Genomic DNA, 113,911 nt, shown 5'->3' with positions numbered 1-113,911 from the left:
CTCGGCAATACGGCCGGCGGTCAGCGCGGCGCGAGGCAGTTCGATCATTGTGCCGACCGGGCACCGCACAGCGATGCCGGATGCGTCCGACACCTCGGCGAGGACGCGCTCCGCGGTGGCCCGTACGATCCGGAGCTCCTCGGCCGTACCGACCAGCGGGACCATGATCTCGGCCCGTGGGTCGCCGCCGGCCCGCGTTCGCTCCACGACGGCCTCGGCGATCGCTCGTACCTGCATCTCGACCAGGCCCGGGACGACGAGCCCGAGGCGCACGCCGCGCAGCCCGAGCATGGGGTTGCTCTCGTGCATGCGCTCCACGGCCGCCAGCAACCGCCTGTCGCGGTCGGTCGGGGCGGTGGCGACGCGCACGGCGAGTTCGGTGCGGTCGGGCAGGAACTCGTGCAGGGGCGGGTCGATGAGGCGGATGGTCACCGGCAGGCCGTCCATGGCGGCGAGGATTCCGGTGAAGTCGCTGCGCTGGAGCGGCAGTAGGGCGTCCAGCGCCGCGCGCCGCCCGGCCTCGTCCTCCGCGAGGATCATCGCCTCGACGAGGCTTCGGCGCTCGCCCAGGAACATGTGCTCGGTGCGGCAGAGCCCGATGCCCTGGGCGCCGAAGCGCCGGGCACGGGCCGCGTCCTCGGGGGTGTCGGCGTTTGCGCGCACCTCCAGTCGGCGCACGGCGTCGGCCTGTTCGAGGGTTCGGGCCACAGCGCGCGTCAGCTCCCCGTCCTGCTCGCCGGTCTCCAGGAAGCGCGCCACCGGCGATTCGGTGAGCGGCAGCGCGCCGAGGTGGACCGTGCCCGCCGTGCCGTCCACGGAGATCACCTTGCCTTCGGTGACCACGGTCCCGTCGGCCGCGGTGAACTGCCGTGCCCCGGGGTCCACCGCGAGTTCCTCCGCCCCGCACACGCAGACCTTGCCCATGCCCCGCGCGACGACGGCCGCGTGGCTGGTCTTGCCGCCCCGGCTGGTCAGTACCGCCTCCGCAGCGATCATCCCCGGCAGGTCGTCGGGCGTGGTCTCACGCCGTACGAGGACTGTCTTCTCCCCGGCCGCGGCGCGGCGCACGGCTTCGGCGGAGTCGAACACGGCCGCTCCGACCGCCGCGCCCGGCGAGGCCGGGACACCGTGTGCCAGCGGTTGGCCGGTCGCGTCCTCGTCGAAGCGGGGGAACATCAGCCGGGCGAGCTGGTGCCCGCCGACCCGGGTCTGGAGCATCCACAGCGTGCCGCGCTCGATGGTGAACTCGACGTCGCACAGGTCCCGGTAGTGGCGTTCCAGGGTCCGCAGGTGGTCGCCGAGCTCCAGATAGGAGGACGGGTCGAGGCGCTTGAGCTCCTGGAGGGGTACGGCGTTGCGGATGCCCGCGACGACGTCCTCCCCCTGCGCGTCGGACAGGTAGTCGCCGTAGACGCCGGGCGCTCCGGTGGCCGGGTCGCGGGTGAATGCGACGCCCGTGCCGGAATCGGGACCGAGGTTGCCGAACACCATCACCTGGATGTTGACGGCGGTGCCCAGGTCGTCGGGAATGTGCTCGCGCCTTCGGTAGAGGCGGGCGCGCTCGCCGTTCCAGGAACGGAAGACGGCACGGATCGCCTGGTAGAGCTGCTCGACCGGGTCCTGTGGGAACTCCTCGCCGGTCGCCTCCCGGATGAGCGTCTTGAACTCTTCGGCCAGCACGGCGAGATCGTGCGCGTCGAGCCCGGTGTCGCTCGCCACGCCGCGGTCCGCCCTGTGCCGGGACAGGGCGTCCTCGAACAGCTCCGGGTCGACGCCCAGCACCGTGCGGCCGAACATCTGCAGCAGCCGGCGGTACGAGTCCCAGGCGAACCGCTCCTGCCCGGTCGCCTGGGCGAGTCCGCGTACGGATGCGTCGCTCAGGCCGATGTCGAGGATCGTCTCCATCATGCCGGGCATCGAGAACCTGCCGCCCGAACGCACGGACAGCAACAGCGGGTTGTCGCTCTCGCCCAGCCTCCGGCCGACGCGCCGCTCCAGATCCGCGAGTGCCCGTGCGACCTGCACCCCGAGCTCCACCGGTTCTTCGCCGGTGGCCAGGTACTCACGGCAGGCCTGCGTGGTGACGGTGAACCCCGGGGGCACGGGCAGCCCCAGCCGAGTCATCTCGGCCAGGTTGGCTCCCTTGCCGCCGAGCAGGTCAGCCATCTCACGGCTGCCCTCGCCGAATCCGTACACGTACTGCCTCATGGGTCTCGATCTCCTGCAGGGGGTGGGTCAGACGTGCGGGACGACGGCCACGGGGCAGCCGACGTGGTGCAGCACCGCATGGGCGACGGGGCCGATGTGGATGCCAAGGTGCCCGGCGCGGATGTGGCGCCCGACGACGACCAGGCCCGCCCCTGTCGAGGCGCGCGTGAGCTCGGAGGCCGCCCGGCCTTCGGTGACGGTCCCGGTGACAGTTACCTGGGGGAACTTCTCCCGCCACGGGTGCAGCGCCGCACTCACGGCGTGTTCGTGCTCGGCGAGCAGTTCCGGGCCGGGCGTCGGGACGAGTTGGTCGATGGCGGCAAACGGGGGCGGGGCGCTGAAGGTGTGGATCACGCGCAGTGCGGCACCACGGTGCTGTGCGGTGTCGAAGGCGAATTCGATGAGTTCGTCGCAGGGGCTGCTGGTGTCGAGGCCGAGGACAATGTTGCGGTACGGGGTCTTGACCGAGTCCCGGTCCGGGGAGGCTCCCTCCGGGGCCGGGAACTGTTCGTCGGCCGCTTCCTCACCGGCGCGTACGAGGACCACGGGGCGCGGCGCCCGCGCGACGACCGCCTGGGACACCGAGCCGACCAGGAACCCCGGGACGCCGCTGAGTCCTCGGGACCCGAGCACGAGCATCTCGGCCTGCTCGGCCGCCGTGAGCAGGGCGGTGACCGGCGATTCGGCCACCGACTCGTCATCGATGCGCAGCGCGGGGTGTGAGGCACGCACGCTGTCGCTCGCCTGGCTCAGGGTCCGGTGCGCCCAGTACCGCTGGGTCGTGCCGGCGGGCACGTAAATGGGCGGACGCGGCTGCCACTGCCAGGCGTGCACCAGCCGCAGCGACAGGCCGCGGCGCAGAGCCTCCCGGGCCGCCCAGTGCGTTGCGGCGAGGCTCTCGGGGGACCCGTCGATTCCGGCGACGACATGTCGATGCATGATCCGCACCTCCTGTGCAGGGCTCCGCTTCGTGCCTTGCCCCGTTGAGCCTGGCGTGTGCGCGGTCGGGTGCGCAGGGGCCACTCAGACCCTTCCTGGGGCCCTTCGGCCCAACGCCCCCCGGCAGGTCCGCACGCAGGCTGGAAGCGAACGCAGCGGAGGGAGAGGATCATGTCCGGCTCCACGCATTCCGTCCGTATCGCCATCATCGGGGTCGGCAACGAGTTCCGCCACGACGACGGGGTGGCCTGGGCTGTGATCGCCCGGCTGCGGGAGCGGGCTGCCGGTCGTCCCCTGCCCCCGGGAACAGTCCTGTCGGTGTGCGACGGAGATCCGGGGCGACTGATCGGGCTGTGGGAGAACGCGGACCTGGCCGTGGTGCTGGACGCCGCACACGCGCATCCCGGCCACCCGGGGCGGGTGCACCGGCTGGAGCTGGACGCGGCCGAGCTGGGGCGGCCGCACACGACGAGTTCGCACGGGCTGGGCCTCGGTGAGGCCGTCGAGCTGTCGCGGGCGCTGGGGCGACTGCCGGGCCATCTCGTGGTGTACGCCGTCGAAGGGGCGGACACCATGCTCGGCACGGGCCTGTCCGAGCCGGTTGCCGCGAAGGTCGAAGCACTCGTCGAACGGGTGGAGGACGAGATCGTCCGCCACCGGGACGCGGCCGCCCGCGGCCCCCGCGATACACACAGCGGAGGCCCACCATGACCGGCGAGCGCATCGCCCGGCGCGTCGAGGTCTTCGGCACGGTCCAAGGCGTGGGCTTCCGCCCACACGTGCACCGCCTGGCGACCGGCCACACCACCATTGCTGAGGCGACCGCCGCCCTCGTCAAACGCACCGTTGCCGCCGGGGCGCCGCGGACCGTGTGCCTGTCCGGCGGTTGCTTCCAGAACCGGCGGCTGCCGCTGCCGCAGGCGCCCCTGGACCGACCGGACGCGCCCCGAGGGCCGGTCCGCCCCGCTCACTGGCCCGGCCGACCCCTGCGGCCGGCCGCGCTCCTGCCCGAGTCTGGACATGGATTCCCCACGAGGAGGACACCGTCATGACGCAGATCCACAGCCCCGCGAGCAACGCCCGGCAGGTGCACGCGCTGCTGACGGACGGCACGACAGTGCGGATACGGCAGGCGGGGCCAGCCGATCACGACGCCGTCCTGGCCCTGTACGAGGGCATGTCGGCGGAGAATCTGCGGCGACGCTTCTTCACGGTGAGCCACCTGTCCGCCGAACAGGCGGCCGGCCGGCTCACCCGGCGCGACCAGTCCGGCTACCGCGCTCTGGTCGCGGAGAGCGGCGGGCGGCTCGTCGGACTGGCCGAGTACGACGCCATACCGGAATCGGCCACGGCCGAGATCGCACTCACCGTCGCGGACGACTGGCACCACCGGGGCCTTGGCACCCTGCTGCTGGAGCATCTCGTCGACGCCGCCCGCCAAGCGGGCATCACCGCCTTCGCGGCCGACGCACTGTCCGAGAACCACGAGATGCTGAAAGTGTTCGCCGACCTCGGCCTGCGTACGACCCGACACTTCGACGGTCCCGAGGTGCGCTGGACGGTCCAACTCACCGTGGACGAGGACTACTTGTCGGCAGTCGACAACCGGGGCAGCACCGCCGACGTGGCGAGCCTGAAACCGCTGCTGCGGCCCCGCACTGTCGCCGTGGTCGGCGCGGGCCGCAAGGCGGGCTCGGTCGGCCGGGCCGTGCTGCGCAATGTGCGGACCGGTGGTTTCGCGGGCCGTCTGGACGCGGTCAATCCGCAGGCGGAGGCGATCGAGTGGGTGAGTTGCCACCACTCCGTGGCCGAGCTGTCCTTTCCGCCCGATCTCGCCGTGCTCGCCGTCCCCGCGGCCGCCGTACCGCAGGCCGCCGAGGACTGCGGGAAGCTTGGCGCGAGGGCGCTGCTGGTGGTCTCCTCCTGCCTCGACGCCCACCAGGCGGCCGCGCTGCTCGCCACGTGCCGTGCGTACGGGATGCGGCTGGTCGGCCCCAACTGCCTCGGTCTGGCCAACACCGACCCGGATCTGCGGCTGAACGCCACATTCGCCGCCGACCGCCCCCTGGCGGGCACGGCCGGGGTCGCCGTGCAGTCCGGAGGAGTGGGCATCGCGCTGCTCGACGGGCTGTCCCGGCTCGGCATCGGGGTGTCCACCTTCGTCTCGCTGGGCGACAAATACGACGTCAGCGGCAACGACATGCTGCAGTGGTGGGAGAGCGACGGGCAGACCGACCTCGCTGTGCTGCACCTTGAATCCTTCGGCAATCCGCGCGCGTTCTCGCGAACAGCGCGGCGGGTGGCCCGCACGATGCCTGTCCTGACCGTGGACGCCGGGCGCTCCGAGGCCGGTCGCCGGGCCGCCGCCTCCCACACCGCGGCGGCGGCCACGCGGACCATGACCCGGCAGGCCCTGTTCACCCAGGCCGGAATCATCGCGACCCGCACGATCGGCGAACTCCTCGACAGTGCGGCCCTGTTGCACTCCCAGCCGCTGCCGTCCGGCTCCTCGGTCGCCATCGTCACCAACGCGGGCGGGGCAGGCGTACTGGCCGCCGACGCCTGCGCAGAGGCCGGGCTGAGGATTCCCGAGCTCGGCAGCGAGCTGGTCGCCGAGCTGCTGGCCGGGCTGCCCGCAGGGGCCTCCGCCACCAATCCCGTCGACGCCACCGCCGCCGTCACCGAGACGCAACTGCAGGAGTGCGTCGACCGGCTCGCGGCGCACGGGGCCGTGGACGCCGTACTGGTGGTGCTGGTCCCCACCGCGGTCGCCGCGGCGACCGGCGACGATCTCGTCCGGGCCCTGTCCCCCGGCCCGGACCGCCGTCGCTCCCGAACGGTCGCCGCGGTCCTGCCCGCCCAGGCGGCGCGGGTCGAGCTGCTGCCCACCGCGGACGGCGGATTTGTACCCTCCTACTCCGACGCGGCGGACGCGGCCCGCGCCCTGGCACACGCCGTGACGTACGCACGCTGGCGCGCCCGCCCGGAAGGCACGATCCCCGAGCTCGCGGACGTGGACACCGCGGCGGCGAAAGCAACGGCCGACGCCTTCCTCGCCGAACACCCCGACGGGGACTGGCTCGACCCCCGTGCGACGGCCGAACTCCTCGGCCACTACGGCATCCCGCAGATTCCCTGGGAGTGGGCCGAGGACGAAGAGGCCGCCGTCACCGCAGCAGCCAGGCTGGCGGGACCTGACGGGCGGGTCGTGATGAAAGCCCACTGGCCGGGCCTGGTCCACAAGAGCGAACAGCGCGCCGTCCACCTCGATCTTCAGAATGCCTCGCAGGTGCGGGCTGCACACCGCGATCTGGTCACCCGTTTCGGAGACCTGATGACCGGAGTGGTCGTCCAGCCGCTCGCCGAACGCGGCATCGAGCTCTTCGCCGGCGTCGTTCAGGACGAAGTCTTCGGCCCGCTGGTCCTGTTCGGCCTGGGCGGCACGGCGACCGAGCTCCTGGCCGATCACGCCGCCCGGCTCGCCCCGCTGACCGACCACGACGTGCACGACCTCATCACCTCGCCGCGGTGCGCGCCGCTGCTCTTCGGCTACCGCGGCGGCGGCGCCGTCGACCTCGAAGGACTGGAGCAGCTGCTGCTGCGGCTGTCCCGGATGGCCTGTGACCTTCCGCAGCTCGCCGAGGCCGATCTCAATCCCGTGATCGCCCGCCCGGGCGGCATCACGGCCCTGGACATCCGCGTCCGGCTGATGCCGCGGCAGGCCCGCGACCCGTATCTGCGCCGGCTGCGCTGAGAGGAGCAATGGACATGAAGCACATGAAGATCGGTGCGCTGATGGTCGATGACGTCGTCAAGGTAACGTACGACACTCCGTTCAAGGAAGTGGCCCGGCTGCTCGGCGAGCACCGCATCAGCGGACTGCCGGTGGTCGACGAGGACGAAAAGGTCATCGGAGTGATCTCGGAGACCGACCTGATGGCCCGGCAGGCCGAGGAACCGGCGCTGGACGAGCAGGGACGGCCGCACTGGCTCAGCTGGCTGCACATCTCCAAGGGGCATGATGCGGACAAGGCCCATGCGCGTACTGCGGGAACCCTGATGTCCGCGCCTGCCATCACCGTGCGGGCCGAGTCGACCATCGCGGAGGCCGCCAGGACCATGGCGCAGCGCCGGATCGAGCGACTGCCCGTGGTCGACGAGGAGGACCGGCTGGTCGGCATCGTCACCCGCCGGGATCTGCTCCAGGTCTTCCTGCGGCCGGACGAGGAGATCCGCCGCGCAATGGTGGACGAAGTGATCGTCAACACCCTCTGGCTCGACCCGGAGACCGTAACGGTCGACGTAAGCGAAGGCGTCGTCACGCTCAGCGGCCAGTTGGAGCGGCGCAGCGACGTAGCGATTGCGCTGCGGATGGCCAGCCAGGTGGACGGAGTCGTGGCCGTCGTCGACAAGTTGACGTACCGCATGGACGACTCGCATCTGCGGCCCGACGAGCCGGCCGTCCATGGCGTCGGCGAGGAGTGGCTGCGCAGGCACTGAGGAGGTGTCCGGAATGAACGCGAGACACACCATGACCGATGTCCACCCGCCGTTCCGCCTCGCGATGCGACGGATCGATGCCGAGGACCATCGGGACGTGTGGCGTGAGTGTGGAGCGCCCTCCGTCGGGGCTGGGCACGTAGTCGCCCCCGGCCGCCGTGCCGGTTCGCACCGCGCGAGGGGCAGCCCGGCCGAGTGGTCATCCGGACCTGGTCGGCGCCCGCCGGGTGGTGGACATGCCGCTGGGCGAACTGCTCCCGCGGATCTGCTGAGCCGACCGCCGTCTCGGTCTCCAAACGACCGGCACGCCGTCGCTCTGGCCAATAGCCCGCCGCTGTCCGAAGAGCACTGAGGAGGCACTCATGAGCATCAGCTGGAGTTTCGAAGAGCAGCGCGGTGTGGCGGTGATGCGTTTCGTGGGTCTCCTCGGCAGCGGCTCGGTCGACCGGTCTCGGAGGGGTTCGCCCTGTTGGTTTTCGAGGGGCTTGTCCCGGTTGGGTTGAGGCCCCGTCCAATGCGGTCCCAGGAGGTCAGCAACGCGACCGGATGGTTCCCTGGGGCTCTTACTCGGCATCGCGAGCACATGACCACGAATCAGGCATCACGACCTCACGCCGAAGCCCTGACTTGGCAAGGCCGGACCGTTCTGCGATTTCCTTGACGGGAATCTCTGCGCCCGCCGGTCCTTCCTCGAGCAGTTCGACCGCAGCGGCCAAATTCGATTCCGTTGCTCGAGGTTGTGCCACTCCAAGCGCGCATCGTGACGCGTCGACGTTCGACGTTCGACGAGTGTACGACGGCAGCCCCACCTTCCCGGACATCAACGGGGCCTGGCGGATCGCCGAACAGACCGGCGCCACTATGGTCGGCGTGGGCGCGGCCTACCTCGCCGCCGTGGAGAAATCGGATACGCACCTCGCGGCCCAGTTCAGTCTCAAGCGACTGCGCTCCACCGGATCGTCCCTGCCGCCCAGCACCTGGCGGTGGGTCTACGACCGGCTCGCACCGAACGTCTGGCCCAGCCTCGACGGCTTTGACACTTGCGTGTAGGCCGTTCACCGCAGCGGACGGCCGAAGTTGGTCAGGGACGTCCAGGACCATCGGGGGTCAGCAAAGCCGCCGCGCCGACGGCCGGGGAGCCGGGCGCCCAGCACCTCGTGGGCACGGGGCCCGGTGGGTTCCCCGCCAGGACCAGCCAACGCGAGGCAGGATGCGGCGAACACGCCCAACACCGCCCCAAAGGCCCGTCGCCCATGGCGCGGCTCGGCGACGTTCAGTAAGGCAAGGGTGTCGTCGCCCTCCAGGGCCCCTCCGAGGCGCTGGAGCACGCAGCCCCCGTGCTCCAGCCCCTGATCTTCACCGACGTGCCTGGATTCCCTGGGACATCAGGACTCGACGCAGTGCTCGCAACGCGTGGCTGGTGCGGGACTTCACCGTGCCGGTCGGGAGTTTCAATTCGGCCGCGGTGTCCTCGACACTGCGATCCAGGTAGTACCGGTGAACCAGTACCTCGCGGTGGTGCGGGGACAGGTCCACCATCGCCTTCCTCAGCACATGCGCCGTGAGCGTGCTCTCGCCGACGTCGGGCACCACGTCCACGTCCAGGTCCGACGGGCACATCTCCACCGGACGTGCGCGACGGGCGCGGAGACCGTCGATGGCCAGCCGCCGCACGACGGTGAAGAGCCAGGGCCGCGCCAGTCCTTGGGTGGAGATGAGCCGGTCCGCGTGCCGCCAGGCCCGTAGCAGCGCCTCCTGGACGAGATCCTCGGCGCTGTGGACGTCACCCAGGGTGAGTGTCCTGGCGAAGCGCAGCAGGGCGGCTTCCTCCGCCGCATTGATGACTCGCATGAAGGCCTGTCCTCTGTCCGGGACTGCCTGCCCGACTCCTGCAACATGCTCTGCGACGCCGCCGGACGACGAATCGCCCGAGGCCGCGACAAAGGCAGCGGTCAATGCGGCTGTGGCCGCAACCTCGGGCAGCGCCGCCGGTACCAGGGTCATCAAGGATCCTCGGAAGGTGGTTGGACGGTTGAATGTGATGGGTGCGGTGAGCAGTTGCCGGCTCTGGAGCCGTGGCCCAGGCCGCACGTGGTGATCGCTGACGGTTGGAACGGCCGCGGGTCGGTGCACGGGTACGACAGCCGTGAAACGTCTCTCGCGAGGGTGTCCGCGTCGGGACGCCCGAGACGTCTCGCATGCCCTTGGCCCGCGATCGACGCACCATTGCTTTCTGAAGCTCAGTCAGTTACGTCGTGCCGTCCCGGGCTCCGGCAAGCACGGCGACCTCGCGTCGCCTGGCCACGGCCGTGCTCGCAGCGCGAACGATGGGCGAACCGCGACCGGCGTGCGGACGACTGCGCCGTATCCCGGTCGTGGTCGGCGCCGGGTCAGGAGTGCAGCGGCAGGCGGTCGTCGGGCCTGCCCTGGGCCCAGTTGGGGTAGGGGTCGGGCTGTGCGCTGACAGCGTCCAGTTCTGCCAGGTCCTCGTCGGTGAGTACGAGGTCGACGGCGGCCAGGTTCTCGGTGAGCTGGTCGGGGCGCTTCGCGCCGACGATGACGCTTGTGATCCCCGGCTGGGCCAGTGCCCAGGCGAGGGCGACGCGGGCCACGCTCACGCCATGCCACCCGGCGACGACGCGCAGCGCGTCCACGATGTCCCAGCCGCGTTCCCGGTCCACGGGCGGGAAGTCGGCGAGGGCGCGGCGCGCGGTGTCGTCGCTGGTGCCGTTGCGGTCGAAGTTGCCGGACAGGAACCCGCCGGCGAGCGGGCTCCACACCAGCGTGGCGAGCTTCTGGTCCGCAGCCATCGGCAGGATCTCCCGCTCGATGTCCCGTCCGGCCAGCGAGTAGTACACCTGCTGGGACACGAAGCGCTCCAGCCCGCGCGACTGCGAGGCGCCGAGGAACTTCATCATCTGCCACGCGGCCAGGTTGGACGCGCCGATGTAGCGGATCTTGCCCTGCCGGACGGCGTCGTCCAGTGCGGCCAGTGTCTCCTCCACCGGGGTCAGGGGATCGAAACTGTGGATCTGGTACAGGTCGATATGGTCGGTACGCAGCCGGCGCAGGCTGTCCTCCAGCGCCCGGGTGACCCACAGCCGGGACAGGCCGAGGTCGTTGGGGCCGGTGCCCATGCGGGCGAAGAGCTTGGTGGCGAGCAGCACGTCCTGCCGTCTCGAGCCCAGCACCCGGCCGACGATCTCCTCGCACTCGCCCGCCGCGTACATGTCGGCGGTGTCGACGAGGTTGACACCCGCGTCGAGAGCCAGGCCCACAAGCTCGTCCGCGGCCTTCTCGTCCAAACCACCTACGAGGCTCCACGGCGGCTTGCCCGCCCCGCCGAACGTCATCGTGCCCAAAGCGATCCGGGACACGAAAACCCCCGTGGCGCCAAGCTGCTCGTACTGCATGTTCCGCCTTCCACTGATGCGTGTTCGGGCCGTGGACGGTGCCGCTGCGGCCGTCCGGACGGCTGCCTGCGACGCTACGGGCGGGCGGGAGAGCAGGCCATGATCAAGCGTCCGGAGAACCTGCGCGTTCGTCTGAGGCGGCCGGGAGACGGAAGGGCACTGTCGGCCAACCGTCCAGCCTCGCGATCACTGCTGCGGGCGGAGCGCTGCGGAACTGCGCCGGCGAGAGGCCAGTGATCCGTTTGAACGCGGTGCTGAACGCACTCTCCGACGAGTACCCCCACTCGGAGGCCAGGGAGGCCACAGTCCGCTCGCCGCGGCGCAACTCCCGGCCGGCGGCAAGAATCCGCCAGCGCTGGAGGTAGACGAGCGGCGGGAGCCCGACGAGTTCCTTGAAGCGGGCGGCGAAGCTCGCCCGGGACATGCCCGCCTGAGCACCGAGCGTCGCGACGGTCCATGGACGACCGGCCTGTTGGTGCATCAGCAGCAGCGCACGGCCGATACGCGGATCGCCCAGGGCACCGAGCCAGCCCGGCAGGGCCGTCCCGTCCGTTGCATGCGCTCCCGCCACGACGGCCCGCAGCGCCTGTATGAACAGGATCTCGGTGAGCCGCTCCGACATCACGGAGGTGCCCAGGCGCACGGCGCTCACCTCGTCGAGGAACATCCCGAGCAGCGGCTGGATCGCCTTCGCCTGGGCAGTTCCGGCGCGGATGGCGACCATGGGTGGCAGTCCGCCGAGCAGCAGGGCGACGGTGGCGTCGAGGAAGTCGACGCTGCCGCCGACGATGAGTGTCCGCTCCTGGTCGGCAGTGCTGCGCGTCTCCCGGAGCCGCACGATGCGGCTGTCGGATCGCTTGTAGAGCTCCTCCGCGCTGCGGTACGGCGTGTCCAGGTCCCCGGAGACCGCGAACGACTCACGCGCTGCCAGCAGGAAGCAGTCGCCGGTCTCGAAGCGCACCGGATCGGCTCCGTCGACACCCAGCCAGCAGGAGCCGTCAAGTACGGCCCCGATCTTGATGTGCTCGTGGACGCCGAAGCGAAGTGCCCACCTGCCCCACGCCTCCAGGCCGGACAGCGATCCCGTCCGGACGTTCAACGAGGCGAGGACATCCGACAGCGGCTCAGCCGGTGATTTCATGTCATTCACGCTAGCGGAGCGGTTGCCCATGCCCGCCGAGCAGTGCAGCCGCCAGCGGGCGGCCCCGCGGCGGAATGCGGGACAGGTCGTGCTCCGGCGGGCGCGCTTGGAGGGCCGTCGCGTGGTTGATGCCGTGCACCCGTCCTACGAGCGTCGGGACACAGGTTTCGCTGACCCCTGGCTCGAGGTCCGCCTCCGAACGGTCAGAAACCGGTGTCGGGGGTTGGCCCGGCCCGAGAGGTGCCGTAGTCGCCGACTGTGGCTCTCGGATTGCGAACCGGAGTTACCCAGCTTCTCCAAGGGAGATATTCGCGAGAAGGGCAGCAAGTTCTGCGGGCATCGACAGGAACGGCGAGTGACTGCTTTTCAGCCGGTGAATGCCATTTGCTCGGGCAGCGAGTCTCTCCTGTGCCTGGGGCGGCAGAGCCTCATCCTGCTCACAGATGATGTACGTGGAGGGCGTGGTTCGCCACCCCGCCTTTGTCACCCGCTCGCTGAACGATCTCGCACTTTGCGGCACGAGCTGCCGGACCGCTCGCACGGTCTCCTCCTCGGATACATCGGCGTAGAGCTCCTTATCACTGTTTTCCAAAGGCGGGATGACGCCCTTCGGCTCCTCCGGTTCAGGAGCACCGTGGAAGCCGAACAGGCTTTCATCGACGTCCAGTTGATATGCCGCCAGATAGATGGCATGCGAGACGTTGGAGGCGTCGGCGATGGCTTGGGTCACTGGAATGCCACCGTAGGAGTGACCGACGACCACCACGGGGCCCTCGATATCTTCAAGGGTCTCCAGGACGGCTCGCGCGTCTTCATGAATGCCGGGGAGCGGTTCGGCGGTCGGGGCTTCCGGCCTCACGGCACTGGGCAGTTCAACCGTTCGAGTCGTCCAGCCGTCGACGACGAGCGCGGACTCCAGCTTCTCCCAGCACCAGGGGCCGTGCCATGCTCCGTGCACCAGGAGCAGAGTGGGACGGGATGCTTCGGTGGTAACCAAGTTGAATCTCCTCGATGTTCCAGAAAATTGCCGGAGAGGCCGGCGTCCGCGCCGGCCCCGATGTGCCGGGCGTGCAGGGTCCTCCACCGCGGTGCCGGAGCACACGCCATCCTTCAGCTCGTGTGGAGCCCGGGGCGGGCGGCGCAAGGGGGATGCCCGACTCGAAGGTGAAGCCGACAACCCCCGCTACGAGGCCGGTCCCGGCGGGGTTCTCCCACAACGGCCCGATACACAACCGTGACAACCCCCGCGCCCCGCTACAGCCGTGGCTCCTTGCCGCCGGGACCCGCCTCCCCCTGGGACGGGCACGACGCCGCGCGCGTACAAGGTGGCGGCAGGGCCGGCGTCAGGGCAGGTCGCGCAGCGGGGCGTAGCCGCGCTCGTACAGGCCCTTGGCGCCGTAGCGGAGCGCGATGTTGCGGACGGTGGGCGGCATGGACCTGGTCCGGTCGCGCTGGTGGGTCTGCCGCTGGACCCACCGGGTGCGGGGGAGCCTGCGCTCGACGTACTGCTGCAGGAGGTGTTCGGTGTCTCCCCCGGTGGCCAGCACCTCGGCGAGGACCTGGGCGTCCTCGACGGCCATGGCAACGCCCTGGGCCATGTTGGGCGAGCCGGCGTGGGCGGCGTCCCCGACGAGCACGACGCGTCCGTGCGCCCATGCCTCGCCGCTGACCTCCTCCACCGGTGAGAAGTACGCCTCACCGGCGGCGGGTGTGGCCAGCAGGTCCCGTACGCGCTGGTCGTAGCCGGAGAAGAGCCCGGGGAGACCGGCGCGAGTGGTCGGGTCCTTGGGTGAGGCGGCCGCCACGTCGGCGTAGCAGCACACCCGGCCCCCGCCGACGGGGTAGGCCAGGAAGGCCGTTCCCGGGCCCAGCCACACGGTCCACCGGTCGATGTCGGGAGCGTCGGTCAGGAAGCGCCAGCAGACCTGCCCGAGGTAGCGGGCACCGGTCGCCGGATCGACCGACTCCCGCAGGTCCGACCGTATGCCGTCCGCTCCCACGACTACGTCGTACTGGCCGCTCCCGCCGTCGCTGAACTCGACGTGCACACCGTCGTCGGACTGCTTGAGCGAGACCAGGGTGACCCCGTGGCGGACGGGCACCGGCACGATGTCCTGCAGGGCCGCATGGAGGTCGCCTCGGGTGATGCCGACGCAACCGGCGGTGCCTCTCCACAGTTCGGCCATGGCGATGTCGGCCAGCACCCTGCCCCGGTGGTCCATCAGCCGCTGCCCGGGCACGGGCGCTCCCAGCGCGGTGAGGTGGTCCCCCAGCCCCAGTGCGGTCAGCGCGCGGACGCTGTTCCCGGGCAGGAAGAGCCCAGCCCCCATGGCTCGGCGCTCGGGAGAACGCTCGATGACATCGACGGACATTCCCTCGCGGTGCAGAGCGGTGGCGGTCGCCAGGCCGGCGATACCGGCTCCGACCACAAGGACGTCAAGGTGACTGGACATGCGAATCTCCTGTACGGCTTCCGGGGGTACGTTCAGCACTACGGCTCGGTCAGCGGCCAGGTTCACGGCCGCGGGCCGCCAAGCGCTCCCCTGCCGCGTCGTCTTCACGACCAGCACCGTTGACACCCGCCGCGCTGTGTCCGAAACCGAGTGCCGAGAGCGGCCACGTACAGCCGCCACACCAAGGCGCCTTGCCGGGGCTGGTGAGGCGAGGGCTCAGCACACCAGTTCGCCTCCAGGTTGTCCACCCAGGCTCGTAGCGTACGGGCGTCGTTCATGATGGCTGGGCGCGCAGTTCCGGCGGCTATCGCGTGGATGTGGGGCCCAACTCCACTCGCGCGACCAAATCGTGGGGCCCGAATCGAACGACCTCGTCCTTCAGTTGCGCAAGCGCGGCGTCTCACAGGTTCTTCTCGCCGGCATGGCCGCCAATCTCTGCGTCGAGGGCCATCTGCGTGAACTCGTCGAGCAGGGCTTCGAAGTGGTCGTCGTCCGGGACGCCACCGTCGGCCCGCGGCTTCCGGAGGGAGACGGCTATCTGTCCGCCCTCATCAACTTCCGCTTCCTGGCCAGCGCCACGTGGTCGACGGACGAGGCCCTCGCTGCACTGCGGGAAAGCAAATGAAAAGGAATCAAACGGGCTGACGTCGCCGCCGAACTCGACGCGAGCAAGGAATGGGGCGACCACCGCCTGCGATCTGGCAGTTGGCCTGCCGGCCCAGCGCGCCGCAGTATTGCGGAGCGACCGCGACTGACATCCGACCGTCCTTGGGCACCGACACGTCATCGATGGACCAAGCGTCCGGCCCGACCAGCGCCACCATGCGATCGGCGATCCGCCGCCGCACCGGCAGCGGATCCCACGTCGGCTGGTTCACGAACTGCCGCAGGTTCTGCTCGTTGCCGTCCGGCAGCCGCCGGCCATTGCCTGGATGGATTTCCGCTCTACAGGGGCCCTACACGCTCATGCCCGGAGATCCGGAATTCGGAAGCCACGCCCTCGAATGGACGAACCATCCCTGAAGTTCGCGCACAAATGATCAGGTCGAACCTGCAGGCCCAGTAGATTGCTCAATCGGCAATGAATGGACGACATGCCACATGCGGTATGCCGTACCCAAATCAGAAGGGTTCGTCATGGCCCAGGACCTCGAGTACGAGAGCAACGCCATTGTCGATCTGATGGGGGTCCTCCCCGCGGACCGCGATGCGGAATGGCTGAAGAACTCCCTGCAGCAGGCGATCATGGTCGAGCTCGCGACCATCGGCCCTTACGCGAGTGGCCTCTGGTCGATCAAGCAGCCTGGCCTGACGGTCTACAACGATATCCGGGAGATCATCTTCGACGAGATGACCCACATGGGGTTGGTGTGCAACATGCTGACCACCATCGGAGGGACTCCGATCATCGCCGACCCGAAGGTGGTGCCGAAGTACGAGGGCACTCTGCCGGGTGGCGTGCGGCCCGAGTTGATCGTCTTTCTTGAGGGCCTGAACAAGGATTCGGTCGAGATGTTCTCCGAGATCGAACGCCCGGACAACCCCGTGGCCCAGTTCGAGACCTTCACCACGATCGGGGCCTTCTACACCGCGATCGAGGAGGCGTTCGAGGCGCACCAGCACCTGATCCGGGGAACCCGACAGATCGACTACTCCCTGGCGCACCACGGCGAGGGCAACAACATCGTCCCGCTCGACACCATCGAGAAGGTTCGCGATGCCATCGAGGTCATCAAGGAGCAGGGCGAGGGCACATCCGCCTCACCCGAGAACCCCTTCCCCGGAAAGCCCGGGGAGCTGGCGCACTTCTATGTATTCCGGGAGCTGTTCCACGGCAAGAAGCTGATCAAGATTGCGGAGTCTCCGGACGTCTGGGACTTCAAGGGCGACGACGTCCCAATGCCCCCGGCCTACCCCATGGGGAGGGTCCCCCGGGGCGGTTGGGCCAACGACGAGCTGAACACGCCCACTCCCGAGGTCCAGCAGACTCTTGACGAGTTCAACGCAGAATTCAGCGCGATGCTGCGAGCGCTGGAGAGGGCGTGGCAGACAGACGATTCGACTGTGGGCAAGAACGAGGTGAATACGGCGGTCCGCCACATGTTCAACATGGGCCCGAAGGCAAGAGCCCTGGTGGTGCAGGAGCTGCCCGACGGCAGCGGGAAGACCTACGGCCCGGAATTCCTGTACGTCGACGAGTGAGAAGTCCAACCCGGCCGATCCCATTCGATGCACGCTTCCATCGGTTCCGCCCCGCCCTGCCCCTTGGGCCTACTGGAAAGTACCGACCGAATGCCCGATAACATCGTACGTGCCGCAATCCACCCCGCCATCGGGGTGGCGCGCGTCGGAAACAGCCAGGACGAATACTTCCTCGCTCCCGAAATCCTCGATCCCGAACCGAAGGCTCCGGGCTTCTACAAGGATTCCGCGGGTGCCGTCAAACGCCAGGTGGCACGCTTCCGCGTCTACGGGTACGACGCGCAGGGCAACGTCGTCGCCGAGCTCACGCCGGACAACGCCGACATCCGGTGGACGGTGCACATGGCGAACAAGAAGTCCGGCTGGTACCAGTTCCAGCTGGCGCTCGACATCCCGGAGGCCGCGCTCGCCAAGCCATCCGAGCTGCGAAACAAGGATGTCACGGGGGACCGCCGGAAAGACCTGGTCATCGATCCCGGGCCGGTGAGCATCTCCGGGAAGAACAGCGCCGGCGCGGACTTCCAGCTCAAGAACGGCACGTTCATGGGCAAGGAGGTCTATCTGGGGGAGCTGCGTACCGACGATGCCGGGCGACTGCTGGTCCTGGGCGGCTACGGCCGGTCGGCCTCGTACGACGGGCGCCCGGCGACCACGTACGCCAACAACGACGGCTGGCACGACGACATCGCGGACGGCCCGGTCACTGCGAGCGTGACCGTCGACGGTCGGCAGCTGGCGGTCGACCCGGCATGGGTACTGGTGGGCCCGCCGAACTACGCGCCCGCGCTGAAGGGCATTCGCACGCTCTACGATCTGCTGTACGACGTCTTCGTCAGCAACGGATCGCTGCCGTTCCCCGAGAAGGTCTCGTTCACCCGGGACATCGAGCCGCTGCTACGCCGCTTCTGCGATCACCAATGGGTCAACCAGGGATTCGCAGCCTTCTTCGGGCACAACGGCCTCGGCCACTTCCTGACTCCGGGAATGCTTGAGCGCCTGAGCAGTACTAAGCCGATCTACAAGGCGCTGCGTCGGCAAGTGTTCAACGCCCTACGGGACTTCGACCGCGACGGCGCCTCGCCGGTTCCGTGGCCCTGGCTGTACGGGGACGCGATGGCCATCCCCCCGCGTTCGCCGCTCCAGCACATGGCGCTGTCCCCGACCCAGTGTCGACTGCTCCAGTACTGGGCCGACGGGGAGTTCGAGGGCGATTGGCAGCCCGTGGGAGCAGCGGCGAAGCCGACCCGTGAACTCGCCGATGTCCCCCTGGCCGAGCAGCCGGCGGCCCTCGACCGTGCAGCGCTGGACTTCTGCCTCGCCGACGCGTTCCATCCCGGGTGCGAGGTGACCTGGCCCATCCGGCATCCCTCCATGTACATGGCGCCCTTCCGCATCCGCCACCACGACACTAAGCAGGGCGAGCCCTCCTACGGAACGCAACTCACCCCCAAGGCAGCGCTCTCCGTGAACGGACCGCTGTACGCCCAGGGTCCCGGCGATGTCACCCGATGGATGGCTGTTCCCTGGCAGACGGACACGGCCAGCTGCCGTTCCGGGTATGAGGCGGCACTCAGCCCGCGCTACGACCCCTACCTGCCCACCTTCTGGCCCGCCCGCGTCCCCAACCACGTGCTCACCGAGCTCGACTACCAGGTGGTGATGGACCCGAGCCGACCGCCGCAGGAGCGTAGGGAGGCCTTCGAGCGACGCGCCACCTGGCTGCGTGGGCTCAAAGGAGACAACCCCGAGCAGCTGAATCAGATGATCGACGACTGGTACCGGCTCGGCATCGTCGAGCTGCGCGACGGGATCGAGGGCAGCACCGACTTCCCCGCCCTGATCCAGGTGGAGTCGACACCGTCGATGGACCTGGCAGGCGTCCTGCCCACACGGAACCTGGTCAGCCTCCACGTACCCGAAGCCGCGGACCCGTCCCTCGCGCGCGCCGCGATCAGCCAGGCCGTCGCGGCCATCGGCTACCCACCCGAAGAGGTGACGGCTGGCTACCTCGACAAGGTCGTCCCCTTCCGCGACAACGCCTGATGTCCGGCCGCGCAGCTGACGCCGGCCGACGGCAACGTCGGCCGGTTCCCGCAGAACTCCCCGCCCGCCACCACGTCCGGTACGACGTCGTGGTGGCGGGCGGGGGACCAGCCGGAACGGCCGCCGCCCTGACCCTCGCCCGCGCGGGCCGCTCCGTGCTTCTCGCGGACGCCGGCACAGGAGCACCCAAGATCGGCGAGGCGCTGCCGTCAGCAGCGCGGCCCCTGCTGCGCGACCTGGGAGTGGACGAACTGGCCATCAGTGCGGGCCACTTGCCGTGCTACTCCAACCTCTCAGGCTGGGGCTCATCCGCCCTCGGATGCGTGGACTTCATCAATGACCCCAACGGACACGGCTGGCACCTCGACCGCCCGCTGTTCGACCGGCGCATGCGCGAGGGGGCCCGCGCGATCGGCGTCCACCTGCGGGAACGCACCGCCGTACGTCCCGAGTCCCGTCGGCAGGACGGCAGTTGGACCGTGACTCTGCGCGGGCCGGCAGCCGCGGAGACCGTGCATTGCGACTGGGTGGTGGACGCCACCGGCCGCGGCCGTGCGATCGCCTCCCGCTGCCGGGCCCGGCACCGCACCCGGGACCGGCTGGTCGCCACCCACGTGACACTGGGAGCGGGCACCGGTGCCGACGAGACCTCCTCACTGGTCGAGTCCAGTGAGGACGGTTGGTGGTACACCACGGTCCTGCCTTCCGGTGGACGCCTCGTCGCCTACTTCACCGATGCCGACCTCGTCACCCCCGACCTGCGAACCTTGCACGGATTCCGGGCACTGCTGCGGCAGACCCGGCATGTGCTGGCCCGAACCGAGGCACATCCCTTTCCCCCGAACGCCGCGTCCCGGCGGTCACCCGCCCACACCGCGCACCTCGACAGCCCCTACGGCGACGGCTGGGTCGCGATCGGAGACGCGGCCGTGGCATTCGACCCGATCTCGTCGCAGGGCATCCTCACCGCGCTGTACACCGGCATGACCGCTGCACGGGCCCTCCACGCCCGCCTCGAAGGCGACGACCGCGCTCTCACGTCCTACGCCACCAACGTGGCAGCGCTGCTCGCCGCTTACCAGCGCAACCGCCACAGCGTCTACGCCCTGGAGCGCCGCTGGGCCGAACGGCCCTTCTGGCAACGCCGACTCACCCCGACCCGGACGTCATAGGCACAGTGTGCCGATGCCCCGCATCCGCCCGCGTCCTGAGACAGCCGCTGACACACAGCAACTCCCCTACCCCCGAAGGAGAACCACCAGATGGCCACCCGCCACGACCACGAGCACGAAGACCCGTCCGTGCACTCCTTCCTCCTCGCCGGCAGGAAGACCATCCACGGCTACCACCTGGCCATGTTCGGCATGGCCGAGCACCGGTACCAGGTGCTGCTCAAGTACAACCTGCCCACCGACGTCATCAACACGTACCTCATGGACGCGCAGGCGCACCCCGAAAGCTTCTACGCAGTGCGCAACACCGAGCCTATGCTGCTGCCCCCCGTGGGAGACGGCACGCTGACCGAGTACCCGGCCCGACTGGACCGGGTCACCCAGACAGGCAATGGCGAGGACCGTGTGTTCGAGCCCATCAAGGAGGGCTTCACCGCACGGATCAAGGAGGTCCTGAACTTCCGCAGGTTCACGCAGGAGGACTTCCCCGCTCACCTCACCTACCTGATCTACGGCGAGGGCGACGAAGCGCACATCGCCCACCGCCTGGTCGACCGGCCCCACTTCGAACAGATCATCACCCTGCGACACGTCCCCGACGGCCTCACGCAGGACGACCTGGCACGCGCCGTCGAAGTGACTATCCCCTCGGTCCCCGACAACGGCCACGGGAACGAGCCCTGGACCACCAGGCCCCTCCCCAACTCCGACTACGAGGCGGTCCTCCACCGCAACGGGACCGCCCAGCCGATCACACTCCCCCTCGGTGACGAACGCTGGTGGAACATCACCACCCTCAACGCGTGAACTGACGTCCCGTAGACAACCTGAGCGAGCCGGTGCGGTCAACCATCGCACCGGCTCGCTCCACCCGTGAATCAGCCACCACCGCGGTGTCCCGGAGGTGGTGGACGCCAACCAGGTCGAGGCCGCCCCCGGTGGCTCTTCCCCGGCCGCCAGCCAGGGCAGCCCATGAACCCGGTCAGCCTCCAAGACCACCTGCGCGAGATCGGCGTCCCACCGCAACGGGGCAGGGCCGCTCCGCAATCCGCCAGCTCGTCCTCCAGCCCCCGGCCCCCAGACAGCCCGGCACCTGCTGCCCCCTGCGTCGCCGGCGATCGAACGCCCGCGTCGTCAAACGCAAGAGGTCCAACTTCGGCGTCAAACGCACCACACACCGGCTCTGGCCGCAGCCCACACTCGACCCAGCCGAAGCCGTGGCCATCGCCCCACACCACAAACGGCCCCGATCAACCCACCAGTGAAGGTCCCACGCGCCTGGGATTCTTAAGTCACTGGTATTGGCTCTACAGGAGAAGCCTCGCGGCACGTCAGACGCACGAGACAGCACCGAGACGGCGTGTGTCACTCACCCCTGGTCCACGGGCGGCTGGACCTGACGCCCCACTAACCACGGCCCGTGAGCCGGCCAAGGCGTGGCCGGACGCCGAGTTGAGGGTCCTCGCCGGCACTGGCCACGCCGAGGACGACGAGATGCGCACCCAGATACTCGGCGCCCTGGCGTTCGAGGACGGGCACAGCTGAACCTCCGGGGCCGGGTCGATCGGAGACCGAGCTGTTTCAGTGCGACTCGAGTCGAGTGCGCCGGGCGTAGGCACGGGCTGCGCGGACGCGATCGCCGCAACGGGTGGAGCACCATTGGCGGCGGCCGTGGCGCAGCAGGTAGCGGGTGCAGGGGCTGGAGCCGCAGGCGGCGAGGCGTTCTGCGTCGGGGCCGGTGAGCAGGTCGGCGGCGTTGTCGGCGAGGGCGGCCAAGGCGTGGTCGACGATCTGGGTGATCGGGTGCGAGTCGGCCCGGAACAGGCCGCGGGTGGGGCCCCAGTGCAGCAGGGAGGCCGCGGGAGCCCTGGAAAGGGCGCCGTTGACGGCGGCGAGAGCGCTCGGCGGGGCGGGGTGCCCGTCCACCCGGGAGGCGAGCAGCGCCCGGATCTGCTCACGCAGCGTCCGCAGTTGCGCCGCGCACGTCTCCTGCAGTCCGGCGCCGGTCGGGGCGAGGTCGTGTTCGGTGAGCCACTGGTTCGTGGCGGCGGGCGTGCCGAGGAGGTCGAGGAACCGGCCGCCGGGCATAGCGATGGCGCTGTTGGCGAAGTCGAGGGCGCGGTACTGCTCCGCGCCCGGTGCGGGCGGCAGCACGGGCTCGGCGGTCACGGTCTCCTCCATGACTCTCATGTTACAGCTTGCATTCTTCCGTGAGAAGCAATTAACGTCTCTCACGGATGAACCGCTTGCGATCCGTGAGGTGTTTCCTGCATGTCCGCTGCCAGCACGCCCCCTGAGCAGATCCCCGTCCGCGTCTTCGGCGGCCCGACCGCGCTCATCGAGTACGGCGGGCTGAGGTTCCTGACCGACCCCACCTTCGACGCCCCCGGCGACTACCCCCTCGGCCCCGGCCTGGTCCTGACCAAGACCGCGCCTTCTTCCGCCTCGCCCGAGGACCTCGGTCGCATAGATGTGGTCCTGCTCTCCCACGACGAGCACCCCGACAACCTCGATCACTCCGGCCGGGCCCTCCTCGCCGACGTGCCCGTCACCCTCACCACCCCCAGCGGCGCGGGCCGCCTTGGCGCAGACGCCAAGGGGCTTGAGGACTGGGAGTCCGTCGAGCTGGACCGTCCCGACGGCGGCACCGTGACCGTGACGGGCGTGCCCGCCATCCACGGCCCTGGGACGCGCGAGGAGGTCGAACCGATATCGGGCGAGGTCGTGGGCTTCGTCCTCACCGCAGCCGACCTGGCCACGGTGTACGTCAGCGGCGACAACGCCTCGCTCGCCCTGGTCAAGGAGATCGGCGAGCGGTTCGGCCCGGTCGACACCGCCGTTCTCTTCGCAGGTGCTCCGCGCCTGCCCGTCTTCGACTCGACGGTGGTGCTCGACAGTGCCCAGGCCGCCGAGGCCGCTCAGCTCCTCGGGGCGCGCCGGGTCGTCCCCGTCCACTTCGACAGTTGGGCCCACTTCACTGAAGGCCGCGACGACCTGGTGGCCGCCTTCACCGCCGCGGGACTGGCCGACCGCCTTCAGCTGAACTGAGCGAACCCCGGCCCGCACCGCGGCATCAGGCCTGTCACTCCTGTCGACCTCCCTGATGGATCGCCCTCACGGCCCCGCGCGTTCCGCCACCCCGGCGAAACTCCGCGGGGCCGGAATGCTCGTTCGGCTCCTGCACCGCGGACAGCGCGTGCGGGCCCCCGTTCTGTGCTCCCCGCACCCGCGATCCGCCGCCGCAAAGCGCCACGACTCCACTGCAGCGCCCGCTGAACGACCGTCCCCACGAGGGGGTGGGCGGCGCAAGCGCGGGCTCACACCAGGATCGGTCCTCCCTTCCAGTGGTGCACCCCTTCCGGAAGGTAACGCGAGTCGCGAAAGCAACACGCGCCCGCTGCAGCTTGGCTCGACACTTGCAACTCGATCCGCACGTCAGAGTGGGTCACTTCGAGGCACGGGCACCCCGTGCCGTATGGCAGGCGAAGAGAGCCGACACTCGCACCTCTCGGCAACGCGAACCAATGCCCGTAACCCCAGGTCAACGTACTCGTCCGCGCGGCTTCAGGGCCACCGGCGGGAGTTCGGGAGCAGCCAGCGGACCTCCGTCGTACCCCTTCACCTCGCCGAAGCGGGAGCCGGTCATCCAGTCCGAGCGGGTCTGCTCGATCTCCCCATGCGAACGGCCTACGAAATTCCACCACACCTCACACGGACACGATGTTTCCCCAGGTCAGACTCGCATGTGGTCCCAATGGGTCAGCAAAAGGTCAGCATCGAAACCTGGAGGCTCCACTTCGGTGCGCACTTCTGCGCATCAGGCGGCATAGCCCATGCCACTTGTCCTCCGTGAGCCGGTCAAGGCCCGCCAAGTGGCGGTCAGTGGTCGATCAAGCCAGTCTTTGGATCGAATTTGCGCCAAACCGACCAGACGGATCGTTTTTTCTGTACAAACCCGCTCTGATCGCGGGCCGAGGACCACTGCGCGGGGTTGCGGATCGGCCAGGGTGGGCAGGTTTGGAGCGCCAAAGGACGGGAACGGTTCGGCGTCCGTCCCCGTGGCAGTAGTGGATCGTCAAGCTATGGGCCGTCTCGGAGGGAGAAACGATGCTCCAGGAGCTGACATTCGCGAGCCCCTTCCAATCCCCGATCAAGGGGCACGACTCAGATACGCCAGAGACCCGCCACAGGATGATCTTGGGTTCGTACGGTGGCCGGAGAACTCCGGCGCCGAGCCGGTCGACCAACAAGATTTCCCGATGTGCAGCGCGTTCACGTCCTCGCTTGTTGCATGCGGGTTCTGCCAGGCCCCTGTAACTGCTTAGGGCGTGCCGGGGCGTACGCAACGCGCCCCTCTGACGTGCCGTCCACGCGCGTGACCGTTCTCCACCCGAGGCGAGTTGAGAAAGGCAAGGAGGGCTGCCTTCGAGGGGCAGCCGCTCGCGGTTGTGGTCCGCACACCGATGTGCGCCCAAGGGGAGGCAGGGATCCCATGACAGTGCAGGCCATCGAACTCCCCATGCTGCGGATGCCGTACCCGGTGCGGGTGAATCCGTACCTGCCGGCCCTGCACGAGGAGACCGAGACGTGGGCGCGAGAGATGGGCATGCTGGCCAGCGACGAAGCACCCTCGGCCCGCCGGGCGATCTGGACCCTGTCCCAGTTCCATGCCATGGCCGTTGACCAGCTGACTGCCTGGGCTCTTCCTGATGCCTCACTCGCCGGCCTCCGGCTCAATCACCGGTTCAACCTCTGGGCTCTGGCCTGGGACGACTACTTCGCCTCCGCCTTCAAACAGACGGGCGACCTCGCAGGCGCACAGGTCTTCACCGCCCGTCTCCATGCCTTCCTGCCGCCGGAGCCGCGCGCCCGGTTGCCGGAGCCGGCCAATGCCGTCGAAAGGGGAATGGCCGACCTCCAGCAACGCCTGTTCCTCCCGAGACTGGCGCACTGGCAGCAGGGGCTCAACCGGGCCCTGACAAGGTACATCGACGCGGGAGTTCAGGAACTGGCCAACAGCCGCGCCGGCCGTGTCCCGGACCTCATCGAGTATGCCCAGTTCCGCCGTGAGAGCTTCGCCGCCTATACCGCCCCCTATTCCGTCGAACTCTCCACCGGCGCACGCATTCCTGAGCAGATCCGGCACAGCCGGACCGTGTGTGCTTTGCTCGACGCCTTCATGGACTACATGGGTCTGGCGAACGACATCGCCTCCTATCAGCGGGAAGTCCATGACGAACACGACGTCAACAACCTCGTCGTAGTCCTCGAAACATCCCTGGGCATCACCGTCCAGGAAGCGATGCATACCGCCGCCGATCTGGTAACCGCCCGACTGCGCCACTTCGAGCACCTCACACAGAGCGAACTGCCCCCGCTCGTCCAGCAAGCCGGGCTGAACCACGGCGAACGGATCGAGCTGGAGGCGTGGCTCCGGGGAGCCTGCAGTTTCCTATCCGGCCTCCATGCCTGGTACATCGGGGCACCCCGCTACGCTGCCGCAGGCGGTCCGTTCCAAGAGCAACGGACTTCCACCGCCACTGTGCCCGCTGGCGAGCGGTATCCCTCAGCGTCATGAGGCGCTCACAAGGTCGACGTACGCGCGATGGGCGCCGTACAACGAGCCCGACGTGGGCGCGGAGTGGTTCATCGTGGTCCTCCTCTGTGCGGCTGGTCGTAGCCGTCGGGGGGCGGGCCGTCACCACGCAGCGGGGTGAAGTCGACGTCCAGGGACCGCTCTCGCCGCACAGGGCGTCGACGTGCACGTACTCGGCTTGCTTGGCGGGGGCGGTAGAAGGACAGGTCCTTCCAGTTCCTGATACTGGGCATCAGGTCGAATCCGCACTGGATAGGCGGCGACTACGACTGGGCGCTGTCCACAGGGCGCTACGCCGCGGAGAAGTCCGGCCCGGCCGCAGACGCCGAACGCCTGGCCCGGGGAGCTGTGGACGACCTGCTGTTCCCGCACAGCCGTTCCGACTCATGAGCCGCGCCTGACGGTACGAGCACTCGGTTGGTGCCCGCCCAGCTCTGAGGGGGCTGCCGATCCACGCTGTCCGGCAGTCCCCCTCGGCTGTGGTGGTCGGCTCTGAAGCGACCTGCGACGCCTACCGCCTCCGCAGGAACCGCCTCAGCCACGCCCGCCACGAGGCGCGGGGTTCGGGTCGGCGCATCAACTCGGGCTCGGATGCCGGCCATTGGGGCTGCGTCGGCATACCGCTGCTCGGCGGGGGCGGGGCCGGCAGCGGTGTCAGCACATCATGGGCTTCCGGACTGCGGGAGGCGAACTTCGCGGGCAGTGCCGTCAGATGCCGGGCCCAGGTGGAGGAGCGCCAGGTGAGCTCGTCCTCGGGGACGGCCAGGCTGATGTCGGGAAGCCGGGTGAGCAGGACGTCGATGCCGGTGTCGGCGATGACACGGCTGATGTCCTGGCCGGGGCACTCATGGGCGCCGGCGCTGAAGGACAGGTGCGCGCGGTTGTGGTGCACGCGGGTCGAGGGATCCGGGCGGACCGCCTGATCGACGTTCCCGGCGGCCAGGCCCAGCAGGAGCATGTCTCCCGCCTTGATCTCCTGTCCTCCGAGGGAGGTGTCACCAGTGGCCCAGCGGCCTGGGCACACCATCAGCGGTGGCTCGTCCCAGAGCACCTGCTCCACTGCTTCGGGCAAGGTCATCTGGCCGCCGGCCAACGACCCGCGGAACCGCGGGTCGGTGACCACCATCCGTAGCACATTGGACATGAGATTGGCGGTTGTCTCATAGCCCGCGAGCAGGATGAGGCGCAGGTGGTGCTGCACCTCCTCGTCCGTGAGGTCGGCCGGGTGGGACATCAGTACGGATGCGATGTCCTGCCCGGGCAGGGCGCGCTTGGCGACGACGAGCTGCTCGAGGGTCTCCAGCACATAGGCGTTGCTGGCGAGCGACGTTTCAGTGCCCTTGAAGAGGTCCCGGGAGGCATGCACGAGCTTGGGACCGTACTCGTCCGGCATTCCGAGCAGGTGGGTGAGAACGAGCATGGGCAGGTGCTCGGTGAACTGACCGACCAGCTCCGCCTTGCCTCTTTCGCAGAATTCATCGACCAGCTGGTGCGCAAAGCGGGTGATGTGGCGGCGGATCCCGCGTTGATCGAACTGGTTGAGGCCGGCCGTGACCGCGCCGCGCAGGCGCTGGTGCTCTTCGCCGTCCGCACATACGCAGTCGGGACGCCATCCGATCATCGGCACCAGCGGCGACGCGGTGGGGTCGATCTCGCCACTCTTCCAGCCGTGCCAGATGCGGGGGTCACGGGAGAACTGGGTGGAGCGGCTGGCCACATCGCGGTTCTCGAGGTACCCCAGGACGAGCCAGGCACGTACGTCCCCGTCGAGCAGGACGGGCGCCACCGGACCGTGGGTGGCACGCAACTTCTCATACAGGCCCATGGGGTCGGTTGCGGCAGCGGCGCCAAAGAGCCGGGTCACTCCGTCGGCTCCCGTGGCGGTGTGGGCCGGGCAACCCGGGGGCGGGGTGAGCCCCGGTTCTGTGGTGGTGCGGTCAGAGGGTGGGACGGTCATACGGACTCCTGAGCTGCGGCGAGGGTGCACAGGTAGCCCATCAGCGAGAGCAGGGCGTCGCGGCTGGACGACCGGTCGCGTGCGTCACAGGTGATGATGGGCACGGATTCGTTGAGGGCCAGAGCAGTGCGCAGGGCTGGTATCGGGTGCTTCGGGGCTTCGGGGAAGGTGTTGACGGCCACGATGAAGGGGACGCGGCGGTCTTCCAGGCGGGTGATGATCTCGAAACAGACTTCGATACTCCGGGTGTCGACGAGGACCACGGCGCCGAGCGCGCCTTCGAAAATGCCGTTCCACAGGAACCAGAAGCGCTCCTGTCCCGGCGTGCCGAAGAGATAGAGGATCAGCTGCTCATTGATGCTGATGCGGCCGAAGTCCATGGCAACGGTCGTGGTGTTCTTGCCTTCCGCACCGGGATTGTGGTCGATCCCGACGCCGGCCTGAGTCATGGTTTCTTCGGTGGTCAGTGGCGGGATCTCGCTCACCGCCCCGACCATGGTCGTCTTGCCGACCCCGAAGCCGCCGACAATCACCACCTTGACTCCCCTGGCGCCGTGCGGCAGCTGCACGTCCGTGCTGCGGGGGCCGGCGGCGGGTGCGTCAGAGCTTACGTAGTCCATGGATCACCGCCTCCAGAAGGCCAAGTTCGGGGACCGCAGCGACAGGAACGGGAGCAATGGCCTCAACTCGCTCGTTGTCGACGAGCTTGGAGAGCAGCACCGTGACGACGCTGAACGGCAGACTCAGATACGCGGATATCTCGGCCACCGACAGCGGGTATTGGCACATGGTGAGGATGGCCGCCTGCTCGGGCTGCATACCGGGTTCGGGTGCGGACCTCGATGCGACGAGGGTGACCAGGTTGAAGGCCTTGGCTGAGGAACCTGGGCCACCGGAGATGACATACAGCGGCACGGGACTACCTTCATCCCATGCGCCCTGGTTCTCTGACGTCACATCGCCTGCCCGACGTCATCACGAGGCGGGCTGGTCATGTGCTGGCCGATCCGGACCACCAGCGTACGCATGCGGGCGCCCAGCAACCCTGCGTCCACTTCCTCATCGGCCAGCACTGCGAGATAGGCCCCGGGCCCGGCAGCCATCAGGGAGAAGTATCCGCCGTCGACTTCGATCCCGACCATGCGCGTCGAGCCGTCTCCGTGCGGGAACTTCAGCGCGATGGCCTTCGCCAGGCTCTGCATGCCCGAGCAGGCAGCGGCTATCGCGTCAGCGGTGTCGGTCTCCGTGTTCGCTTGACCGATGCACAGACCGTCCGATGACAACACGACCACGTGTCGCACGTACGGGACGCTGGCCGCGAGCTCGTTGAGCATCCAGTCCATGTTGGGCAGTGGCGGCACGGTTACTCACCCTCTGATGGCTCGCTGGTTTGGATGGAAGGGTCGGTGCTCGGTCTCTTTTCGCCGCTGAACGCCTCCCACATCAGGCCCGGCTGCCGGGGTGCGCCGGCCGTTCCCGGGGAGGCGGCCGGAGCAGCGGGGGGATGGGGGGTCGTGCGGACGACCGGTGTCGGGACGGGCGACTCGCGTCGCCGCTGCGGCAGTCCGTTGACGGTCTGTTTGACCTCGACGGAATCTGCTGCGGCATCGCGCGTCATCGTCGGCCTCGGCACGATCGGTGCGCCCGTGTGCTTCGGCGCGAACTGTTGGGCTTTCGGGGCAGACTGCTGAACTGTGGTGATCAGGCGCCGCGGAACGAGTACGACGGCCCGTACTCCTCCGTACGCGGAGGTGCGCAAGTCGACGTCGAAGCCGTTCTCACGGGCCAGCCTGCTGACGACGGACAGGCCGAGCTGCGTCGCCTCGCCCAGGTCGGCCAGATCGATGCCGGATGATGCCTGAGCCATGACGCGGTCGATGCGCTGCCGGACCTCTTCGGTGAGCCCAACCCCACGGTCCTCGATCTCGATCGCGATACCGGAAGGCACCTCGCTCGCGGTCACCTCGACCGGGGTGTGCGGCGGCGAACAGGTCGTGGCGTTGTCGAGCAGCTCGGCGAGCAGGTGGATCAGCGGCTCGGCTCCCTGGCCGATCACAGCCACCTCCGTCACCGACTGCAGCTTCACGCGGGGATAGTCCACGATGCGTGACATGGCCCCCCGCACGACGTCGTAGAGCGGGATCGCCTTCGCCCACTGACGCCCGGGCCGGGCGTCACCCAGTACCGCAATGCTGGCCGCAAGGCGCCCGATCAGGGCATTGCGATGGTCGATGTCCTGCAGGCCGTGGGAGACCACGACATCCGTACCGTGGAGAATCTGCATGTCGCGGAGGTCCTTGGCGAGTTGATGCACGATCGCCTGGACCCTGCGCGCGATCGCCACCAGTGCCCGCTGAGAGGAGTCCCGCGTGTGCTCCTCGGCCTCTACGGCTTCCAGGAGCGTCCGCAGAGCTGCCCGGAGCGCTTCGGCGAACTCGCTCTCGAGATGTTCCCCGAACGTGACGGACTGCAGGATCTCCGAAGCAGGCTCACCCTTCTGCAGACGGGCGACAGCCGCGGGGAGGAGCTCTTCGGCGAGCCATACAGTGGTGGCCCGCTGATCGGACAAGCGCCCGAACAGCGCGGCTTCGCGCTGCGCGTAGTACTGCTGTACGTCGGCACTCGCCCGGGCGTAGCGAGCCGCCTCTGCCGAGCGCACCCGACGCGCCGTCTCAGCCGAAGTGACGGCCGTCAGAACGACCGCGACGAGGCCGCACCAGGCAACCGACGTGCGTATCTGGGCGGGGACGAAGATCAGCGCTACACCGCAGGCCCCAGCCAGAACACCAGGGGAGATTAGCCATGCTGGAGCCACTGCACGTGGCAGGGCTCTAGGGGTTGAACCTGCACGAACCATCGAGGGGTCCCTAAACAGTCTGGAATTAGTGGACTGGGGGTGATGCGGTGCGCCGACAAGAACGGTCGGGACTTCGCTCGGCCGAGCACAAGTGTTCCGATGGGTGCCCCCGACGGGTCGGTTCGAGATCGCATCGGTGGTCACGCCTCCTGCGGCCAGGCTCCGTCCGCGCGCAACACAGCGTTCGGTGACTCGCTGTGACTGCAGCGCAACACGCAAGGGGAGCATAGTCAGTTCGGGTTCGCCAGGTGACCTTGCTGGAACGGGAACCTCCGTTGACCGACCTGGACCCATAGTTGATCGATCACCGCCATGACACGCACTGAAAATGCATGGAGTCGACCACGTCCAGCAGCCTGCTGGTCATGGCTCCCCAACTCCGGCGTCCGCCGCGTGCTTCCGCGGGACATACGCCCCGGGGGACCGCCGGCTCTGGGGCCGGTGCGGCTGAGTCTGGGCCTACCGCGATAATCACCATCTGACAGTCCCTCACGACACCACGCCTACAAGCCCAGTAGCGCTCTGCTGGGTCTGGACTCTCATCAGGCTGAGCGCCGTCTTGAGGCCCGCGCGCCATGGAGCAAGGACGCTTCTGCAGGCACGACGTTGGCTTCGTCGGACGTCACGTGTCTGCCTTGACGGGAATCCGTGAATTTCTGGCATTCCATTCACTGTCGGAGACCCCCCTTCGCGAATAGCGTCGACCGAACTGATGGAGAGGGCTTGCGTGATCACGGCTGTCACACGCGCCCACGCCGCCCGCCGAGAGCGTGCACCAGCCCCCTTCGGACAGCTCCGGCCAGCCCCACCAGGATGCCGGTGGCGACAAGAGCCGCCCGAGATCCGGGCCTCCCGCCTGCACGGAGTCCGGTGGGCCGATTTCGGCACCTCCAAGGCCGGCCGCCTGCCCGCCTCCAAGGTCACCGGCCACCGCCGGACCCGCTGAGCCAAGGATGAATCCCAACGATGACCATCATCGCGCCGACCCTGATCGGCATCGTCTACGTGATCCTCATGTCTCCAGTCCACGAGCCGGACCGGCGCCGATTCAACGCGATCACGGTCTCCGGAGCCGGTGCCGCCTATCTCAGTGGCGGAGACTTCGGCGCCCCTGGAGTTCGCCTTCACAGCCGTTGTCACCTACTGCGCCTACCGCGGGCTCGACTCGTGGACGTTCATCGGCATCGAATGGCTGCTGCACACCGGCTGGGACATGCTCCACCACCTGAAGGGCACCCGATCATCCCCTTCGCCGAACACTCATCCCTGGGCTGCGCGATCTGCGACCCGTCGTCGCCCTCTGGTGCCCTTACAGGTGGCCCCTCGGTCACCGACCGCCTCCGCCACACAGGCACCAGCCAGAACCGGGCGCAAACCGCCGGGCTCAGGTAGCAGCCGGACACCAATTCCACGTACGCAAACCCAGGTCAGCGCACCCGCCCGCGCGGTTTCAGGGCAACGGCGGGTAGTTCCGGGGCCTGCAGCGGAGGACCGTCGTAGCCCTTCACCTCGCCGAAGCGGGAGCCGGTCGTCCAGTCCGCGCGGGCCTGGGCGATCTCCTCGTTCGTACGCCCCACAAAATTCCACCACATGACGATCTCCTCCTCGAAAGGCTCGCCGCCGAGGAGCATCAGACCCGCGTCGGATTCGGCGCGCACGGGGAGTTCGGTGCGGCCGCAGCCGAGGTAGAGCATCGAGCCGGGGAGTACGGGCACGCCGTCAACATGGGCCTCACCGGACATGGACAGCACGGCGTACTCGAAGTCGGGGTCCAGCGGCAGGCTCGTTGTAGTGCCCTGGGCGAGCGCCAGATCGGCGCCGACCAGCGGCGTGTACGTGGTCCCGGGCGAGGCGGCACCGTCGAGGCTGCCGAGGATCACGGTGGCGGTCAGACCGGGCGCGGTGACGGTCGGCAGGTCCGTGTGGTGCTGGAACCGCGGCTCGACGTGCCGGTCGCCGTCGGGGAGCGCGACCCAGAGCTGGGCTCCGTGCAGGAAGCGGGCGTGCGGCTTGGGGCTCTCTTCGGAGTGGCTGATCGCCCGCCCGGAGGTCATCAGGCCCAGCTCGCGCGGGCCGATCGTCACCAGGCTGCCGGTGCTGTCGCGGTGCAGCACCTCGCCCTCGTGGAGCCAGCTCACGGTCTGCAGGCCCATGTGGGGGTGGGGCGGGACCTGCATGCCGGACTCGTCCGCGATGTCGTCGGGACCGTAGTGGTCGACGAAGGCCCAGGCTCCCACCATCCGGCGGCCGAGGTTGGGCAGCAGCCTGCGGACCACGGTGGACTCGCCGAGCTGGACCCGGCGGGGGCTGAGGAGTTCACGGACGGGCTCGGCGACGACGAAGCCACGACCGCCGCAGACGGAGAGGGCGGCCTGAGGATCGAGATTGCTCATGGCGCTCAACCTATTCCTGTACGGGCGCGAGCCGTCAGCCCTCCACGCCCGGAACCGATAGTGGAATGTTCAAGCACCATCGTATGTTGAGCGGGATACAGACAGCAGGCCATGTCCGCGAGGAGGACAGCAAGTGAAGGACACGTACTACGAGTTCGGTACCGCGGCCGAGCGCTGGGACCGCGCGCAGCTGTTCTTCGACGCGAAGGAGTACGTCACGGCGGTCCGCATTCTCGGCGGGCTGGTCGAGGAGGCGCCGGAGCAGATCGCGCCCCGCCTGCTGCTCGCCCGTGCCTACTACCACTCGGCGCAGCTGCGCCGGGCCGAGGCCGAGCTGCGCGCCGTGCTGGAGCTCAGCCCGGTGGAGCACTATGCGCGGCTGATGCTGGGCCGCACGCTGGAGCGTCAGGGGCGCGAGAAGGACGCGGCGCCGCATCTGCGGATGGCGGCGGCGATGTCCGGGGACCTGGTCCCGGGTATCTAGGGCCGCCGTCGCTGATCGCCTGGCTGCTGGCCTGACGCGCTTCGGCGTCTGTTGTCGCCAGTGTGGCGGGCGCGTACCGCCGGTGTGGCGTGGCGCACGGTGACGACGTACCGGCTCGCGGAGGACAGCGCCGACGGGGTGTTCACCGCGCGGGCCGATCTCGCCGCGAGCATGCTGGGGCAGCCGACCGACGACCGTTACGTGCGTAAGGCGGTGAGTGTGGCGCGCATCGACGTGAGCGCATCGGCGGACATCGTCGGGGCTATGTGGCACAAGTGGGTCTTCATCACCACCGTCGGCGCGCTCACGTGCCTGATGCGCGGCACGGTCGGCGACGTCGTCGCCGCCCCGGTGGATCCGGCCTGGGCCCCGCCATCCTGGCCGAGGCCGCCGCGGTGTCGGCCGCAGCGGGTTCCCCCGTCCCCGACGACCAACTCGCCGCCATCACGGCGACGGTGACCCAGGCGGGATCCCCGTTCGCACCCTCCATGTACCGCGACGTCGCGCACGAGCGCCCCACCGAGGCCGAGCACGTCTTCGCCGATCTGGTGACGCGCGCCCGCACCCTGTCGGTCGGCACCCCGCTGCTCGACCTGGCCACTCTGCATCTGCGCGTCCACCAGCACCGCACTGCCGACAGGGCACTTGAGCGCCTCGGCGGCTAGGGCGTGTTTTAGAAGTAGCGCCGTCCGCCCGGAGGGCGGGCTCTGCGGCGTCTGGTGCGTGCAATCGCAAGGCGGAGGATCGCCCTCGTACTGGACGTACTTGGGCGACTCCGACAACATCGCGAGTGCGCGTGCCAGGCGTCGCGGGGCAGGCGGGACTTCTAAAACACGCCCTAGGGCTTACTCAGCGGCCGGCCCGCGGAACGCCTAAGCGGTGTCGGGGAAGTCCGGGTGGGTGAAGGTGGGGGCACCCCCGTGCCCGCAGGGCTACGGGGGAGGGTCGAGGGCCGAGTCTGGCAAGGCGGAGGAAGGAGTCCACGCGGAGCGTCGGCGACTGACGACAACGCAGCCAGGCGACAGCCATCGGCCCGCGACGCCGCCCGGACTTCCCCGGGGCCGCTCAGGCATCCCGGTACGTCTCCAGGAGGCGCAGCCAGATCTCGCTGATCGTCGGGTACGCGGGTACCGCATGCCACAGGCGCTCGATCGGCACCTCGCCCGCGATCGCGACCGTCGCCGAGTGCAGCAGCTCGCCGACCCCCGGCCCCACGAAGGTGACGCCCAGCAGGATCTCCCGGTCCAGGTCGACGATCATCCGGGCGTGGCCGCGGTACCCGTCGCCGTACAGGCCCGCGCCCGCCACCGAGGCCAGGTCGTAGTCGACGGCGCGCACGCGGTGGCCCGCCGCCTCGGCCTCCGCGAGCGAGAGCCCGGCGGCCGCCGCCTCGGGGTCGGTGAAGATGACCTGCGGCGTCGCGGCGTGGTCGGCGGTCGCCGAGTGCGCGCCCCAGCGGTCGGTCTCGAGCAGCGGCACGCGCCGTGCCCGGGCCGCGATGGCGGCTCCCGCGATACGGGCCTGGTACTTTCCCTGGTGGGTGAGGAGCGCACGGTGGTTCACATCGCCGACCGCGTACAGCCAGTCGCTTCCCTCGACGCGGCAGCTGTCGTCGACGGACAGCCAGGAGCCCGGCTCCAGCCCCACCGTCTCCAGGCCGAGGCCGTCGGTGCGCGGTGCGCGGCCGGTGGCGAAGAGGACCTCGTCGGCCTCGATCTGCTCGCCGCCTTCGAGGACCAGCGTGACGGGTCCTGTGCCGTCGGCGCGTACGACGGCGGCGACGTCGGTGTGCGTACGGATCCGGGCGCCGGCCTCTGTCAGCGCGTCGGCGACGTGCTCGCCGACGAACGGTTCCATCCGGGGCAGCAGGCCCCCGCCGCGTACCAGCAGGGTGACCTGCGAGCCGAGCGCGTTCCAGGCGGTGGCCATCTCCACGCCGACCACTCCCCCGCCGACGACCGCGAGCCGCCCCGGCACCGTTTGGGCGCTGGTGGCCTCGCGGCTCGTCCAGGCCTTGGCTCCGGCCAGGCCGGGGATGTCGGGCAGGACGGCACGACTGCCGGTGCAGACCGCGACGGCGTGCCGGGCGGTCAGCACATGGCGCTCGCCCTCGGGGCCGTCGACGAGGACCTTCTTCGGTCCCTGCAGCCGGCCCTGCCCCCGGTAGAGGCGGGCGCCGGTCGAGTCGATCCAGGCAGCCTGGCCGTCGTCCTTCCAGTGGGAGGTGAACTCGTCACGATGGGCCAGCACGGCCTCCGCGTCGAGCGGGCCCTGTACCGACTGGCGCAGGCCCGGGACCCGGCGCGCGTCGGCGCGGGTGATCGCCGGGCGCAGCAGCGCCTTGCTCGGCATGCACGCCCAGTACGAACACTCACCGCCGACCAGCTCGCTCTCCACGAGCGCCGTACTCAGGCCCGCCGCCCTGGCCCTGTCCACGACGTTCTCCCCTGTCGGGCCGCCGCCCACGACCACCACGTCATATTCCACAGCTTCCGTCATGGGGCCAGTCTGGTTCCTGGTGTGCGTCATGGCCACATGGGCAGGGGGTGGAATAGCACGGCCCTGGGCACCGTTGTCGGGGGCGAGTCCGCTGGACATCAGGAAGAGGTAGCACGTCATGAGCACTGTTGAGCTCACCAAGGAAAACTTCGATCAGGTCGTGACGGACAACGACTTCATCCTGATCGACTTCTGGGCTTCTTGGTGCGGTCCTTGCCGACAGTTCGCCCCCGTCTACGAGGGTGCCTCGGAGCGCCATCCCGACCTGGTCTTCGCGAAGGTCGACACGGAGGCCCAGCAGGAGCTCGCCGCCGCCTTCGAGATCCGTTCCATCCCCACGCTGATGATCGTGCGTGACAATGTCGCGGTCTTCGCCCAGCCCGGCGCGCTGCCCGAGGCCACGCTCGAGGACGTGATCGGTCAGGCGCGCGCGCTGGACATGGACGAGGTCCGCAAGTCGATCGACGACGCCAAGGGCGGCGCCGAGGCGGAGACCTCGACAGAGGCCTAGGGCGGACTTTAGAAGTAGCGCCGTCCGCCCGGAGGGCGGGCCCCGCGGGGCAGGCGGGACTTCTCAAACACGCCTGAGGGCTTCCTCAGCGTTCCAGGACCAGGGCGAGCCCCTGGCCGACGCCGATGCAGAGGGCGGCGAGGCCGGTTCCGGAGCCCGCGGCAGCGAGCTGATGGGCGACGGATCCGGCCAGCCGGGCTCCCGAAGCGCCGAGTGGGTGGCCGATCGCGATGGCCCCGCCGCGCGGGTTGACCAGGGACGGATCCAGCTCGGGCCATTCGGCGAGACAGCCGAGCGACTGGGCCGCGAAGGCCTCGTTGAGTTCGAAGGTGGTCAGGTCCGCGAAGGACTTGCCGGCCTTGGACAGAGCCCGGCGCACCGCCTGAACCGGGCCGAGGCCGAAGAGCTGCGGCTCGATGCCGGTGACAGCCGAGGTACGGATCCGGGCCAGCGGCTCGCGGCCGGTCGCCCGCAGCCCGTCCTCGTCGACCAGCAGGAGCGCCGCGGCGCCGTCGTTGAGCGGCGAGGAATTGCCCGCCGTCACGGTGCCTTCCTGGCGGAAGGACGGCTTCAGCTTGGCGAGCGCCTCCATGGACGTGGAGTCGCGTATGCATTCGTCGCGTGCCAGGTCCACACCTTCGTACGGGACGACCTCACCGTCGTACAGCCCCTTGCCCCAGGCCTCGGCGGCCTTCTGGTGGCTGGCGAGAGCGAAGGCGTCCTGCCGCTCGCGGCTGATTCTGTGCTTACCGGCGATGAGTTCGGCGCTCTCGCCGAGCGGGATCGTCCACTCGGCCGGCATCCGCGGGTTGGTCATACGCCAGCCCAGGGTCGTCGAGTGCAGCTGCTGATGCCCTGCGGGAAAGGCCCGTTCGGGCTTCTGCAGCACCCAGGGGGCGCGGGACATCGACTCGACGCCGCCCGCGATCGCGATCGACGCGTCGCCGAGCGCGACGGCGCGGGCGGCCTGGATGACCGCTTCCAGACCCGAGCCGCACAGCCGGTTGACAGTGACGCCGGGCACGGAGGCGGGCAGCCCGGCGAGGAGAACGGCCATGCGGGCAACGTCGCGGTTGTCCTCGCCCGCGCCGTTGGCATCACCGAAGACCACATCGTCGATACGGGCCGGGTCGAGCTCCGGAGCGCGGTCCACGAGCGCCTTGACGACATGCGCGGCGAGATCGTCGGGACGTACGCGGGAGAGCGCGCCCCCGAACTTTCCGATCGGGGTGCGGACGGCGTCGACGACATAGACGTCGCGGATACTCATCGGATCTCTCCCAAAGCCGGGCTGTTCGGCTGATTCGCCCGGTGAACGCTCGTTCACACGTGCCCGCCCCGAGTCTCTGCCGGGTGCTGCCCCCTGTCAACGGTGAGGTGCGTCGTCACCGGCGAGGTGTCAGCGGTCGGTCGCGTCGACGACGCGCGCCGACAGCCCGTAGTCCAGCTCCGCCCCGTCCACCAGCAGGGCCTCGACCGTGCGGGTCGCCGGATCGATGTCGGCCTCGATGCCGTCGCCCACATAGCGCGGGTAGCCGGAGGATCCCTGCCGGCCCGTGGTCTCCACGACGGCGGAGCGGATGGCGAACTGCGCCAGGGTGGCCGCGTCACGGCCTTCGACATGCTCGGGCACCAGCAGGATCTCGAAGCGCTGCGGAGGAGTACTCATGCAAGCGACGCTAGACACGCACCGCCCGGCCCGCACGTCGTCGGCGGAACGTAAGACCCCCTAGGCCCTGCCCGCCGGGTCAGCTGGACTCCCGGTGGACGGCCCGCGCCCTCATGAGGTCGTGCCGCTCGGGCTCGGCACCGGGGTCGCGTACGACGCGGTCGACGAGTCCGGCCAGCCGCTGACCGGTGACCAGATCGATCTGCACGGTGCTCAGACGAGGTCGCAGCAGCTTCCCCAGCAGCAGATCGTCCGCGCCCATCACCGCCGTCTCGCGCGGAATGGCGACGCCCTCGTCCTGCAGTGCGCGCATCAGGAGCATGGCGTACTCGTCGTTGTACGCGTACACCGCGTCGAGGCCGAGTCCGCGCCAGTCGGCGGCGAGTGCGGCGGCCGACTCCTCGTCGTACGACATGGTCAGCGGCTCGATCCGGGCGCCGGTGCGCATCGCGGCCTCGGTCGCGCCCTCCAGCCGGGGGCGGGAGAAGAGCTCCAGGCCGGGCTCGTCGGGCATCAGGACGCCGATGTTCCGGTAGCCCCGGCCGATCAGATGCGCGGCCGCGCAGCCGCCGACCTCCCGCTGGTCCATCACGAGGGAGTGCGCTCCCTCGACGCGCTCGGGGCCCAGCGTTATGACGGCTTTCGCGCCTGAGCGCTTGAGGACGCCGACGCCGTGCGGGGTGAGCGCGACCTCGCCGAGCGAGACGACCGCGACCGGGCGGAGTTCGGCCCAGGCGCGGGCGGCCTCGTCGCCGTCGAGGCCGAGGCTGCCGTACTGGACGACGGTGTAGTCGAGGCGCCGCAGCGCCCACTGCAGCTCGTTGAAGAAGCGGCTGTAGAGCGGGCCGACCGGGACGTGGGCGGCGGGCAGCAGCACCATCCGGGTGTGCCCGGCGCGCAGACTGCGGGCCGCGGCGTGGGGCACATAGCCCAGCTCCTCGGCGGCCTCGCGGACGCGGCGGCGGGTGGGCTCACTGATCCGTACGGCCGAGGTGTTGTTGAGGACGTAGGAGACGGTGGCTCGCGAGACTCCGGCCAGCCGGGCGACATCGGCACTGGTCGGGACGGGGTGTTCTGCGGACTGCTTGGGTGTCTGGCTCATCGCTCTCGGCATCCTTCCAGAACCGTTTCGCGCGGGGTCTGGCGGATGGCCGGAAACGAGTGCTACGGGATGTTGACACGTGTAACTTTGGGACCGTCGAGGACACCACACCGGAAAGGCACCAACTGTGCAGCTCCACACCACCACTTGGGGCGAGGGCGACCGCGTCGCGCTCCTCGTCCACGGGATCATGGCCGACCACCGCACCTGGCGGAGGGTCGGACCCGAGCTCGCCGAGCGGGGCTACCGCGCCATCGCCGTCGATCTGCGCGGCCATGGTGCGAGCGCCCGCGGCGAGTACAGCCAGCAGCTCTTCGCCGACGATCTCGTCGAAACACTGCCCGTCGGCGCCGAACTGGCCATAGGCCACTCGCTGGGCGGCCTGGCACTGTCGCTCGCTGTGGAGCGGCTCGCGCCGCGGCGCGCTGTCTACTGCGACCCGGCGTGGCGTATCGCCGCTGCCGACGGGGGTTTTGGACCCGAGCAGTTCGCCGAGGCCAAGGCGCTGCGGCGGGACCAGATCATTGCCATGAACCCGCGCTGGGAAGCCGCGGACGTCGAGATCGAGCTGGAGACGGTGCGGGTCTGGGACGAGGGCACCGCGTTCGGCATCGCCGACGCCTTCGGCGCCGACCTGCGTCCGGCGAAGCCGGCGGTGCCCTCGCTCGTGACGCTCGCCGACCCGAGTCTCCTCATCTCCCCAAAGGACGCCGCCGAGTTGGCGGCGCGCGGCTTCGAGGTCCGTACGGTCAGGGGCGCGGGCCACACCATCCACCGCGACGACTTCGACGGTTTCATGAGCTCGCTGGACGGCTGGATCTGACGGGCCCCGGCGCGGGTAGGCTCCCCACCATGGACGACCAGTCGATGGTGGGGCTGCTGGGGCGGGTGACCGGCACGGTCGGGCCGGGGCTCGTCGGCGAGGTCATCGTCCGCATCCGCGGCGGGGCCGAGCACTTCCTCGCCTATCCGGCCACCGCGAAGGAACGCATCGAGACCGGCACGGTGGTCACCGTCGTGGAACATCTGCCGCCGCGTACCGTCTATGTCACGGCCGCGTACGGCAGTTGAGCCCCGTCCCGATCAGGAGGACACTCCCGGTCATCCGGTACCGGGCGGTACCGGGCGAAGGGGGCTGTGCCGATGGTCGTCGGCGTCGCGGCGGGACTCGTACTCGCTGCCATCATCATCCTGATCGGCCTGTTCAAGCTCATGTGGCGAGTCGCCGAGCCGAACGAAGCGCTGATCATTTCCGGTTCCACGCACAGGACCGAAGGTCTTGGCGAGGGCATGGGGTTCCGTATCGTCACCGGACGCGGAACGCTCGTCCTGCCCGGTATCCAGGCGGTGCGCAAACTGTCGCTGGATCTCAATGAGACCGAACTGTCCGTGGACTGCGTGACACACCAGGGCATTCCGCTGAAGGTGCGCGGGGTGGTCATCTTCAAGGTCGGCGACGACTTCGTGTCGATCGCCAACGCCGGACGCCGCTTCCTCGATCAGCAGAAGCTGATGGCGGAGCGGGTCCACAACGTCTTCGCGGGCCATCTGCGGTCCATCGTCGGCGGGTTGACGGTCGAGGACATGATCCGCGACCGGGAGAAGCTGACCGGTCAGACCCGGGCGGCCTGCGGCACCGAGATGGAGAAGCTGGGTCTGATCGTGGACTCGCTGCAGATCCATGAGATCGAGGACCCGACCGGTTACATCAAGAATCTCGCCATGCCGCACGCCGCCGCGGTGCAGCGGGACGCCCGTATCGCGCAGGCCGAGGCGAACCGGCGGGCGACGGAGGCCGAGCAGCAGGCCGCGGCCCGGATGTCGGAGGCGACGAGGGACAGCGAGATCCTGCAGGCCGGCTATCAGGCGGAGCGTGAGGCGGCAGCGGCGAAGGCGAAGCAGGCCGGTCCGCTCGCGGACGCGGCGGCGCGCCAGGAGGTCGTGGTCCAGATGACGCGGGTCGCCGAGCTGGAGGCACAGCGCCGTGAGCAGCAGCTCCAGGCGGATGTGCGCAAGCCCGCCGACGCGGCGGCATACGAGAAGCGGACGCTCGCGGAGGGCGAGCGGGACGCCCGTATCTCGGCGGCGCAGGCGGAGGCGAAGGAGACCGAACTGGCGAGCGCGGCGCAGGCCACGGCGACCCGGGTGACGGGTGAGGCCGAGGCCGCGGCGAACCAGGCGCGCGGGCTGGCGGTGGCCGCGGCGGTGAAGGCGAAGGGTCTTGCGGAGGCCGAGGCGATCAAGGCGCGCGCGGCCGCGCTCGCCGAGAACCAGGAGGCGGTCGTCGCCCAGCAACTGGCCGAGAAGTGGCCGGAGATCGTCGAGGCGGGCGCCGGCGCGTTCAGCAATGTGGACCACATGATCCTGCTGAACGGGGCCGACGGAATGTCGGAGATGTTCGCGAAGGCGCTGACGATGGGCGGTACGGGTCTTGGTCTGGCCCGGCAGGTGCTGTCGACCATGAACCAGAACGGTGGACCCAGTGCCCAGAACGGCGCGGCGGCCTCGGTGAAGGGCGCGGCGCCGCCCGCCCCGCGCACCGAGGAGATCAGCGAAACGATCAGCGAGAAGATCCCGGTGACGGACGAGCCGAAGGACTGAGACGCGGCACCCGCCCTGCGGCAACGATCCCGCAGGTCCTACCGTGGGGCGGGTGACGATCCTCCCCGGCGTACCCGGCGCATTCGACGGCCCGTCCGGCCTTCCGGGCAGCAGCGGCCCCACCGCCACCACCGAGGCCGATCCCGCGGAAGTGGGCGCGGTCCACACCTCGTACGCCCCGGACCGCGACGGCGATCCCGACCCCGGTGAAATCGTCTGGACCTGGGTGCCCTTCGAGGAGTACGACGGGCGCGGCAAGGACCGGCCGGTGCTCGTGGTGGCCCGCGAGGACGCGGGCACACTGCTCGCCGTACAGCTGTCCAGCAAGCGCCACGACCGCGACCGCGAGTGGGTGGCGATCGGCGTCGGGCCGTGGGACCGCGCCGGACGCGAGTCCTGGGTCGATCTCGACCGGGTGCTGCGGGTCCACGAGGACGGCATGCGCCGCGAAGCCTGCGCGCTGGACCGGCCGCGTTTCGACGTGGTCGTGCGGCGGCTGCGGGAGCGCTACGGCTGGAGCTGACCGGCGAAGGCGCGGTGGAAGGCCCCCAGGGTCGGCCCCTCTGCCGTACGGTCCAGTACCGCGAAGACGATCTCCTCGAAGTGGCCGGCGAACCGGCCGCCCGCGGTGAGCAGGGCGTGGAACGCGCCCGCGACCGCCTCGGGGTCGTTGCGGAACACCCCGCAGCCCCAGGCCCCCAGTACCAGCCGCCGGTAGCCGCGCTCGGCCGCCGTCTCCAGCACGCGCTCCGCGCGCGAGGCGAGAGCGGCCGGGATGCGGTGCGCCTGGTCCGGTGTGCGGCTCGCGATCACCCCGGCGTTCGGCGCGGGCGAGGTCAGAAAGCCAACCGTGTACGGCACATCCAGCAGTCGGCCGCGGTCGTCGCGGAACACGGGGACGCCGGGAGAGTGGATGACGCGGTCGGTGTAGAAGGGGCTGCGGTCTGCCCGGTGGTGGTCGTAGAACTCGGGGGCGCGCCGCAGCGTGGCGTACAGCGCCGAGGCGCGGCAGAGGGCCTCTTCCTGGGCCTGTGCGCCGTTGAGGTAGCCGCCGCCGGGGTTGCGCGCGGAGGCGAAGTTCAGCACGGCGACGGGCCCCGGGCCCGCGGCTGTCAGGCGCTGGGCGGCTTGGGTGCTGCTCTCGCCGGTGACCTCGAAGCGGGTCCTGCGGTCCGTGTCCGGCGTGACCCGTACGGCATCCGGCCCGTACATCCGTGTGCCCGCCAAGGCGGCGGCCACCTCGGGCCCGATCGGCACCCGGCGTCCGTCCGAGGCCAGGTAGTGGCCCGCTTCGACGATCTCCTCGGTCTGCTTCGCGATCCCCCGCAGTCGTGCGCTCATGGCGGTCATCGTCGGTGACCACAGGCCTACGCGGCAATCGGTTTTCGACCCGCCGGGGGGCACTCTTGTGCGAACCGGCGGGCGTGGCCTTAGGTTGGTGAGAGCCTTCTACAGGAGGAATCGATCATGCATCAACCCGATGCGAGCGAGTACGGCCGGCCTATCGCCGAGACCGAGGCGGAGGACCTGCTCCGATGTATTTGCTTCAAGAACGGGCCGCCCCGCGCCGTGGGCGTGGAAGTGGAATGGCTCGTTCATGACCTGCACCGACCGCAGCACCCGGTCGGGGCCGACCGTCTCGCGGCGGCTTTCGACCAGGTGCGTTCCCTGCCCCTGAATTCGGCTCTCACCTTCGAACCCGGCGGCCAGCTGGAGCTCAGCTCCCCTCCCGCCGCCTCCCTGATGGAGTGCATCGACTCCACCGCCGCCGACCTGGACGCCGTACGCGGCGCGCTCCACCCGGCAGGCCTCACCCTCACCGGACTCGGCCTCGACCCCTGGCATCCCCCGCGCCGGCTGCTCCACGAACCCCGCTATGACGCCATGGAGGCGTATCTCGACCGGACGGGTCCGGCCGGCCGCGCCATGATGTGCAGCTCCGCGTCCATACAGATCTGTCTGGACGCGGGCGACGAGGAGCCCGGACCGCTCGGCCACGGCCGGCGCTGGCAGCTCGCGCATCTGCTGGGCGCGGTGCTGATGGCGGTCTTCGCCAACTCCCCCGCCCGGGAGGGTCATTACACCGGCTGGCGCTCGACCCGGCAGGCCGTGTGGGCCGATCTCGATGCCGTACGGCCTCTGGCACCCCCGCTCGACCAGGAGCCGCGCTCCGCCTGGGCCGCCCACGCGCTGGACGCGCCGGTGATGTGTGTCCGTACGGCAGAGGGGCCGTGGGAGCTGCCGGAAGAGCTCACGTTCCGGCAGTGGATGCGCTCAGGGGCGCCGCGCCCGCCGACCCGGGAGGATCTCGACTACCACTTGACCACGCTCTTTCCGCCCGTACGCCCCCGTGGCCATCTTGAGCTTCGCATGATCGACGCCCAGTCGGGCGAGGACGGCTGGATGGTGCCGCTCGCCGTCACCACCGCGCTCTTCGACGACGCCGAGGCGGCCGAGACGGTCTACCGCACCGTCAAACCACTGGCGGAGACGGCCGGTTCACTGCCCGCGCCGCGCAATCCGCTGTGGGTCAGTGCCGCCAGGGACGGACTGACCGATCCCGAGCTGCACGCGGCGGCGGTGACCTGCTTCGCCCTCGCCCTGGAGGCACTCCCCCGTATCGGCGCGTCCGACGCCGTACGGGACGCGGTCGCCGCCTTCAACGAGCGCCATGTCCTGCGGGGCCGATGTCCCGCCGACGATCTGCGCATCCCGTCCCTCGGGAAGGAACTCCGCACATGACCGACGACCTACGGCGGCGCGCCCTCGATGCGCTGACCACAGCCCGATCCCGGACGGCCACGCTCACCTCGTGCGTCGACGACCATGAACTGACAGCCCAGCACTCTCCGTTGATGTCCCCGCTGGTCTGGGACCTGGCGCACATCGGCAACCAGGAGGAGCAGTGGCTGCTGCGCACCGTCGCCGGGCGCGAGGCAATGCGGCCCGAGATCGACTCGGTCTACGACGCCTTCGAGCATCCGCGCGCGCTGCGTCCCACACTCCCGCTGCTCGCCCCGGCCGAGGCGCGCGCCTACGCCTCTGATGTACGCGGCCGAGTCCTGGACGTCCTCGACCGCACCCCGCTGGAAGGCGGACCCCTGGTCGATGCCGGGTTCGCCTTCGGGATGATCGCGCAGCACGAACAGCAGCACGACGAGACCATGCTGATCACCCATCAGCTGCGGAAGGGCCCTGCCGCGCTCACCGCGCCCGAGCCGCCCGCGGGCAGCGCGAAGGGTCTGCCGGCCGAAGTCCTCGTCCCCGGCGGCCCGTTCACCATGGGCACATCCACCGAGCCGTGGGCGCTCGACAACGAGCGGCCCGCGCACCAGCGCCTCGTGCCGGCCTTCCACATCGACACCGTGCCGGTGACCTGCGGCGCGTACCAGGCCTTCATCGAGGACGGCGGCTACACGGACCGCCGCTGGTGGGCGGCCGAGGGCTGGGACCAGGTCCGCCGGCACGACATCGCAGCGCCGCTGTTCTGGCGGCGCGAGGGCGGCCAGTGGCTGCGCCGCCGCTTCGGCGTCACCGAGCCGGTGCCGGCGGACGAGCCCGTGCTGCATGTGAGCTGGTACGAAGCCGATGCGTACGCCCGCTGGGCCGGGCGGCGGCTGCCCACCGAGGCCGAGTGGGAGAAGGCCGCTCGCCATGACCCGGACGCCGACCGCTCGCGCCGCTACCCGTGGGGCGACGCCGATCCGGGCCCCTCGCAGGCCAACCTGGGCCAGCGCCATCTGCGGCCCGCCCCGGCCGGCAGCTATCCCGAGGGTGAATCGCCCCTCGGAGTACGGCAGTTGATCGGTGACGTATGGGAGTGGACGTCGAGCGACTTCCTCCCGTATCCGGGCTTCGCTCCCTTCCCCTACCGCGAGTACTCCGAGGTCTTCTTCGGCAGCGCGCACAAGGTGCTGCGCGGCGGTTCGTTCGCCGTGGACGCGGTGGCCTGCCGCGGGACCTTCCGCAACTGGGATCTGCCGGTGCGCCGCCAGATCTTCTCCGGATTCCGTACCGCACGGGACGCGGATCCGCAGGAGGGCCGCCGCTGATGTGCCGCCATATCGCCTACCTCGGTCCGCCACTGCCCCTCGGGCAGCTGATCGTCGAGCCCGCGCACAGCCTGTACCGGCAGTCGTGGGCACCGCGTCATCAGCGGCACGGAACGGTCAACGCCGATGGTTTCGGGGTCGGCTGGTACGCCGAAGGCGATCCCGTGCCCGCCCGGTACCGCCGCTCGGGACCCGTCTGGGCCGATCTCTCCTTCGCCGATCTCGCCCGGGTGGTGAGCAGCGGGGCGCTTCTCGCCGCCGTCCGCGACGCCACCGAGGCGGGCGCCGACGGTGAGGCGGCGGCCGCGCCGTTCGCCGCCGGGCCCTGGCTGTTCAGCCACAACGGCGCGGTACGGGGCTGGCCCGGCTCCCTGGAGCCGCTCGCCCTGACCCTGCCCGCGGCCGAGCTGCTGTCGCTGGAGGCGCGCTGCGACTCGGCGCTGGTGTGGGCGCTGGTGCTGCACCGGCTGCGCGACGGCGACGAGCTGGGCCAGGCGCTCGCCGACACCGTCCGCGAGGTCGCCGGGGCCGCGCCGGGTTCCCGGCTCAATCTCCTCCTCACGGACGGCGAGACGATCGCGGCGACCGCGTGGGGCGACACCCTCTGGTATCTGGCCGAGCCCGGCCGCCGCACGGTCGTGGCCTCGGAGCCGTACGACGACGATCCGCACTGGCGAGAGGTGCCCGACCGCACACTGCTCGCCGCAACCCGCACCGATGTTCTACTGACCCCGCTCAAGGAGCCGACGGAGTGAGCCCGTTCCTGCTGACCCGAACCCTGCCCGAGGACGCGACGGAGGCCGCTCTGCGCGCCGATGTGCTGCACGGCCTGACCCGTACGCCCAAGGCGCTGCCGCCCAAGTGGTTCTACGACGCCCGTGGCAGCGAGCTGTTCGAGGAGATCACCCGGCTGCCCGAGTACTACCCCACCCGCGCCGAGCGGGAGATCCTTCTCCACCGGGCCCCCGAGATCGCCGCCGCGAGCGGGGCGCACACCCTCGTGGAGCTCGGCTCGGGCTCCTCGGAGAAGACCCGGCATCTGCTGGACGCCCTGCCGTCGCTGCACAGTTATGTGCCGGTCGATGTGAGCGAGAGCGCCCTGACCGGCGCGGCGAAGGCGCTGCTCGAGGAGCGGCCGGGGCTGAACGTCCATGCCCTGATCGCCGACTTCACCCGCGGCCTCGCGCTGCCCGGCACCCCCGGGCCGCGCCTGGTCGCCTTCCTGGGCGGCACGATCGGCAATCTGCTGCCCGCCGAGCGCGCCGTGTTCCTGCGCTCCGTGCGTTCGCTGCTCGCACCCGGCGATGCGCTGCTGCTCGGCACGGATCTGGTGAAGGACGAGGACGTCCTGGTCAGGGCGTACGACGACGCGTCCGGGGTGACGGCCGCGTTCAACAAGAACGTGCTGTCCGTCATCGCCCGGGAGCTGGGCGCGGACGTCGACCCCGACGACTTCGAGCATGTGGCGCTGTGGGACCGGGAACAGGAATGGATCGAGATGCGGCTGCGCGCCCGCTTCGCGCTGACCGTGAAGATCCCTGAGCTGGATCTCGTGGTCCCCTTCGAGGCGGGCGAGGAGATGTGTACGGAGATCTCGGCGAAGTTCCGTCAGGAGGGGGTACGCACCGAACTGGCCGCCGCCGAGCTGGAGCTGACCCACTGGTGGACGGACACGGAGGGCAGGTTCGCGCTGTCGCTGGCGACGGCCAGCTGAGCCGCGCGGGCCAGTGAACGGCGGTCGGGGCAGCTCCCCGCGGGGATGGCCGGCAGCAGCCGGATCTCCGCGGTGAGCCCGCCGGCCGCCACCACCCGCCACAGGGAGGCGCCGAGCGAGTCGTCCCCGACGAACGCGGCGGCGCCGGTGGGCAGATAGCGGATGCGTACGGGCTGGACGGCGGCGCCCGCGTCCAGCGCCGCCTGGAAGACGGCGTGCCGGAATCTGCCCTGCTCACGACCGCACCAGGTGGAGCCTTCGGGGAAGGCTATGACGCGCGCGCCGCCGTCGAGCGCGGACGCCATCTCCCGCACGGTGGCGGGCAGCGTACGGAGCCGGTCGCGCTCCAGGAAGAGCGTGCCGCCCCGCGCGGCGAGCGGCCCGAGCACCGGCCAGCGCCGGATCTCGCTCTTGGCCAGCATCCGTCCCGGGAGGGAGGCCGCGATCAGCGGTATGTCCAGCCAGGAGATGTGGTTGGCGACAACCAGGGACGCCCGGGGCGCGTACGGCCTGCCGATGACCCGTATCCGTACGCCGAAGGCGCGCACCACCGCGCGCGCCCAGCAGCGGGTCATCAGGTGCCGGAACCGGGTGCCGAGCACCACCGCGAGCAGCGCGACCAGCGGCCCGAGCAGCAGGCCGGCGAGCACGGTCACGATTCCCGCCAGCAGCCGGGCGGCCGCCGTGAGGTAGCCGGCGGCCGGGCCGTGGTGGGTCGCGCAGCCCCGCGGGGTGCAGGGCGCACTGGGCAGCCAGACGCTCACCGTACGGGCGCGAGGGAGAGGAAGTGCCGCAGGTAGCGGGGGTTGGTGCGGCGCAGCGACAGCAGGACGTAGAGGTCCGCGACGCCGAAGTCGGGGTCGTGGGCGGGCGCTCCGCACACCCAGGCGCCGAGCCGCAGGTAGCCGCGGAGCAGCGCGGGCAGCTCGGTGCGTCCGGCGGGCCGCTCGACGGAGTCGGGGTTCCAGAGCTTGTGGGGGGTGACCCAGTACTCCTCGGGCGCGAGGTTCTTGGCCTTCACGGTGTCCCAGGTGGCGGCCGCGAGGGTGCCGCCGTCGGCGAGCGGGATCGAGCAGCAGCCGGCCAGCCAGTTGTGCCCGGTGCGGGCCATGTAGCGGGCGAGACCGGCCCAGATGAGCGCGATGACGGCGCCGTTGCGGTGCCGCGGGTGGACACACGAGCGGCCGACCTCGACGAGGTCGTGGCGGATCGGGGAGAGCCTGGCGAGGTCGAACTCGGTCTCGGAGTAGAGGCGTCCAGCGACCTGGGCGCGGTCGGGCGGCAGCAGCCGGTAGGTGCCCACGACCTCGCCGGTGTCGGCCTCGCGGACCAGGAGGTGGTCGCAGTACGCGTCGAAGGCGTCGATGTCCAGACCCGGCTCGGGACCGTCCAGCCTGGCGCCCATCTCGCCGGCGAAGACCAGGTGGCGCAGCCGCTGCGCGGCCCGTACGTCCTCCTGGTCGCGGGCGAGCCCGACGACATAGCGGGGCTGGTCGGATTCGGCGCCGGGCGAGGGGAGCGGGGCATCGAGGGGCGTGACGAGCTGTGCGGGGAGCGGGGCGGGGACGACAGCTGGCAGAGCGGGCATGACGGTCTCCTGTGCCGGACGGAAGGGACGGACCGCGGGTGCGGCGGCCCGGCTCCTTACTTCTTCCGTGGCCGACTGGATTCGACATGACCGCTCGGCGGAGAGTGGATGTGCGACGGCTGAATGCCGGGGATGTGGTGCCACAGGAACTGCACAGAGCGTGAGGGTCCGTCCTCTGGTTCAGCCCGATGAGCGAGCGGCCCGCTCGCTACGGACGGTCCGGACCCTCGTGCTCAGCGGGGCAGGAGCGCCGCGGTGATGCGCGCCGACGCGGCCCGCGCTTCGCGCCGGGGCTCCTTGCCCTGCAGCACGGCCGTCATGTACGGCTTGATCGGGTTGTCGGCCTCGACAGTGCCCCACTGCGGAGAATTGGGCGTCGCCTTGCCGTGTGCGGCTCCCGCGGCCATCGCCGCCGTACTCTCCTCGCCCCTGATGACGCCCGCGAGTGTCGTCTTGTTGGGCACGTAGTTCATCGTCCGGGCGAGATCCGTCTGCCACCGCTCACCGGCCAGCGCCTTGACCACCTCGACCGCGGCCGTCCGTTCGCGCGCGTTCTCGGGGACGATCAGATCGGAACCGCCGGTGAAGACGGTGCCGGGTCTCGCGGCCGTCTTGCCCGGTACGGGGAAGAAGCCGAGCTTGCCCTTGAGCTCGGGGTTGGCCTTCTCGATGACGGTGGCGGCGCTCGGTACGGCGATCATCTGGGCGACGTTGCCCTTGGCGAAGACCTCGGCCTGCGGCGGTGTCTCCTCGTCCCCGCCCTTGGGCCCTTCGCCGTGCGACTGAAGCTGCTTGTAGAACTCCATGCCGCGCAGCGCCGCCGGGGTGTCCAGCGCGCCCTCCCAGCCGCCCTTGTCGACGGCCAGCTCGCCGCCCTCGTCCCAGATGAACCCGGCCAGGCTGTACCAGTCCTGACCGGAGAGATAGATGCCCTGCACGCCGTTGCCGTTGAGTCTCTCGGAGTACTCGAGCCACTGCGCTCTGGTCTTCGGCGGCTGCTTGATCCCGGCGCCGGTGAAGAGGTCCTTGTTGTAGATGACGACGCGGTTTGCCGCGTACCAGGGAATGCCGTACTGCGAGCCGTTGATGCTGCCCGGTTCGGCGAGGCCGGGCAGCCAGTCCTCGTTGCCGAGGTCGCGGACCGATTCAAGGGTGAGGTCCCACAGTCCGTCGCTCTCCGCGTACTGCGCGACCTGCGTATTGCCCACCTCGATGATGTCCGGCGCCTCGTCGTCCTCCAGTGCCGCGGTGACCTTCTTGCCGATGCCGGTCCACTCCTGGAAGGTGAACTCCAGCTTCACGGAAGGGTTGTCCTCCGTGTACGCGGCGGTGAAGCGCTTCAGGAAGTCGTCGGTGACGCTGTCCTTCATCAGCCAGATCCTGACCGTGCGGGTGTCGGATCCGGCGCCCGGCACAAGCCCGCAGCCGCCGAGGGTGAGAGCGGAGACGAGCGCGACGGACAGGGCGAGCGAGTGGTTCTTCACAGGGGGTCACCTTCTGCGTGAGGGCACGGGAGCGTGAACCCGACATGGGGGGAAAGCGCGCTCCGCGCTCGCACGGGTGTGGCTGGAGTTTGGTCTGTACCAAAGAACCGGTCAAGCCCCGGAAGGTGTGCTCGGATGCGGCGGAGGGGCGGACGCGCGCCTGGCGTCCGCCCCTGGGCATGCTCACTGACCGCCCGGCACCGTGTCCTCGAAGGTGGTCCCGGCCGCCCGGTAGGCGGCGATCCGGTCCGCGACCTGGGCCGGAGTCAGCACCTGATCCTTTACATGCAGTACGTAGTCGACCTTCTGGTCGTACGCCCGCGGTGCGGTGCTGCTCTGGCCCGCCAGATCGATCAGCCACTGGTTGAAGTTGATGGACATCGGCCGCTCGGGCAGATAGCGGGCGTCGTGACGGCCGAACCCCTGGCCGTCGACGTAGTAGGTGATGTTGCTGTTGTCGATGGTGACAACGAGGTCGTGCCAGCCGGCGTAGCTCGCGCGGACCTCGGAGTGCTGGTTGACCGCCTCCCAGGGGTCGGGCCGGTAGGTCTCCCAGGAGGTGGTGTAGAGGATGTTGGCGGGCTCGCCCCAGCCGCCGTTGGGCAGATACTCGAAGTCGTACTCCGCGTAGTCGTCGGCCATCGGGGCCTTGAGGTCGTTGGTGGTGAAGAAGGTCTGGACGAGGTGGTCGCCGTCGGGCCCCGACTTCGGCGCGTCGGAGAACTTCACCCGGGCAGCGTAGGTGCCGTTCTTGAACTTAATGGCCCGGGTGAGGACTTCGGTCTGCTCGGTGGACTCTCCGGTGCCGGCCGTGGAGGTCTCCAGGTTCATGATCGAGTTGGTGCCCTCCTTGGCGAAGGTGACGTTCTGCGGCGCCCAGGTCGCGCCCGGCACGCCGGGACCGCCGGAGTTGGAGCGCACGTACCAGCCGTGGGCCCCGATCGCCGGGTCGGTGTGGGCGGCGTAGTTGAAGTCGTCGAAGAGCGTGTCTCCGTCGACGGGCGGGTCGGTCGGGTCCGGATCGGGGTCGTTGCCCGCCGGGGCCGTGCCCCAGACCGTTGTCCCACCCACACTCGCGGTGACCTTGGCCCAGTCCCCGTACGCCGTCTGCGACGCGGCGAAGGAGTAGTCATCGCTCTGGTTCAGCGGCTGCCAGTTGGAGCGGTGGAAGCGCAGCTGCATGTCTCCGGTGTCCGCGCCCGGTGCGAGCGAGCCCGCTCCCGCCGTGAAGCCGATCTCCAGATAGCGGTCCGCTGTGGCGGTGGTCTGCGCGAGCGTGCCGAAAGTGCCGGTGATGTTTGCGCAGCCCTTGACCGCCCAGGAGCAGGCGAAGGTGTACGAGGCGCCCGCGTCGGCCTTGAAGTAGTACCGGATCCTGACCTGGTTCAGCGGGACGGAGCTGCTGCCGGTGTTGACGACCTTGAACCAGGGCTCGGCCTGGTCGCCACCGGTGGAGCTCTGCCGGTACTGGACCTTGACCTGCTCTCCGGCGGCAGCGGCGGGCAGCGCGGTCAGCGCCGCGCAGCCGAGGCCGGCCGCCACTGCGGCGGCAACGACGGCACGTTTGCGCAGGGGACTGTGGCTCATGGGGTTTCCTCTCCGGACGGGTGGTGCATGGGGGGTCGGCTCGGCACGGCGAGCGCGTCGAGCCGGGCTCTGTGGGAGTGCATCCGCGCCTGGAATCCGGGCCGGTCACGACCGCCGGACCCGGCGTCCAGATATGAGGGAAGCACGGGAAGACCCTGGGGCTGCAGCAGCGGCGATGAAGCGGATCTTCACGCGGTCACCTCGAGAGGGAGTTGACCAATTGGTCAACTGGCCAATGGCGTGGCTAGAAGGTGGCATGGACCAATGAAGTCGTCAAGTGCCCTGAAAACATTGGCTGTTCACGCACCACACCGGATGGGCCACGGGGTCACTGGTCAGAATGCCGCTTACCATCTGACCAGTGGTCATTGGTGTGGAGCAGAGAGGCCAGGTCCATGGAGAGCAGCTCTTCGGGTGCCGTACTGAAGCGGGAGCGGGTCAGGGAGTTCCTGCTCGGCCTCATCGAGGCGGGCCGTCCGGGCGACGCGATCCCCTCCGAGCGCAGCCTCAGCGCCCAACTCGGGGTGTCCCGCCCCACCTTGCGCGCCGCCGTCGACGAACTCGTCGCCACGGGACAGCTCGTACGCGAGCACGGCCGCGGGATGTTCGTCGCCCCCGCCAAGATCACCCAGGAACTCGTCGCCGACGACGCCACGTTCGCCGTGCCGAGGGCCGCGGGCACCTGGTCCAGCACCGTCCTGGAACTCGCCACCATCCGCGCCGGCGCCCGCATCGGCCGCAAGCTGCGTGTCTCCCCCGCCGCCGAGCTGGTCTACATCGCCCGTCTCCGGCTGGTCGACGGAGCTCCGATGGCCATCGAGCATCTGCACATCCCGGCCGAGCTGGTCCCCTCCCTCACCCCACACGAGCTGGAGGCCGGCGATCTGTACGACCATCTGCGGGAGCACCACCAGGTGTACGTCGACGAGGCGGTGCAGTCCATCGAGCCGACCGTCGTCAACGAGGCCGAGGCCGCGGTGCTGGACGTCCCGGTCCTCTCCCCCGCGCTGCTCGTGGAACGGCTGACCACCGACACCGCCGGCCACCCGGTCGAGTACGTCCACTCCGTCTACCGCGGCGACCGCTACCGCATCGTCTCCCGGCTCGCGCTCGGCACTTCCGTGCCGCATCCACGCCCGGAGGGCCACCATCCCGGCATTCCGCCGGGCGACTTCGCGCACGGCGACATCATCACCTCGTCGACGACTGGCGACGCGTACTGACCGATTGCGGTCGGAATCCAGGCGCTAGGAAGCCCGATAGACGAACGACGGGAACGGGTCCGTCGTGGCCCGCTGCCAGGCCTCCCCGACCTCGTCGGGGGCCTGCGCGCGGGCCCGGGCGAAGGCGGTGAGGCAGGCCGCGTGGACATCGCTCCGGTCGGCACGCAGGGCGAGGGCGAGCAGGCGGCGCAGGGCGGTGACGGCCTCGTCGGCGCGGCCCGCGGTGAGGTGGGCCTCGGCAGTCGTGCGGAGGGTGGCGGCAAGGGCGGAGAGGGTGGCGGCGAGCTCGGCTTCATGGGACTCCGGGTCGGCGTCCGCCATGAGCGCCCGAAGGACGGTCTCGGCCTCCTCGTAGCAGGCCAGCGCCCCCGGGCCGTCGCCGGTGCGGCGCAGGGCCTGGGCGAGGAACTGCAGGCGTTCGGCGATGAGGGGCTGGTACGTGTCCCCCTCGGACTCGGCCAGCCGACGCGTGATCGCCAGTGCCTCGCGGCCGTTGGCCACGGCGGCGTCGGCGTTGCCCCTGCCGCACTGCCGGGCGCTGAGGTCGGCCAGCACCCGGGCCAGTTCGGGTTCGTACGCCTGGGGATTGCGCCCGGCGGCGCTGCGGTAGGCGTCGGCACTGCGCTCGGCGGCCTCAACGGCCTTGCGGTGGGCGCCCTGCCTCCAGTGGCGGAAGGCCAGGACATCCAGGGCTGTGGCGAGCCGCGGCTCGTAGTCGTCGGGGAGGGTGCGGGCGAGCCGGGCGCAGAGGTCGACCAACTCACCCAGTACCCGCCGTTCCCCCGCGGGGACTTCCAGTTCGCCGAGGTGGTGTGCCAGGCATTCCAGGGCGAGGACGAGGCAGGGTTCGCCGGTTGCCGGATCGCGCTCGGCCAGGGCTCGGCACAGGGCGACGGCCTGCTCGGCGGTGTCGCACGCCCGGGGGAGGTCGCGGGTCGCGCCGTAGCTCCATGCCAGGTCGGTCAGGAGCTGGGCGCGCAGCGGCTGGAGCTCGGGGTAGAGCCGTGGGCCGAGGCCGTCGGTCCACTCCCGGGCGTCGGTACCGGCGGCGACCGCCTCGTCGTACCGGCCGAGGTCGCACAGTCCGCCGGTCAGCTCGATCCGCACGCGGGCCTGCACCGACTGGATGCGGATCAGTTGCCACAGGGACATGTCCCGCAGCAGCGCGTGGCACTCGAGGTAGACGGCCACGGACTCCGCCACGCGGGGCAAGCGGCCCAGCACCCACGCGTACGTGCGCAGGGCACCGAGGTGGCTCCCCAACGACCTGTCCCGGCGCCTGGGCACAGCGTGCCGGTACGCCGCCACGCACTCCCGGGCCACGGTGAGCGCCTCGTCGAGCCGGTTGGTCTCGGCAAGCGCCTGCGCGCGGACGTGGAGGGTGTAGGCGTTCTGCGTCGCGGAGGCACGGGCGCCGGGGACGGCCAGGGACTCGTCCGCAGCGGCGAGCGCCTCCTCGTAACGGCCGCTCAGCTGCAGCACATGGGCGTACAGGGCAAGGGAGCGGGCCAATCCGTTCCGATGTCCCTGACGGGGGCGCCCGCCGACCATGAGGGCGCGGTACACCGCGACGGCCTCCTCGCCCCAAGCGAGGCGCCGCGCCATCGCCTGCGGCCGCACCAGCACCCACATGGGTGTGAGGCACCGCAGCAGCGCGACCCCGAGCAATTGCCCACCCGCCCGGACGCTGACCCGGGCCAGCGTCCGCAGCAGCGGCAGCAGGATCCACACCGCCCCCATCCGCTCCCCCTCACATCTGAAAAGGCCACCGACCCGAACCCGCCCCGCACCAGCCATATCTTGCCCAGCAGGGCATTCCGGGTCACACGCAACGCCCCGCCCTCGGTGCGTATATGCAGCAGCTGGGTGCGGAACACGCGGCCGTGCGTCCGAACCTCGCCGATCGGGCGGCTCCGGCCGTCGGACCGCACACCACGGAGTATGACGGTCAATCAGCACCACGTGAATGGCCTGAACACTGCGTCCGGCCGGATTCGGCAGGGGCCCTCTCCGGCGAGCGGAGATGCATACTGACCCGCAGGATCCGGCGTGGGGGCGCCCTGTTGGGGAGGCAAGCATGCACGACAACCGCTCACCCAGAGCGGTGCTCAAGCGGGAGCGGGTGCGCGCGCATCTGCTCGCCCTGGTCGAGGACCGGCGTCCCGGGGACGCGATCCCCTCCGAGCGCACCCTCAGCGCCCAACTCGGCGTGTCCCGCCCCACCTTGCGCGCCGCCGTCGACGAACTCGTCGCCACCGGACGACTCGTACGCGAACACGGCCGCGGCATGTTCGTCGCCCCCGCCAAGATCACCCAGGAACTCGTCGCCGAGAGCCGCCCGGCCACGGCCCCGCACGCCCCGGGCTCCTGGACAAGCCGGGTGCTTGAATTCCGTGCCGTCACCGCCGGCGCCCGCGTCGGCCGCAAGCTGAACGTTTCCCCCGCCGCCGAGCTGGTGTACGTGGCCCGGCTGCGGCTGGTCGACGGTGCGGCCATCGCGCTGGAGTATCTGCACATCCCCGCCGACCTCGTGCCGGGGCTCACCCCGGAGCAGATGGAGACGGGCTTCTACGCCTATCTGCACAAGGAGCGCCGGGTCACGACCGCCCGGGCCGTGCAGTCGATCGAGCCGACCGTGCTCAGCGAGGGCGAGGCGCAGCTGCTCGGCGTCCCGGAACTCTCCCCTGCCCTGCTCTTCGACCGTGTCACCTCGGACAGCGCCGGCCGTCCGGTGGAGTACGTGCGCTCCCTCTACCGCGGCGACCGCTACCGCATCGTCTCCCGGCTGGCCCTGGGGCCCGCCGGGGACGACCGTCCGGCGCCCGACGCCTCGCGCAGCGCGTCCTGGTGGGGCACCGTTGAGTGAACGTATCGAGAGGAGTGCGCCACCCATGACGAATCACACCTACCGGGTCACCGAGATCGTCGGCACCTCACCGGAGGGCGTCGACCAGGCCATCCAGAACGGCATCACCCGTGCGGCCCAGACCCTGCGGGGACTCGACTGGTTCGAGATGACCCAGGTCCGCGGCCAGATCGTCGACGGGCAGATCCAGCACTACCAGGTCGGCCTCAAGGTCGGCTTCCGCCTCGAGGACGGCGACTGAGCAGGGCGGCGACCGAGCCCGTCGGCGAGCGGGCAGGGCGGCGACTGAGCCCGTCGGCGACCCTCCTGAGGAGTGCCGGGATCAGGTACGGCCCTCCCGCTCCTGCGCGTCCTTCAGCGCCTCGGTCGTACCGGCCGCCCACCGGGCCCGTACGACCGGGAAGCCGGCCCGCTCGGCCTCGTCGCACACCAGCTCGTCGTCGTCCACCAGCATCCGGATCTCGCGGTCCCGGCCCAGCCGCCGCAGGATCTCCAGCTTGGTGGTGCGGGCGGGCCGGCGGTCGTCGTTGCGCCGCATGAACACCTTGCCCGCGGGGAGGTCCTGTTCGGCCAGCCAGGCCAGGGTGTCCCTGCGGCACCGCTCCGGCCTGCCCGTGAGGTACATGACCTCGCACGCCTCGGCCGCCGTGAGGCACAGCTCGACGCCCTTCGCCAGCGGCGGGTCCTCGGGAGCCGCGGCGAAGAAGGCGTCCCAGTCACGCGGCTTGCGCTCCAGGAAGTGCTGTCGGTGTCCGGAGTCGGCGAGTGTCCCGTCCAGGTCGAATATGGCCAGTGGCCTGCTGTTTCGCGTCACGCCCCCAGCCTAGGGCGTGTCTTTCGGATCGTGCCGGGCTCGCGTGCCCTGGCACGGCGCCTCGCTGCGTTGTCGTCAGTCGCCGACTCTCCGCGTCGGCTCTTTCCGCCGCCTTGCGACGCACCACGCCAGACCTGGGGAATCCTCGCGCGGTGCTGACGTTGAAGCAGACGTGAGCGCATTGATCGAATCGACCCGGATCTCCGTACTCGACCGTTCCCGCACCCGCGAGGGGCACGACGGGCCCGAGGCCCTGCGCGGCACCGTGCGTCTCGCCCAGGAGCTGGAGGCGCTCGGCTATCACCGCTTCTGGGTCTCCGAGCACCACAGCGTGCCGGGAGCGGCGGGCTCCGCGCCGACCGTCCTCGCCGCGGCCGTCGCCGCCGCGACCTCGACGATCCGGGTCGGTACGGGCGGTGTGATGCTGCCGAACCATCAACCGCTGGTCGTGGCGGAGCAGTTCGGGGTGCTGGAGTCGCTCTTCCCCGGCCGGATCGACATGGGGCTCGGCCGCTCGGTCGGCTTCACCGACGGGATACGCAAGGCGCTGGGCCGGGACAAGCAGGACGCCGTGGACTTCGCCGCGCAGCTCGACGAGCTCCTCGGCTGGTTCACAGGCGGGCAGAGGGCGCATCCGCAGGTCCACGCCCGCCCGGCGGAGGGCCTGCGCGTCCCGCCGTATCTCCTGGCCACCGGCGAAGGAGCGACGATCGCTGCCGAGGCCGGGCTGCCGCTGGTCATCGGCGACATCCGGGGCCGCGACAGGATGCTGGCCGCCGTCGACCGCTACCGGCAGGACTTCCGGCCGTCCACCTGGTCCGAGCGGCCCTATGTGGTCGTCTCGGGCACGGTCGCGGTCGCCGCCACGGAGGCGGAGGCCCACCGGCTGCTCATGCCGGAGGCCTGGTCCATGGCCTACTCGCGTACGCACGGCGTGTTCCCGCCACTCGCCCCGCCCGAGCGCATCGAGGCCCTGGCGATGACGGCGAAGGAGCGCGAGTTCTACGAGTCCGGGCTGACCGGCCACATCGCGGGCACCGAAGAGCAGGTCACGGACGCGCTGGAGGCTGTGGTGAAGGACAGCGCCGCCGACGAGGTGCTGGTCACGACGAGTACGTACGACCGTGAAGCCCTGCTGGACTCCTTCCGCCGGCTCGCCCGGATCGCGGGGCTGACCCCGCCCGCCGCGCAGGTCTGACCAGCGCGGACGCGCAGGGCGTGTCCGGACAGAACCTAGAATCGTCCGCTATGCACAGCCCCCACGACTCGTATGTCCGCGTCCGAGGACTCCAATTCGCTGCGGATGCTGTTCTCGCGGGCGGGCGAGTATCCCGAGGGCGCCGAGCGTCGCGATCCGTCGCAACGACAACCCAGGTGCCCAATCCACGGGCTCACAGACGAGTGGTTTTGAGAGGGTCAGGGAGCGGGTGACGAGGGCCCGAGGATGACAATCGGTTCCGCGGACTCGGCGCGGGCGCGCGCCACGGCGGCCTCGACCTCCTCGCGTGTGACTTCCTTGTAGAGGCGTTCCCCGTGGGCGTCGGTGATGTCGATGACGATGCCGGTCCACTCCTCGGCGGGCTCCTCGGGCAGGTGCCCGAGGTGGTACTCGGCATCCCGGAGCAGTTCCTCCGTCACCCGCACACCGGTCAGCCGCTCGGCGAGGGCGAGGACCACCGCCTTGGTGTCGACTCGCGCGCCAGTGTCGCCCTCGTCGTCGGAGAGATCGAAACCGACCTCACGCATCACCGAGTTGAGAGCGTCGGGGGTGCTGCCGTCCCTGGCCGTGGGCCACTCGAAGGTGGTCCGAAGCTCCCCGTCCTCGTACCAGTGGAACAGGTGGATGGGTTTGCCTCCGTTGCTGGAGTGCACCACGGCACGCCCGCCTGCCGACAAGGCCTCCAGAAAGCGTGGCCGCATCCCCACGCCACCGTCGAAGTGCAGGACAAGCGTCCAGTCGCCGCCGACGCCTGGCACGGTGAACGCACCCGAGATGAAGGACTCGTCCCAGTAGTCCGTCGCGTCAAGCAGTTCCTCCTGCCGCTCGATCAGCGCGTCCGCCCCTGTGCACGTGCCCTGCGGCTCCGCCTCCATCACCCGTAGCACATCCACCGGGGTGACGCCCCGCACCAGGGTCAGGGTGTACCCGGTCTCCAGCGCGTGGCGGAACAACGGGGAGGAACGTATCCAGGCGTAGTCATGTGCGGTTACCGAAGTCATGCACCACAGTCTGCTTGCCACCACTGACAAGGGCCCGTGAATCAGGCTCGGTGCTGTCGCAGCCCGTACACATTCCGCGTCGGCTGCGGCTGGCGAACGCCTCCCGAACCAGCGCTCAGGCGCTGCCCGCTGCCTGTCCGTGCGCCCGAGGCCAGCCAGGAATACCGCACTCACGGAACAAGTGCTCTGCGCCAGTAACGCTCGGCGTCCGTTACCAGGGGCTGAGCATCGCCGAGGTGCTTGATCTGACCGTCGAAGCCGCCGCGGACTTCTTCGACGGTGTCCCCGCCGCCGTACGCAGCCTCCGCGCCCTGCTTGATGTGGGGCTCGGCTATCTGCGTCTCGGCCAGCCCGCGACCGAGCTCTCCGGCGGCGAGGCCCAGCGCATCAAGCTCGCCTCCGAGCTGCAGCGGCTGCGCCGCGACCACACCCTCTATGTCCTGGACGAGCCGACGACCGGGCTGCATCCCGCCGATGTCGAGGTGTTGATGCGGCAGTTGAACGGTCTGGTCGACGCGGGCCACTCGGTGGTGCTCGTCGAGCACGACATGGATGTGGTCGCGGGCGCGGACTGGGTCGTCGACCTGGGGCCCGGGGGCGGCGACGAGGGCGGTCGTATCGTCGCCGCCGGTACCCCGCCGGATGTGGCGTCGGCGGCCGGGAGCCGCACGGCGCCGTATCTGGCGAGGTCCCTCGGCCTCTAGGCCGCGTCGTAGGTGTAGTGGCGGGTGTGGTCGAGCATGTCCGCGGGGGTCACGTCGTTCCACGGGCGCATGGTGTCGCGCAGGTCGACGACGTCCGGGGTGCCGGCGGCCGGGAGGTAGGGCGAGCCGGGGTGGCGGGCCTGCCACTGCGCCCAGAGCCGGTCGATGAAGGCATGGTGCAGCCAGAACACCGGATCGTTCGGGGAGACACCGGTGGCCATCTGGCCGCCCACCCAGACATGCACCCGATTGTGCAGATTGACGCCGCGCCAGCCTTCCAGGTGGTTGCGGAAGCCGTCCGACGCGCTGTTCCACGGCGGCGCGTCATAGGTGGACATGGCGAGTACGGAGTCGGTCTCGGCCCGGGTCGGCAGCTGTCGCCCGCCGGCGCCGAGGGCCCGCCGCAGATAGGTGCGCCCGTCGACCCCTACATTGACCGGCCAGCTGCCGGAGGCCGCCGAGAAGGGGCCGTCCATCACCTGGCCGTCCCTGCTGCGGCCTGTACCGCCGAGGAAGTCCGCCGCCCAGAGCGAGGAGGCGGCGGTGCGGTCCGCCGTCCAGTCCCAGTACGGCAGCGCCACGTCGGGATCCACGGCCTGGAGCTGCTGCTCGAACTGTATGAGGAATCGGCGGTGCCAGGGGAGGAAGGACGGGGAGCGGTGGCCGACCCGGTCCCCGTTGTCGGTGTCGCTCATGATGAAGGCGTTGTGGGTGGTGACGAATGTGTCGTACTGCCCGGTGCGCTTGAGCTCGAGCAGCGCGTCGACGAAGCGCCGCTTCTCGGTTGAAGTCAGCTGGGCCTGGTTCTTGCGTACGGTCATGACGGTGCTCCGGGATCAGACGGTGACGAGCGGGACGAGGTCGGCGCCCTGGAGTTCGGCGACGGCGGCGCGGGCCACCGCGCGGGGCGTGGCGAACGGCTCGTAGTGGTTGACGACGCTGATCCAGGTGCCGTCGGCGTTGCGCATCACATGCAGCTCTTCGCCGTCTATGTGCACGGAGTAGCCGCCACCGTGTCCCCCACCGTGGCCGCCGTGATGTCCGCCGCCGTGCGACGGCGTGCCTTGTATACGGCGACCCTTGTAGACCTCGTCGAACGACGCGGGATCGGCTGCGGTGTGTTCCTTCCGTGCGGCGGCCGCGGCGGCGGCGGTGCCCGCTACGGCGAGAGCGGCGGCCGCTCCTGCGGCGGCGCCCAGGGCGCGTCGGCGGGTGAGTTCAGGCATGGCAACCCCCAGAGATGGCAGTGGTTCGGCAGGTCACGGGCGTGGTCGGCGCCCGTGACCTGGCCATACCTATCGGCTCACCCGAACTCCGGCGAAATCTCCGGGATTTGGTTGGCTGCTATGCGGACATGTCGCGATAGACAGTGCAGCGTTGAACAAGAGTGATCTTGCTGTCCGTGCGTCCCGCTGCTGCTGCAGACGTAAATTCTGCGGTGGATGTGACAGTTGAGTGAAGAGTTTGTTGCTCAGGTCGGGAAGACGTGCGCGTCCTCACACCGGAAAGCTGTCCTGATTCTCATGGCCCCAGCCTCATCAGCATTCTCAACAGCCTTCTCAGCGCCGGCCTTGCGCGTCGCGCGCAGCCACTCCTTGTTCATCGCCGAGATCGACGGCAGCGGGATGCCTTTGGGGCAGGCCGTGGCGCACTCGCCGGTCAGAGTGCAGACACCGAACTCCCTCCGCGTCCATCGTCGCGACCAGGTCCTTCACCACCGGGACGCTGAGGCGCGCCCATAGACCACCAGGGGTGGGAGTGTCGGCCCGCTGACCGCCGTCGACGGGCACGGCCTTCGGCCGTTGTCCTCAATCGCCGGACGGGCTGGATTTTCGGGCGCCCGAAAATCCAGCCCCGCCGGCGTTTGAGGCGCGGGGTCCGGGGCGGAGCCCGGGGGAAACTACACCGCGTCCGCCAGCACCAGCGCGTGGATCCGGTCGGGCGCGCCCGGGCGGGCGTAGTACCAGCCCTGTGCGGTGTCGCAGCCGAGCTCCCGCAGCTGCTCCGCCTGCGCACCCGTCTCCACGCCCTCCACCGTCACCGCCAGCTTCAGGCTGTGCGCCAGCGAGACGATGCCCTCGACGATCTTCAGATCGACGGGGTCCGCCGGATGCCGCTGCATGCCCTGGGTGAAGGAGCGGTCCAGCTTGAGCACGCTCACCGGCAGCCGGCGCAGATTGGCGAGGTTGGAGTAGCCCGTGCCGAAGTCGTCGAGAGCTATGTCCACGCCCATCTCGGCGAGTTGACGCAGCGGCTTGAGCAGATCCGCGTCGGCGCCGATCAGCGCGGACTCGGTGACCTCCAGGCAGAGCGCGCCCGGTTCGAGGCCGGAGCGCTCGAGGACGTCGACCGTGTCGGCGACCAGGCCGGGGTGGTGGAGCTGGGCGGGCGAGAGGTTGACGTTGATCCGCAGCGGGCCGCCGTCGGAGTGGCGTCTCTGCCAGAACCGGGCCTGGCGTACGGCCTCTTGGAGCACCCAGCGGCCGAGCGGCACGATCAGTCCGGTGTGCTCAGCGAGCGGAATGAACCGGTCCGGGCCAAGGACGCCGTGCTGCGGGTGGCACCAGCGCACCAGCGCCTCGGCGCCGTGCACACTTCCGTCGCCCAGGTGCACCAGCGGCTGGTACTCGATGAAGAACTCACCGCGCTCCAGGGCCGCGGGCAGCGCGGTGGTCAGTCCGTGCCGGGTGATGGCGCGCGCGTCCGCCTCCGGGTCGGCGAGCTCGTAGCGGTTGCCGCCCGCCGACTTGGCCCGGTACATGGTGATGTCGGCGCTGCGCAGCACCTCGGCGGTGGTGCGCTCGCCCGCGGGACCTTCGACGATGCCGATGCTCCCGCGTACGGTGAACTCCCGGCCGTCCACACGGATGGGTGAGCCGAGCACGCCGAGGATACGGGCGGCGAGGTCGTGGACCTCACGCTGGGTGTCGGGTCCGGTGGTCAGCGCCACAAACTCGTCGCCGCCGAGCCTGGCCACCATCTCGCCGGGCGCGGTGGCGCAGCTCTGCAGCCGGTCCGCGACCTCCACCAGCAGCCGGTCCCCCGCCGCGTGGCCCAGGCTGTCGTTGATCGCCTTGAACCCGTCGAGGTCGAGGTAGCAGAGGCCGAAGCGGGCGCCGTCGCCCGCGGAGAGCGCCTTCTCCAGCCGTTCGAAGAAGAGCGTGCGATTGGGCAGTCCGGTCAGCGCGTCGTGCGTGGCCTCGTAGCGCAGCCGCAGATTGAGCAGCCGGCGCTCGGTGGTGTCCTCCATCAGCGCCAGTTGGTACTCCGGCCGACCGTCGGGGTCCCGCAGCAGAGAGACCGTCAGATTGGTCCAGAGCACCGTGCCGTCGTTGCGGAAGAACGGCTTCTCCACGCGGAAGTGGTCGCGCTCGCCACGCACCAGTTCCCGGTACAACTGCCAGACGTGCGGCCGGTCCTCGGGGTGGGCCCAGTCGGTCACCTTGCGGCCGCGCACATGGTGCTCGAGCCCGCCGAACATCCGCGTCAGGGTCTCGTTGACCTCGAGCACATTGCCGTCGAGGTCGGCGATCCCGATGCCGATCGCTGCGCCCTCGAACACCGCACGGAAGCGGGCCTCGGTGGCGTGCAGCGCCTGCACCGCGTCGCTGCGGGCCAGCAGCGAGGAGCGTGCGATGGACTCCTGCTCGGCCAGCGTCCGCTCGCGCAGCCCGTGGGCGAAGCCGGCGGCCAGCGCGTGCTGCAGCCGGGCGCAACGGGCGCGGCTCTCCTCGGAAGTCTGCTCAGGATCGCCGCTGCCGCAGTACAGGACCAGATAGGCGTCGACGACGCCGAGCGTGCGGCTGAGCGCTTCGGGGTCCGTGCAGTGGGCCTCCATCAGAGCGGCCCCGATCCGCTGGGCGGCCTGCGGGTCGAAGGGACGCGCGTGCAGCGACTCGCTCAACTGCCGGGCCAGCGGCAGCAGATGCTGTTCGAGCTCGGGCCGGGTCAACGACGTGGCCGTCACCGGGAAGATGGCCCGGCTCCAGATCGTCGCGAACCGCCGGAGTCTGTCCTCCAGGCTGTCCGGGTCCGTCGCGGAACCCGTCGCCTGCGACGGCGCCATCACGCCTTGCGCCCCACCCCGGCGAAGCCCGAAAAGGCATATGGGTCCTCCTGCTCGGCGGGTGCGTCGGGCCGCCAGTGCGGCATGGACACCAGACCGGGCTCGACCATCCCGTATCCCTTGAAGAACCGCGCGATCTCCTCGCGCGAGCGCATGACCAGTGGGTTGCGTATGTTCCGGTAGACGCCGACCGCGCCGCCCGCCTGCTCCTGGGTCAGCGGTATTCCTTCGTACGAGGCGTGCGTGAGGATGATCAGGCTGCCGGGCGCGAGTGCGTCGTGGAGTTCGGCGACGGCGCTCTGCGGGTCGTCCTCGTCCTCGATGAAGTGGAGTACGGCGACGAGGAGCAGCGCGACGGGCCGGTCCAGGTCGAGCAGTCCGGCGACCTCGGGGCTGTCGAGGATCTGCTGCGGTTTGCGCAGATCGGCGGAGAGGACGGCGGCCCGCTCGTCGCCGTCCAGGACGGCCCGGCTGTGCGCCACGGCCACCGGATCGTGGTCGACATAGACCACGCGGGACTCGTCGCTGGCCTTCTGCGCAACCTCATGGACATTGCCGAAGGTCGGAATGCCGGAGCCGATGTCGAGGAACTGGGTGACGCCCTCGCCCACCGCGTAATTCACGGCACGGCGCATGAACGCCCGGTTCGCCTGCATGATCTTGGGGAGGCCCGGCATGAACTCCATGGCCTTGCGCGCGGCTTCCCGGTCGACTTCGAAGTTGTGCGAGCCGCCCAGGTAGTAGTCATAGATGCGGGACACGCTCGGCAACGATATGTCGATGCCCTGCGGGGCCCAGGCGGGACGCTCCATCGATGTCTCCAACAAGTCGCCACGGGGGAGTTCGGCCATGTCCATGGCCAGTTGTTCGAGCCGAGGCTACTGATCGCCCGCCAAGAGAGCGAGCCCAAACGGAAATTAGCGGTCCGTTCTTGGTCACACGTGTTGGGCACTTGTGTTCGTCACAGACCGGTGGCAAGCAACCGGCCCGCCATCACGCGGGGGGCGTGAGACGGGCCGGCTGGGCCGGAGGCGCAGCGTGGGGACTACTTGGGCGCTCCGACCAGCTTGCTCGTGGGCGAGACGGCGAACCAAGTGCCGCCCACACCCTGGCCGTTGGTGTCGCCCGGCTTCGCGTCGCCCGAGAAGGTGTAGATCGGCCAGCAGTCGATCGTCTGCTGCTTGATTCCGTCGGGACGGTCGAAGGTCACGAAGCCCTTCTTGAGGATTCCCTCGGTGTCGTTCTTGTCGACCGGGGCGACAACAGGCCACTTCTTGAGGCAGTCGCCGGTGCAGGCCGTCTTCATCGGCCAGGCGGAGTCCTTCTTGAACCGGTAGACCGTCATACCGTTCTTGTCGACGACGATCTCGCCAAGCTTGGGGTCCTTGCGGACGGAGAGTCCGGCGAGGTCGGCGGGCTGGCCGCCGGCCTCTTCGCCGCCGTCGTCGTCGCCGCCCGCGCCACCCTGGGCCTTCTTGCCGTCGGGGGCCGCCGCGAACCAGGTGCCGCCGACGCCCTGGCCCTTCGCGTCACCGGGCTTGGCGTCCTTGGCGAAGCGGTACATCGGCCAGCCGCCGATGGTGAGCTGCTTGGTGCCGTCGGTCCGGGTGACCTCGCCGATCAGGGAGGCGTCGGTGCCGGGGGCGGCCGAGGCACCGCCGGCGGACACAACGGGCCAGGCCTTCGCGCACTCGCCTTCGCAATTCGACTTCGGCGGGCTGGCGGTGTCCTTGTCGAAGCGGTAGAGGGTGAAGCCGGCGCTGTCGGTGACGACCTTGCCGAGTTCCTTGCTGTCCCAGACGGCGAGTTGACCGGCGGGCTTGGCCGCCGCCTGGTTCGCGGTGCCGGAGCCGTAGTCCGATCCGTAGCCGCCATTGCCGGGCGCGGCCGGGTTGGCCGCGCCGACGGCCTGACCATTGGGGGTCTCGTTGCCCTTGTCCTGACCGCACGCCGTCGTCAGCGCGAGTACGGCCGCCGCAGTAACCGCGAGCGAGGCGTTACGCCAGGTGTTCATGTCCACTCCCGTAGTCCTTCGAGCCTGTTGCGGCGCCAGTGCGCCGTTCCTGGCTCTAGGTACGGACGGGAGGGCGCGCTGTGTTCAACGCGTCCGAAAAAATCTTCGGAGTCGCAAACGCGAACGGTTGAAATCCCTCTTCCACCAGGGGAATTCACCCCACGACAGAATGGCTTGATCTCAACTGCACCACTGGCTCCGTCAGTCACTCAGGGAACCGAAGCGATCGAGCGCGCCGAGCAGCTGCGCACGCATCGCATCGCTGCCCTGATGTCCCGCGTCGTCGATCACGACCAGTTCCGCTTCGGGCCAGCCGCGGCTCAGCTCCCAGGCGGTGTCGAGCGGACTGCTCAGGTCCAGGCGGCCGTGGAAGAGCACACCCGGGATTCCCTTCAGCCGGCCGGCATCCCGCAGCAGCGCGCCCTCCTCCAGCCATGCGCCGTGCGCGAAGTAGTGGGAGGCGATCCGTACGAGAGCGAGGCGCGCGGCCGGTGGGCGGTCGCCGTAGGGATGCGGGGCGCCGTTCGGCTCCTGGGACAGTACGGCGTCCTCCCAGGCGCACCAGTCGTTGGCGGCCCTCTCCCGTACGCCCCTGTCCGGGTCCTCCATCAGGCGCGCGTACGCGGCCACCAGGTCACCGGCTCGGTCGGTCTCCGGGACACCTGCCCCGAAGCGCTCCCACTGCTCGGGGAAGAACCGTCCCACTCCCCGGTAGAGCCAGTCGGTCTCCGACCGCCGGGTCGTGGTGACTCCGTTGACGACGATCTGGGAGACACGCTCCGGATGCCGCTCGGCGTAAGCGAGGAGCAGCGTCGACCCCCACGATCCACCGAACAGCAGCCACCGCTCGATCCCGAGGTGCTCCCGCAGCCGTTCCATGTCGGCGAGCAGATGGCCGGTGGTGTTGTGGCGCATGTCGGCCGCTGGATCGGCGGCGTGCGGCGTACTGCGTCCGCAGCCGCGCTGGTCGAAGAGGACGACGCGGTACCGGTCCGGGTCGAAGTATCTGCGTACGCCATCGGTGCACCCCGATCCCGGTCCCCCGTGGACGACGAGTGCGGGCTTGCCCCCGGGGTTGCCGCAGACCTCCCAGTACACGCGGTTGCCGTCGCCCACATCGAGCATCCCCTGCTCGTACGGCTCAATCGGCGGATACCGCACGTCCATGCTCCGGACTCCCTTCGGGGCCGACTGCCGTTCCCGGATCGCCGACGCGGCGCCCCCATCTCTTCCGCCGCCGGAACCGACAGCCTGACACGCCCTGGCTGTCGCCCGCCCGGGGGACATCGATGCCCCATTCGTACGACAGCGATCGCGGGCGAAAACGGCCGCTCATAGCTTTTCGATCATCGAGGTGCATTCCCTGCTCTTTGTGGAAACGGTTCCACAGCTGCTCCTCGGAGACCCGGAGGATTGTCCATGCGCGCGATACGTGCCGCATCCGCCGCTCTGCTGGGAGTGGCCTCACTCGCCCTGACCGCTCCCCTCGCGGCAGCCACCGACAGCAAGCAGACGACGCCCTTCTTCACTGTCATCCCCTCGACGGTCTCCCCGGGCGGGCGGGTCACCCTGTCCGCCAGCGGATGCAACGGACCGGCCACGGCCACATCCGGGGTCTTCGACGCCGTCACCATCAACCAGGGCACCTCCACCTCGACCTCGGTCGACACGGACGCCAGGCCGGGCGCCGTGTACACGGTGCGGTTCATCTGCACTGGACAGGCGTCGGGGAACTTCGATATCACCATCGCCGGCGGACGGTCCACGCCGACCATCAGCTCCACCGTCTCCACGTCACCCGGGGCCGTCCGGGGCGGTCTCGGCGGCAGCATCGGCGGAATGAACGCCGGGGAGCTCGCCGCAGGCACCGCATTGGTCGTCGCCGCGGCAACCGCCACCGTCTATGTCGTACGCCGCCGCTCCGGGAGCCATCAGCACTGACGCGTCCCGCCCCTACCACCTCCTGGGCCCGTAGCGCCTCTGTACGCCCGTCGCCCCGAGTCCTGGCCAGGACTCGGGGCGACGGGCGGTTGGGGCCGACCGGGAGGTTCGGCCGGTCAGACCTTTCCGCTGATCACACGGCGGCGACGGGCGATGAAGAGAGTGCCGCCGACGGCCGCCGCGGCGACCAGTCCACCGCCGAGCGCCATCTCGGTGGAGCTGGGGCCGACCGAGCCACCGAGACCACCCTGCGCGCCCCGCGCCGGCAGCACGGTGAACTGCTGGGTCGCCACCTGCGGGTTGTCGTTGCACCTGACGGACAGGTGGTACTGCCCCGGTGTGGCATTGTCGTTGACCCGCGCGGTGGCGGTGGCGCGGCCTCCCTGGTTCCCGGAGAGATTGGTGGTCGGGAAGACACTGGACGAGACCGTGCCACCGCGGTTGCAGCCCTGGACCGTGATCGTCAGGATGCCGCCCGGGTGGACCGCCTGCGGATTGACGCTGATGTTGATCGGACCGGTGTTCTGGTTGTTGTCGCCGCCCGCGGCGGCCAGCGGGGCAGAGAGCCCGACGGCCACGCACGCGGCAGCAGCCACTGCGAGAGCGCGTGAAGCACGCATCGTTGAACCTCCAGCGGAAGACGCCCCAAAGCGGGCGCTCCGGGAATTTCGACGAGTACGTCTTCCATGACGAACCCTCACCGGGTCCCGCAGCCGCCGCATTTCGGCGCTGGTCCACCCCGGTGAGACGACACGCCGACGACGCGCCGAGGGATCTGACGGAGGCGCAGGTCACAGACCGTCAGAATTTTTATCCGCCGATTACTCGGATGGGTCATCAGCGCAGGTCCCACCACCCGTTCGCCCTTCTCTCCTCGCCGCTCGGGCACGGCTCACTTAGCGTGCCCACAGGCGCCGAGAAGAGGAGAATCATGGGGCAGGACCACAGCGGCTCGGAGTGGAGGAAACGCTCGCCCTGGGGCGTACTGGCCCTCGTCATGCTCAGCGGGATCGCTCTGATGAGGAACGGGGCGGATGTGGCCCTGGGCCCGCCCCAGCCGGCGGCGGCCGTCTCGCTGAGCCGCGCCACGGGCGAGACGTTCGCCCCGATCGTCCCCCTGGAGACGCTTCCGTACGCCCCCGCGGCACGGGTGAGGATCCCCTCGATCAAGGTCGATACGCCGGTCATGGACGTGGGTCTGGACCAGGACGGCTGGATCGAGGCGCCGCCCCCGCAGGACCCCAATATCGCCGGCTGGTACCAGAACGGCATCTCCCCGGGCCAGCGCGGCACTTCGGTCGTCGTCGGCCATGTCGACAATCTGTCGGGGCCCGCCGTCTTCTACGGCCTCGGCTCCATTCGGACGGGTCAGCACATCGAGGTGGAACGCTTCGACGGCCGTACCGCGGTCTTCGAGGTGTACGGCGTCGAGGTCTTCTCCAAGGAGAACTTCCCCGGTGCCCGGGTGTACGGCGACACGGGGCAGGCGGAGCTGCGCGTGATCACATGCGGCGGCGGCTACTCGAAGGCGGGCGGCTACAACGGGAACGTCGTGGTCTTCGCGCGTATGGTCAAGATCCGTTGATCCCCGGCCCCACCGGGCTCCCACCGAACCGCGGCCGAGCAGCCGCCGCGTGACTCAGCGGCGCGGGACGGTGATGCGGTAGCCGGCGCCGAGCAGTTCGGGCAGATAGTCGCGCAGCGCCGCGACGCTCTGCGAACGGTCGCCGCCCGCGTCGTGCGAGAGGACGACGACTCCGGGCCCCGCGCCGTCCAGCACCCGCCGGACGATCGTCCTGGTGCCGGGCTCCGTCCAGTCGCGGCTGTCGACGGTCCAGGCCAGGGGCTCCATGCCGAGCTCCGCGCCGATCTCGAAGGAGTGCCTGTTCCAGGCGCCGAAGGGGGCCCGGTACCAGAGCGGCGGGGTGCCCAGCGTCTTCTCGATCACCTCGCTGGTACGGCCCAGTTCCTCGCGGATCCTGGACGGCGGGAGCTTGGGGATCAGCGGGTGCGACCAGGTGTGGTTGCCGACGACATGGCCGGCATCGGCCATCTCGCGGAGCAGATCGCGGTTGTCGGTGGCCATTTCGCCGCAGACGAAGAACATCGCCCGTACGTCGTACTCGCGCAATGTGCTGAGGATGCCTGGGGTGTAGCGGGGGTCCGGTCCGTCGTCGAACGTGAGCACCATGGTGCGGCCCGCCCCGGACATCCTGAGGAACGGGCGCCGGCGCACCGGCGGAACGGCCCGGCGGAACCGCGGCGGGGTGTACGCGGTCATGGGCTGCAGCCGGTACACCGAGGCCTTCGCCGGCGGAGCCGCGGCCGCCGGGGGACCGCCGACCGTGCGCGGAGCCGCCGGCCTGCCGGGGGTCTGTGCCCGCTCGCTGACGAGCAGCCCGGCGGTGGCGGCCGCACCGAGGCAGGCGACGATACGGAGCACCGACCGCCGCCCACGGAGCATCTGATCCTTTTTCATGACCAACTGCTGCACGGCCATCGCGCCCGGGGCCTCATCCACACCGGTAGTGCAGGCGAAACTACCCGATGGGAGCAGTGGTAGGGCGTGTCTTTGGGATCAGGCCGGATCAGTGAGCGGGGTCTGGTGTGGTGCATCGCAAGGCGGAGGAAGGAGCCCACGCGGAGCGTAGGCGACTGACGACAACGCAGCGAGGTGCCGTGCCAGGGCACGCGAGCCCGGCAAGATCCGAAAGACACGCCCTGGGCCGCAGGCGACGACCCTCAGCCACGGCGGACCAGCGGGAAGGGCAGGGTCTCGCGGATGGTCAGCCCGGTGAGGAACATGACGAGCCGGTCGACCCCGATGCCGAGACCGCCGGTCGGCGGCATCGCGTACTCCAGCGCGTCCAGGAAGTCCTCGTCGATCTCCATCGCCTCCGGGTCGCCGCCCGCCGCCAGCAGCGACTGCGCGGTCAGTCTGCGGCGCTGCTCCACCGGGTCGGTCAACTCCGAGTAGGCGGTGCCCAGTTCCGTACCGAAGGCGACCAGGTCCCAGCGTTCGGCGAGCCGCGGGTCATGGCGGTGCTGGCGGGTGAGCGGGGAGACGTCGGTCGGGAAGTCCTTGTAGAAGGTGGGCATCTTGGTCCGCTCCTCGACGAGGCGCTCGTACATCTCGAGGACCACGTCGCCGCGGGTGTCGTCGGGGACGTGCGGCACACCGGCCCGGTCGCACAGTCGTCGCAGCGTGGCCTCGTCGGTGTCGGCGTCGACCTCCTCGCCGAGCGCCTCCGACACCGCTCCGTACAGCGTCTTGACCGGCCAGGGCCCCGAGATGTCGTGCTCCACGAACTTGCCGTCCGGGCCTGCCTTGTGCGCGATCGGGGAGCCGAAGGCGGCGGTGGCGGCGCCCTGGATCAGCTCTCGGGTCAGATCGAGCATCACGTCGTAGTCGGCGAAGGCCTGGTACGCCTCCAGCATCGTGAACTCGGGGTTGTGCTTGTAGGAGACGCCTTCGTTGCGGAAGGTGCGGCCCATCTCGAAGACCTTCTCCAGACCGCCCACGCACAGCCGCTTGAGATACAGCTCGGGCGCGATGCGCAGATAGAGGTCGAGATCGTAGGCGTTGATGTGGGTGGTGAAGGGACGGGCGTTGGCGCCGCCGTGGATCTGCTGCAGCATCGGCGTCTCGACCTCGAGATAGCCACGCTCCAGCAGCCCCTGGCGCAGCGCCTGGACGGCAGTGGAGCGGTGGCGTACGACATCGCGGGCGCCGGGGCTGGCGACCAGATCCAGATACCGGCGGCGGACCCTGGCCTCGGGGTCGGCGAGCCCGCGCCGCTTGTCGGGCAGCGGGCGCAGGCACTTGCCGGTCAACTGCCAGTCGGTCACGAAGACCGAGAGCTCGCCCTTGTCGCTGGTGCCGATCTCCCCCGTGGCGGTGATGTGGTCGCCGAGGTCGACGTCGGAGGTGAAGCCCTTGAGCACCTGTCGGCCTGCGCCGTCGCGGGTGAAGGCGATCTGAAGGTCGCCGGACCAGTCGCGCAGTACGGCGAAGACCACGCCGCCGAGGTCGCGTACGACCATCACGCGCCCTGCGACGGTGGCTTGCCGGCCGGTGCGGGTGCCGGGTTCGGGCGCGGGATGTGCGGCACGGATCTCGGCGAGGGTGTCGGTGCGCTGGGCGATGCCCACCGGGTACGGGTCGATACCGTCGGCGCGCAGCCGCTCCAGCTTGCGGTGACGGATCCGTACCTGCTCGGGAAGCCGCTCCTCCGCCGCCGTGCCCGGTTCGGGACCGGCCAGGCCGAGGGCGTCGATGGACGGCAGCCCCTCGGTGGTGACGGGGCTGACGACGCCGTGGCGGCTTCTCCCCTTCCCCCAGAGCTTGCGCATGCTCGGTACGGAAACGAAGCCCTCGGCGATCCCGGATGCGAGGCCGACCCGGGCGAGCGAGCCCGCGTCGCCGAAGCAGAGGAAGCGCGGATACCACTCGGGCTGGTATTTGACGTTGGACCGGTAAAGGGCTTCCAGCTGCCACCACTTGGAGAAGAAGAGGAGCAGCTTGCGCCACATCCTCAGGACCGGGCCGGCGCCGATGCGGGCGCCCTCCTCGAAGGCCGAGCGGAAGACGGCGAAGTTGAGGGAGATCCGTCGTACGCCGAGTTTGGGGGCCTGGGCGCAGAGCTCGGCGACCATGAACTCCATGACACCGTTGGGGGCGGTGCGGTCACGGCGCATCAGGTCGAGCGAGATGCCGTCCCTGCCCCAGGGGACGAACGAGAGCAGCGCGATCAGATTGCCGTGCCCGTCGAAGGCCTCGACGAGCAGGCAGTCGCCGTCGGCCGGATCGCCCAGGCGGTCGAGCGCCATGGAGAAGCCGCGTTCGGTCTCGGTGTCCCGCCAGGCGTCGGCCTTGTCGACGATGCGCTTCATCTCCTCGTCGGGGAGTGCGGAGTGCCGGCGGATCAGGGTGCGTGCCCCGGTCCGCCTCACCCGGTTCACGGCCTGCCGGGTAACCCGCATGTCGCGGCCGTCCAGGTCGAAGCGGGCAACCTGGAGGATCGCCTCGTCTCCGAGCTGGATGGCGCCGAGCCCGGAGCGCGCGAACACTGTGGCGCCCTCCTCGGATGCGCCCATGACGGCGGGGGCCCATGCGTAGCGCTTGGCGACGTCGAGCCAGGCCTCGATGGCGGGGGTCCATGCCTCGCGTGCGCCGACCGGGTCGCCGCTGGCCAGGCAGACGCCCGCCTCGACGCGGTAGGTGACGGCGCCCTTGCCGCTGGGCGAGAAGACGACGGCCTTGTCGCGGCGGGTGGCGAAGTAGCCGAGGGAGTCCTGGGAACCGTACGCGCCGAGCAGTGCGCGGATACGGGGCTCCTCGTCGCCCTGGAGTGCGGCTTCCATGCGCTGCGAGCGGAAGAGTGTGCTGGCCGCGCTGAGCAGGGCGAGCGCGCCGAAGAGACCCAGGAGGAAGAAGAGCACGCGCCCCGGGCGGCCGTCGAACTGGTCGGCCGAGACGAGTCCGCCGAGCACCCGGTTGGCGGCCCAGGGCAGCCGCTGGCGCTGCGGCAGTCCGCCGGGGAACAGCTCGACGAGGCCCCAGCCGACCAGGATGCCGGCGGCGAGCCCGAGAACCAGGACGAGGAGCGCGCGGCGCAGTGCCCCGCGACGGGTCCTGGCGTAGAACTCCCCGCGTGCCAGGACGAGCACCACGAGGGCGATCGTGCACACCACGAGATTCGGGATCCAGGTCCAGTCCTCGTCGAAGATCAGCACCAGTACGTCGGCGATGAAGAGCAGAGCCAGATAGCCGACGACCAGCCACCAGGCGGCCTTCTTACGGGCGCCGATGGCGGCGGCGAGCAGCAGCAGGAAGACGGCGTAGGCGAGGTTGGCGCTGACGGGTACGGCGACGCGGTCCAGGAACATCGCGACGGGACGCAGTAGCCGGCGCAGTGGCGGAATGAGCGCGAGGACGACGCAGAACACTCCGAGTGCGGCGAAGAACATCGCGAATGCCCCTGGCACCCTGCTCAGCAAGCCGCCACGGGCGGGAGTGGCTTCCTCCACGGTGACACCCATGGTTGGCACTCTAAGGAGACCACCGGCGGCCCGCCTGTCGGGAGGAACTGGGCCGTTGCGTTCGGGTCATCGCGCGGACCGGAGGAAGAGGCCGGCGGCCTGCCGCCTCGGCTGCCTCGCCGCAGGCGATGGCCTCGCTGATCGGCGGGGACGGGGGATGACCGCCGATCGGCTGCTCAAGCGGCCGGACGCGAAGTACTCCTTCCGCAGTAACGGCCAGTCGCACGGAAGGACCCGCAAGGCGCCGGCCATCGAGGTGCTGCTGATCACCGCCCAGTCGTCACTCGGTCTCCGACGGCAACAGGCCCAACCGCTGCGAAGAGTGGACGAGGCTTTCGGCGTCGGTGGAATTCATGGGCTGCGCGAAGAGGTAGCCCTGCCCGAGCGGGCAGCCCATGGATGCCAGGAGGTCGCGCTGCATCGTGTTCTCGATTCCTTCGGCGATCACCGCGATGCCCAGGGTTTCGGCGATGTTCACGATGCCTTCGATGAGGGCGTACTGCTGGTTGGACACCCCGAGGCCGTCGATGAAGGACTTGTCGATCTTGAGGATCTTGATGGGGAATTCGCGCAGGTAGCTTAGGGACGAGTAGCCGGTTCCGAAGTCGTCGATGGCGATCCGGATGCCCAGGTCGGTGAGTTCTTTCATGCATTCCAGTACGTTGTCACCGCGGCTCATCAGCACGCTCTCGGTCAGTTCGAGGACGAGTGTCTCGGGTCCGATACCCGAACTCTCCAGCGCCCGCCGGGCCATGTCGACGAACCCGGCGTCGCGGAACTGGCGGGCGGAGACGTTTACGCTGACATAGAGCGGCGCGGGCGGCATGTCGTCCTCGTGGGCGCGGCGGGCGCCTTCCCTGCGCCACCCGGCGGCGTCGGAGGTCGCCTGCCCCAGCACCCAGGCGCCGAGCGGGACGATCTGACCGCTCTCCTCGGCGAGGGCGATGAACTGTTCGGGGAGCACCACTCCCCGCGTCGAGTGCGGCCAGCGCACCAGCGCCTCGAAGCCCACGAGATTGCTGGTGTCCAGTTCGACGATCGGCTGGTAGCGCACAGCGAACGACGTTTCGACATTGGTGGCATCGAGGCTTTCCTGCAGTTTGTGCCGCTCGATGAGGTTGGTCTGCAGTTCCGGCTTGTATCTGCGCCACTGGCCTTTACCGGCGGTCTTGGCCGAGTACAGCGCCAGGTCGGAGTGCGCGAACAGTTCGGCCGCGTCGTCGCTGTCCTCAGTTGTCGCGATGCCCACGCTGACGGACACGTTGACCATGCCGGAGGTCAGCTTGAACGGTTCTCTGAACGCCTCGATGACGTGGTCGGCGAACGTCTCGACGTCGCCCGGGGTCATCGAGTCCCCCGTGAGCATGGCGAACTCGTCACCGCCGATGCGCGCCGCGGTATCGGACGCGCGGATGGTGGTGGACAGCCGCAGGGAAACGGCGACGAGAAGTTCGTCCCCCACGCCATGACCAAGCGTGTCGTTGATGACCTTGAAGTCGTCCACATCGACGAACAGCACCCCGACTACGGAGCCTTCGCGCCGACCGCGCGTCAAGGCGTGGCCGGTCCGGTCCTCGAAGAGCACCCGGTTCGCCAGACCGGTCAGGGAGTCGTAGAAGGCGCGGTGAGTGAGTTCGCGCTCGAGTTGGCGGCGCTCGGTGACGTCCCGCAGGGTGAGGACGAGTCCGCGGACGGTGGGCTCCTCCCGCAGGTCGCTGCACCTCACCTCGACCTCGATGCGGGTCTGGTCGCTGCGCAACACCCGCCAGTGTTCACGCCGGTCCTTCCAGCCGTGGGCCCGCATGTCGGCCAGCATCCGGACCACTGTCTGGCTGTCTTCGGGCGGCACGAGGTCCGTCAGCCGGCGTCCCTCCAAGGTGGGGTAGCCGAGCACCGGAACCGCCGATGAGCTGGCGTAGCGAACCCGTTCGCCGGCATCCAGGATCAGGATGACGTCCGAGGTGTTCTGCACCAGCGTCCGGAAGTACGCCTCGCTGTCCTGGCGGTTGATCTCCTGGCTGAGGCTGAAACGCTCGACGGCCAGCGCCGACTGCTCAGCGAGGGTCGTCAGCGTGGTCCGTACGTCGAGCAGTTCGCTCTCGACACCCGCTACCGCCAGCACTCCGATCGGTGGATCGCCTGAGGGGCGGTCGAGGGCGAGGGGGCACAGCAGGGCACTGTGCTTGTCCGAGAGGCCGGCGGCGAGACTCGGACTCAGCTCGGGGAGGGGCACGGGGCGCTGTTCACGGACGGCGGGCAGGGTGAGTATGTCGTCGGATATCCGGCCTCGTTCAGGCAGGACCGCGTCACTGTTCTCACGGACGACCCGCAGGTTGCCCTCGTCGTCACGGACGGCGAGTGCGGCATTGCGCCGCGGACTGGCCAGCAGAGTCGCGACTGTGGACTCGACGGCGGCCGCCACCTCTTCGACCGTGCGGGCCGCAGCGAGCGACTCGATGCCGGCCCGCAGGACCCGTTCCCTGGCGACAGCCCGGCGATGGATCGTCACCACGCCCGCCAGACGGGAGAGCACAAGGAAGAAGAGCAGGGCGGAGAACGCGCCGATGACCCCGAAGTTGCCGCTGTCGCCCCGCCACGCGTCGAGCAGCAGCATCAATGGGGCGATCAGCGACACGAGGGCGAGCACACCAAGGCGAGCGCGCGCAAGCGTCGGAGGCTGCACCGGGACCGGCTGGGTAAGCGTGACCATGGACGGATGGAGCGCAGCGGCTCCCCAGCAGGTGTAGAGGAGCGCCCAGCCCAGGTCGACGGCGGTGCCTATGCGCCAGGTGCCGTTGAGCTGGATCAGTCCGAAGAGGACGTCGGAGGTGAGGATCCCGACGGTGCCAATGGTGAGCAGTTGCAGGGAGCGGCTTTTCCCCGTGCGGGGTGCGAGCAGTCGCGCCAGCATGGCCAGCACGAGGAGGTCTCCGAGCGGATAGGCGATGGCGAATGCCTTCTGCACCCACGTCAGTTCAGGACTGCGCACATACGGGACGATCAGATATATCCACGAAAGCAGCGCCAGACCGACCGTCAGAATGAGACCGTCGATGAGACTGCCGCGGTCGCGGCTTGCCGTCCGCCATCGGATGAAGATCAGCACTCCCGCCGCGTAGAGCGGGTACTGCGCCAAGTAGAAGCCGTCGGCAATGGACGGGAAGGGATTCTGCTGGTGCAGATACTGGGTGTAGACGACATTTATCACCTCACCCGTGAGGAAGCTGAGATTCGCAGCGGCCAGTAGCAACCAGGAAACGTAATGGGACGGCCGATTGAGGAAGATTCCCACAAAGATGGCGAGGATTCCGCTGAGCCCCATCACGCCCCACCAGACCACCCGATGGGCGGGAAAGACGTAATAGAAGGATGTGAGCAAGGCCATCCACGCGAAATAGCCGGCCATGAGACGCTGCCGCCGCTGTGATCGCAATTCGTTGTTCAACAACCCAAGCCACCTCCTGCCTTGCCCCTGACCAGGGGTGGGACGGATAGCCGCCGCAGCCTCGGTCGGCATGCGATGAGGCGCGGTGGCGTCTGCAGCCTCGCTGCGTAAGTGGCGCCATATCAAGCGTTCCACGGGATGCCCGAATAGGCCAATTGTCGCGTCCTGGCTTGCAGTACTCCTCATGGCCGCCCTGTAGGGCGCGCCCATTGTCATCGGGTCGTGCATCATCGGAAGTGCGTGAACGTCACTGTCAGGAGGTCGGATAGTGAGCAACAGTCATCGCCTCCTGTCGGGGGACGCCGCATCCTGCAGGGTCCTGGTGAACGAGGAGGAGCAGTACTCGATCTGGCCGGCCGAACTCCAGATTCCGGTCGGCTGGCACCCCGTGGGCTGGCCCGGTTCCCGGGCCCAGTGCCTGGCCACAGTGGAGACGCTGTGGACGGACATGCGCCCGCGCAGTTCCCGTCCGCGAGGGGCCGCCGGGACATGGCCCTCCGCCCGGCGGCCGAAAGGCCCCCCGGCGGCTCCGACCGTCTCCGAACTCATCCGCGCGCATGCGGCGCGGCAGCCCGAGGCGATCGCGGTGATATCCGGCGCGCACAAGCTCACCTACGGCGCATTGGACCGCCGCGCCAACCAGCTGGCCCACCAGCTGCTTGCCCTCGGCGTGCGCGCCGAGACGGTGGTCACCGTCTGTATGGAGCGCAGCGCGGACATGGTGGTCGCGATGCTGGCGGTGCTCAAGACCCGCGGAGCCTTCCTGCCGCTTGATCCGGCATTTCCGGACCGCCGCTTGGCGCGGTTGGCCGAGCATGCGGGTTCCGGGGTTGTGCTCACCACCCGCAAGCACGCCGGGGCCTTCGAGGGCGGCGGGAGTCGTGTCGTCCTCATGGAGGACTTCCTCGCGGATGCGGCGTCCTGGTCGACCGAGCAGCCGCCGAGAGGCCCCAGGTCGGGTGACCTGGCCTACATGATCTACACCTCGGGGTCGACGGGCACGCCCAAGGGGGTCATGATCAGCCATCACTCGCTGTCGGGCGTGCTGCCCCGGGTGGCTGCCGAGTACGGACTGTCCCCCGGCGACCGTGTACTGCAGCTCGCCGCGCTGGGCTTCGACACCTCGCTCGAGCAGGTCTTCGCGACGCTGCTCAGCGGGGCGACGCTGGTCCTCGGCGGAAGGCACACCTGGGCGCCGACTGAGCTGCTGCACCAACTGCCGGAACACGGGATCACCGTGGCGGATCTCACGCCCGCCTACTGGCATCAGCTGCTCAAAGTCGCGGAGGAGGACAGCGAGGCGCTGCGCTGCCTGAGGCTGATGATCGTGGGCGGCGACACGGTGCTCCCGGGCGACTGCCGGACATCGTTCCGTAAAATGCCCGGCGTGCGCCTGGTCAACGCCTATGGGCTGACCGAGACGACCATCACCTCCACGCTGTGCATCCTGACCGAGGACGTCCTCCCCGGGCACGCCGCCCGCGGGCCGACACCGGTCGGCCGGCCGCTTGAGGAGACCCGCATCCACGTCCTCGACCAGGATCTGCGTCCGGTGCCGCCGGGTCGCAGAGGCGAGATCTACATCGGCGGCTGCGGAGTCGCACGCGGTTACTGGCGGCAGCCGCTGCTGACCGCCGAGCACTTCCTGCCCGACGCCTATGGACCGGTCCCCGGCGAGCGGATGTACCGCACCGGCGATCTCGGGCGGTGGCGTCTGGACGGAAACCTGGAGGTCCTCGGGCGGGCCGACCACCAGACCAAGGTGCGCGGCTTCCGGGTCGACCTCGCCGAGGTCGAGTCCGCCGTCGCCGCCCACCCGGCGGTCGGCCAGGCGGCAGTGGTGCTCCGTGACCGCGGAGACGGGGACCGGGCACTCGCCGCCTACTACACGCCGGCCCTGCCGCCGTCGGGCGAAGTCACCGCGCAAATCAGGTCGTTCGTGTCCGAGATCGTCCCGGACTACATGGTCCCGGCGACTCTCACCGCCGTTGACGAACTCCCCGTCACCCACAGAGGGAAGATCGACCGCCAGGCCCTGTCCCGCCGCGAGAGGACACCGGTCGGAGAAGGCGATGCGGGAAACCCGTCGGTACAGACCGGTATGGCGCAGTTGTGGGCGCAAATACTGAACGTCGAGCGGGTGCGACCGGCCGACGACTTCTTCGAGCTCGGCGGAAATTCCCTGCTCGCCATGGAGATGCTCGCGCGCGCCCGCATCATGTTCGGCATCGGCGTAACGGAGATCCGGAATCTGACCCGCTCCCTGCTGCACAATTCGACTCTCAGCGCCTTCACCGAGGTCGCCCGGTCGGCGCGGGCCGGTGCGGCCAACGGGGTGTCCGTGCCGCACGTGGACTTCGGGGCCGAGGCCGAGCTGCGGGTGCCGGTCCGCCTGGCAGCCTCACGCGTTCCGCGCACGGAGCGGCCTGCGGAGATCCTCCTCACCGGCGCGACCGGTTTCTGCGGGACACACCTGCTCAGCACATTGCTGGCATCGACGCGGGCGCGGATCCACTGCCTGGTGCGCGCACCGGACGCGGACCACGCCCTGGAGCGTATCCGCAGCGCGCACCAGCGCTATCTGCTGAGGGACCTCTCGCCCGGACGGGTCGTGCCGATCGTCGGCGACCTGACGAAGCCGTTCCTGGGGATGCCGCAGGACCGGTTCGAGCACCTCGCTGCGACGGTGGACCTGGTGTATCACTGCGGCGGCGAGGTCAATTTCATTTACCCGTACCACGAGTTGCGGGATGCGAATGTCAGCGGCACCCGGGAGGTCATCCGGCTCGCGGGGGCACACCGCGGCATTCCCGTTCACTACATATCCAGCATGGCGGTGCTCGCGGGCCTCGGAGCGGCGGGCGTGCGGCACGCCACCGAGGAGACCCCGCTCTCGCACGCCGAATATCTGGGGGTGGGGTATGTGGAAACGAAGTGGGTGGCCGAGAAACTACTCCACCAAGCCGCGGCACAGGGACTGCCGGTCGCGATCTACCGGCCGAACGATGTCACGGGGGATCAGACCACGGGCGTGATGAACCCGGACACGGAAATATGCGCGCTCATCAGGTTCATCGCCGACTCGTCCTTCTTCCCGGACGTCGACCTGCCACTGGACTTCATCCCGGCGGACTGTTTCGCCCGCGCCGTCACCCATGTCTCGACCAAAATGCCGGCCACAGGGGACGTCTACCACCTCACCAATCCCGGACTCGCCATGATCGGCGACCTGGCGGACCGGCTGGACGCACGCGGGTATCCGGTACGGAAGCTGCCCTATGACGAATGGGTCCGGAACTTGGTGGGTTACGCCGCAGGCCACCCGACCCACCCGGTCACCCCGTTCGTCCCGCTGTTCGTCGACCGGGCCTCACACGCTGATGTCTCGGTCGCGGAGATGTACTTCCAGAAGAACTTCCCTTCCTTCACCCGGCGGAACACCGAACGAGCGCTGCGCGACACGGACATCGAAATTCCCCCTGTGGACGACAGACTGCTCGACCGCTACATCGACTCGATGCTGGGCAGCGGGTATCTCGACCCGCCCCCGAGCGGCTGAGAGAGGACACCCTGGATGGTGACGCGATGTGACTCCTGGAGATCGCTCGACCTTTCGAGTGCGTCGGCGGGCGGACCCGTCGCGTTCTGTGCGGACTTGAGTCCGGAGACGATTCTGGAGGGATACCGAGCCGGGCTGTATCCATTTCCCGCCCAGGACGCATACGCGTGCGAGCTGAATGAGGCGCTGTTCGAGGCGAATGTCGCGGCCGGGTCGATCGCCATCGTTGGAAGCGGGGAGCGCAATCCCTATGAAGTCGCCTGGTGGTCACCCGACCCGCGGCCGGTCGCCCCTCCCGGCGGAATCCACCTCGGTCATAGTTTCGCGCGCCGGCTTCGTAACCGGTTGGCCTGGACCACCACGGTCGACCGGGCGTTCTCTCACGTTCTGGACGAGTGCCAGCGGGGGCGCCGGCCCCAGTGGCTGACCGAGGAACTGCGACAGAGCCTGATTCTGCTCAACGAACGGGAGTGGGCGCACAGCGTGGAAGTGTGGGAAGGCGACGAACTCATCGGTGGCGCCTACGGCATGCAGACCGGGGCGGTTTTCAGTCTGGACTCGATGTTCTACCGGCGCTCCAGTGCCTCGAAAGTGGCGATCGCCGATCTCGCCGACCGGTTCGGGACCGTCGGCGTCCAGCTGCTCGACGCGCAGTGGGACAGCCCGCCGGTCCGCGCCATCGGCTTCTCCCCCGTCCCGAGAGACCAGTTTCTGGCGATGCTGCGGTCGTCACCCGAAGTGCCGTCGCCCCCCATGGAACCGTTGCCGGCGCGACGACTGGTCACGGCACCTGAACGGCTCGGGGCAGCGTGATCCGCAGGGCGGCCTGTGCGCCGGGCGGTGATGCGCAGTGCGCGAGCGCCCCTCAGCAAGGCGGAGGATGGCGAGCCCGGCAAGATCGGCCGGACAGGGCCTAACCTCGATGGTGTGACAGAGCAGCAGCCCCGGCAGCAACCCCACCCATTCGAACGCGGTACGGACGGCCCGAAGGTGATCGTCGCCGGCCTGGACGGATCCGACTCCTCGCTGCGCGCGGTGTCGTACGCCGGTGGTCTCGCCCGGCGGCAGAACGCCCTCCTCGCCATCGTGTACGTCCAGCCGGTGATGGCTGCGGGCGCGGCTCTCGGCGTCCCGGTCGGCAACACGACCGGGGAGATCGCCGAGGGCCTGGTGGCCGAGCTCCGCGCCGCCGCCGAGCGGGTCAAGGGGATCTGGGAGGTGCGCTGGGAGTTCCACACCTTCCGCGGCGACCCCTACAGCGGCCTGGTCACCGCCGCCGACGAGCTGAAGGCGGACGCCGTGGTGGTCGGGGCCTCGGAGTCTGCGGGCCACCGGTTCATCGGTTCGGTTGCGGTCCGGCTGGTGAAGGCCGGGCGCTGGCCGGTGACCGTCGTTCCGTAGACCTGGAGGGCTCGACAGGACCTCTCCGGCCTGATCCAAACGAAAGACCCTAGCGGCCCATGGTGAGCCCCTGCTCGGCGGCGCCGCGGCTGAGTACCGCCTTGCGGATCGCCGACTGGGCGGCGAGGCAGTCCTCCAGGTCCGCGTCGCGGCACAGCGCGGCCGGCAGATTGATGACGCGTCCGGTCCCGGCGTTCATCCACTGCGGAATGAACTCCGCCTTCTTGACCGCCCACCGCTCGCCTGGCCTCGCGGGCGGTACGAAAGTGAAGCGGCCGATGGAGCCCTGGTGGCCGCGCGGGTCCTCGACCCCTTCGTAGTTGACCATTGAACCGGCGATCTGGTTGCCCATCCCGTAGACGATCCAGGTGCCGTTGACCTTCTCGTACGCCTGCGGGACATGGGCGTGCGTGCCGAGGATCAGGTCGATGTCGGGGCGGCCGTCGGTGGTCGACACGGTGAGCGTCCGGCCGAGCCGCAGCTGCCTTTCGTCGGGGTCGGTCTCCCACTCCGTGCCCCAGTGCAGGCTCACGACGACGACATCCGCACCGGCCTTCCGGGCTGCGCGGGCATCGGCGACGATCTTCCTCTCGTCGATGAGACTGACCGCCCAGGGCTGCTTCTCGGGGAGCGGGAAGCCGTTGGTGCCATAGGTGTAGGCCAGTTGGGCGACCTTGGCTCCGCCGGCCTTCAGCCAGGCGGGGCGCGCGGCCTCGGCGGCCGTGCGGGCGGAGCCCGCGTGCCTGATACCCGCCTCGTCGAGGGCGTCCAGGGTGCGGCGTACTCCGGCGGCTCCGTCGTCCAGGGTGTGGTTGGACGCCGCGGAGCAGGAGTCGTATCCGGTGGAGGCGAGCGCCTTCGCGATCTGCGGCGGGGACTTGAAGGCGGGGTAGCCGGTGTAGTCGCCGTTCCCCCCGTACACCGTCTCCATGTGACAGATCGCCAGATCCGCCCCGGAGATGACCGGCCGGACGCCGGCGAGCATGGGCCGGAAGTCGTAGCCGTCGCCGTCCGCGTCCGCCCTGGCCTGACGGATGACCGAGTCGTGCGGCAGTACGTCTCCGCTCGCGACGAGCGTGAAGCCGCGCGCCGCGACGGTGCCGCCCGCCGCGAAGGGTGCGGGGTGCTGGGGCTCCTGGCGCGGCGAGGCCTTGCCCGGGTCGGCCTGACCGGCGCAGCCCGCCGCGGTTCCCAGCAGTACGGCGGCGAGCGTCACCGCCCCCTGCCGTGTGCGCTGTGTCATCGACCAGCTCCATATCGGATGTAATGCGTCATCAGTATGACAATCCGAATTCATAGCGGAAGTGAGGGCGAGTCAAGGGCAAAGCCGACATAGTCGCTGAGATGGAGGCAGCTGCTCCGGTCGCTTCCGGTTGACCGTTCACCGCACCATTCGTCGCTCAGTGCGACCGCTCGCCGAGGACAACGGTGCGCTGTCTGTCCCTTCACGCCCGAATGCGTTCGTATACGCCACGTGGCAGTGACCTCCGGGCGAAAGGGTGTTGGCAATGACGACGGCGACCGCGTCCACGACGACCGATGAGCAGGCCCTGGCGGCGTTGCAGCGCGAACACGGCCCCGCACTGCTGAGCTTTCTGTCCGGCCTGACCTACGGGGACCAGCAGCGCGCCGAGGATCTGCTGCAGGAGACGCTCGTACGCGCCTGGCAGCATCCGGAGGCGTTCGACGGTCCGTACGAGTCGATGCGGCCGTGGCTCTTCACGGTCGGGCGCCGCCTCGCGATCGACGCGCGGCGGTCCCGGATGGCCCGTCCCACCGAGATCGGCGACGGCGTCCTGGCCACCACCGCGGACCCGGCGGACATCACCGAGAGTGCTGTCGCCGCGCTCGACGTCCGGGCGGCCGTCGAGTCACTGAGCCCTGAGCACCGCGCGGTGCTGGTGCAGATCTACTTCCACGGGCTGAGCGTGAACGAGGCGGCCGAGACGCTCGGGATACCGCCGGGCACGGTCAAATCGCGTTCGTACTACGCGCTGCGCGCCCTCGCCCGCTGCCTGCCGGGTTACGCCAGGCCCGGCGCGTCGGCGCCCGCCGGCCGCTAGCTTGTCATTGACCCCGGGGTCCGAACGATGTCTCGAACGTGATCACTCGCCTCGGTAACCGCCGTACGTGCAGGCGGCCTTCGGCTGATCATGTCCTCCGACCACCTCCCCCGTATGCGGAAGGAACCCGACCATGAACGCCATCGCCGACCGTTACCGCAGACACGCCAACGCCTTCGAGCACAAGATCGCAGCGGTGCGCCCCGAACAGTGGGCCAATCAGTCCCCTTGCGCCGCCTGGGACGCCCGCGACGTGGTGGACCACATCGTGTCCATGCACGGCGTCATGCTGCGCCCCGTCGACCGCACTCCCAGCCCGGCGCCGTCGGTGAAGGAGGACCCGCTGGCCGCGTTCCGGGCCGTACGTGCCGATGTCGAGGCCGTGTTGGACGACCCCGCTCTCGCCGGGGCCGACTGCGACACGCCCAACGGGCGCATGTCGGTCGAGCAGCAGATCGATCAGGTCGTCAGTGACGATCTCGTCCTTCACGGGTGGGACCTCGCCCGGGCCACCGGGCAGGACGAGACGATCCCGGCCGACGATGTCGCGCGGCTGTGGGCGGGCACGGCAGCGCTTCCGGCCGAGGTGATGGAGAAGCTGCGGACGCCGGGCGCATACGGCCCGGGCGTGGAGGTGTTCGGGCCGGAGGTGATGGTCCCGGACGACGCTTCGCTGCAGGACCGGCTGCTCGGTCTCATCGGGCGCGACCCGGCCCGCTGAGGATTCACGCCCGAAGGGGCCGCGACTCCCGAAAGGGAGTGGCGGCCCCTTCGTCCGGTCCGTAGGCCTGTCCGGACGCGCCACCGGCACTCCCGGACACGCCGCCGGGCTGTCCGCGGCCCAGTCACGTCCGCCCCGAACGCCCCGGTGGTGACCTGTTCCCTCTCGGACCACGGCCAAAGGGTGACCGTATGCGAAACCTCACGCTCAAGTTGAGCAAAGACGCGCCCGTAGCCGTGTCTCACGGTGAAAGGCTCGTCGTCGAGTCGGCACACGCAATCGTCCGGAAGAAGGTGGGAAGGGTGCAGCCCGAGAGATCGAACGGCACCAGCGGAGGCGGGCTGGCAGTCCCCATGGCGTGGCTCTGCGCCGAGTACATCGCCGACGAGATGCTCCGCACCGGTGCTCTCGTGGAGAGCGGCTCGCTCGAGTTCCGGGCGGGCAGACAGACGCTCGCCCTCACCATCTATCTCTGCGACAGCGCGGACGAACTCGCCGGCGTCAGGGTGGTCTCCCGGATCGACGAGTGGCTGTCCCTCACCTCTTACGGCCACCCCTGGCAGGAGTGGGTTCAGGAGCGGCTGGCCGCCCGGGAGGAGCGGGAGCGCGATCTCGGCTGCGGGACGGATGTGGATCTCGCGCTCGCGCGGGACGCCTGGAGCTGGCTGCGCCAGACCGAGCTGCTGGCCGCCGATCTCGGCGACAACGAGTTCTGGGCGCCTCCCAGTCCGATGAACATGGCCGTGGACGAGTACGAGCAGATATGGACCCCGGCCTGGCAGTTGGGTCTGCCGCTGGGCCATTTGGCCATCCACCTCTTCTGATCGTTGTCGTCGCTCATCGTCACCGGTTCACACGAAACGGTGGCGAGGTGACGCAACGCCGACGGGGAGATCTCAGCCGGTGGACCGGCGCCCCGCCGAGGAGTGCACACCCGCCCGGTACTTGGGAATCCGGACTGTGATCTTCATCCCCGCGCCGACGCCGGTCTCGATGACGAGTCCATGGTCGTCGCCGTACACCTGACGCAGTCGCTCGTCGACATTGGAGAGGCCGATGCCCGACGAGGCCGTCCGCTCCCCCGCGAGGATTCCTCTCAGGACGGCCGGGTCCATTCCCACGCCGTCGTCCTCGATGGTCACCATGGCCTCGGCCCCGGCGTCCTGCGCCGCGATGGTGATGCGGCACGCGCTCGGGGAGTCCTCCAGGCCGTGCTTGACGGCGTTCTCGACGAGCGGCTGCAGACACAGGAAGGGCACCGTCACCGGCAGCACTTCCGGCGCCACCTGGAGCGTCACCTTGAGCCGGTCGCCGAAGCGGGCTCCGGCCAGCGCCAGGTACTGCTCGATGCAGCGCAGTTCGTCGGCGAGATTGGTGAAGTCGCCGTGCCGGCGGAAGGAGTAGCGGGTGAAGTCAGCGAATTCCAGGATGAGTTCACGGGCCCGCTCGGGGTCGGTGCGGACGAACGAGGCGATGGCGGCGAGCGAGTTGAAGATGAAGTGCGGCGATATCTGGGCCCGCAGCGCACGGATCTCCGCCTCGATCAGCCGCGTACGGGACCGGTCGAGCTCGGCCAGTTCCAGCTGTACGGAGACCCAGCGGGCCACCTCGGTGGCGGCTCGCACCAGGACGGCCGACTCCCGCGAGCCGTAGGCGACCAGCGCGCCGAGTACCCCTTCCTCACCGGTCAGCGGGGCGATCACGGCCCAGCGCAGCGGGCACTCCAGGTCCTCGCACTCGGTGTGCACGTTCTGGCTGCGCCCCGAGTCCAGCATCTCGGCCACGCGCACCATCACCCGCTGCTCATGGTGGTCGGCGCCGGGGCCGTCCCAGGCGAGCACGGACTCGCGGTCGGTGAGGCAGAGCGCCTCGGTGCCGAGCAGGGAGCGCAGCCGCCGGGCGGCCTTGCGTGCGGTGTCCTCGGTGAGGCCGGCGCGCAGTGGGGGTGCGGCCAGCGACGCGGTGTGCAGGGTGTGGAAGGTGGCCCGCTCGACGGGCGTGCCCAGGTCGAGGTCGGGTTTGCCGCCGCGTCGTGCGGTCAGGCGGCCGAGTGCGATGCCCGCCGCGAGCAGTACCGCTCCCGCCGCGGCCAGCGCTGCCAGTCCGATCCCGGTCATCGTTCCGCTCCTTCGGGCTGCGGCCTGCCGACGAGGCCTTCCGGCAGGTGCAGCCGGGCGAGGATCGCGGTGGCGCCGGGAGGTATGTGGCGCGGGGTGGCCAGCGACACCAGCACCATGGTCAGAAAGCCCAGCGGCACCGACCACACGGCGGGCCAGGCCATGAGGGTGTGCGGCCAGCCCTCGGGCGCGAGCCCCGCGCGGGTGGCCATCACCGCGGTCAGCGCGGCGCCGCCGCCGGTCACGAGTCCGGCGGCGGCGCCGGGCGGAGTGAGCCCGCGCCACCAGATGCCGAGCACCAGCAGCGGGCAGAACGAAGAGGCCGATACGGCGAAGGCGAGCCCCACAGCGTCGGCGACCGGCACATTGGTGGCGACGACACTGACACCGAAAGGGACCGCCATGGCGAGGAGGGTCGCGAGACGGAAGCTCCGTACGCCGCGCGCGGGCAGCACATCCTGGGTGATCACACCGGCGACGGACATGGTCAGTCCGGACGCGGTGGACAGGAACGCGGCGAACGCGCCGCCCGCCAGCAGCGCGCCGAGCAGATCCCCCGCGATTCCGCCGATGATGCGTTCGGGCAGCACCAGGACGGCGGCGTCGGCTTCCCCGGTGAGGGCGAGTTCGGGCGCGTAGATCCGCCCGAGCGCTCCGTAGACGGGCGGCAGCAGATAGAAGGCGCCGATCAGTCCTAGGACGACGAGGGTCGTGCGGCGCGCGGCGCGTCCGTTGGGGCTGGTGTAGAAGCGGACGGCGACATGCGGGAGTCCCATCGTGCCGAGGAAGGTGGCGAGGATGAGTCCGTACGTCGCGTACAGGTGGTAGCCGTCCCGGCCGCCGGAGAGCGGCTGGGACCAGCTGAACGGATCGGCTCCGGCATAGGCCCGTTCGGGTACCTCGGCGCCCTTCGGGAAGCGCAGGGTGGTGCCCGCCTCGATGCGGTGGGTGCCCTTGTCCAGGGTGACCTGCCGCTGTTCGTAGGGCGTGCCGTCGATGTCGCCGGAGACGGCGAGGGTGAGCGGGCCGTCGAGATCCACCCGGACGGTGTCGTCGACGCGTATGACGGTGTGTTCACGGAAGAGCGTCGGCGCGTCGAAGCGGGCGCGGGGCGCGTCGTCGCCCAGCCAGGCGGCGACGAGGAAGAGCGCGGGCACCAGCAGGGCGGTGAGCTTGAGCCAGTACTGGAAGGCCTGCACGAAGGTGATGCTGCGCATGCCGCCCGCCGCGACGGCCCCGGTGACCACGACGGCGACGACGAGTCCGCCGACCCAGTCGGGCGCACCGGTGAGGATCTCCAGGGTCAGCCCCGCACCCTGGAGCTGGGGCAGCAGATAGAGCCAGCCGATACCGACGACGAAGAGGCTGGCGAGCCTGCGCACCGCGGCGGACTCCAGCCGGGCCTCGGCGAAGTCGGAGAGGGTGTACGCCCCCGAGCGGCGCAGCGGGGCCGCGACCAGCACCAGCAGCACGAGATAGCCGGCGGTGTACCCGACCGGGTACCAGAGCATGTCGGGGCCCTGCAGGAGCACCAGGCCCGCGATGCCGAGGAAGGAGGCGGCCGAGAGGTACTCGCCGCTGATGGCGGCGGCGTTGAGGCGGGGCTTCACGGTGCGGGAGGCGACGTAGAAGTCGGAGGTGGTGCGGGATATTCGCAGGCCGAGTGCGCCGATGAGCACGGTGGCGAGCACTACGACGGTGACGGCGGTCACCGCGTAGGTCTGGTTCACGTCGGTTCTCCCGGGAGCACCGTTCAGCGTCCTTCGACGAGCCTGGTGAAGTCCCGCTCGTTGCGCTCCGCCCGGCGTACGTACCAGCGGGCGGTCAGCCACATGACGGGGTAGACCGCCACTCCGAGCGCCGCCCAGACGAAGGGCTCGGGCGAGGAGACATTGCCGTCGAAGGCGGCGGGGAGCGCGAAGAGCAGCGGCAGTGAGCCGACGAGCAGCGCGAGCGTGCCCAGCGCGTAGAGCGCGGCCCGCAGCTGGCTGCGCATCAGGGAGCGTACATAGGTGGCGCCGAGTGTCGTCTGCTCGCTGATCTCGGACCGGGCGGGCGCGTGTCCGGGCGGCCGCCTGGCGCTGCGCGGCACTCCGGTGACGACTTCACGGCGGGGTTGTTGCTCTGCAGACATCGTCGTCCGCTCCAGCGTCTCTCGTCGGACCCTCGGGAGGTGTGGAGTCTACGCAGCAGCGATTACTGACGGTAGAGACCGTGGCCCTTGCCTCGGTGGCCGTCCGCAGAGAAGCCGTGCGTCAGCGGCTCGCGTGTCAGAGGCGCGTCAGGGGCCCGTCCGCTGGGCGCAGTCGCTCAGCGCGATCTCCAGCTCGACGTACGACTCCTCGGCCCTGCGGAACGCGACCTCGAGTGCGGCTTCGGCGCGGGGGCCGGCCAGTCCCTGGGCCGATTCCTGGATCTCGTAGAGCACATCGGCCCAGCGGCCCGCGGCGCTCTTCACCGTCGTGAGGAGCGCCTCGAGGTCACGAGCGCTGGAAACCCGGGTGGCCGGCAGGCTCCGGAGCTCCTCCAGCAGTGCTTCGATATCGGACATCAGGCCCCTTCTCCCCATGCCCGATCAAGGTTAGGCGGCGGGCGGGGGCGGTCACCGCCGATTCCTGTCCTGGCTCTGTCAGCGGATGACGCCCGTCGCCGTACGGCCGTGCCGGGGCGATGAGCGGCTCTCCGCGGCCGTCGAACGGTCGGCCGGGACCGCCGGACCAGCTCAGCCGCGTGCGTGCCGCATCAGCAGATCCCGCAGCTGACGGGCGTGGCGGCGGCTGACCGCGAGCTCGGCGGCACCCACCCGGACGGTGGTCGCCCCGGCGTCCAGGCGCAGTTCGTCGATGCGGGCGAGGGCGACGAGATGGCTGCGGTGTATCCGTACGAAACCGCGGGAGGCCCAGCGCTCCTCGAGAGTGGAGAGCGGGATTCTCACCAGGTGGCTGCCGTCCTTGGTGTGCAGGCGGGCGTAGTCGCCCTGCGCCTCGGCGTAGGCGATGTCGTCGATCGGTACGAACCGTGTGACACCGCCCAGTTCGACCGGGATCTGCTCGGCACCGACGGCATTTGCGGGCGGGGCGCCCGGCGGCGCCACGGCGGGTGCGGTGTGCAGTACGGGGGCGGGCACGGCCGGGCCGGGCACGGCCGAGCCCACGGGCTCGGGCTGCCGCGTCTCGCGCGCCGAGACGACCAGCTCACGGACCCGGCGTACGGCTTCGGCCAGCCTCTCTCTGCGCACCGGCTTGAGTACATAGTCGACGGCCTTGAGGTCGAAGGCCTGGACGGCGAAGCCCTCGTGCGCGGTGACGAAGACGATCAGCGGCGGCCGGGCGAAACCGGCCAGCAGTCTGGCGACGTCGAGTCCGGTGAGTCCGGCCATGTGAATGTCCAGGAAGACGACGTCGATGCCGTCCTCGCCGTCCGGGCCCGCGTCGAGCGCGCGGCTGATGCGGCGCAGCGCCTCGGTGGCGTCCGTGGCCCCTTCCGCGCTCCTGATGCGTGCGTCGGAGCGGAGGAGGTAGAGCAGCTCTTCGAGTGCCGGTTTCTCGTCGTCGACAGCCAGTACGCGCAGCATGCTGCGGAGTGTATGCGCGCCTCGATTCCGGGACTACGGCCCGTCGTCCCCCGGACCGTCGAGAGCGTCGGGCAGCCCCGTCACACACCCGCGCGGGCCGAACCGCCCCAGATGTTGCGCTTGTCGCACCCGAAGTTGAGCACAGTTGTGACCTGAGCCGTATTCCAGGACGACAGACCGCGCGAGCGACGCAAGGGAAACGAATCGAGGACCCCATGAGTGTGCAGCAGCGGCACCGGGACGTGGCCGCCTATGCGCTGGGCGTCCTGGAGCCTGCGGATGCCTTCCGTTTCGAGGAGCATCTGTCCGGATGCGTCGCCTGCGCGGTACGGCTCTCCGACTTCACCGCGGTCGCCACGTCGCTGGCCGAACTCGCCGGACCCGGCCGGATCGACGCCCGTCCCTCCCAGGGGCTGCTGGAGCGGCTGACCGGCGAGGTCGATGCGGTGCGGCGGCACAGCCGCAGGCGCCGGCTGCAACTGGTCGCTGCGGCCGCCGCACTGATCGTGGCGCTGCCCGCCGCCGCGGTGGCGCTCCAGGACGGCAGGAGCGCGGCCGGGCAGCAGATCGTGGCGAAGGACGCCACGACAGGTGTCACCGCGGCCGCCGCGGTGGAGGACCGGACCTGGGGCACATCGGTCGCGCTACGGCTGTCGCGCCTCACCGGACCGCGCACCTGCCGACTGGTCGCCATCGGCAAGGACGGCATTGAACACCCAGTCCTCACCTGGTCGGTGCCGGCCGGCGGCTATGGATTTCCGGGCTCGCCGGGCCATGAGGAGCCGCTGGACATCGAGGGCGGTACGGACCTGCCGAGCGCCGATATCGGCCGCTGGGAGGTCCGCACTCTCGACGGACAGCGTCTGATCTCCCTCACGGGGTAGGGCCCTGTCCTCCGGATCGGGCCGGATGAGTGAGCGGCCCGCCGCGGAGCCGCTGATGCTACTTGAGCAGCCGGGAGAGTCTGCGGTCGGCGAGCGGCTTGCCGCCCGTCTGGCAGGTGGGGCAGTACTGCAGCGAGGAGTCGCTGAAGGAGACCTCGCGGACGGTGTCGCCGCAGACCGGACACGGCTGACCGGTGCGGCCGTGGACGCGCAGCCCGCTCTTCTTCTCTGCCTTGAGTCTGCCCGCCGCCAGTCCGTGCGAGCGCTCGACGGCTTCCCGCAGCGTGGAGCGCAGGGCCTCGTACAGCGCGGTGGTCTCGTTCTCGCTGAGGTTCTGTACGGGCTTGAACGGCGACATCCTGGCGACGTGCAGGATCTCGTCGCTGTAGGCGTTGCCGATGCCGGCGATCAGGCTCTGGTCGCGCAGCGCGCCCTTGATCTGCCGCCGTTCACCGGCGAGCAGCGCGGCGAAGGCGTCGCGGTCGAAGTCGTCGGCGAGCGGATCGGGGCCGAGGCGGGCGATGCCGGGCACCTCGGCCGGGTCGCGTACGAGATGAACGGCGAGGCGCTTGGTGGTGCCCGCCTCGGTGAGGTCGAAGCCGCCGCCCGCGGCCAGGACGGTGCGCAGGGCGAGCGGTCCCTTGCCGGGGCGGGGCGGGGCGGCCGGGAACTCGTCCTTCCACCGCAGCCAGCCCGCCCTGGCGAGATGGGTGACGAGATGGAGTCCGCCCGCGCTGATGTCCAGCCACTTCCCGTGCCGGTCCACGGCGGTGACGGTGGCGCCCTCGACCGCGGTCAGCGGCGGGTCGTACGTCTTGAGGACGCTGATCGCCAGGGGCAGGACGCGGACGATCTCCTGTCCCACCAGATGGCTGTCGAGGAACTCTCTCAGCGCTTCGACTTCGGGCAGCTCCGGCATGCATCCAGGGTGCCGCAACGGCGCGGCGGACGCAGGCTCAAAGCATGCCGGCGCCGATCGCGCCGACGACCCCTTCGGCGGGCAGCTGCTTCAGCGCCGGACAGCCGTGGCGGAATGCGGCCCTACCGGGCGAGGCTGAGGTCGAGGAGTTCGGCGAGCTCCTCCTTGAGGCCGTGCGCGAGCCGGTCCAGATCGGGCACCGCCTTGCCGTCGGCGACCAGGCCCACATGCACCTGACCGCCATAGGTCGACATGGCGATCGCCAGGGACTGCCCGCGGGCCAGCGGCGCCATCGGGTAGACCTCACGCAGCGGGCAGCCGCCGAGCGAGAGGGCCGAGCGCGGCAGCGGCACGCTCGTGACCAGGACGTCGAAGAGGATGCGGGCCGCGCCTTGGGCCAGTGGCGCGCCGAAGCGGTGCGCCAGCGGCGGCAGTTGATCGGCGAGTACGGCCAGCGCCCCGGCGCCGCGCGAGGGCCCCGCGGCCTTGTTGCGGTCCATCGCGATACGTACGGCGTCGAGGCGCGAGCGCGGGTCGGGGTCGGAGACCGGCAGCTGGACCAGGTACGCCGAGAACTTGTTGCCCGAGCCGGACGGGCTGCCGGGCCTGCGCCGGGAGACCGGCACCAGGGCGCGCGGATCGGCGACGGGCAGCCGCTCGCTCCGGTCCCCCATCCACCGCCGCATCGCGCCCGCCACGGTCGCCAGAAGTACGTCGTTGGCGGTGCCTCCCGCCACCTTGCGCACCCGCTGCACATCCTCCAGGTCGAGTACGGCAGTGACGAGCCGTCGGGTGCCGCTGGATCCGGCGGAGAGCGCGGGCATGCCCCGGGGGTCGAACCGGCTGGCCCGCACGACGGACGCCCCGATGTCGACGGCGCGGCCGAGCTCCTCGATACGGTTCCGGGCGAAGCCGGCCACCTTCCCGGGACCGGGGAGCCAGGAGCGGGGCGGAACGGGACGCGCGCGCCGCACGCCGACCCTGCGGGCATCGGCGATCTCGTCGAAGATGCCGGCCCCGATGGCGACCGCGCGCATGCCGTCGGCCAGTGCGTGATGGAGCTTGACCAGCACCGCGAACGGTCCGGCGCCCCCTTCGCCTTCGTCGGCGCCGGTGAGGAGCCACATCTCCCAGGGCGGCAGGCCACGTTCGAGTGGCCGCTCCATCAACTCACCGGCGATGGCGGTGGCCTCGGTGGTGAAGTCGCCGCCGGGGAGCCGGATGTGGTGCACATGCCGCCGTACGTCGAAGTCCTTGGCCACCATCCAGGCGGCTCCGCCGACGGGCAGCAGGACGTCCCGCACCCGCATCCGCAGCCGGGGGATCGCCGCGGCGCGGTCGGCGAGCAGGCCGAGGACGCGGTCGCCGGGCCGTGCCTCGGGAGCGGGCGCGGGAGTGCACGCCGGCGCGAAGAAGGCGAGGGCGCCGAGATGCATCGGGTGACCGGCGGATTCGAGGTGCCAGAACGCCAGGTCGAGAGGTGCGAGAAGCTCGCTGCTCAATGGTTCCTCATGTCCTAGAAGGCCGGGAGTGGGCAGTCAATCGTCTTCGCTCGGTTACGGTCAAGTACGATCAGTTTACGGACAGTTAACAACGGATAGTATTCAGGACTTCGGCCTGTCCGGAATCACGAACTCGCACCAGACACACTTGCCGCTGCCTCTCGACTCCACCCCCCAGGCCTCGGTCAACCGGTCCACCAGGAGCAGCCCGCGGCCTGAGACGCCCGACTCCCCCGCTTCGCGGCGCCGGGGCAGCGCGCTGGAGCGGTCCTCGACCTCCACCCGCAGCCGCCGCTCCGGCCCGGAGAGCACCCGGATGGTCACGATCGCCCCACCGTCGGTGTGCATCAGGGCATTGGTGATCATCTCGTCGGCGGCCAGCTCGATCTCGTCCGCCCGCTCCCGCGCTCCCCAGGCCGCCACCGCCGCCCGGATCATGTGCCGGGCCGAGCGCAGCGCCTCGGGATCGTTCTGTGCGACATGCTGCTGGAGCCGGCCGCCGGTCTGCGGGGTGTACGCGCCCTTGCGGCGCAGGAGCAGTATCGCCACATCGTCGTCGCCGCCCCGCTCGTCGACCACCCTGCACAGCCGGTCGGCGAGCAGCTGCAGATCGCGCGGGCCGCCGTGCACCAGGGAGGTCAGCAGCTGCATCCCGTCGTCCAGGTCGGCGCCCGGCTGCTCGATGAGCCCGTCGGTGTAGAGGACCAGGGTCTGGCCGGGGTCCAGCTCGACGGTACTGACCGGGTATTCGAGCCCGCCGAACTCCGCGGAAAGCCCCAGCGGCAGCCCGCCCTCCACGGGCAGCCGGCGGGTACTGCCGTTCTTGTCCCGGATCAGCGGATCGACATGGCCGGCGCGCACCAGCTGCATCACCCCCGTCGTCAGATCGGCCTCCACGTAGGTGCAGGTCGCGAACCGCTCGGTGTCGAGCTCGTCCAGGAAGACCGAGGCACGCGCCATCACGGTGGCCGGGGTGTGCCCCTCGGCGGCGTACGCCCGCAGCACGATGCGCAGTTGCCCCATCACCGCGGCCGCGTGCGTGTCATGCCCCTGTACGTCGCCGATGACCGCGCCGACCCGGCCGCCGGGCAGCGCGATGATGTCGTACCAGTCGCCGCCGATGTCCCGGCCGAGCCGCGCGGAGCGGTAGCGCACCGCGATCTGCGCGCCGGGCACATCGGGGATCCGGCGCGGCAGCATCGCCTGCTGGAGCCCTTCGGCGAGGTCGTGTTCCTGTTCGTAGAGCACGGCACGCTGCAGGCTCTGCGCGATGCTGCTGCCGAGCGCGACGAGCAGATTGCGCTCCTCGGAGCTGAAGCCGATCCTGTCGCTGTAGAGGAGGCCGAGCGCTCCGATGGGGCGGGCCTGGGCGATGAGCGGCAGATAGACCGCGGACGTGATGCCGAGCTCTTTGATGTTCGGCCACAGAATCGGATAGGAGTCGGCGAAGTCCCGTTCGGACTCGATGAAGCGGGGCGTGAGCGTGCGTACGACCTCGCTCATCGGGTACTCCTCGTCGACCCTGGTGTAGCGGGTCCCCGGCACGAAGGACCCCTCGGGCCCGTCGGCGACCAGATGGATCCGGCCGCCCGACTCCAGCAGCCCCATGACCAGGCTGGTCGCGCCGAAGTGCTCCAGACCGTGCGAGTCCTTGAGCACATCGATGACGTCCTGCACCGTCCTGGCGTGGGCGAGGGCGGCGGTGGTGCTGTCGACGACGCTGGTCTGCCTCCGGCGCTCCGCATCGACTTCGCGGCGGGTCGTGGAGTCGGCGAGCTCCTCGGTGGCGTCGCGGATGATGCCGATGATCCGCAGCGGCCTGCCCGTCTCGTCGCGCCGGACGAAGCCCTGCGTGTGTGTCCAGCGCAGGCTTCCGTCACGGCGGCGGATGCGGAAGTACGCGCCGTAGTGCTCGCTGCCGTTCTTCAGCGCCTGCGCCACCAGGGTGTCCAGCCGGATGGCCTCGTCGTGCGGCACCCGGAAAGCCAGGCTCTCCGGGTGACCGTCGTACTCGCCGGGGCGCAGGTCGAACACCTCGTGACCGGTCCGGTCCAGGTGCATCAGGCCGCTGGCCAGATCCCAGTCGAAACTGCCCATACGGTTGAGGATCAGGCTCAGATCCGGGTGGGCCGGCCAATCATCGGGAAGCGACAGGGCACCCGCTGCCCGATCAACCATGGGGACACTCTGCCATCATTTGTCGGATTCCTCGAGCGCGCGGTGGGCCCGCTCAGCCCTGGAACGTGTCCGGCTCGGCCGGCGGCTCGGAGGGGATGACGAGGTCCGGCTGGGACGGATCGACCCCCTCCTGTGAGGGCACATCCGGGGCGACGGGCGGGGTCTGCACCTCGTCCGGCGTCGCCGGAGGCTCCACGGGCGGCTCGGCCGGCGGATTCACCGGTGGCGAGGTCTGCGTCGGCGTGGGGCTGCTCTGCGTGTCGTCGCTCGGACTTGTCGAGTCGCTCGGCCCCGTCGGGTTGGTGAAGACGTCGTCCGGGTCGATGGGCGGGAGCACCTCGGGCGGCCTGTCCTCCTCGCCATCGGTCCCGGTCCTCCGCTCGATCCAGGCGTTGTCGACGATGTTGACGATCACGATGTTGTTGATGATCGTCGTGGCGGGCTCGACGACGATGACCCGCTCGGGCTGGTAGCCCGGCCACGGCTGCCCCTTGTGGACCACGGCGCCCTTGACGGCGACCGGCGGCTTCAGCGGGTTTCCGCAGGCGCAGCGGACGCGGGGCGCGCCGTTCTGGTCCACCAACACGGCGGTGCCGGCCTGCAGTACGGACTGGTAGCCGATCGCGGAGCCGTTGCGGAAACCGTGGTTGGTCACCCGGGTGTCGGCGCGCACGACGACGGGAGTCAGCCCGCGCAGGAAGCCGGCAACGTCCGCCTGGGAGGTGCCCGCACCCTGGGCGAATGCACGCGCCTTCGCCTGGTCGCCGCTGAGGTAGGAGATCTGCTGCTCCACGTCGCAGCTGCCGATGGACTGCGTGCCGCCGTACAGACCGGGTGTCGAGCCGGACATGGTGCGCAGCGTCAGCTGTGCGCTGGAGGGTCCGCTCGGCGCGCTCGGCCCGGGCGGCGGAGGCGGGACCGTCCCGGTGTTTCTGGCCGTCGAAGCGGTGTACGGGTCCGGGCCCCTTGCCGCGGCGGGCTGGAGGAACACCACCTCCGAGTCCGTCGCCGCCGCATTGCCGCCGCAGCCGGCGACCAGAAGCCCCACGGACAGCGCGGCGACGGCCGCGTAGCAGCGACGAATCTGTGGACGCACGAAGATCTCCCGCCTCTTCACTCCGAGTAGTTCCTCAATTTCTGCCGGACCCCAGCCACCCCCGCGACTTGAACGCGTTCAATTAAGGGTCTAGTCTCGACCGCGAGAAATTGAACACGTTCAAGTCCAGGGGTGGGGTGCGATGTCCGTACTGGTCAGCCTGATCGTGATGCTCGGCATGCTCGTCGTGGTGCCGGCGGGACTCCGTCTCATCGACGCCGCGGAGCTCACGCCCATTCGGCGGACATGGCCCGTGTTCGCCGTCCCCGGAGCCGTCGCTCTCTGGCTGCCGCGCTGGCCACCGCAGCCGCACTCGCGGCCGTCTACGCCCTCGGAACGCTCGCCCTCGCCCTCCACGCACCGCGCCGACTGGCCCGTACGCGCTCGCTCCCACCCGCCGAGAACGACTGGGCCGAGCTGCTCGGGGCACTCGTACTGACCGCGGGCATGTGGACCGTCGCCCTGCTGACCTGGCGCGATGTACGGGCCGGCGAGCGGGACCGGTTCACCCGCGGCCTGCTGGCCGTCTCGGCCGCCGTACTGGTGGCGACGATGCTGCTCGCCCTGAGCTGGGCGCTCGGCGGGGCCACCGGACCGCCCCATCCGAATCTGACCTGGATGGCCGCCACCCACGGCCTCGGCAACGCCCTCGGCTTCGCGCTCTGCTCGGTGCTGGCCTGGCGACGACTCAAGGAGAAGGCCGCATGAACAACGTCCGCAGGATGACCGGCCGCACGCTCAACTACCACGAGGTGGGGGCCACCCGGCTCGGCCCGCTGCCCGACGGATACCACCACCTCCACCACACCGAAAGGATCGGCCGGGGCCGCGCAGACTTCGAAGCGGCCGGAACGGCGGTCACCACCTGGCGCACGCACCGCGAGTCGGGCGCCCGGGTGCGCGCCACCGCGGCGCGGGCCGAGCGCGGCGTCCGGCTCGAGGTCTCGGCCGGCGCCGGACCGCTGCGGGTCAGCGCGCCGTGCGAGGTGATCTGGACGGCGTACGAGAAGGACCGGACCGGCTTCGCCTACGGGACGCTGGCCGGGCACCCGGAGTGCGGTGAGGAGTCGTTCGTCGTCGACATCCGGGACGACGGCTCGGTGTGGTTCACGGTCATGGCGTTCAGCCGTCCGGCGGCCTGGTACACCCGGCTCGCGGGTCCGCTCGTGCCCGCGGCGCAGAAGTGGTACGCCCGGCGGCTCGGTCACACACTGCGGCGGGTCACCACTGGCTGATACTGGAAGCAATGGAGTGGTTCAGCGACGGTGACTACTGGCTCAGCCGGCTGGTCTTCCAGCGGGCTCTGGCCGGTGTGTATCTGATCGCCTTTCTCACCGCCGCCCTGCAGTTCCGGGCGCTGATCGGCGAGCGGGGCATGCTGCCCGTGCCCGCGTACGTACGACGGATACCGCTGCGCCGCGCGCCGAGCCTCTTTCAACTGCACTACTCCGACCGCTACTTCGCACTCTGTGCCTGGACCGGCGCGCTGCTCTCGGCGGCGCTGGTCGCGGGCGCGGCCGACCGGATCCCGCTCTGGGGCGCGATGGCGTGGTGGGCGGCGCTGTGGGTGCTGTATCTGTCGATCGTCAATGTCGGACAGACCTGGTACGGATTCGGCTGGGAGTCACTGCTGCTCGAGACGGGCTTTCTCGCCGTCTTCCTCGGCAATGAGCGCACGGCCCCGCCCGTGCTGGTGCTGTGGCTGCTGCGCTGGGTGCTGTTCCGGGTGGAGTTCGGCGCGGGTCTGATCAAGATCCGCGGCGACGAGTGCTGGCGCAAGCTCACCTGCCTGTACTTCCACCATGAGACCCAGCCCATGCCGGGCCCGCTGAGCTGGTTCTTCCACCACCTGCCGAAACCCCTCCACCGGGTCGAGGTGGCGGCCAACCATGTGACCCAACTCCTGATCCCCGTCCTGCTGTTCACCCCTCAGCCGGTGGCAAGCGCGGCGGCGGGGATGATCGTGCTGACCCAGCTGTGGCTGGTGCTCTCCGGCAACTTCGCCTGGCTGAACTGGATCACCATCACGCTCGCCCTGTCCGCCGTGGACGCCTCGCTGATCGCGGATCCCCCCGCGCTGCCCGCGCCGCCGCTCTGGTACGAGATCGTGGTGATCGCCGTCACCGCCCTGCTGCTGGGCCGCAGTTACCGTCCGGCGCGCAATCTGCTCTCCCGGCGCCAGTCGATGAACCGCTCCTACGACCCGCTCCATCTGGTCAATGCCTACGGCGCGTTCGGCACCGTCGGGCGGGTGCGCCAGGAGCTGGTGGTCGAGGGAACCGAGGAGACGGTGCTCCACCCGGGCACGGTCTGGCGGGAGTACGGGTTCAAGGGCAAGCCCGGTGACGTGCGCAGGATGCCGCGCCAGTTCGCCCCGTACCACCTGCGGCTCGACTGGATGATGTGGTTCGCCGCGCTCTCCCCCGCCTACGCACGCTCCTGGTTCGGGCCCTTCATGGAGCGGCTGCTCGACGGCGACCGGGACACGCTGCGGCTGCTGGCCCACAACCCGTTCCCGGACGCCCCGCCCGCGTATGTCCGCGCCAGGGTGTACCGCTACCGGTACACGACCTGGCGCGAACTGCGGGCCACCGGCGCCTGGTGGCACCGGACCTACGTACGGGAGTTCCTCAGGCCTACCAGGCTATTCTGAACACCCATGCGTGCTCGGGGAGTTGTCGAACCATCCGCGCCCCCGGACCATCCGTACCCCCTGGCGGTGCGGCCAGGGGGTACGGTGCGAAGCGATCCGCTCAGTCGATGCCGGGCAGGATATGCGGCTCGGCGAGGTCGTCCTCGTAGCCGGCCAGCCGGATCGGTGCCGATCGGGCCCAGACTTCCAGGCTGCCGAGTTCGTCGGACCGGCCGGACCGTTCGCCGTCGCGTTCCGGCGGTCGCTGTTCGTGCTTCGTTGATTCTGTTGTCACCGCGCACTCCTCTGTGTCGCGTAACTGGGACAAGGGCAGTTCGGTCGCGGTGGCGCCGTCACTCGGGCGGGACCGCAGCCTGGTTGCAGACTTGTCCCAGGACGGCCAAGGGGTTTCGTGGATCCCTTGGTGGCGTCCAGTCACCCCAGACTAACCAAATGAGCGCGCCCCCGCTCGATGGGGCCTGTAAATCCACTCAATTCCGGCCAACGATCTGTCCCTGTGCGGGGCTTCATGGGATCGTACGCAGATGATTTCCGGTCCCGCACAAGGAAGCCTCGATGGCAGGACGGCCCTGGTGACCGGCGGGTCCCGGGGTATTGGACGCTCGATAGCGGGCGCTCTGGCCCGGGCCGGGGCCCATGTGGTGATCACCGCGAGGGATCCGGAGGGGGTGCGCGCTGCCGTCGCCGAGCTGCGCGCCACGGGTGCGCGGGCGGTCGGCTGCCCCGGCAGCGTCGCCGACCCGGACCACCTTCAGGAGTGCGTGGCGCTCGCCGTGAGCGAGTCCGGCCGGCTCGACATCCTGGTCAACAACGCTGCCACCAACGCGCCTTACGGTCCGCTGATGGAAGCCGATCCGGACGAGTGGCGGCAGGCGTTCGCGGTAAATGTGGAGGCTGCGCTGCGGCTGGTGCAGCTCGCCTGGCGGGCCTGGATGCGCGAACACGGCGGCACGGTGGTCAACATCTGCACCGAGGGCACTCACGGGGTGGGGCCGCGGGTCGGCGCGTACGGCACGAGCAAGGCGGCACTGGGACACCTCACACGTCAGCTCGCCGGCGAACTGGCCCCGGGCGTACGGGTGAACGCGGTCTCACCTGGGCTTGTCCGCACCGAGATGGCGCCCTTCGTCTGAGAGGGCGCCGAGCAGCGGATCGCCGACGGTCTGCCGCTGGGCCGTATGGGTGAGCCGGCCGATGTGGCACGGGCGGTGCTGTGGCTGGTCTCCGACGCGGCCGAATGGGTGACCGGGGCCGATCTGCTCGTGGACGGCGGTACGAGGGTGCGCGCGGCTGCGGGCACCGGCTCGTACGCCGTCCACGAGCAGCTGCGGGCTACCAGTTCGCCGGAGCGTAGTCCTTGAGGAAGACGCCGTAGAGGTCGTCGCCGTCCTCGCCGCGCACGATCGGGTCATAGACGCGGGCGGCGCCGTCGATCAGGTCGAGCGGGGCGTGGAAGCCCTCGTCGGCGAGGCGCATCTTGTCGGGGTGCGGGCGCTCGTCGGTGATCCAGCCGGTGTCGACCGCGGTCATCAGGATGCCGTCGGACTCGAACATCTCCTGGGCGCTGGTGCGGGTGAGCATGTTCAGCGCGGCCTTGGCCATGTTGGTGTGCGGGTGGCCCGCGCCCTTGTAGCCGCGGCTGAAGACGCCCTCCATGGCGGAGACGTTCACCACGTAGGTGCGCTTGCCGACGGCGGCGGCCATCGCCGGGCGGAGCCGGCTGATCAGGATGAACGGGGCGGTGGAGTTGCAGAGCTGGACCTCGAGCAGCTCGACCGGGCCGACCTCGGAGACCGTCTGGACCCAGCTGTTGGTGTCGTGCAGGTCGGGGACCAGGCCGCCGGCGTCGATGGCGGTGCCCGCCTCGATCCGGGCGAGCGAGGCGGAGCCGGTGACCAGCGCGAGATCGGTGACGTCCTGTGCGCTCAGGCCCTCGCCGCCGCCGACGGGCAGCGCGGCCTGGGCGCCGCTGCCGAACGCGCCGATCACATGGGAGCTGGGCAGCTCGCCCGCGGGCAGCGGCGCGGACTCGGCGGCGAGGAGTTCGCTGTAGGCCTGCGGGGAGCGGCGTACCGTCTGCGCGGCGTTGTTGATCAGGATGTCGAGCGGGCCCTCGGCGGCCACCGAGTCGGCGAGCGCGACGACCTGTGCCGGGTCGCGCAGATCGATGCCGACGATCTTGAGGCGGTGGATCCAGTCGTCGCTGTCCGACATCGCCTTGAAGCGGCGGATCGCGTCGCTGGGGAAGCGGGTGGTGATGGTGGTGTGGGCGCCGTCACGCAGCAGCCGCAGCGCGATGTACATGCCGATCTTGGCCCGGCCGCCGGTGAGGAGGGCGCGCTTGCCGGTGAGGTCGGTGCGGGCATCGCGGCGGGCGCGGTTCTCGGCCGCGCACTTCTGGCACAGCTGGTGGTAGAAGGCGTCGACCTCGACATAGCGGGTCTTGCAGATATAGCAGGACCGGGGGCGCTGGAGTATGCCCGCGATCTCGCCGGTGACCGACGAGGAGGGCAGCAGCCCCTCGGTCTCGTCGTCGATCCGCTCGGCGGAGCCGGTCGCGGTGGCCTCGGTGACCGACTTGTCGTGGGCGGTCTTGGCGGCGCGGCGCTCCTGGCGGCGGCGCTGCTTCACGGTCCGGTAGATACCGGCGGTGGCGCGCCGTACCGCGATCGCGTGGGGGTGGTCGACGTCCAGCTTGTCGAGCTCGTCGAGCACGCTCAGGCAGACGGCCAACCGCTCCGGGTCGATGCCCCGGCCGTACACCGGGCTGTCCTCTGTCACCGTCATCGCTTGTGCCGTTCCTCGATCACTCGTACGACGTAGTCCCACGCCACGTTCCAAAAGCGCAACTTTACGCAGTGATGGGGCGCGGACAAAATGCCGGAACCCGCACCGGGACGGGACACGGGGAAGAGCCCGGTTCACGGCATGGCTCGCGGCATGGCGAGGGGCCCGGCCCGGGTGGGGTGCTTACCCGGCCGGGCCCCTTCTCCCCCCGCCTACGCGAAGAGGCCGGTGAGCCAGGTCCGCCAGGCGTCCTCGGTCTTCCGGGCGTCGGCCCCGCCCGCGAAGTCGTGCACGCTGACTCCGACCGGCGCACCGAAATGGTTACGGCCGAAGACGCGGTACATCGCCTCGTCGGTGCGCAGACCGACGAAGTACGCGTTGCGGTAGTCGAGGACCGCGTCGACGGGACCGGTGCCGGGCACCTCGACCCGTACGGTCGTACCCTCCTTCGCGTCGTCCGCCAGTCCGAGCCCCCGGCTGACGACCTCGAGCCCGTCAGGGGCATTGGAGGCGCCGGGCGCGTCGAGAGTCGCGAAGGTGGCGGCGCGGCCGGTGAAGTACGTGAGGTACTGCCGCAGGGTGTGCAGATAGAAGTCGGTGTGCTTGTTGGCACCGTCGTACTGGTTGTCCCAGTCCTCGACCAGGATGCCGCTGTGCACATAGCGCACCCAGGAGCCGCCGCCCTCGCGCGGCTCGATGAGGTGGTCGAGCTGGTTGAAGGTCTGCTGGGAGACGCCCTCCGCGTCCTCGGTGCGGCCGGTCAGACGCCGCGGCGGGTCCCATGCGGCGACCGTGCCGCCGAAGGGCGCGGCGCCGCCCTCCCTCGGCTCGTACTCCATGGGCCACAGCCAGCCGGCCGTGCCGGTGGTGATCGCGTCCCACACCTCCTCGGGACTGGCGTCGACCTCGAATTCGCGGACGATCTCGAACTCCTTGGACATGATGACTCCTGGTACTCAGGCGCTCCTGGGCGCATGGAAGTAGTGATGGGCCCCGCGGGCGGTCGGGTGGTCGGCGGCGACGAGCCTCCTCATGACGGCTCCTCGATGGCCCTGGTGGCGTGGGGGTCCGGTTTGACCGTGGGGTGGAGCGCGACGACGATGCGGTGGTCGCGGCCGCCCTCGGCGCTCTCGTCGTGGTACTTGGCGATCAGCGCACCGACGCCCTGTGTCAGCTCCTCGACGAACGCGGCCCGGTCGGCGGCGGAGGCGAAGCGCACCTCGCCGTCGAGCGCATAGGTCGCGAGCCGCTTACGGGCCTTCGTGGCTCCCGTGATCAGGGTGCCGACATCCCGTACGAGACGCGCTGCGACGGCGAGCATCCAGCGCGCCGAGAGCTGGTCACGGAAGCGGGCCGGGTCGGGCTGCACCGCGGCCAGGGCGAGCGGGGAGATCACATACGAGGCGGCGGTGGCCCGCATCAGCCGCTCGGTGACATTCCCCTTTCTCCGCTCGCCGGCCAGCTCGACCAGGCCGTGCCGCTCCAGGGCCTTGAGGTGGTAGTTCACCTTCTGGCGGGGCAGCCCGACCCGGCCGGCGAGCATGGCCGCCGAAGCGGGCCCGGTGGCGAGCTCGGCGAGCAGCCGGGAACGCATGGGGTCCAGCGAGACGGCGGCAGCCGCCGAGTCCTCGATCACGGTCACGTCCAACATGGCTCCACGCTCTCACCGACAACTATTTTTGTCCAGACCGAATCTCTTGTCGGTTGTGCCGGTCTCCGAGTGATCGCCCCTTGGCTGAATCCGGCGAGTCGCGTTCCCGGACCTTGTTCGGTCCAGACCCCTGAAGGTCATCCGTGGACCGGCAATCGCTTTCGGCCGTCCCCACCTGGATGACCGGGCCCGGGCCGGGGGCGGACAACCGCTTCGCAGTGGCCCAGAAGGCCGCAATCCGCCCATCGCCCCCGCAGCAGCAACGCAGCCACTTTGCGCCAGGTTTCACAATGCCCACACAGTTCCCCCAAACCGCGCCCCACTATGTGATCCAACAGAGAGCGGGACACGCGGGGCGTCGAGACGCGCACCGTCCACCGCTGGGGGGCCAGGGCATGCCGGACCGACGTCCGGCATGCCCTTCCGGGGAGGAACAGACACCATGAGGCGCACCGTCCACACGGCTGCCTTGTCCACTGCGAGTGCACTCTTGCTGGCGCTCGCCGCACCGGCCGCCGGAGCCGTCGCGGCACCGTCACCACGTATCGATCTGAAAGTGCTGGTGGTGGACGACGGGGGGCCCGCCACCGCGGCCATCGCCGCCGAACTCGACGGTTCGGGAACGCCGTACACCCTGCTCGATCTCACCCGGACGAACCGGCCTGTGATCGACGCGGGCTTCCTGTCCGACACCGTGGACGGGCGTCAACGCGCCAAGTTCCAGGCAGTGGTGCTGCCCAACGACAGCCCGGCCGGCGTGGCCGCCGCTGAGCTCGCGGCCCTGGTCTCGTACGAGAAGACCTTCGCGATCCCGCAGGTCGACGCGTACACCTACGCACGCCCCGAGGTCGGTCTGGACCACCCGGTCAACGGCGGCTACAGCGGCTCGCTGGACGGTGCGCAGGCAGGGGTGACGGCCGCGGGCAAGGCCGGTCCCTTCGGCTATCTCGACGGAGCCGTGCCCTTCGAGGACAACTCCCCCGCTGTGGGCGAGAGTTACGCCCACGTCGCCAAGCCCGCCGCCGGCGCGGACTTCACCAGCTACGTCGACGCACCGCTGCCCGGCTCGCAGGAGCGCGGGTCGATCGTCGGTGAGTACCGGCACGACGGCCGTCGCGAACTGGTCGTCACCTTCGTCTACAACCAGTACCAGCAGCAGTTCCGGCTGCTCGCCCGCGGCATCGTGAACTGGCTGACCCAGGGCGTCCGGATCGGCGCGGCCCGCAACTACTTCGCCGTCCACGTGGACGACGTCTTCGGCGCCGACGACCGCTGGGACACCGTGCTCAACTGCACCCCGGGCGACGTGGACTGCCCACCGGGACAGGGCGAGCCGGACCCGATCCGGATGACGCCCGCGGACGCGCGGTACGCGGCCCAGTGGTCCGCCGCCAAGCGCTTCACCCTCGACATGGTCTTCAACGGCGGCGGCAGCGAACTGTTCAAGGAGGAGAACGGCGGCAGCGACCCGCTCGCGCAGCAGCTGATCGCCGACAAGAACGCCTACCGCTGGGTGAACCACACCTACAACCACCCCTTCCTCGGCTGCGTCCAGAACGTCACCGTAGTCCCCTGGGTGTGCGCCGAGAACGCCGACGGCAGTACGCGGTACGTCACCAGGGCCGAGATCTCCGGGCAGATCGCGGACAACCGCGGCTGGGGCCTGCGCGCCGGACTCCCGCTGCAGAACGACGAGTTGGTCACGGGTGAGCACTCCGGGCTGAAGATCCTGCCTCAGCAGCCCGACGACAACCCGAACCTCGGGCCCGCCCTCGCCGACAACTCCGTCACCTGGCTCGGCTCCGACAACTCCCGCGACCGCGCCCAGCGCCGGGTCGGCCCCGCCCTCACGGTGCCCCGCTACCCGATGAACGTCTTCTACAACGCGGGCCGCACGACCGAGATGATCGACGAGTACAACTGGATCTACACCCGGGCGGCCGACGGCGGCAGCGGCATCTGTGAGACCGCGGCCAACTCCACCTGCCTGGAGGAACCGCTCGACACGGTCACCGGGTACACGGACTACGTGGTGCCGCTGGAGGCCCGCATCGGTCTCGGCCATGTCCTGGCCAACGACCCCCGGCCGCACTACGTCCACCAGTCCAACCTCGCCGAGGACCGCATCGTCTACCCGGTGCTGAACCGCATCCTCGACGGTTACACCGCGCTGTACGCGGACAACACCCCGCTGGTCAGTCTGCGCCAGCGCGACATCGGGGCGGAGCTGCGCCACCGCGCCGCCTGGAACACCGCCGTCAAGGCGGGGCACGTGAGCGCGTACCGCATCGGCGACGACGTCACCGTCCAGGCGCCCAGCGGGGTCAGGGTCACCGCCACCATGCCGGCCGGCACCCGGCAGAGCCTGTTCCTCGGCGACGCCGCCTTCGGCAGCCCGTACGCCGGTTCGGCCTCCGGCTGGGTCGCGCCCGGACTGCTCCAGGACCGGGTCACGCTCTCCCTGCCGGCCGCCTCGGTGCCCGCCGGAGCCCGCACCGGCAAGGCGGCGAAGGCCCCACAGGTCTCGCCCGCCGCACCACGGCTGCCGCTGCCGTCGGGCGTGCTCCGCCACGTTCCGTACGGCGTGACGGGCTGACGACCCCTACCCGAGGCCACCCACCGGTACGCACCCACTCCACGCGGTCCCGGGGCCGGCCGAGCCCTGCCCCGGCACCGCACGCTCGACGCGCCCTGCCCGCCCGACGGGCGAGGCGCCCCCTTCCCTTACCCGCACCCAGGGGAGCAGTTCCACATGGCCGAGTCCCTTCGCGCGCCGCGGTCCGGCGCGCCCATGGTCACCCTCCTCACCGAAGGCACCTATCCGCACAGCCACGGCGGCGTGAGCGTCTGGTGCGATCAACTCGTCGGCGGAATGCCCGACTTCGACTTCCAGGTCATCGCGGTGACCGGCACCGGACGGGAATCCCTCGCCTGGGAGCTGCCCGCCCATGTCTCACCGCCCGTCTCCGTCCCCATGTGGGGTCCCGACCCGACCGGGGCCGCGCCGCGCGGCCGTCGGCTGCGGCGGCTGATGGCCGCCTACGAGAGGTTCCTGACCTCGCTGCTCGACCCGGCGGCGGAGGCGCACTTCGGGCCCGCGCTGTACGAGCTGGCCCACTTGGCCCGTGACGGCGTACTCGCACCGGCGCTGCGCACCGACCGGGCCGTCCGCACCCTGGTGGGCGTCTGGAACCGGCGCGATCTGCCGGTGTACGCGGCCCGGCCCACCCTGCACGACGCGCTGACCGCCACCGACCTGCTGGAGCACGCGCTGCGGCCACTGGCAGCGGCGCCGCCCGAGCACGGCGTCGCGCACGCGGTCAGCGGGGGCATCGCGGCGCTGCCCGGTCTGGCGGCCCGGCAGCTGCACGGCGTACCGCTGTTGCTCACCGAGCACGGGGTCTATCTGCGCGAGCGCTATCTCGGCTACCGCACCGGCCCCTACCGCTGGCCGGTGAAGGCGCTGCTGCTCGGCTTCTTCCGGCTGCTCGCCGAGGAGACGTACCGCGTGGCCTCGCTGGTGACGCCGGGCAATCGCTACAACCGGCTGTGGGAGGAGCGCGGCGGGGCAGACCCGCGGCTCATCCGCACGGTCTACAACGGCGTCGATCCGGCGGCGTTCCCGCCCGCGGGACCCGAGCCCGGTGCGCCCACGCTCAGCTGGGCGGGCCGCGTCGACCCGATCAAGGATCTTCAGACGCTGATCCGCGCCTTCGCGCTCGTACGGAAGGAGATACCCGGGGCGCGGCTGCGGCTCTTCGGCGGCACGCCGCGCGGCGGCGAGGCGTACCGCGAGCGCTGCGAGAAGCTCGCCGCCGAGCTCGGACACGGCGATGCCGTCACCTTCGAGGGACGCGTGGACGACATACGGGACGCGTACGCGGCCGGCAACGTGGTGATGCTCTCCAGCATCAGCGAGGGCTTCCCGTTCACGCTGATCGAGGCCATGTCCTGCGGCCGGGCCACCGTCTCCACCGATGTCGGCGGTGTGCGCGAGGCCGTCGGCGACAGTGGGCTCGTCGTGCCGCCTCGGGAGCCGGAGGCGATGGCCCGTGCGGCGCTGGAGCTGCTGCGCGATCCCGCGCGCAGGGCGGCGATGGGCGATGCGGCGCGGCTGCGGGTGATCGAGCAGTTCACACTCCGGCAGACGGTCGACACCTTCCGCTCCATCTATCTCGAACTCGCCCTGGGGGCAGCCGAGTCGGCGGCCGGTACCTGGGCGACCGAGCAGCCCGCGGGGGTTCTCGCATGAGCGGCCCGCTGCGCCTGGTGCCCGGCGAGGGCGACACGTTGCCCGTCATACCCAGACCGCGGTCCCGGACCCGCGCCCGGCCCAGCTGGGCGGAGGACCCGATCGACGAGCTGGCCGAGCGGCTGGTCGAGCAGGTCGCGGTCGCCGTCCATCCGTACGAGGTGGCCGCGCTCCTGGAGTCCGATGGCCTGACTGGTGATCAGATCACCGAACGCTACGCGCGTCCTGATCTGTTCACGCTCGCCGAGGACCTCTACGCACGGGTCCCCCGCCACTACCCGGAGCCGCCGCCCGCACCCGACCCCTGGCGGCCCGACCATCTGCGCTGCGCACTGCGCGGTCTGGTCTTCGCGCTGCCCGGACTGGCGTACGTCCTGGGTGCCGGGCTCTGGCACGGCACGGCGGACGTCTCCGGGCTCATCGCCTCGGCGCTCGCCGCCTGGGCGTGGAACCAGGCGCTCAGCCACCGGGCGTATCTGCGGCTGGCGGCCGGGGGGCGGGCCGCCGCCGGACGCACCCTGCGGATCGGCGGCCCGCTCGGTGCGCTCGGGGCCGCCGCCACGGGCCTGCTCGTCTCCGGGCCCGGTACCGGCGCGGCGTTCGCCGCCGGGCAGTCCTGCTATCTCGCCGCGGCGAGCGTCCTGCTCGTCCTCGGCCGTGAACGGGCCCTGCTGCTCACCCTGCTGCCCGTCGCCGCGGGTGCGGGAGCCACCTTCCTGTGGCGGCTCCCGGCGGCACTCGCGCTGGGACTGCTGCTGGCGACGGTGCTTCTCGCGGTCGCCGCCGCCGGGCACGCCACTCGGGACGCGCTGCGGTCCGCGCCCACGGCCGCCGGAGCCACGCCCAAGCTGCTGCGCTCGCTGCCGTACGGGCTGTTCGGGCTGGCCGCCGGCGTGCTCGCGGCGCTGGCCGGTGCCGATGATCCGCGCTCGGTCGTCGTACTCACCCTGAGCATGGGCTTCGCCGAGTGGCTGCTGTACCGCTTCCGCTCGCTCGCCGTCGCAGGGCTGCGCGAGAGCACCACCTCACGCGGCTTCACCCTGCGCGCGGGCCGGGCTCTGGCGCTCTGCCTCGGCGCGTATCTGGCGCTGCTGGCGCTGGGCGCGCTGGCTGCGGGTACCGGTCCCGCGCCTCTGCTCGGCCTGGGGGCCGTGCTCTGGACGGCGCTGCTGCTCCAGGCGTTCTCGGTGGCCTGGATGCCGGCCGCCGTATGTCTCGTCGCCGCGGCGGCGGAGGCCGTCGCCCCGTCGGCCGGGCTGCCACCGGGCCCCACCCAGTTGATCTTTCGTATCGCAGCGGCGGCCGTTCTGGTCGGCGGGGCCTGCCGGCTGCTCGGCCGGCCCACCGCACACCGCTGACCCCTTCCACAACCGAACCACCGACAAAAGGAGCAGCTTTCGTGACATCGAACGCACTCGTCGCCGTCACCGGAGCCGAGGGCTTCATCGGATCCCATCTCACCGAGACGCTCGTCGCCTCCGGCTTCCGGGTCCGCGCCATGGCCCAGTACAACTCCTTCTCCTCCTACGGATGGCTGGAGACCCTCTCCCCCGACGTCCTCGACCAGGTCGAGATCGTCCTCGGGGACATCCGCGACCCGGGCTCCGTCCATCAGCTCGCCGAGGGCGCCGAGGCCGTCTACCACCTCGCCGCGCTCATCGCGATCCCGTACTCCTACCAGGCTCCGCACAGTTACGTGGACACCAATGTCACGGGCACGCTCAATGTGCTGGAAGTGGTGCGCAGACTGGGGATCCCGCGCCTGGTGCACACCTCGACCAGCGAGACGTACGGCACCGCGCAGACCGTGCCGATCACCGAGGACCACCCCATCAACACCCAGTCCCCGTACGCCGCTTCGAAGGCGGGCGGGGACCGGCTGGCGGACAGCTACCACGCCAGCTTCGGCACTCCGGTGGTCACGCTGCGCCCGTTCAACACCTTCGGGCCGCGCCAGTCGATGCGCGCGGTCATCCCGACCGTCATCGGCCAGGTCGCGGCCGGAGAGCGGGTCATCACCCTCGGGGACCTGCGCCCCACCCGCGACTTCCTGTACGTGAAGGACACCGCGCGCGCCTTTCTCACCGTCGGCACGGCGCCGGCCGAAGCCGTCGTCGGCCGCACCTTCAACGCCGGGACCGGCGGCGAGATCTCGGTGGGTGAACTCACCCGGCTCATCGGCAAGTTGATGGACACCGACCTCGACGTACGCGAGGACGAGGAGCGCATCCGGCCGGCGGGCTCCGAAGTGATGCGGCTGGTGGCGGACGCCACCCGGCTGCGTACGGCCACCGGCTGGCAGCCCGAGTACGAACTCGCGGACGGGCTCGCGCACACCATCGACTTCTTCCGCGACCCGGCGAACCTCGCCCGCTTCAAGACCGGCATCTACAACATCTGACCGCGCTCGTCCGAGCACGTCCGACTGCCACCACCGACTGCCACCACCGGCTGGCACAACCGACTGTCACGTCCGGCCGCGATCGACCGACCGCGACCGCAAGCGACTCACAGGGGAGTCTCCATGCATGCAGTGATCCTCGCAGGAGGCAAGGGCGTCCGGCTGCGGCCGTACACGACCGCCTTGCCGAAGCCTCTGGTGCCGATCGGCGACCAGCACGCGATCCTCGAGATAGTGCTGCGCCAGCTGGCCCAGTCCGGGTTCACCAGCTGCACCATCGCCATCGGCCACCTCGGACACATCATCCGCGCGTACGTCGGCAACGGCTCTCAGTGGGGCCTGCGCGTCGGCTACTCCACCGAGGAGAGCCCGCTCGGCACCATGGGCCCGCTCCTGACGATGATGGACCGGCTGCCCGACGAGTTCCTCGTCATGAACGGTGACATCCTCACCGACCTCGACTACGGGGACGTCGTCCGGCAGCACCGCGAGTCCGACGCACCGCTCACCGTCGCCACCTACGCCCGCAAGGTCGCCATCGACTTCGGCGTACTCACCACCGAGCTGGGCAAGGTCGTCGGCTTCGCCGAGAAGCCGAGCATGGACTACCGCGTCTCGATGGGCGTGTACGGACTCACCCGGGACACCCTCGCGGGCTACACGCCCGGTCTGCCGCTGGGCTTCGACGAGCTCGTACTGGACCTGCTCAAGGCCCAGAACCCGCCGCACGCCTACGACTTCGACGGCTACTGGCTCGACATCGGCCGGCCCGACGACTACGACCGGGCGAACGCGGAGTTCACCACCCACCGCGGCCTCCTCCTCAAGGGAGCGTGAGGGTTCCCGTGCGCATCCTCCTCCTGGGCTCCACCGGATTCCTGGGCGGGCACACCGCCGAGCTGCTGCGCGCCCTGCCGGGCGTGCGGCTGCTCGTCGGCGGGCGGTCGGCGGCCTCCGATGTGCCGCTCGACCTCACGGCCGGTCCCGGCGTCCTCGCGGACGCGCTGCACGCGGCCGCGCCCTCCGTCGTCGTCAACTGCGCGGGCCTGGTGGCCGGCAGCGCCGTACACCTCACCGATGTCAACGCACGCGGTCCGGCGGCGCTGTGCGAGGCGCTGCGGGACGCCGCGCCCGCCGCCCGGCTGGTCCATCTCGGATCCGCCGCGGAGTACGGACCGACCGCACCCGGCGAGCCGGTCACCGAATCGGCAGCCACCCGGCCGCTGAGTCCGTACGGGGCCACCAAGCTCGCCGGGACGGTCGCCGTGACGTCCTCGGGACTCGACGCGGTCGTACTCCGGGTCTTCAACCCCGTCGGTCCGGGCGCGCCCCCCGCGGGCCTTGCGGGCCGGCTCGCCACGGAGCTGGTGCGGGCAGGCGACGAAGGCGTCGTCCGGGTCGGCGACCTGTCCGCGCACCGTGACTTCGTCGATGTACGGGACGTGGCGGCCGCGGCCGTCCGCGCGGCGACCACGCAGGGACCGCTGCCGCCGGTGCTCAACATCGGCAGCGGCAGCGCGACCGCCGCTCGGGAACTGGCCGCGTCCCTGGTGCGGGTGGCCGGATTCCGCGGCCACCTCGAGGAGACGGGCGACGGCTCGGCCCGCTCGACGGCCGTCTCCTGGCAGTGCGCGGACATCGCGGCGGCGCGCGCCGCCCTGGACTGGCACCCGGAGCACACCTTGACCGACTCGCTCACGGACCTGTGGGAGTCCCGGACCCCGTCCCGGGCGGCGCGATGATCCGCCTCGTCCTGAAGATCCGCCCCGGACCGGAGCATTGTCGCCTCCGGGACAACTGTCGTGTCCCGGAGGGCTGTCGCGGATGACGCTCCTCGTGCCGATGTACGTCCACCCCGCCGTCAACCCCGATGCCTGGCAGGCGCTCGTCGTCTCCGCGCCCCTCCTCTACGGCGTCGTGCTCAATATCGACGACGGGCCCGGCACCGCCCCCGACCCCGCGTTCGCCGACGTGGTACGCGCGCTGCGGGCGGCGGATGTCCGGGTGCTGGGGTACGCGGACACCGACTACGGGCGCCGGCCGGCCCGGCTGGTCGCCCAGGACTTCGAGCGGTACCGCGACTGGTACGGCACGGACGGGTTCTTCCTCGATCAGGTCGCCCCGGACGCGGCCGGGCTGCGTCACTACCGGCGGCTGACCCGGGCCGCCCGCGCCCGGGGCGGGCGGACCCTGGCGCTCAATCCGGGCGTCCACCCCGCTCCCGGCTATGCCACCCTCGCCGATCTGCTGGTCACCTTCGAGGGCGACTGGGACACCTACCGGGCCGCGCCCGCCGCCCCCTCCTGGACCGCCGGACACCCGCCGACGCGCTTCTGCCATCTGGTGCACGGCGTTCCGAGGGGGCTCTGCGGGCTCGCGGCCCGGACCGCCGAACTCCGCCGCGCCGCAGTCCACTGCGCCGTCCCCGGCCATGGCCCCAACCCCTGGTCCGCCCTGCCGCCCGCTCTCCGGAAGGCCTCATGAACCGCACGCCACGCCTGCGGACCCTGTTCCTGGCCCTCGCTCTCCTCCTGCTGGCCGCCTGCTCGGCGCCGACGCCGGAACCCACGCCTGAGCCACGGTGGCTGCCGCGGCCCGGGACCGCGTGGCAGTGGCAGCTCGACGGCCGGATCGACGACCGCGTCGACGTACC

97 protein-coding genes and 9 pseudogenes (2 of these 106 running past the window's edge) are annotated in these 113,911 nt (G+C 70.1%); 53 read left to right on the top strand and 53 right to left on the bottom strand.

The features are described from left to right. Both SLUN_RS35350 and SLUN_RS35345 read right to left on the bottom strand, forming a co-directional pair. Window positions 1-2,208: the 5' portion of a putative PEP-binding protein gene (locus SLUN_RS35350; protein WP_108153986.1), read on the bottom strand. The gene continues 360 nt to the left of window position 1, outside the view; the window shows 2,208 of its 2,568 coding nt (coding positions 1-2,208); the start codon lies at window positions 2,206-2,208; its stop codon lies beyond the left edge, outside the window. A 27-nt stretch (window positions 2,209-2,235) separates the two neighbouring features. Further along, window positions 2,236-3,147 (bottom strand): universal stress protein, encoded by a 912-nt coding sequence (locus tag SLUN_RS35345; RefSeq protein ID WP_108155112.1) that lies wholly within the window; start codon window positions 3,145-3,147, stop codon window positions 2,236-2,238. A 171-nt stretch (window positions 3,148-3,318) separates the two neighbouring features. Between SLUN_RS35345 and SLUN_RS35340 the strand changes: the two genes are divergently transcribed. The 5 genes and pseudogenes from SLUN_RS35340 (at window position 3,319) to SLUN_RS35320 (ending at window position 8,697) form a co-directional block, all read left to right on the top strand. Beyond that, window positions 3,319-3,858 (top strand): hydrogenase maturation protease, encoded by a 540-nt coding sequence (locus SLUN_RS35340; protein WP_108153985.1) that lies wholly within the window; start codon window positions 3,319-3,321, stop codon window positions 3,856-3,858. Next, window positions 3,855-3,947: pseudogene (locus SLUN_RS42470) on the top strand (acylphosphatase); the annotation flags it as partial. The gene SLUN_RS35340 and the pseudogene SLUN_RS42470, both read left to right, overlap by 4 nt. Window positions 3,948-4,195: 248 nt before the next feature. Next, window positions 4,196-6,901, top strand: coding sequence for a bifunctional acetate--CoA ligase family protein/GNAT family N-acetyltransferase (locus SLUN_RS35330; protein WP_108153983.1), 2,706 nt, complete (start codon window positions 4,196-4,198; stop codon window positions 6,899-6,901). 14 nt (window positions 6,902-6,915) lie between these two features. Next, a complete protein-coding gene (locus tag SLUN_RS35325) occupies window positions 6,916-7,647 on the top strand; it encodes a CBS domain-containing protein (RefSeq protein WP_108155111.1) in 732 nt (243 codons plus the stop codon). Between the two features lie 789 nt (window positions 7,648-8,436). Further along, window positions 8,437-8,697: a hypothetical protein gene (locus tag SLUN_RS35320; protein ID WP_175313664.1), complete on the top strand. Its 261-nt coding sequence runs from the start codon at window positions 8,437-8,439 to the stop codon at window positions 8,695-8,697. Between the two features lie 306 nt (window positions 8,698-9,003). Here SLUN_RS35320 and SLUN_RS35315 read toward each other — a convergent pair whose 3' ends face one another. The 5 genes from SLUN_RS35315 to SLUN_RS35295 form a co-directional block, all read right to left on the bottom strand. Next, window positions 9,004-9,498 carry a sigma-70 family RNA polymerase sigma factor gene (locus tag SLUN_RS35315; RefSeq protein WP_217505502.1) on the bottom strand — a complete coding sequence of 165 codons (495 nt, stop codon included), beginning with the start codon at window positions 9,496-9,498 and terminating at the stop codon, window positions 9,004-9,006. Window positions 9,499-10,037: 539 nt separating this feature from the next. Further along, on the bottom strand, window positions 10,038-11,060 hold the full coding sequence (locus SLUN_RS35310; RefSeq protein WP_108153981.1) for an aldo/keto reductase: 1,023 nt from the start codon (window positions 11,058-11,060) through the stop codon (window positions 10,038-10,040). A gap of 103 nt (window positions 11,061-11,163) precedes the next feature. Beyond that, window positions 11,164-12,201, bottom strand: coding sequence for an AraC family transcriptional regulator (locus SLUN_RS35305; protein WP_159100405.1), 1,038 nt, complete (start codon window positions 12,199-12,201; stop codon window positions 11,164-11,166). Window positions 12,202-12,484: 283 nt separating this feature from the next. Next, window positions 12,485-13,198, bottom strand: coding sequence for an alpha/beta fold hydrolase (locus SLUN_RS35300; RefSeq protein WP_108153979.1), 714 nt, complete (start codon window positions 13,196-13,198; stop codon window positions 12,485-12,487). Between the two features lie 346 nt (window positions 13,199-13,544). Then, window positions 13,545-14,654 carry an FAD-dependent oxidoreductase gene (locus SLUN_RS35295; protein WP_108153978.1) on the bottom strand — a complete coding sequence of 370 codons (1,110 nt, stop codon included), beginning with the start codon at window positions 14,652-14,654 and terminating at the stop codon, window positions 13,545-13,547. 349 nt (window positions 14,655-15,003) lie between these two features. Here SLUN_RS35295 and SLUN_RS35290 point away from each other — a divergent pair, with 349 nt between their 5' ends. Then, complete coding sequence (locus SLUN_RS35290; protein WP_257153856.1) at window positions 15,004-15,279, top strand: cysteine hydrolase family protein; 276 nt, start codon at window positions 15,004-15,006, stop codon at window positions 15,277-15,279. Between the two features lie 67 nt (window positions 15,280-15,346). Here SLUN_RS35290 and SLUN_RS35285 read toward each other — a convergent pair. Then, window positions 15,347-15,597: pseudogene (locus SLUN_RS35285) on the bottom strand (transposase); the annotation flags it as partial. 194 nt (window positions 15,598-15,791) lie between these two features. Here SLUN_RS35285 and SLUN_RS35280 point away from each other — a divergent pair. From SLUN_RS35280 to SLUN_RS39725, 5 genes are all read left to right on the top strand, one after another. After that, a complete protein-coding gene (locus tag SLUN_RS35280; RefSeq protein WP_108153976.1) occupies window positions 15,792-16,856 on the top strand; it encodes a ferritin-like domain-containing protein in 1,065 nt (354 codons plus the stop codon). 90 nt (window positions 16,857-16,946) lie between these two features. Continuing rightward, the gene (locus SLUN_RS35275; protein WP_108153975.1) at window positions 16,947-18,899 is read left to right on the top strand and encodes a LodA/GoxA family CTQ-dependent oxidase; all 1,953 of its coding nucleotides are present in this window, start codon (window positions 16,947-16,949) and stop codon (window positions 18,897-18,899) included. Beyond that, the gene (locus SLUN_RS35270; protein WP_108153974.1) at window positions 18,899-20,071 is read left to right on the top strand and encodes an NAD(P)/FAD-dependent oxidoreductase; all 1,173 of its coding nucleotides are present in this window, start codon (window positions 18,899-18,901) and stop codon (window positions 20,069-20,071) included. Before SLUN_RS35275 ends, SLUN_RS35270 begins: the two co-directional genes overlap by 1 nt. A 90-nt stretch (window positions 20,072-20,161) precedes the next feature. Next, entirely contained in the window at window positions 20,162-20,878 is a 717-nt protein-coding gene (locus SLUN_RS35265; RefSeq protein ID WP_108153973.1) for a hypothetical protein, read from the top strand. Window positions 20,879-21,433: 555 nt separating this feature from the next. After that, the gene (locus tag SLUN_RS39725; protein WP_159100404.1) at window positions 21,434-21,616 is read left to right on the top strand and encodes a hypothetical protein; all 183 of its coding nucleotides are present in this window, start codon (window positions 21,434-21,436) and stop codon (window positions 21,614-21,616) included. 36 nt (window positions 21,617-21,652) lie between these two features. On the opposite strand, the gene SLUN_RS35260 is transcribed toward SLUN_RS39725, so the two are convergent. Then, window positions 21,653-22,252, bottom strand: a complete 600-nt coding sequence (locus tag SLUN_RS35260; RefSeq protein ID WP_217505500.1) for a CGNR zinc finger domain-containing protein — start codon at window positions 22,250-22,252, stop codon at window positions 21,653-21,655. Window positions 22,253-22,342: 90 nt separating this feature from the next. Between SLUN_RS35260 and SLUN_RS35255 the strand changes: the two genes are divergently transcribed. Beyond that, window positions 22,343-23,119 carry an MBL fold metallo-hydrolase gene (locus tag SLUN_RS35255; protein ID WP_108153971.1) on the top strand — a complete coding sequence of 259 codons (777 nt, stop codon included), beginning with the start codon at window positions 22,343-22,345 and terminating at the stop codon, window positions 23,117-23,119. A 493-nt stretch (window positions 23,120-23,612) separates the two neighbouring features. Here SLUN_RS35255 and SLUN_RS35250 read toward each other — a convergent pair. Beyond that, window positions 23,613-23,777 (bottom strand): annotated as a pseudogene (locus tag SLUN_RS35250) (pirin family protein); the annotation flags it as partial. Window positions 23,778-24,563: 786 nt separating this feature from the next. Between SLUN_RS35250 and SLUN_RS35245 the strand changes: the two are divergent. After that, window positions 24,564-25,649 carry a terpene synthase family protein gene (locus SLUN_RS35245; RefSeq protein ID WP_159100403.1) on the top strand — a complete coding sequence of 362 codons (1,086 nt, stop codon included), beginning with the start codon at window positions 24,564-24,566 and terminating at the stop codon, window positions 25,647-25,649. A 529-nt stretch (window positions 25,650-26,178) separates the two neighbouring features. Here SLUN_RS35245 and SLUN_RS35240 read toward each other — a convergent pair. From SLUN_RS35240 to SLUN_RS35220, 5 genes are read right to left on the bottom strand one after another with little or no spacing between them, the layout of a single operon-like run. Further along, window positions 26,179-27,624 (bottom strand): cytochrome P450, encoded by a 1,446-nt coding sequence (locus SLUN_RS35240; RefSeq protein ID WP_108153969.1) that lies wholly within the window; start codon window positions 27,622-27,624, stop codon window positions 26,179-26,181. Continuing rightward, window positions 27,621-28,244, bottom strand: a complete 624-nt coding sequence (locus SLUN_RS35235; RefSeq protein ID WP_108153968.1) for a GTP-binding protein — start codon at window positions 28,242-28,244, stop codon at window positions 27,621-27,623. Before SLUN_RS35235 ends, SLUN_RS35240 begins: the two co-directional genes overlap by 4 nt. After that, the gene (locus tag SLUN_RS35230; protein WP_257153855.1) at window positions 28,225-28,539 is read right to left on the bottom strand and encodes a DUF742 domain-containing protein; all 315 of its coding nucleotides are present in this window, start codon (window positions 28,537-28,539) and stop codon (window positions 28,225-28,227) included. Before SLUN_RS35230 ends, SLUN_RS35235 begins: the two co-directional genes overlap by 20 nt. A gap of 38 nt (window positions 28,540-28,577) precedes the next feature. Beyond that, window positions 28,578-28,967, bottom strand: coding sequence for a roadblock/LC7 domain-containing protein (locus SLUN_RS35225; RefSeq protein ID WP_108155110.1), 390 nt, complete (start codon window positions 28,965-28,967; stop codon window positions 28,578-28,580). Between the two features lie 20 nt (window positions 28,968-28,987). Next, the gene (locus tag SLUN_RS35220; protein ID WP_159100402.1) at window positions 28,988-30,283 is read right to left on the bottom strand and encodes an ATP-binding protein; all 1,296 of its coding nucleotides are present in this window, start codon (window positions 30,281-30,283) and stop codon (window positions 28,988-28,990) included. Between the two features lie 1,164 nt (window positions 30,284-31,447). Between SLUN_RS35220 and SLUN_RS42465 the strand changes: the two are divergent. Beyond that, a pseudogene (locus SLUN_RS42465) lies at window positions 31,448-31,531 on the top strand (DUF6010 family protein); the annotation flags it as partial. A 25-nt stretch (window positions 31,532-31,556) separates the two neighbouring features. Further along, window positions 31,557-31,661: pseudogene (locus tag SLUN_RS42460) on the top strand (DUF6010 family protein); the annotation flags it as partial. Window positions 31,662-31,908: 247 nt separating this feature from the next. On the opposite strand, the gene SLUN_RS35210 reads toward SLUN_RS42460, so the two are convergent. Next, on the bottom strand, window positions 31,909-32,874 hold the full coding sequence (locus SLUN_RS35210) for a pirin family protein (protein ID WP_108153965.1): 966 nt from the start codon (window positions 32,872-32,874) through the stop codon (window positions 31,909-31,911). Between the two features lie 133 nt (window positions 32,875-33,007). Between SLUN_RS35210 and SLUN_RS35205 the strand changes: the two genes are divergently transcribed. From SLUN_RS35205 to SLUN_RS41760, 3 genes are all read left to right on the top strand, one after another. After that, window positions 33,008-33,358 carry a tetratricopeptide repeat protein gene (locus tag SLUN_RS35205; protein WP_108153964.1) on the top strand — a complete coding sequence of 117 codons (351 nt, stop codon included), beginning with the start codon at window positions 33,008-33,010 and terminating at the stop codon, window positions 33,356-33,358. Between the two features lie 84 nt (window positions 33,359-33,442). Then, window positions 33,443-33,817 (top strand): hypothetical protein, encoded by a 375-nt coding sequence (locus tag SLUN_RS41765; protein ID WP_254710173.1) that lies wholly within the window; start codon window positions 33,443-33,445, stop codon window positions 33,815-33,817. After that, window positions 33,754-34,023 carry a ketopantoate reductase C-terminal domain-containing protein gene (locus SLUN_RS41760; protein ID WP_257153854.1) on the top strand — a complete coding sequence of 90 codons (270 nt, stop codon included), beginning with the start codon at window positions 33,754-33,756 and terminating at the stop codon, window positions 34,021-34,023. Before SLUN_RS41765 ends, SLUN_RS41760 begins: the two co-directional genes overlap by 64 nt. A gap of 400 nt (window positions 34,024-34,423) precedes the next feature. Here SLUN_RS41760 and SLUN_RS35195 read toward each other — a convergent pair whose 3' ends face one another. Next, a complete protein-coding gene (locus tag SLUN_RS35195) occupies window positions 34,424-35,857 on the bottom strand; it encodes a dihydrolipoyl dehydrogenase family protein (RefSeq protein ID WP_108153963.1) in 1,434 nt (477 codons plus the stop codon). Between the two features lie 118 nt (window positions 35,858-35,975). Here SLUN_RS35195 and trxA point away from each other — a divergent pair, with 118 nt between their 5' ends. Then, a complete protein-coding gene (trxA, locus tag SLUN_RS35190) occupies window positions 35,976-36,368 on the top strand; it encodes a thioredoxin (protein WP_108153962.1) in 393 nt (130 codons plus the stop codon). An 85-nt stretch (window positions 36,369-36,453) separates the two neighbouring features. On the opposite strand, the gene SLUN_RS35185 is transcribed toward trxA, so the two are convergent. The 3 genes from SLUN_RS35185 to SLUN_RS35175 form a co-directional block, all read right to left on the bottom strand. After that, window positions 36,454-37,638 carry a thiolase family protein gene (locus SLUN_RS35185; protein WP_108153961.1) on the bottom strand — a complete coding sequence of 395 codons (1,185 nt, stop codon included), beginning with the start codon at window positions 37,636-37,638 and terminating at the stop codon, window positions 36,454-36,456. Between the two features lie 129 nt (window positions 37,639-37,767). Further along, window positions 37,768-38,037 carry a hypothetical protein gene (locus SLUN_RS35180; RefSeq protein WP_108153960.1) on the bottom strand — a complete coding sequence of 90 codons (270 nt, stop codon included), beginning with the start codon at window positions 38,035-38,037 and terminating at the stop codon, window positions 37,768-37,770. A 79-nt stretch (window positions 38,038-38,116) separates the two neighbouring features. Next, window positions 38,117-39,139, bottom strand: coding sequence for a LacI family DNA-binding transcriptional regulator (locus SLUN_RS35175; RefSeq protein ID WP_108153959.1), 1,023 nt, complete (start codon window positions 39,137-39,139; stop codon window positions 38,117-38,119). A gap of 127 nt (window positions 39,140-39,266) precedes the next feature. Here SLUN_RS35175 and SLUN_RS35170 point away from each other — a divergent pair, with 127 nt between their 5' ends. The 4 genes from SLUN_RS35170 (at window position 39,267) to SLUN_RS35155 (ending at window position 42,263) form a co-directional block, all read left to right on the top strand. After that, window positions 39,267-39,962 carry an alpha/beta fold hydrolase gene (locus SLUN_RS35170; RefSeq protein ID WP_108153958.1) on the top strand — a complete coding sequence of 232 codons (696 nt, stop codon included), beginning with the start codon at window positions 39,267-39,269 and terminating at the stop codon, window positions 39,960-39,962. A 29-nt stretch (window positions 39,963-39,991) separates the two neighbouring features. After that, window positions 39,992-40,210, top strand: a complete 219-nt coding sequence (locus SLUN_RS35165; RefSeq protein ID WP_108153957.1) for an NfeD C-terminal domain-containing protein — start codon at window positions 39,992-39,994, stop codon at window positions 40,208-40,210. Window positions 40,211-40,282: 72 nt separating this feature from the next. Then, window positions 40,283-41,740: an SPFH domain-containing protein gene (locus tag SLUN_RS35160; RefSeq protein ID WP_108153956.1), complete on the top strand. Its 1,458-nt coding sequence runs from the start codon at window positions 40,283-40,285 to the stop codon at window positions 41,738-41,740. A 58-nt stretch (window positions 41,741-41,798) separates the two neighbouring features. Further along, entirely contained in the window at window positions 41,799-42,263 is a 465-nt protein-coding gene (locus SLUN_RS35155; RefSeq protein WP_108155109.1) for a type II toxin-antitoxin system PemK/MazF family toxin, read from the top strand. Here the strand turns inward: SLUN_RS35155 and SLUN_RS35150 are convergent. Beyond that, a complete protein-coding gene (locus SLUN_RS35150; protein ID WP_108153955.1) occupies window positions 42,248-43,081 on the bottom strand; it encodes a TIGR02452 family protein in 834 nt (277 codons plus the stop codon). The genes SLUN_RS35155 and SLUN_RS35150 overlap by 16 nt on opposite strands. Before the next feature lie 126 nt (window positions 43,082-43,207). On the opposite strand from SLUN_RS35150, the gene egtA reads away from it, so the two are divergent. Genes egtA through egtD form a run of 4 tightly spaced genes read left to right on the top strand, consistent with a single transcriptional unit; the run spans window position 43,208 to window position 47,506 of the window. Then, window positions 43,208-44,482, top strand: a complete 1,275-nt coding sequence (egtA, locus tag SLUN_RS35145; RefSeq protein WP_108153954.1) for an ergothioneine biosynthesis glutamate--cysteine ligase EgtA — start codon at window positions 43,208-43,210, stop codon at window positions 44,480-44,482. Then, entirely contained in the window at window positions 44,479-45,792 is a 1,314-nt protein-coding gene (gene egtB, locus SLUN_RS35140) for an ergothioneine biosynthesis protein EgtB (protein WP_108153953.1), read from the top strand. The genes egtA and egtB overlap by 4 nt, the downstream gene beginning before the upstream one ends. Further along, complete coding sequence (egtC, locus tag SLUN_RS35135) at window positions 45,792-46,547, top strand: ergothioneine biosynthesis protein EgtC (RefSeq protein WP_108153952.1); 756 nt, start codon at window positions 45,792-45,794, stop codon at window positions 46,545-46,547. The genes egtB and egtC overlap by 1 nt, the downstream gene beginning before the upstream one ends. After that, window positions 46,544-47,506 (top strand): L-histidine N(alpha)-methyltransferase, encoded by a 963-nt coding sequence (gene egtD, locus SLUN_RS35130; protein WP_108153951.1) that lies wholly within the window; start codon window positions 46,544-46,546, stop codon window positions 47,504-47,506. The genes egtC and egtD overlap by 4 nt, the downstream gene beginning before the upstream one ends. Here egtD and SLUN_RS35125 read toward each other — a convergent pair. The 4 genes from SLUN_RS35125 to SLUN_RS35110 form a co-directional block, all read right to left on the bottom strand. Beyond that, entirely contained in the window at window positions 47,401-48,270 is an 870-nt protein-coding gene (locus tag SLUN_RS35125) for a lysophospholipid acyltransferase family protein (RefSeq protein ID WP_108153950.1), read from the bottom strand. The genes egtD and SLUN_RS35125 overlap by 106 nt on opposite strands. Continuing rightward, on the bottom strand, window positions 48,267-49,094 hold the full coding sequence (locus SLUN_RS35120) for a GNAT family N-acetyltransferase (protein WP_108153949.1): 828 nt from the start codon (window positions 49,092-49,094) through the stop codon (window positions 48,267-48,269). Before SLUN_RS35120 ends, SLUN_RS35125 begins: the two co-directional genes overlap by 4 nt. A gap of 233 nt (window positions 49,095-49,327) precedes the next feature. Continuing rightward, window positions 49,328-50,578, bottom strand: a complete 1,251-nt coding sequence (locus SLUN_RS35115; protein WP_108153948.1) for an extracellular solute-binding protein — start codon at window positions 50,576-50,578, stop codon at window positions 49,328-49,330. A gap of 183 nt (window positions 50,579-50,761) precedes the next feature. Further along, complete coding sequence (locus tag SLUN_RS35110; RefSeq protein ID WP_108153947.1) at window positions 50,762-52,165, bottom strand: cellulose binding domain-containing protein; 1,404 nt, start codon at window positions 52,163-52,165, stop codon at window positions 50,762-50,764. A 395-nt stretch (window positions 52,166-52,560) separates the two neighbouring features. Between SLUN_RS35110 and SLUN_RS35105 the strand changes: the two genes are divergently transcribed. Beyond that, window positions 52,561-53,388, top strand: coding sequence for a GntR family transcriptional regulator (locus SLUN_RS35105; RefSeq protein ID WP_108153946.1), 828 nt, complete (start codon window positions 52,561-52,563; stop codon window positions 53,386-53,388). 24 nt (window positions 53,389-53,412) lie between these two features. Here SLUN_RS35105 and SLUN_RS35100 read toward each other — a convergent pair whose 3' ends face one another. Continuing rightward, window positions 53,413-55,128 (bottom strand): tetratricopeptide repeat protein, encoded by a 1,716-nt coding sequence (locus SLUN_RS35100; RefSeq protein ID WP_159100401.1) that lies wholly within the window; start codon window positions 55,126-55,128, stop codon window positions 53,413-53,415. Between the two features lie 337 nt (window positions 55,129-55,465). Between SLUN_RS35100 and SLUN_RS35095 the strand changes: the two genes are divergently transcribed. Beyond that, complete coding sequence (locus SLUN_RS35095; protein WP_108153944.1) at window positions 55,466-56,254, top strand: GntR family transcriptional regulator; 789 nt, start codon at window positions 55,466-55,468, stop codon at window positions 56,252-56,254. A gap of 25 nt (window positions 56,255-56,279) precedes the next feature. Beyond that, window positions 56,280-56,495, top strand: coding sequence for a dodecin (locus SLUN_RS35090; RefSeq protein ID WP_108153943.1), 216 nt, complete (start codon window positions 56,280-56,282; stop codon window positions 56,493-56,495). An 81-nt stretch (window positions 56,496-56,576) separates the two neighbouring features. On the opposite strand, the gene SLUN_RS35085 is transcribed toward SLUN_RS35090, so the two are convergent. Further along, the gene (locus SLUN_RS35085) at window positions 56,577-57,068 is read right to left on the bottom strand and encodes a phosphatase domain-containing protein (protein WP_108153942.1); all 492 of its coding nucleotides are present in this window, start codon (window positions 57,066-57,068) and stop codon (window positions 56,577-56,579) included. A gap of 172 nt (window positions 57,069-57,240) precedes the next feature. Between SLUN_RS35085 and SLUN_RS35080 the strand changes: the two genes are divergently transcribed. Further along, entirely contained in the window at window positions 57,241-58,266 is a 1,026-nt protein-coding gene (locus tag SLUN_RS35080; protein ID WP_108153941.1) for an MsnO8 family LLM class oxidoreductase, read from the top strand. 218 nt (window positions 58,267-58,484) lie between these two features. On the opposite strand, the gene SLUN_RS35075 is transcribed toward SLUN_RS35080, so the two are convergent. Continuing rightward, window positions 58,485-59,288, bottom strand: a complete 804-nt coding sequence (locus SLUN_RS35075; protein WP_108153940.1) for a DUF6461 domain-containing protein — start codon at window positions 59,286-59,288, stop codon at window positions 58,485-58,487. 191 nt (window positions 59,289-59,479) lie between these two features. Here SLUN_RS35075 and SLUN_RS35070 point away from each other — a divergent pair. Further along, window positions 59,480-59,992 (top strand): annotated as a pseudogene (locus SLUN_RS35070) (ABC transporter); the annotation flags it as partial. Here the strand turns inward: SLUN_RS35070 and melC2 are convergent. From melC2 to pip, 7 genes and pseudogenes are all read right to left on the bottom strand, one after another. Next, entirely contained in the window at window positions 59,989-60,813 is an 825-nt protein-coding gene (gene melC2, locus SLUN_RS35065) for a tyrosinase MelC2 (RefSeq protein ID WP_108153939.1), read from the bottom strand. The pseudogene SLUN_RS35070 and the gene melC2 overlap by 4 nt on opposite strands. 15 nt (window positions 60,814-60,828) lie before the next feature. Further along, the gene (gene melC1, locus SLUN_RS35060) at window positions 60,829-61,218 is read right to left on the bottom strand and encodes an apotyrosinase chaperone MelC1 (protein WP_108153938.1); all 390 of its coding nucleotides are present in this window, start codon (window positions 61,216-61,218) and stop codon (window positions 60,829-60,831) included. A gap of 344 nt (window positions 61,219-61,562) precedes the next feature. Further along, window positions 61,563-61,707, bottom strand: a pseudogene (locus tag SLUN_RS35055) (succinate dehydrogenase/fumarate reductase iron-sulfur subunit); the annotation flags it as partial. Window positions 61,708-61,892: 185 nt separating this feature from the next. Continuing rightward, complete coding sequence (locus SLUN_RS35050; protein ID WP_108153937.1) at window positions 61,893-64,058, bottom strand: putative bifunctional diguanylate cyclase/phosphodiesterase; 2,166 nt, start codon at window positions 64,056-64,058, stop codon at window positions 61,893-61,895. Beyond that, entirely contained in the window at window positions 64,058-64,870 is an 813-nt protein-coding gene (locus SLUN_RS35045) for an SAM-dependent methyltransferase (RefSeq protein ID WP_108153936.1), read from the bottom strand. Before SLUN_RS35045 ends, SLUN_RS35050 begins: the two co-directional genes overlap by 1 nt. Before the next feature lie 233 nt (window positions 64,871-65,103). Continuing rightward, on the bottom strand, window positions 65,104-66,072 hold the full coding sequence (locus SLUN_RS35040; RefSeq protein WP_108155108.1) for an SCO0930 family lipoprotein: 969 nt from the start codon (window positions 66,070-66,072) through the stop codon (window positions 65,104-65,106). A 201-nt stretch (window positions 66,073-66,273) separates the two neighbouring features. Beyond that, window positions 66,274-67,239 (bottom strand): prolyl aminopeptidase, encoded by a 966-nt coding sequence (gene pip, locus SLUN_RS35035; protein ID WP_108153935.1) that lies wholly within the window; start codon window positions 67,237-67,239, stop codon window positions 66,274-66,276. 252 nt (window positions 67,240-67,491) lie between these two features. Here pip and SLUN_RS35030 point away from each other — a divergent pair, with 252 nt between their 5' ends. Next, the gene (locus tag SLUN_RS35030; RefSeq protein ID WP_108153934.1) at window positions 67,492-68,013 is read left to right on the top strand and encodes a hypothetical protein; all 522 of its coding nucleotides are present in this window, start codon (window positions 67,492-67,494) and stop codon (window positions 68,011-68,013) included. Window positions 68,014-68,129: 116 nt separating this feature from the next. On the opposite strand, the gene SLUN_RS35025 is transcribed toward SLUN_RS35030, so the two are convergent. Further along, complete coding sequence (locus SLUN_RS35025) at window positions 68,130-68,633, bottom strand: hypothetical protein (RefSeq protein WP_108153933.1); 504 nt, start codon at window positions 68,631-68,633, stop codon at window positions 68,130-68,132. Window positions 68,634-68,944: 311 nt separating this feature from the next. On the opposite strand from SLUN_RS35025, the gene SLUN_RS35020 reads away from it, so the two are divergent. Further along, window positions 68,945-69,598 carry a class F sortase gene (locus SLUN_RS35020; RefSeq protein ID WP_108153932.1) on the top strand — a complete coding sequence of 218 codons (654 nt, stop codon included), beginning with the start codon at window positions 68,945-68,947 and terminating at the stop codon, window positions 69,596-69,598. A gap of 54 nt (window positions 69,599-69,652) precedes the next feature. On the opposite strand, the gene SLUN_RS35015 is transcribed toward SLUN_RS35020, so the two are convergent. The 3 genes from SLUN_RS35015 to SLUN_RS35005 all read right to left on the bottom strand — a co-directional run bounded on the left by SLUN_RS35015 (window position 69,653) and on the right by SLUN_RS35005 (window position 77,440). Next, entirely contained in the window at window positions 69,653-70,492 is an 840-nt protein-coding gene (locus SLUN_RS35015; RefSeq protein ID WP_254709800.1) for a polysaccharide deacetylase family protein, read from the bottom strand. A gap of 263 nt (window positions 70,493-70,755) precedes the next feature. Further along, window positions 70,756-74,055 carry a bifunctional lysylphosphatidylglycerol synthetase/lysine--tRNA ligase LysX gene (lysX, locus tag SLUN_RS35010; protein ID WP_108153931.1) on the bottom strand — a complete coding sequence of 1,100 codons (3,300 nt, stop codon included), beginning with the start codon at window positions 74,053-74,055 and terminating at the stop codon, window positions 70,756-70,758. A 280-nt stretch (window positions 74,056-74,335) separates the two neighbouring features. After that, a complete protein-coding gene (locus tag SLUN_RS35005) occupies window positions 74,336-77,440 on the bottom strand; it encodes an EAL domain-containing protein (RefSeq protein WP_159100399.1) in 3,105 nt (1,034 codons plus the stop codon). A gap of 328 nt (window positions 77,441-77,768) precedes the next feature. On the opposite strand from SLUN_RS35005, the gene SLUN_RS35000 reads away from it, so the two are divergent. From SLUN_RS35000 to SLUN_RS34990, 3 genes are all read left to right on the top strand, one after another. Then, window positions 77,769-81,059, top strand: a complete 3,291-nt coding sequence (locus tag SLUN_RS35000; protein ID WP_108153929.1) for an amino acid adenylation domain-containing protein — start codon at window positions 77,769-77,771, stop codon at window positions 81,057-81,059. A gap of 15 nt (window positions 81,060-81,074) precedes the next feature. Further along, the gene (locus SLUN_RS34995; RefSeq protein WP_108153928.1) at window positions 81,075-81,872 is read left to right on the top strand and encodes a leucyl/phenylalanyl-tRNA--protein transferase; all 798 of its coding nucleotides are present in this window, start codon (window positions 81,075-81,077) and stop codon (window positions 81,870-81,872) included. A 114-nt stretch (window positions 81,873-81,986) separates the two neighbouring features. Further along, window positions 81,987-82,460, top strand: coding sequence for a universal stress protein (locus SLUN_RS34990; protein WP_257153853.1), 474 nt, complete (start codon window positions 81,987-81,989; stop codon window positions 82,458-82,460). A 49-nt stretch (window positions 82,461-82,509) separates the two neighbouring features. On the opposite strand, the gene SLUN_RS34985 is transcribed toward SLUN_RS34990, so the two are convergent. Then, entirely contained in the window at window positions 82,510-83,703 is a 1,194-nt protein-coding gene (locus tag SLUN_RS34985) for a CapA family protein (RefSeq protein WP_108153927.1), read from the bottom strand. A 265-nt stretch (window positions 83,704-83,968) separates the two neighbouring features. On the opposite strand from SLUN_RS34985, the gene SLUN_RS34980 reads away from it, so the two are divergent. The 3 genes from SLUN_RS34980 to SLUN_RS34970 all read left to right on the top strand — a co-directional run bounded on the left by SLUN_RS34980 (window position 83,969) and on the right by SLUN_RS34970 (window position 86,068). Beyond that, window positions 83,969-84,523 (top strand): sigma-70 family RNA polymerase sigma factor, encoded by a 555-nt coding sequence (locus SLUN_RS34980; RefSeq protein WP_108153926.1) that lies wholly within the window; start codon window positions 83,969-83,971, stop codon window positions 84,521-84,523. Window positions 84,524-84,656: 133 nt separating this feature from the next. Next, window positions 84,657-85,244, top strand: a complete 588-nt coding sequence (locus tag SLUN_RS34975; protein ID WP_108153925.1) for a TIGR03086 family metal-binding protein — start codon at window positions 84,657-84,659, stop codon at window positions 85,242-85,244. A 302-nt stretch (window positions 85,245-85,546) separates the two neighbouring features. Then, window positions 85,547-86,068: a hypothetical protein gene (locus SLUN_RS34970; RefSeq protein WP_257153852.1), complete on the top strand. Its 522-nt coding sequence runs from the start codon at window positions 85,547-85,549 to the stop codon at window positions 86,066-86,068. Between the two features lie 72 nt (window positions 86,069-86,140). Here the strand turns inward: SLUN_RS34970 and SLUN_RS34965 are convergent, their stop codons facing one another. From SLUN_RS34965 to SLUN_RS34945, 5 genes are all read right to left on the bottom strand, one after another. Next, window positions 86,141-87,361: a sensor histidine kinase gene (locus tag SLUN_RS34965; protein ID WP_108153923.1), complete on the bottom strand. Its 1,221-nt coding sequence runs from the start codon at window positions 87,359-87,361 to the stop codon at window positions 86,141-86,143. Then, on the bottom strand, window positions 87,358-89,091 hold the full coding sequence (locus tag SLUN_RS34960; protein WP_108153922.1) for a sodium/solute symporter: 1,734 nt from the start codon (window positions 89,089-89,091) through the stop codon (window positions 87,358-87,360). The genes SLUN_RS34965 and SLUN_RS34960 overlap by 4 nt, the downstream gene beginning before the upstream one ends. Before the next feature lie 23 nt (window positions 89,092-89,114). After that, window positions 89,115-89,495 (bottom strand): hypothetical protein, encoded by a 381-nt coding sequence (locus SLUN_RS34955; protein WP_108153921.1) that lies wholly within the window; start codon window positions 89,493-89,495, stop codon window positions 89,115-89,117. A gap of 147 nt (window positions 89,496-89,642) precedes the next feature. Continuing rightward, complete coding sequence (locus SLUN_RS34950) at window positions 89,643-89,912, bottom strand: hypothetical protein (protein ID WP_108153920.1); 270 nt, start codon at window positions 89,910-89,912, stop codon at window positions 89,643-89,645. A gap of 171 nt (window positions 89,913-90,083) precedes the next feature. After that, window positions 90,084-90,935, bottom strand: coding sequence for a LytR/AlgR family response regulator transcription factor (locus SLUN_RS34945; RefSeq protein ID WP_108153919.1), 852 nt, complete (start codon window positions 90,933-90,935; stop codon window positions 90,084-90,086). 215 nt (window positions 90,936-91,150) lie between these two features. On the opposite strand from SLUN_RS34945, the gene SLUN_RS34940 reads away from it, so the two are divergent. Then, a complete protein-coding gene (locus tag SLUN_RS34940) occupies window positions 91,151-91,819 on the top strand; it encodes an anti-sigma factor family protein (RefSeq protein ID WP_108153918.1) in 669 nt (222 codons plus the stop codon). A 58-nt stretch (window positions 91,820-91,877) separates the two neighbouring features. Here SLUN_RS34940 and SLUN_RS34935 read toward each other — a convergent pair whose 3' ends face one another. The 4 genes from SLUN_RS34935 to SLUN_RS34920 all read right to left on the bottom strand — a co-directional run bounded on the left by SLUN_RS34935 (window position 91,878) and on the right by SLUN_RS34920 (window position 97,514). Then, complete coding sequence (locus SLUN_RS34935; protein WP_108153917.1) at window positions 91,878-92,738, bottom strand: Fpg/Nei family DNA glycosylase; 861 nt, start codon at window positions 92,736-92,738, stop codon at window positions 91,878-91,880. A 122-nt stretch (window positions 92,739-92,860) separates the two neighbouring features. Continuing rightward, entirely contained in the window at window positions 92,861-94,240 is a 1,380-nt protein-coding gene (locus SLUN_RS34930; protein ID WP_108153916.1) for a wax ester/triacylglycerol synthase family O-acyltransferase, read from the bottom strand. A 102-nt stretch (window positions 94,241-94,342) separates the two neighbouring features. Further along, a complete protein-coding gene (locus SLUN_RS34925) occupies window positions 94,343-96,418 on the bottom strand; it encodes a SpoIIE family protein phosphatase (RefSeq protein WP_108153915.1) in 2,076 nt (691 codons plus the stop codon). Window positions 96,419-96,470: 52 nt separating this feature from the next. Beyond that, window positions 96,471-97,514, bottom strand: coding sequence for a DUF6777 domain-containing protein (locus SLUN_RS34920; protein WP_108155105.1), 1,044 nt, complete (start codon window positions 97,512-97,514; stop codon window positions 96,471-96,473). Window positions 97,515-97,656: 142 nt separating this feature from the next. Between SLUN_RS34920 and SLUN_RS34915 the strand changes: the two are divergent. From SLUN_RS34915 to SLUN_RS34905, 3 genes and pseudogenes are all read left to right on the top strand, one after another. Further along, window positions 97,657-98,222 (top strand): annotated as a pseudogene (locus tag SLUN_RS34915) (YndJ family transporter). Then, window positions 98,219-98,749, top strand: a complete 531-nt coding sequence (locus SLUN_RS34910; RefSeq protein WP_108153914.1) for a DUF1990 domain-containing protein — start codon at window positions 98,219-98,221, stop codon at window positions 98,747-98,749. Before SLUN_RS34915 ends, SLUN_RS34910 begins: the two are co-directional and overlap by 4 nt. Before the next feature lie 11 nt (window positions 98,750-98,760). Beyond that, window positions 98,761-100,167, top strand: coding sequence for a lipase maturation factor family protein (locus SLUN_RS34905; protein ID WP_108153913.1), 1,407 nt, complete (start codon window positions 98,761-98,763; stop codon window positions 100,165-100,167). A gap of 100 nt (window positions 100,168-100,267) precedes the next feature. Here SLUN_RS34905 and SLUN_RS40190 read toward each other — a convergent pair whose 3' ends face one another. Beyond that, window positions 100,268-100,441 carry a hypothetical protein gene (locus SLUN_RS40190; protein WP_170146635.1) on the bottom strand — a complete coding sequence of 58 codons (174 nt, stop codon included), beginning with the start codon at window positions 100,439-100,441 and terminating at the stop codon, window positions 100,268-100,270. 250 nt (window positions 100,442-100,691) lie between these two features. Here SLUN_RS40190 and SLUN_RS34900 point away from each other — a divergent pair. Further along, window positions 100,692-101,528 (top strand): annotated as a pseudogene (locus SLUN_RS34900) (SDR family oxidoreductase). Here the strand turns inward: SLUN_RS34900 and SLUN_RS34895 are convergent. The 3 genes from SLUN_RS34895 to SLUN_RS34885 all read right to left on the bottom strand — a co-directional run bounded on the left by SLUN_RS34895 (window position 101,500) and on the right by SLUN_RS34885 (window position 104,605). Continuing rightward, complete coding sequence (locus SLUN_RS34895) at window positions 101,500-102,954, bottom strand: SDR family NAD(P)-dependent oxidoreductase (protein ID WP_108153912.1); 1,455 nt, start codon at window positions 102,952-102,954, stop codon at window positions 101,500-101,502. The pseudogene SLUN_RS34900 and the gene SLUN_RS34895 sit on opposite strands and share 29 nt — an antisense overlap. 212 nt (window positions 102,955-103,166) lie before the next feature. Further along, complete coding sequence (locus SLUN_RS34890) at window positions 103,167-103,895, bottom strand: SRPBCC family protein (protein WP_108153911.1); 729 nt, start codon at window positions 103,893-103,895, stop codon at window positions 103,167-103,169. 89 nt (window positions 103,896-103,984) lie between these two features. After that, the gene (locus SLUN_RS34885; RefSeq protein ID WP_108153910.1) at window positions 103,985-104,605 is read right to left on the bottom strand and encodes an ArsR/SmtB family transcription factor; all 621 of its coding nucleotides are present in this window, start codon (window positions 104,603-104,605) and stop codon (window positions 103,985-103,987) included. Between the two features lie 442 nt (window positions 104,606-105,047). On the opposite strand from SLUN_RS34885, the gene SLUN_RS34880 reads away from it, so the two are divergent. The 8 genes from SLUN_RS34880 to SLUN_RS34845 form a co-directional block, all read left to right on the top strand. Continuing rightward, window positions 105,048-107,201, top strand: coding sequence for a hypothetical protein (locus SLUN_RS34880; RefSeq protein WP_108153909.1), 2,154 nt, complete (start codon window positions 105,048-105,050; stop codon window positions 107,199-107,201). 156 nt (window positions 107,202-107,357) lie between these two features. After that, window positions 107,358-108,857: a GT4 family glycosyltransferase PelF gene (pelF, locus tag SLUN_RS34875; protein WP_108153908.1), complete on the top strand. Its 1,500-nt coding sequence runs from the start codon at window positions 107,358-107,360 to the stop codon at window positions 108,855-108,857. Then, window positions 108,854-110,215, top strand: a complete 1,362-nt coding sequence (locus SLUN_RS34870) for a hypothetical protein (protein ID WP_108153907.1) — start codon at window positions 108,854-108,856, stop codon at window positions 110,213-110,215. The genes pelF and SLUN_RS34870 overlap by 4 nt, the downstream gene beginning before the upstream one ends. A gap of 41 nt (window positions 110,216-110,256) precedes the next feature. Next, on the top strand, window positions 110,257-111,258 hold the full coding sequence (locus SLUN_RS34865; RefSeq protein ID WP_108153906.1) for an SDR family NAD(P)-dependent oxidoreductase: 1,002 nt from the start codon (window positions 110,257-110,259) through the stop codon (window positions 111,256-111,258). 123 nt (window positions 111,259-111,381) lie between these two features. After that, on the top strand, window positions 111,382-112,095 hold the full coding sequence (locus SLUN_RS34860) for a nucleotidyltransferase family protein (RefSeq protein ID WP_108153905.1): 714 nt from the start codon (window positions 111,382-111,384) through the stop codon (window positions 112,093-112,095). A gap of 8 nt (window positions 112,096-112,103) precedes the next feature. Continuing rightward, on the top strand, window positions 112,104-113,000 hold the full coding sequence (locus SLUN_RS34855) for an NAD-dependent epimerase/dehydratase family protein (protein WP_108153904.1): 897 nt from the start codon (window positions 112,104-112,106) through the stop codon (window positions 112,998-113,000). 82 nt (window positions 113,001-113,082) lie between these two features. Further along, window positions 113,083-113,742 (top strand): spherulation-specific family 4 protein, encoded by a 660-nt coding sequence (locus tag SLUN_RS34850; RefSeq protein ID WP_108153903.1) that lies wholly within the window; start codon window positions 113,083-113,085, stop codon window positions 113,740-113,742. Further along, on the top strand, window positions 113,739-113,911 hold the 5' end (the start) of the coding sequence (locus tag SLUN_RS34845; protein WP_108153902.1) for an endo alpha-1,4 polygalactosaminidase. The gene runs 622 nt beyond the window's last position; 173 of the gene's 795 nt are visible here — the first part of the coding sequence; the start codon lies at window positions 113,739-113,741; its stop codon lies beyond the right edge, outside the window. Before SLUN_RS34850 ends, SLUN_RS34845 begins: the two co-directional genes overlap by 4 nt.

Origin of the sequence: Streptomyces lunaelactis, from assembly GCF_003054555.1 — a bacterium.
GTDB lineage: Bacteria > Actinomycetota > Actinomycetes > Streptomycetales > Streptomycetaceae > Streptomyces > Streptomyces lunaelactis.
The sequence above is the reverse complement of the archived record's forward strand: the minus strand, read 5'-3'. Positions and strand labels throughout refer to the sequence as shown.

Coding starts and splice junctions, on each gene's coding strand:
- SLUN_RS34940 (WP_108153918.1), top strand. CDS start 91,151: ATGAGTGTGCAGCAGCGGCACCGGGACGTGGCCGCCTATGCGCTGGGC.
- SLUN_RS34975 (WP_108153925.1), top strand. CDS start 84,657: ATGAACGCCATCGCCGACCGTTACCGCAGACACGCCAACGCCTTCGAG.
- SLUN_RS35310 (WP_108153981.1), bottom strand. CDS start 11,060: ATGCAGTACGAGCAGCTTGGCGCCACGGGGGTTTTCGTGTCCCGGATC.
- SLUN_RS35265 (WP_108153973.1), top strand. CDS start 20,162: ATGGCCACCCGCCACGACCACGAGCACGAAGACCCGTCCGTGCACTCC.
- SLUN_RS35095 (WP_108153944.1), top strand. CDS start 55,466: ATGCACGACAACCGCTCACCCAGAGCGGTGCTCAAGCGGGAGCGGGTG.
- SLUN_RS34860 (WP_108153905.1), top strand. CDS start 111,382: ATGCATGCAGTGATCCTCGCAGGAGGCAAGGGCGTCCGGCTGCGGCCG.
- SLUN_RS35255 (WP_108153971.1), top strand. CDS start 22,343: ATGTCCGCTGCCAGCACGCCCCCTGAGCAGATCCCCGTCCGCGTCTTC.
- SLUN_RS35075 (WP_108153940.1), bottom strand. CDS start 59,288: ATGACTTCGGTAACCGCACATGACTACGCCTGGATACGTTCCTCCCCG.
- SLUN_RS35340 (WP_108153985.1), top strand. CDS start 3,319: ATGTCCGGCTCCACGCATTCCGTCCGTATCGCCATCATCGGGGTCGGC.
- SLUN_RS34925 (WP_108153915.1), bottom strand. CDS start 96,418: ATGGTTGATCGGGCAGCGGGTGCCCTGTCGCTTCCCGATGATTGGCCG.
- SLUN_RS35295 (WP_108153978.1), bottom strand. CDS start 14,654: ATGTCCAGTCACCTTGACGTCCTTGTGGTCGGAGCCGGTATCGCCGGC.
- egtA (WP_108153954.1), top strand. CDS start 43,208: ATGCATCAACCCGATGCGAGCGAGTACGGCCGGCCTATCGCCGAGACC.
- SLUN_RS35015 (WP_254709800.1), bottom strand. CDS start 70,492: ATGAAAAAGGATCAGATGCTCCGTGGGCGGCGGTCGGTGCTCCGTATC.
- SLUN_RS34895 (WP_108153912.1), bottom strand. CDS start 102,954: ATGACGGTGACAGAGGACAGCCCGGTGTACGGCCGGGGCATCGACCCG.
- SLUN_RS35245 (WP_159100403.1), top strand. CDS start 24,564: ATGACAGTGCAGGCCATCGAACTCCCCATGCTGCGGATGCCGTACCCG.
- SLUN_RS35280 (WP_108153976.1), top strand. CDS start 15,792: ATGGCCCAGGACCTCGAGTACGAGAGCAACGCCATTGTCGATCTGATG.
- melC1 (WP_108153938.1), bottom strand. CDS start 61,218: ATGCCTGAACTCACCCGCCGACGCGCCCTGGGCGCCGCCGCAGGAGCG.
- lysX (WP_108153931.1), bottom strand. CDS start 74,055: ATGGGTGTCACCGTGGAGGAAGCCACTCCCGCCCGTGGCGGCTTGCTG.
- SLUN_RS35100 (WP_159100401.1), bottom strand. CDS start 55,128: ATGGGGGCGGTGTGGATCCTGCTGCCGCTGCTGCGGACGCTGGCCCGG.
- pip (WP_108153935.1), bottom strand. CDS start 67,239: ATGGACGTGCGGTATCCGCCGATTGAGCCGTACGAGCAGGGGATGCTC.
- SLUN_RS35345 (WP_108155112.1), bottom strand. CDS start 3,147: ATGCATCGACATGTCGTCGCCGGAATCGACGGGTCCCCCGAGAGCCTC.
- SLUN_RS35160 (WP_108153956.1), top strand. CDS start 40,283: ATGGTCGTCGGCGTCGCGGCGGGACTCGTACTCGCTGCCATCATCATC.
- SLUN_RS35210 (WP_108153965.1), bottom strand. CDS start 32,874: ATGAGCAATCTCGATCCTCAGGCCGCCCTCTCCGTCTGCGGCGGTCGT.
- SLUN_RS35270 (WP_108153974.1), top strand. CDS start 18,899: ATGTCCGGCCGCGCAGCTGACGCCGGCCGACGGCAACGTCGGCCGGTT.
- SLUN_RS35330 (WP_108153983.1), top strand. CDS start 4,196: ATGACGCAGATCCACAGCCCCGCGAGCAACGCCCGGCAGGTGCACGCG.
- SLUN_RS34945 (WP_108153919.1), bottom strand. CDS start 90,935: ATGCTGCGCGTACTGGCTGTCGACGACGAGAAACCGGCACTCGAAGAG.
- SLUN_RS35225 (WP_108155110.1), bottom strand. CDS start 28,967: ATGGACTGGATGCTCAACGAGCTCGCGGCCAGCGTCCCGTACGTGCGA.
- SLUN_RS35030 (WP_108153934.1), top strand. CDS start 67,492: ATGCGCGCGATACGTGCCGCATCCGCCGCTCTGCTGGGAGTGGCCTCA.
- SLUN_RS34905 (WP_108153913.1), top strand. CDS start 98,761: ATGGAGTGGTTCAGCGACGGTGACTACTGGCTCAGCCGGCTGGTCTTC.
- SLUN_RS34890 (WP_108153911.1), bottom strand. CDS start 103,895: ATGTCCAAGGAGTTCGAGATCGTCCGCGAATTCGAGGTCGACGCCAGT.
- melC2 (WP_108153939.1), bottom strand. CDS start 60,813: ATGACCGTACGCAAGAACCAGGCCCAGCTGACTTCAACCGAGAAGCGG.
- SLUN_RS34985 (WP_108153927.1), bottom strand. CDS start 83,703: ATGACACAGCGCACACGGCAGGGGGCGGTGACGCTCGCCGCCGTACTG.
- SLUN_RS35315 (WP_217505502.1), bottom strand. CDS start 9,498: ATGCGAGTCATCAATGCGGCGGAGGAAGCCGCCCTGCTGCGCTTCGCC.
- SLUN_RS34910 (WP_108153914.1), top strand. CDS start 98,219: ATGAACAACGTCCGCAGGATGACCGGCCGCACGCTCAACTACCACGAG.
- SLUN_RS34885 (WP_108153910.1), bottom strand. CDS start 104,605: ATGTTGGACGTGACCGTGATCGAGGACTCGGCGGCTGCCGCCGTCTCG.
- SLUN_RS34935 (WP_108153917.1), bottom strand. CDS start 92,738: ATGCCGGAGCTGCCCGAAGTCGAAGCGCTGAGAGAGTTCCTCGACAGC.
- SLUN_RS35105 (WP_108153946.1), top strand. CDS start 52,561: ATGGAGAGCAGCTCTTCGGGTGCCGTACTGAAGCGGGAGCGGGTCAGG.
- SLUN_RS35050 (WP_108153937.1), bottom strand. CDS start 64,058: ATGGCGCCGTCGCAGGCGACGGGTTCCGCGACGGACCCGGACAGCCTG.
- SLUN_RS35040 (WP_108155108.1), bottom strand. CDS start 66,072: ATGAACACCTGGCGTAACGCCTCGCTCGCGGTTACTGCGGCGGCCGTA.
- SLUN_RS35180 (WP_108153960.1), bottom strand. CDS start 38,037: ATGAGTACTCCTCCGCAGCGCTTCGAGATCCTGCTGGTGCCCGAGCAT.
- egtC (WP_108153952.1), top strand. CDS start 45,792: ATGTGCCGCCATATCGCCTACCTCGGTCCGCCACTGCCCCTCGGGCAG.
- SLUN_RS35150 (WP_108153955.1), bottom strand. CDS start 43,081: ATGAGCGCACGACTGCGGGGGATCGCGAAGCAGACCGAGGAGATCGTC.
- SLUN_RS34955 (WP_108153921.1), bottom strand. CDS start 89,495: ATGTCTGCAGAGCAACAACCCCGCCGTGAAGTCGTCACCGGAGTGCCG.
- egtB (WP_108153953.1), top strand. CDS start 44,479: ATGACCGACGACCTACGGCGGCGCGCCCTCGATGCGCTGACCACAGCC.
- SLUN_RS35305 (WP_159100405.1), bottom strand. CDS start 12,201: ATGAAATCACCGGCTGAGCCGCTGTCGGATGTCCTCGCCTCGTTGAAC.
- SLUN_RS35185 (WP_108153961.1), bottom strand. CDS start 37,638: ATGAGTATCCGCGACGTCTATGTCGTCGACGCCGTCCGCACCCCGATC.
- pelF (WP_108153908.1), top strand. CDS start 107,358: ATGGCCGAGTCCCTTCGCGCGCCGCGGTCCGGCGCGCCCATGGTCACC.
- SLUN_RS34995 (WP_108153928.1), top strand. CDS start 81,075: ATGGTGACGCGATGTGACTCCTGGAGATCGCTCGACCTTTCGAGTGCG.
- SLUN_RS35235 (WP_108153968.1), bottom strand. CDS start 28,244: ATGGACTACGTAAGCTCTGACGCACCCGCCGCCGGCCCCCGCAGCACG.
- SLUN_RS35195 (WP_108153963.1), bottom strand. CDS start 35,857: ATGACGGAAGCTGTGGAATATGACGTGGTGGTCGTGGGCGGCGGCCCG.
- SLUN_RS35025 (WP_108153933.1), bottom strand. CDS start 68,633: ATGCGTGCTTCACGCGCTCTCGCAGTGGCTGCTGCCGCGTGCGTGGCC.
- SLUN_RS35240 (WP_108153969.1), bottom strand. CDS start 27,624: ATGACCGTCCCACCCTCTGACCGCACCACCACAGAACCGGGGCTCACC.
- SLUN_RS35020 (WP_108153932.1), top strand. CDS start 68,945: ATGGGGCAGGACCACAGCGGCTCGGAGTGGAGGAAACGCTCGCCCTGG.
- SLUN_RS34965 (WP_108153923.1), bottom strand. CDS start 87,361: ATGACCGGGATCGGACTGGCAGCGCTGGCCGCGGCGGGAGCGGTACTG.
- SLUN_RS35175 (WP_108153959.1), bottom strand. CDS start 39,139: ATGAGCCAGACACCCAAGCAGTCCGCAGAACACCCCGTCCCGACCAGT.
- SLUN_RS35260 (WP_217505500.1), bottom strand. CDS start 22,252: ATGGAGGAGACCGTGACCGCCGAGCCCGTGCTGCCGCCCGCACCGGGC.
- SLUN_RS35165 (WP_108153957.1), top strand. CDS start 39,992: ATGGACGACCAGTCGATGGTGGGGCTGCTGGGGCGGGTGACCGGCACG.
- SLUN_RS34880 (WP_108153909.1), top strand. CDS start 105,048: ATGAGGCGCACCGTCCACACGGCTGCCTTGTCCACTGCGAGTGCACTC.
- SLUN_RS34950 (WP_108153920.1), bottom strand. CDS start 89,912: ATGTCCGATATCGAAGCACTGCTGGAGGAGCTCCGGAGCCTGCCGGCC.
- SLUN_RS35275 (WP_108153975.1), top strand. CDS start 16,947: ATGCCCGATAACATCGTACGTGCCGCAATCCACCCCGCCATCGGGGTG.
- SLUN_RS34870 (WP_108153907.1), top strand. CDS start 108,854: ATGAGCGGCCCGCTGCGCCTGGTGCCCGGCGAGGGCGACACGTTGCCC.
- SLUN_RS35110 (WP_108153947.1), bottom strand. CDS start 52,165: ATGAGCCACAGTCCCCTGCGCAAACGTGCCGTCGTTGCCGCCGCAGTG.
- SLUN_RS35325 (WP_108155111.1), top strand. CDS start 6,916: ATGAAGCACATGAAGATCGGTGCGCTGATGGTCGATGACGTCGTCAAG.
- SLUN_RS35090 (WP_108153943.1), top strand. CDS start 56,280: ATGACGAATCACACCTACCGGGTCACCGAGATCGTCGGCACCTCACCG.
- SLUN_RS34980 (WP_108153926.1), top strand. CDS start 83,969: ATGACGACGGCGACCGCGTCCACGACGACCGATGAGCAGGCCCTGGCG.
- SLUN_RS35045 (WP_108153936.1), bottom strand. CDS start 64,870: ATGGAGCGTCCCGCCTGGGCCCCGCAGGGCATCGACATATCGTTGCCG.
- SLUN_RS35120 (WP_108153949.1), bottom strand. CDS start 49,094: ATGCCCGCTCTGCCAGCTGTCGTCCCCGCCCCGCTCCCCGCACAGCTC.
- SLUN_RS35005 (WP_159100399.1), bottom strand. CDS start 77,440: ATGGCCTTGCTCACATCCTTCTATTACGTCTTTCCCGCCCATCGGGTG.
- SLUN_RS34850 (WP_108153903.1), top strand. CDS start 113,083: ATGACGCTCCTCGTGCCGATGTACGTCCACCCCGCCGTCAACCCCGAT.
- trxA (WP_108153962.1), top strand. CDS start 35,976: ATGAGCACTGTTGAGCTCACCAAGGAAAACTTCGATCAGGTCGTGACG.